Annotated in this window: 100 protein-coding genes and 2 pseudogenes (2 of these 102 only partly in view); 43 read left to right on the top strand and 59 right to left on the bottom strand. The window is 70.6% G+C overall.

What is annotated here, in order from left to right:
- The 6 genes from NUG21_RS14455 to NUG21_RS14430 all read left to right on the top strand — a co-directional run.
- Positions 1–272 carry the 3' end of a DsbA family oxidoreductase gene (locus tag NUG21_RS14455; protein WP_263391235.1) on the top strand. 403 nt of this gene lie to the left of the window's left edge, so 272 of the gene's 675 nt are visible here — the last part of the coding sequence; the start codon falls outside the window, past its left edge; the stop codon is at positions 270–272.
- Positions 273–614: 342 nt separating this feature from the next.
- A complete protein-coding gene (nagZ, locus tag NUG21_RS14450; RefSeq protein ID WP_263391234.1) occupies positions 615–1622 on the top strand; it encodes a beta-N-acetylhexosaminidase in 1008 nt (335 codons plus the stop codon).
- On the top strand, positions 1622–2176 hold the full coding sequence (locus tag NUG21_RS14445; RefSeq protein WP_160948345.1) for a hypoxanthine-guanine phosphoribosyltransferase: 555 nt from the start codon (positions 1622–1624) through the stop codon (positions 2174–2176). The genes nagZ and NUG21_RS14445 overlap by 1 nt, the downstream gene beginning before the upstream one ends.
- Before the next feature lie 86 nt (positions 2177–2262).
- Positions 2263–3015, top strand: coding sequence for an S-methyl-5'-thioinosine phosphorylase (locus NUG21_RS14440; protein WP_184502614.1), 753 nt, complete (start codon positions 2263–2265; stop codon positions 3013–3015).
- A gap of 88 nt (positions 3016–3103) precedes the next feature.
- Positions 3104–3310, top strand: coding sequence for a transcription antiterminator/RNA stability regulator CspE (locus NUG21_RS14435; RefSeq protein WP_003488188.1), 207 nt, complete (start codon positions 3104–3106; stop codon positions 3308–3310).
- Between the two features lie 98 nt (positions 3311–3408).
- Positions 3409–4659, top strand: a complete 1251-nt coding sequence (locus NUG21_RS14430) for an FAD-dependent oxidoreductase (RefSeq protein WP_263391233.1) — start codon at positions 3409–3411, stop codon at positions 4657–4659.
- 346 nt (positions 4660–5005) lie between these two features.
- On the opposite strand, the gene pdeM is transcribed toward NUG21_RS14430, so the two are convergent.
- Genes pdeM through NUG21_RS14410 form a run of 4 tightly spaced genes read right to left on the bottom strand, consistent with a single transcriptional unit; the run spans position 5006 to position 10782 of the window.
- The gene (pdeM, locus tag NUG21_RS14425) at positions 5006–5656 is read right to left on the bottom strand and encodes a ligase-associated DNA damage response endonuclease PdeM (RefSeq protein WP_242082156.1); all 651 of its coding nucleotides are present in this window, start codon (positions 5654–5656) and stop codon (positions 5006–5008) included.
- The gene (locus tag NUG21_RS14420) at positions 5646–8192 is read right to left on the bottom strand and encodes a ligase-associated DNA damage response DEXH box helicase (RefSeq protein ID WP_263391232.1); all 2547 of its coding nucleotides are present in this window, start codon (positions 8190–8192) and stop codon (positions 5646–5648) included. Before NUG21_RS14420 ends, pdeM begins: the two co-directional genes overlap by 11 nt.
- A complete protein-coding gene (locus tag NUG21_RS14415; RefSeq protein WP_263391231.1) occupies positions 8189–9781 on the bottom strand; it encodes an ATP-dependent DNA ligase in 1593 nt (530 codons plus the stop codon). The genes NUG21_RS14420 and NUG21_RS14415 overlap by 4 nt, the downstream gene beginning before the upstream one ends.
- Positions 9778–10782 (bottom strand): ligase-associated DNA damage response exonuclease, encoded by a 1005-nt coding sequence (locus tag NUG21_RS14410; RefSeq protein ID WP_263391230.1) that lies wholly within the window; start codon positions 10780–10782, stop codon positions 9778–9780. The genes NUG21_RS14415 and NUG21_RS14410 overlap by 4 nt, the downstream gene beginning before the upstream one ends.
- Before the next feature lie 111 nt (positions 10783–10893).
- Here NUG21_RS14410 and NUG21_RS14405 point away from each other — a divergent pair, with 111 nt between their 5' ends.
- Positions 10894–12534: an acyl-CoA dehydrogenase family protein gene (locus NUG21_RS14405; RefSeq protein ID WP_263391229.1), complete on the top strand. Its 1641-nt coding sequence runs from the start codon at positions 10894–10896 to the stop codon at positions 12532–12534.
- A 458-nt stretch (positions 12535–12992) separates the two neighbouring features.
- Here the strand turns inward: NUG21_RS14405 and NUG21_RS14400 are convergent, their stop codons facing one another.
- From NUG21_RS14400 to NUG21_RS14375, 6 genes are all read right to left on the bottom strand, one after another.
- Positions 12993–13355, bottom strand: a complete 363-nt coding sequence (locus NUG21_RS14400) for a hypothetical protein (protein WP_010342294.1) — start codon at positions 13353–13355, stop codon at positions 12993–12995.
- The gene (locus NUG21_RS14395) at positions 13352–13897 is read right to left on the bottom strand and encodes a bactofilin family protein (protein WP_263391228.1); all 546 of its coding nucleotides are present in this window, start codon (positions 13895–13897) and stop codon (positions 13352–13354) included. The genes NUG21_RS14400 and NUG21_RS14395 overlap by 4 nt, the downstream gene beginning before the upstream one ends.
- A gap of 104 nt (positions 13898–14001) precedes the next feature.
- Positions 14002–15711: a sensor domain-containing diguanylate cyclase gene (locus NUG21_RS14390; RefSeq protein WP_263391227.1), complete on the bottom strand. Its 1710-nt coding sequence runs from the start codon at positions 15709–15711 to the stop codon at positions 14002–14004.
- Between the two features lie 131 nt (positions 15712–15842).
- Entirely contained in the window at positions 15843–16196 is a 354-nt protein-coding gene (locus NUG21_RS14385) for an XAC1346 family secretion chaperone (protein ID WP_263391226.1), read from the bottom strand.
- Positions 16197–16772: 576 nt separating this feature from the next.
- On the bottom strand, positions 16773–17114 hold the full coding sequence (locus NUG21_RS14380; protein ID WP_160948354.1) for a hypothetical protein: 342 nt from the start codon (positions 17112–17114) through the stop codon (positions 16773–16775).
- Between the two features lie 122 nt (positions 17115–17236).
- Positions 17237–18412, bottom strand: coding sequence for a thiolase family protein (locus NUG21_RS14375; protein ID WP_160948355.1), 1176 nt, complete (start codon positions 18410–18412; stop codon positions 17237–17239).
- A 210-nt stretch (positions 18413–18622) separates the two neighbouring features.
- Between NUG21_RS14375 and NUG21_RS14370 the strand changes: the two genes are divergently transcribed.
- The gene (locus NUG21_RS14370) at positions 18623–21442 is read left to right on the top strand and encodes an autotransporter serine protease (protein ID WP_263391225.1); all 2820 of its coding nucleotides are present in this window, start codon (positions 18623–18625) and stop codon (positions 21440–21442) included.
- A gap of 114 nt (positions 21443–21556) precedes the next feature.
- On the opposite strand, the gene NUG21_RS14365 is transcribed toward NUG21_RS14370, so the two are convergent.
- The gene (locus NUG21_RS14365) at positions 21557–22657 is read right to left on the bottom strand and encodes a Glu/Leu/Phe/Val dehydrogenase dimerization domain-containing protein (protein ID WP_160948043.1); all 1101 of its coding nucleotides are present in this window, start codon (positions 22655–22657) and stop codon (positions 21557–21559) included.
- Between the two features lie 470 nt (positions 22658–23127).
- Positions 23128–23433, bottom strand: a complete 306-nt coding sequence (locus NUG21_RS14360) for a hypothetical protein (protein ID WP_263391224.1) — start codon at positions 23431–23433, stop codon at positions 23128–23130.
- A gap of 218 nt (positions 23434–23651) precedes the next feature.
- Here NUG21_RS14360 and NUG21_RS14355 point away from each other — a divergent pair, with 218 nt between their 5' ends.
- The 4 genes from NUG21_RS14355 (at position 23652) to NUG21_RS14340 (ending at position 30694) form a co-directional block, all read left to right on the top strand.
- Positions 23652–27224, top strand: a complete 3573-nt coding sequence (locus NUG21_RS14355) for a methylmalonyl-CoA mutase family protein (protein ID WP_263391223.1) — start codon at positions 23652–23654, stop codon at positions 27222–27224.
- Between the two features lie 153 nt (positions 27225–27377).
- Positions 27378–27860: a nuclear transport factor 2 family protein gene (locus tag NUG21_RS14350; protein WP_263391222.1), complete on the top strand. Its 483-nt coding sequence runs from the start codon at positions 27378–27380 to the stop codon at positions 27858–27860.
- Positions 27861–28172: 312 nt separating this feature from the next.
- A complete protein-coding gene (locus NUG21_RS14345; protein WP_263391221.1) occupies positions 28173–29231 on the top strand; it encodes an HDOD domain-containing protein in 1059 nt (352 codons plus the stop codon).
- Between the two features lie 389 nt (positions 29232–29620).
- Positions 29621–30694 (top strand): M50 family metallopeptidase, encoded by a 1074-nt coding sequence (locus NUG21_RS14340; protein WP_263391220.1) that lies wholly within the window; start codon positions 29621–29623, stop codon positions 30692–30694.
- Positions 30695–30862: 168 nt separating this feature from the next.
- Here the strand turns inward: NUG21_RS14340 and NUG21_RS14335 are convergent, their stop codons facing one another.
- On the bottom strand, positions 30863–31351 hold the full coding sequence (locus NUG21_RS14335; protein ID WP_160948038.1) for a pyridoxamine 5'-phosphate oxidase family protein: 489 nt from the start codon (positions 31349–31351) through the stop codon (positions 30863–30865).
- A gap of 314 nt (positions 31352–31665) precedes the next feature.
- On the opposite strand from NUG21_RS14335, the gene NUG21_RS14330 reads away from it, so the two are divergent.
- From NUG21_RS14330 to NUG21_RS14320, 3 genes are all read left to right on the top strand, one after another.
- Positions 31666–32637 (top strand): lipase family protein, encoded by a 972-nt coding sequence (locus tag NUG21_RS14330; RefSeq protein ID WP_263391219.1) that lies wholly within the window; start codon positions 31666–31668, stop codon positions 32635–32637.
- Between the two features lie 101 nt (positions 32638–32738).
- On the top strand, positions 32739–33323 hold the full coding sequence (locus tag NUG21_RS14325) for a glycoside hydrolase family 108 protein (protein ID WP_019796936.1): 585 nt from the start codon (positions 32739–32741) through the stop codon (positions 33321–33323).
- A 159-nt stretch (positions 33324–33482) separates the two neighbouring features.
- Complete coding sequence (locus tag NUG21_RS14320; RefSeq protein ID WP_160948036.1) at positions 33483–33656, top strand: DUF1328 family protein; 174 nt, start codon at positions 33483–33485, stop codon at positions 33654–33656.
- Positions 33657–33755: 99 nt separating this feature from the next.
- Here NUG21_RS14320 and NUG21_RS14315 read toward each other — a convergent pair whose 3' ends face one another.
- The 3 genes from NUG21_RS14315 to NUG21_RS14305 form a co-directional block, all read right to left on the bottom strand.
- The gene (locus NUG21_RS14315) at positions 33756–33923 is read right to left on the bottom strand and encodes a hypothetical protein (RefSeq protein WP_019796935.1); all 168 of its coding nucleotides are present in this window, start codon (positions 33921–33923) and stop codon (positions 33756–33758) included.
- Positions 33924–34058: 135 nt separating this feature from the next.
- On the bottom strand, positions 34059–35459 hold the full coding sequence (locus NUG21_RS14310; RefSeq protein ID WP_263391218.1) for a trypsin-like serine peptidase: 1401 nt from the start codon (positions 35457–35459) through the stop codon (positions 34059–34061).
- Positions 35460–35714: 255 nt separating this feature from the next.
- The gene (locus NUG21_RS14305; protein ID WP_263393092.1) at positions 35715–37316 is read right to left on the bottom strand and encodes a BamB-related PQQ repeat family beta-propellar protein; all 1602 of its coding nucleotides are present in this window, start codon (positions 37314–37316) and stop codon (positions 35715–35717) included.
- 508 nt (positions 37317–37824) lie between these two features.
- Between NUG21_RS14305 and NUG21_RS14300 the strand changes: the two genes are divergently transcribed.
- Positions 37825–38634, top strand: a complete 810-nt coding sequence (locus NUG21_RS14300) for an SGNH/GDSL hydrolase family protein (protein WP_263391217.1) — start codon at positions 37825–37827, stop codon at positions 38632–38634.
- A gap of 100 nt (positions 38635–38734) precedes the next feature.
- Here NUG21_RS14300 and NUG21_RS14295 read toward each other — a convergent pair whose 3' ends face one another.
- Both NUG21_RS14295 and NUG21_RS14290 read right to left on the bottom strand, forming a co-directional pair.
- On the bottom strand, positions 38735–39445 hold the full coding sequence (locus tag NUG21_RS14295; protein WP_263391216.1) for an rRNA pseudouridine synthase: 711 nt from the start codon (positions 39443–39445) through the stop codon (positions 38735–38737).
- Positions 39446–39512: 67 nt separating this feature from the next.
- Positions 39513–40010: a YgjP-like metallopeptidase domain-containing protein gene (locus tag NUG21_RS14290; RefSeq protein ID WP_019796477.1), complete on the bottom strand. Its 498-nt coding sequence runs from the start codon at positions 40008–40010 to the stop codon at positions 39513–39515.
- Positions 40011–40136: 126 nt separating this feature from the next.
- Between NUG21_RS14290 and NUG21_RS14285 the strand changes: the two genes are divergently transcribed.
- Positions 40137–40670, top strand: a complete 534-nt coding sequence (locus NUG21_RS14285; RefSeq protein WP_242156593.1) for a DUF2058 domain-containing protein — start codon at positions 40137–40139, stop codon at positions 40668–40670.
- Between the two features lie 117 nt (positions 40671–40787).
- Complete coding sequence (locus NUG21_RS14280; protein ID WP_019798271.1) at positions 40788–41054, top strand: DksA/TraR family C4-type zinc finger protein; 267 nt, start codon at positions 40788–40790, stop codon at positions 41052–41054.
- A gap of 3 nt (positions 41055–41057) precedes the next feature.
- Here the strand turns inward: NUG21_RS14280 and NUG21_RS14275 are convergent, their stop codons facing one another.
- The 8 genes and pseudogenes from NUG21_RS14275 to NUG21_RS14240 all read right to left on the bottom strand — a co-directional run.
- The gene (locus tag NUG21_RS14275) at positions 41058–41321 is read right to left on the bottom strand and encodes a DUF2789 domain-containing protein (protein ID WP_263391215.1); all 264 of its coding nucleotides are present in this window, start codon (positions 41319–41321) and stop codon (positions 41058–41060) included.
- Positions 41322–41427: 106 nt separating this feature from the next.
- Positions 41428–42006 carry a mechanosensitive ion channel domain-containing protein gene (locus NUG21_RS14270; protein WP_263391214.1) on the bottom strand — a complete coding sequence of 193 codons (579 nt, stop codon included), beginning with the start codon at positions 42004–42006 and terminating at the stop codon, positions 41428–41430.
- An 88-nt stretch (positions 42007–42094) separates the two neighbouring features.
- A complete protein-coding gene (locus tag NUG21_RS14265) occupies positions 42095–42889 on the bottom strand; it encodes an EAL domain-containing protein (protein ID WP_263391213.1) in 795 nt (264 codons plus the stop codon).
- Positions 42890–43134: 245 nt separating this feature from the next.
- Positions 43135–43335: a hypothetical protein gene (locus tag NUG21_RS14260; protein WP_019797700.1), complete on the bottom strand. Its 201-nt coding sequence runs from the start codon at positions 43333–43335 to the stop codon at positions 43135–43137.
- Between the two features lie 16 nt (positions 43336–43351).
- On the bottom strand, positions 43352–43678 hold the full coding sequence (locus tag NUG21_RS14255) for a YkgJ family cysteine cluster protein (protein WP_019797699.1): 327 nt from the start codon (positions 43676–43678) through the stop codon (positions 43352–43354).
- A gap of 319 nt (positions 43679–43997) precedes the next feature.
- A complete protein-coding gene (locus NUG21_RS14250) occupies positions 43998–45356 on the bottom strand; it encodes an Hsp70 family protein (protein ID WP_263391212.1) in 1359 nt (452 codons plus the stop codon).
- A 121-nt stretch (positions 45357–45477) separates the two neighbouring features.
- Positions 45478–45948: an FKBP-type peptidyl-prolyl cis-trans isomerase gene (locus tag NUG21_RS14245; protein ID WP_263391211.1), complete on the bottom strand. Its 471-nt coding sequence runs from the start codon at positions 45946–45948 to the stop codon at positions 45478–45480.
- Between the two features lie 129 nt (positions 45949–46077).
- A pseudogene (locus NUG21_RS14240) lies at positions 46078–47019 on the bottom strand (cation diffusion facilitator family transporter); the annotation flags it as partial.
- A 96-nt stretch (positions 47020–47115) separates the two neighbouring features.
- Between NUG21_RS14240 and NUG21_RS14235 the strand changes: the two are divergent.
- A complete protein-coding gene (locus NUG21_RS14235) occupies positions 47116–47457 on the top strand; it encodes a zinc ribbon domain-containing protein YjdM (RefSeq protein ID WP_263391209.1) in 342 nt (113 codons plus the stop codon).
- Between the two features lie 297 nt (positions 47458–47754).
- On the opposite strand, the gene NUG21_RS14230 is transcribed toward NUG21_RS14235, so the two are convergent.
- Positions 47755–48843, bottom strand: coding sequence for an alkene reductase (locus tag NUG21_RS14230; protein ID WP_242082129.1), 1089 nt, complete (start codon positions 48841–48843; stop codon positions 47755–47757).
- Between the two features lie 263 nt (positions 48844–49106).
- Here NUG21_RS14230 and NUG21_RS14225 point away from each other — a divergent pair, with 263 nt between their 5' ends.
- Complete coding sequence (locus tag NUG21_RS14225) at positions 49107–50309, top strand: MFS transporter (RefSeq protein WP_263391208.1); 1203 nt, start codon at positions 49107–49109, stop codon at positions 50307–50309.
- Positions 50310–50327: 18 nt separating this feature from the next.
- On the opposite strand, the gene NUG21_RS14220 is transcribed toward NUG21_RS14225, so the two are convergent.
- Entirely contained in the window at positions 50328–51518 is a 1191-nt protein-coding gene (locus NUG21_RS14220) for a tetratricopeptide repeat protein (RefSeq protein WP_263391207.1), read from the bottom strand.
- Positions 51519–51966: 448 nt separating this feature from the next.
- Between NUG21_RS14220 and NUG21_RS14215 the strand changes: the two genes are divergently transcribed.
- From NUG21_RS14215 to NUG21_RS14195, 5 genes are all read left to right on the top strand, one after another.
- Positions 51967–52422 (top strand): PA2169 family four-helix-bundle protein, encoded by a 456-nt coding sequence (locus NUG21_RS14215; protein ID WP_160948019.1) that lies wholly within the window; start codon positions 51967–51969, stop codon positions 52420–52422.
- 141 nt (positions 52423–52563) lie between these two features.
- Positions 52564–53184, top strand: a complete 621-nt coding sequence (thpR, locus tag NUG21_RS14210; protein WP_263391206.1) for an RNA 2',3'-cyclic phosphodiesterase — start codon at positions 52564–52566, stop codon at positions 53182–53184.
- On the top strand, positions 53181–53780 hold the full coding sequence (locus NUG21_RS14205) for an HD domain-containing protein (protein ID WP_263391205.1): 600 nt from the start codon (positions 53181–53183) through the stop codon (positions 53778–53780). Before thpR ends, NUG21_RS14205 begins: the two co-directional genes overlap by 4 nt.
- A gap of 78 nt (positions 53781–53858) precedes the next feature.
- Complete coding sequence (locus tag NUG21_RS14200; protein ID WP_160948016.1) at positions 53859–54044, top strand: oxidoreductase-like domain-containing protein; 186 nt, start codon at positions 53859–53861, stop codon at positions 54042–54044.
- A gap of 121 nt (positions 54045–54165) precedes the next feature.
- Entirely contained in the window at positions 54166–55590 is a 1425-nt protein-coding gene (locus NUG21_RS14195; RefSeq protein ID WP_263391204.1) for a virulence factor family protein, read from the top strand.
- Positions 55591–56017: 427 nt separating this feature from the next.
- Here NUG21_RS14195 and mprF read toward each other — a convergent pair whose 3' ends face one another.
- Positions 56018–58582, bottom strand: a complete 2565-nt coding sequence (mprF, locus tag NUG21_RS14190) for a bifunctional lysylphosphatidylglycerol flippase/synthetase MprF (protein ID WP_263391203.1) — start codon at positions 58580–58582, stop codon at positions 56018–56020.
- A gap of 494 nt (positions 58583–59076) precedes the next feature.
- Between mprF and NUG21_RS14185 the strand changes: the two genes are divergently transcribed.
- Positions 59077–59769 carry a DUF998 domain-containing protein gene (locus NUG21_RS14185; protein ID WP_263391202.1) on the top strand — a complete coding sequence of 231 codons (693 nt, stop codon included), beginning with the start codon at positions 59077–59079 and terminating at the stop codon, positions 59767–59769.
- On the top strand, positions 59766–60110 hold the full coding sequence (locus NUG21_RS14180) for a RidA family protein (RefSeq protein WP_017910151.1): 345 nt from the start codon (positions 59766–59768) through the stop codon (positions 60108–60110). The genes NUG21_RS14185 and NUG21_RS14180 overlap by 4 nt, the downstream gene beginning before the upstream one ends.
- A 218-nt stretch (positions 60111–60328) precedes the next feature.
- On the opposite strand, the gene NUG21_RS14175 is transcribed toward NUG21_RS14180, so the two are convergent.
- The 17 genes and pseudogenes from NUG21_RS14175 to NUG21_RS14095 form a co-directional block, all read right to left on the bottom strand.
- The gene (locus NUG21_RS14175; protein ID WP_160948013.1) at positions 60329–61405 is read right to left on the bottom strand and encodes an SAM-dependent methyltransferase; all 1077 of its coding nucleotides are present in this window, start codon (positions 61403–61405) and stop codon (positions 60329–60331) included.
- A gap of 21 nt (positions 61406–61426) precedes the next feature.
- Positions 61427–62209, bottom strand: a complete 783-nt coding sequence (locus tag NUG21_RS14170) for a DUF1295 domain-containing protein (protein ID WP_242082121.1) — start codon at positions 62207–62209, stop codon at positions 61427–61429.
- Positions 62206–62751, bottom strand: a complete 546-nt coding sequence (locus NUG21_RS14165) for a DUF2878 domain-containing protein (protein ID WP_263391201.1) — start codon at positions 62749–62751, stop codon at positions 62206–62208. Before NUG21_RS14165 ends, NUG21_RS14170 begins: the two co-directional genes overlap by 4 nt.
- Positions 62748–64061 (bottom strand): SAM-dependent methyltransferase, encoded by a 1314-nt coding sequence (locus NUG21_RS14160; RefSeq protein WP_263391200.1) that lies wholly within the window; start codon positions 64059–64061, stop codon positions 62748–62750. The genes NUG21_RS14165 and NUG21_RS14160 overlap by 4 nt, the downstream gene beginning before the upstream one ends.
- A pseudogene (locus NUG21_RS14155) lies at positions 64058–64837 on the bottom strand (DUF1365 domain-containing protein); the annotation flags it as partial. The gene NUG21_RS14160 and the pseudogene NUG21_RS14155, both read right to left, overlap by 4 nt.
- 86 nt (positions 64838–64923) lie before the next feature.
- Positions 64924–66177, bottom strand: a complete 1254-nt coding sequence (locus tag NUG21_RS14150; protein ID WP_263391198.1) for an NAD(P)/FAD-dependent oxidoreductase — start codon at positions 66175–66177, stop codon at positions 64924–64926.
- Complete coding sequence (locus tag NUG21_RS14145) at positions 66174–67151, bottom strand: acyl-CoA desaturase (RefSeq protein ID WP_242156620.1); 978 nt, start codon at positions 67149–67151, stop codon at positions 66174–66176. Before NUG21_RS14145 ends, NUG21_RS14150 begins: the two co-directional genes overlap by 4 nt.
- Before the next feature lie 338 nt (positions 67152–67489).
- Complete coding sequence (locus tag NUG21_RS14140) at positions 67490–68278, bottom strand: anti-sigma factor (RefSeq protein ID WP_263391197.1); 789 nt, start codon at positions 68276–68278, stop codon at positions 67490–67492.
- On the bottom strand, positions 68275–68832 hold the full coding sequence (locus NUG21_RS14135; protein ID WP_160948006.1) for a sigma-70 family RNA polymerase sigma factor: 558 nt from the start codon (positions 68830–68832) through the stop codon (positions 68275–68277). Before NUG21_RS14135 ends, NUG21_RS14140 begins: the two co-directional genes overlap by 4 nt.
- 58 nt (positions 68833–68890) lie before the next feature.
- Complete coding sequence (locus NUG21_RS14130; RefSeq protein WP_263391196.1) at positions 68891–69262, bottom strand: DUF4345 domain-containing protein; 372 nt, start codon at positions 69260–69262, stop codon at positions 68891–68893.
- Positions 69263–69350: 88 nt separating this feature from the next.
- Positions 69351–70139 (bottom strand): hypothetical protein, encoded by a 789-nt coding sequence (locus NUG21_RS14125; RefSeq protein ID WP_263391195.1) that lies wholly within the window; start codon positions 70137–70139, stop codon positions 69351–69353.
- Positions 70140–70229: 90 nt separating this feature from the next.
- Positions 70230–70640 (bottom strand): Rnf electron transport complex subunit RnfB, encoded by a 411-nt coding sequence (gene rnfB / locus NUG21_RS14120; protein ID WP_160948003.1) that lies wholly within the window; start codon positions 70638–70640, stop codon positions 70230–70232.
- Positions 70641–70748: 108 nt separating this feature from the next.
- Positions 70749–71339 (bottom strand): HlyD family secretion protein, encoded by a 591-nt coding sequence (locus NUG21_RS14115; RefSeq protein WP_263391194.1) that lies wholly within the window; start codon positions 71337–71339, stop codon positions 70749–70751.
- A gap of 4 nt (positions 71340–71343) precedes the next feature.
- The gene (locus NUG21_RS14110) at positions 71344–71946 is read right to left on the bottom strand and encodes an HAD family hydrolase (RefSeq protein WP_263391193.1); all 603 of its coding nucleotides are present in this window, start codon (positions 71944–71946) and stop codon (positions 71344–71346) included.
- 83 nt (positions 71947–72029) lie between these two features.
- A complete protein-coding gene (gene metG, locus NUG21_RS14105; protein ID WP_263391192.1) occupies positions 72030–74189 on the bottom strand; it encodes a methionine--tRNA ligase in 2160 nt (719 codons plus the stop codon).
- Positions 74190–74409: 220 nt separating this feature from the next.
- Positions 74410–74862 carry a DUF2147 domain-containing protein gene (locus NUG21_RS14100; RefSeq protein WP_019798306.1) on the bottom strand — a complete coding sequence of 151 codons (453 nt, stop codon included), beginning with the start codon at positions 74860–74862 and terminating at the stop codon, positions 74410–74412.
- A 126-nt stretch (positions 74863–74988) separates the two neighbouring features.
- Positions 74989–75390: an SMU1112c/YaeR family gloxylase I-like metalloprotein gene (locus NUG21_RS14095; RefSeq protein WP_263391191.1), complete on the bottom strand. Its 402-nt coding sequence runs from the start codon at positions 75388–75390 to the stop codon at positions 74989–74991.
- Positions 75391–75568: 178 nt separating this feature from the next.
- Between NUG21_RS14095 and mmuM the strand changes: the two genes are divergently transcribed.
- Positions 75569–76507: a homocysteine S-methyltransferase gene (mmuM, locus tag NUG21_RS14090; RefSeq protein ID WP_263391190.1), complete on the top strand. Its 939-nt coding sequence runs from the start codon at positions 75569–75571 to the stop codon at positions 76505–76507.
- A gap of 343 nt (positions 76508–76850) precedes the next feature.
- Here the strand turns inward: mmuM and NUG21_RS14085 are convergent, their stop codons facing one another.
- The 7 genes from NUG21_RS14085 to trxA all read right to left on the bottom strand — a co-directional run bounded on the left by NUG21_RS14085 (position 76851) and on the right by trxA (position 85406).
- Positions 76851–78725, bottom strand: coding sequence for a DUF885 domain-containing protein (locus tag NUG21_RS14085; RefSeq protein WP_263391189.1), 1875 nt, complete (start codon positions 78723–78725; stop codon positions 76851–76853).
- Between the two features lie 199 nt (positions 78726–78924).
- Complete coding sequence (locus NUG21_RS14080; RefSeq protein WP_160947997.1) at positions 78925–79698, bottom strand: queuosine precursor transporter; 774 nt, start codon at positions 79696–79698, stop codon at positions 78925–78927.
- A 5-nt stretch (positions 79699–79703) separates the two neighbouring features.
- Complete coding sequence (locus NUG21_RS14075) at positions 79704–80387, bottom strand: DUF502 domain-containing protein (protein ID WP_019797897.1); 684 nt, start codon at positions 80385–80387, stop codon at positions 79704–79706.
- Between the two features lie 212 nt (positions 80388–80599).
- A complete protein-coding gene (locus NUG21_RS14070; RefSeq protein ID WP_160947995.1) occupies positions 80600–81049 on the bottom strand; it encodes a DUF4442 domain-containing protein in 450 nt (149 codons plus the stop codon).
- Entirely contained in the window at positions 81046–82716 is a 1671-nt protein-coding gene (locus NUG21_RS14065) for a CHASE2 domain-containing protein (protein ID WP_263391188.1), read from the bottom strand. Before NUG21_RS14065 ends, NUG21_RS14070 begins: the two co-directional genes overlap by 4 nt.
- A complete protein-coding gene (locus NUG21_RS14060; RefSeq protein ID WP_263391187.1) occupies positions 82713–84335 on the bottom strand; it encodes a FecR family protein in 1623 nt (540 codons plus the stop codon). The genes NUG21_RS14065 and NUG21_RS14060 overlap by 4 nt, the downstream gene beginning before the upstream one ends.
- Positions 84336–84545: 210 nt before the next feature.
- The gene (trxA, locus tag NUG21_RS14055) at positions 84546–85406 is read right to left on the bottom strand and encodes a thioredoxin (protein WP_263391186.1); all 861 of its coding nucleotides are present in this window, start codon (positions 85404–85406) and stop codon (positions 84546–84548) included.
- Positions 85407–85560: 154 nt separating this feature from the next.
- Between trxA and NUG21_RS14050 the strand changes: the two genes are divergently transcribed.
- The 8 genes from NUG21_RS14050 to rlmH all read left to right on the top strand — a co-directional run bounded on the left by NUG21_RS14050 (position 85561) and on the right by rlmH (position 93834).
- On the top strand, positions 85561–86184 hold the full coding sequence (locus tag NUG21_RS14050; RefSeq protein WP_160947991.1) for a DUF998 domain-containing protein: 624 nt from the start codon (positions 85561–85563) through the stop codon (positions 86182–86184).
- A gap of 222 nt (positions 86185–86406) precedes the next feature.
- Positions 86407–89049: a leucine--tRNA ligase gene (leuS, locus tag NUG21_RS14045; protein ID WP_263391185.1), complete on the top strand. Its 2643-nt coding sequence runs from the start codon at positions 86407–86409 to the stop codon at positions 89047–89049.
- Between the two features lie 124 nt (positions 89050–89173).
- Positions 89174–89788, top strand: coding sequence for an LPS-assembly lipoprotein LptE (lptE, locus tag NUG21_RS14040; protein WP_160947989.1), 615 nt, complete (start codon positions 89174–89176; stop codon positions 89786–89788).
- Positions 89789–89892: 104 nt separating this feature from the next.
- Entirely contained in the window at positions 89893–90927 is a 1035-nt protein-coding gene (gene holA / locus NUG21_RS14035) for a DNA polymerase III subunit delta (RefSeq protein WP_242082105.1), read from the top strand.
- On the top strand, positions 90924–91718 hold the full coding sequence (gene nadD / locus NUG21_RS14030; RefSeq protein ID WP_263391184.1) for a nicotinate-nucleotide adenylyltransferase: 795 nt from the start codon (positions 90924–90926) through the stop codon (positions 91716–91718). The genes holA and nadD overlap by 4 nt, the downstream gene beginning before the upstream one ends.
- Positions 91719–91774: 56 nt before the next feature.
- Entirely contained in the window at positions 91775–92194 is a 420-nt protein-coding gene (gene rsfS, locus NUG21_RS14025; RefSeq protein WP_160947986.1) for a ribosome silencing factor, read from the top strand.
- A complete protein-coding gene (locus NUG21_RS14020) occupies positions 92187–93341 on the top strand; it encodes a J domain-containing protein (RefSeq protein ID WP_263391183.1) in 1155 nt (384 codons plus the stop codon). Before rsfS ends, NUG21_RS14020 begins: the two co-directional genes overlap by 8 nt.
- A 22-nt stretch (positions 93342–93363) precedes the next feature.
- Complete coding sequence (rlmH, locus tag NUG21_RS14015) at positions 93364–93834, top strand: 23S rRNA (pseudouridine(1915)-N(3))-methyltransferase RlmH (RefSeq protein ID WP_263391182.1); 471 nt, start codon at positions 93364–93366, stop codon at positions 93832–93834.
- 141 nt (positions 93835–93975) lie between these two features.
- On the opposite strand, the gene NUG21_RS14010 is transcribed toward rlmH, so the two are convergent.
- The 3 genes from NUG21_RS14010 to NUG21_RS14000 form a co-directional block, all read right to left on the bottom strand.
- Positions 93976–96738: a TonB-dependent receptor gene (locus NUG21_RS14010; protein WP_160947983.1), complete on the bottom strand. Its 2763-nt coding sequence runs from the start codon at positions 96736–96738 to the stop codon at positions 93976–93978.
- A gap of 162 nt (positions 96739–96900) precedes the next feature.
- A complete protein-coding gene (locus NUG21_RS14005; protein ID WP_263391181.1) occupies positions 96901–97578 on the bottom strand; it encodes an energy transducer TonB in 678 nt (225 codons plus the stop codon).
- A gap of 236 nt (positions 97579–97814) precedes the next feature.
- On the bottom strand, positions 97815–98552 hold the full coding sequence (locus NUG21_RS14000; RefSeq protein ID WP_242082100.1) for an SIMPL domain-containing protein: 738 nt from the start codon (positions 98550–98552) through the stop codon (positions 97815–97817).
- A 132-nt stretch (positions 98553–98684) separates the two neighbouring features.
- Here NUG21_RS14000 and NUG21_RS13995 point away from each other — a divergent pair, with 132 nt between their 5' ends.
- From NUG21_RS13995 to tldD, 4 genes are all read left to right on the top strand, one after another.
- Positions 98685–99251 carry a Maf family nucleotide pyrophosphatase gene (locus NUG21_RS13995; protein ID WP_263391180.1) on the top strand — a complete coding sequence of 189 codons (567 nt, stop codon included), beginning with the start codon at positions 98685–98687 and terminating at the stop codon, positions 99249–99251.
- Positions 99251–100741 carry a ribonuclease G gene (gene rng / locus NUG21_RS13990; RefSeq protein WP_010340444.1) on the top strand — a complete coding sequence of 497 codons (1491 nt, stop codon included), beginning with the start codon at positions 99251–99253 and terminating at the stop codon, positions 100739–100741. The genes NUG21_RS13995 and rng overlap by 1 nt, the downstream gene beginning before the upstream one ends.
- Positions 100742–100898: 157 nt before the next feature.
- Positions 100899–104813, top strand: a complete 3915-nt coding sequence (locus tag NUG21_RS13985) for a YhdP family protein (RefSeq protein ID WP_263391179.1) — start codon at positions 100899–100901, stop codon at positions 104811–104813.
- Between the two features lie 167 nt (positions 104814–104980).
- Positions 104981–106423 carry a metalloprotease TldD gene (gene tldD / locus NUG21_RS13980; RefSeq protein WP_160947978.1) on the top strand — a complete coding sequence of 481 codons (1443 nt, stop codon included), beginning with the start codon at positions 104981–104983 and terminating at the stop codon, positions 106421–106423.
- A gap of 156 nt (positions 106424–106579) precedes the next feature.
- On the opposite strand, the gene yjgA is transcribed toward tldD, so the two are convergent.
- Entirely contained in the window at positions 106580–107173 is a 594-nt protein-coding gene (gene yjgA / locus NUG21_RS13975; protein WP_242082097.1) for a ribosome biogenesis factor YjgA, read from the bottom strand.
- Between the two features lie 95 nt (positions 107174–107268).
- Here yjgA and pmbA point away from each other — a divergent pair, with 95 nt between their 5' ends.
- The 3 genes from pmbA to NUG21_RS13960 all read left to right on the top strand — a co-directional run bounded on the left by pmbA (position 107269) and on the right by NUG21_RS13960 (position 109623).
- Positions 107269–108633 carry a metalloprotease PmbA gene (gene pmbA / locus NUG21_RS13970; RefSeq protein ID WP_263391178.1) on the top strand — a complete coding sequence of 455 codons (1365 nt, stop codon included), beginning with the start codon at positions 107269–107271 and terminating at the stop codon, positions 108631–108633.
- Between the two features lie 8 nt (positions 108634–108641).
- Positions 108642–109070, top strand: a complete 429-nt coding sequence (locus NUG21_RS13965) for a DUF4870 domain-containing protein (protein WP_263391177.1) — start codon at positions 108642–108644, stop codon at positions 109068–109070.
- Between the two features lie 175 nt (positions 109071–109245).
- Positions 109246–109623, top strand: coding sequence for a DUF4870 domain-containing protein (locus NUG21_RS13960; RefSeq protein WP_019797965.1), 378 nt, complete (start codon positions 109246–109248; stop codon positions 109621–109623).
- 433 nt (positions 109624–110056) lie between these two features.
- On the opposite strand, the gene NUG21_RS13955 is transcribed toward NUG21_RS13960, so the two are convergent.
- A complete protein-coding gene (locus NUG21_RS13955; protein WP_242082094.1) occupies positions 110057–111151 on the bottom strand; it encodes a M35 family metalloendopeptidase in 1095 nt (364 codons plus the stop codon).
- A 970-nt stretch (positions 111152–112121) separates the two neighbouring features.
- On the bottom strand, positions 112122–112725 hold the 3' portion of the coding sequence (locus tag NUG21_RS13950; RefSeq protein ID WP_263391176.1) for a polyprenyl synthetase family protein. Its footprint extends 278 nt past the window's final position; the window shows 604 of its 882 coding nt (coding positions 279–882); its start codon lies beyond the right edge, outside the window; the stop codon is at positions 112122–112124.

Here is a 112725-nt window from a genome sequence, read left to right as displayed (position 1 = left end):
CGCAGACGCTGTGCGAGGCCGGCGCCGCGGGCGGGCTGTCGGCGGCGCGGGTGCAGGCGCTGCTGGAAGGCGACGAGGGCCTGGACGAGGTGCAGGCCGAACTGCAGCAGGCGCAGGCGATGGGGATCCGCGCGGTGCCCACCTACGTTATCGATGGCCGCCAGGCGCTGCAGGGCGCGCAGCCGCCGGAGGTGTTCGCCGCCACGGTGCGCGGCCTGCTGGCCGACGCCCAGGCGGGCCGCGAGTGCGGTCCGGACGGCTGCGCGGTCTAGGAGGGCGCGCACGGCACGTCGAGCTTCGCGCCATGGGGCGCACGCGGGGCAGCGCCATATGAGGCGAAAGAAGGCAGCCCGCGATGGTGCACAGGCGTCCTGCCGGTCCTGACAGCGGCTCGCCTGGGCGTCTCCCCACTGCACCGGTCCATGACTGCTGGCAGGAGGACCGCCTGCGGTGTACCGGTCATGCGGCCCGGCCGGGATTGCCCGGCGCCTCGCTGCGCACGCAGTTCATTACCGCGGCATGTCAGCCTGGGGCGCAACCTGCCGCCGACGCCGGCATCTGCGACAATGCCGGCCCACAGGCGCCTGAACCGCGCCGGCAGGAGAATCCCCCGCATGCTCGCGATCGGCGTTGCCGGTACCGAACTCACCGCGCAGGAGCGCGACTGGCTGCAGCACGATGCGGTGGCCGGCGTGGTCCTGTTCAAACGCAATTTCGCCTCGCGCGCGCAGGTGACCGAGTTGAGCGCGGCGATTCGCGCCGCCGCGCCGCGGCCGCTGCTGATCTGCGTGGACCAGGAGGGCGGCCGCGTGCAGCGCTTCCGCGAGGGCTACAGCGCGCTGCCGCCGCTGCAGGGCTTCGGCGCGCTGTACGCGCGCGATCCGGCCTCGGCGCTGCAGATGGCCGAGCAGCACGCCTGGCTGATGGCCAGCGAGATCCGCGCCAGCGGCGTCGACCTGAGCTTTGCGCCGGTGCTGGACCTGGCCCGTGGCAACCGCGCCATCGGCGACCGCGCCTTCAGCGACGATCCGCAGGTGGTCGCCGCCTTCGCCGAAGCCTATGTGCGCGGCATGCACAGCGTCGGCATGGGCGCCACCCTCAAGCATTTCCCCGGCCACGGCACCGTGCTGGAGGACACCCACGTCGACAACGCCGAAGACCCGCGTCCGCTGGAGACCCTGCGCCAGGAAGACCTGGTGCCGTTCGCCGCCGGCATCGCCGCCGGCGCCGATGCGGTGATGATGGCGCACGTGGTCTATCCGCAGGTGGCGCCGGAGCCGGCCGGCTACTCGCCGCGCTGGATCCAGCAGATCCTGCGCCAGGACCTGGGCTTCCGCGGCGTGGTGTTCTCCGACGACATCGGCATGGCCGCCTCGTTCACCGCCGGCGGCGTCGCTGCGCGGGTCACCGCGCACCTGGACGCCGGCTGCGACGTGGTCCTGGTCTGCCACCCGGAACTGGTCGAAGATTCCTTGCAGGCGGTGCGCGACCGCCCGCTCAACACCGCCGCGCTGCTCGGCCTGATCGGCCGCGGCGGCCTCGGCTGGGACGGCCTGCTGGCCGACGCCCGCTACGGCCACACCCAATCCCATCTGCTCTCCACCTTCGGAAAAACCGCCTGATGTCCACTCTCACCATCGCCCAGGCCCTGGCCCAGGCCGACCTGCTTGTCGATCGCACGCGCATCGACCAGGCCATTGCCCACATGGCCGACGCCATCGCCGCCGATTACCGCGGCGAAACCCCGGTCTACCTGACCATCATGCATGGCGCGCTGCCGTTCGCCGGCCAGCTGGCGCTGGAGCTGGGCAGCCGTGGCCAGGACCTGCAACTGGACTACCTGCACGCCACCCGCTACCGCGGCGAGACCGTCGGCGGCGAACTGGTGTGGAAGCACCGCCCGGCCACCGCGCTGTACGGCCGCCGCGTGCTGCTGCTCGACGACATCCTCGACGAAGGCCTGACCCTGAAGGCGGTGCGCGAGTGGTGCCTGGAGCAGGGGGCCACCGACGTGCGCATCGCCGCGCTGACGGTCAAGCGCCACGACCGCTGCGTGCCCGGGGTGACCGCCGACTACATCGGTGTCGAGGTGCCCGACCGCTACGTGTTCGGTTTCGGCATGGACGTCAACGAAGCCCTGCGCAACCTGCCGGCGATCTACGCGATGAAGGAGTAAGCGGCAGGCGAGCCAGCCTCGCCGCTTCGCTGCCATCCCCCCTGCCGGCGCGTGTCGCCGGCGCAGGTGTTCTTTTTCGTTCGAGGATCCGCATGGACAACATCGCACTGGCCGTCATCGGCGGCACCGGCGTCTACAAGCTCGCGCAGCTCGACGACGTGCAGACCCACGAGGTGCAGACGCGCTACGGCGCGCCCTCCGGCCCGGTGCGGGTCGGCACGCTGCTCGGTCACCGCGTGGCCTTCCTGGCTCGCCATGGCGAAGGCCATTCGCTGCCGCCGCACAAGATCAACTACCGCGCCAACCTTGCTGCGTTGCAGCAGATCGGCGCCACCCGGGTGCTGGCGCTGAACACCGTCGGCGGCATCACCGAACGCTTCGGCCCGCGCGTGCTGGCTTGCCCGGACCAGTTGATCGACTACACCTGGGGGCGCATCTCCACGCTGTGCGAGGAGCCGGGCAGCGAGGTGCTGCACGTGGATTTCGGTCATCCGTACTCGCCGCTGCTGCGCAGCAAGATTCTGGCCGCCGCGCGCGTGACCGGCACCGCCCTGGTCGATGGCGGCTGCTACGCCGCCACCCAGGGGCCGCGCCTGGAGACGATCGCCGAGATCGCCCGGCTGCGCCGCGACGGCTGCGACCTGGTCGGCATGACCGGCATGCCCGAGGCCGGGCTGGCGCGCGAGCTGGGCCTTGACTACGCCTGCCTGGCGATCGTGGCGAACTGGGCGGCCGGCTGCGGCGACGCCGAGGAGATCACCCTGGCCGAGGTGCTGGCCAACGTGGAGGCGGCTTCGGTCGGCCTGCCGGAGTTGGTCGGGGAACTGGCGCGCGGGTGATTGTCTTCGCTGCGCAAGCTTTGCATACTCCGCCGGTGCGGCTGCCGCACAACCACCACCCATTCACTGCAAAAGGTCTCGCATCACCATGCCGAACGGTACCGTCAAGTGGTTCAACGACGCCAAGGGATTTGGTTTTATTTCTCCGGAAGACGGTAGCGCCGATGTGTTCGCGCACTTCTCCGCGATCAACTCCAAGGGCTTCCGCAGCCTGCAGGAAGGACAGCGTGTCAGCTACGACGTGACCCAGGGTCCGAAGGGCGCGCAGGCCTCGAATATCACGCCGGTCGAGTAAGCGCGCGCGTTGACTCGGTTGTGCCTTGAACCCCGCTTCGGCGGGGTTTTTTGTGGGAGACACCGCCGCCGTGGCGGCGTCCGGACGTCGTGAACGCAATGAAGCAAGGACTGCACATCGGCATCGTCGGCTACGGCACGGCGGGGCAGACGCTGGCGCTGCTGCTGGCGCGCGACGGGCACCGCGTGCAGGTGTTCGAGCGCGCGGTGCAGCCCGGACCGGTCGGCGCCGGCTTCCTGCTGCAGCCGACCGGCCTGCAGGTGCTGTGGCGGATCGGCCTGCTCGAGCAGGCTTTGGCCTACGGTGCGCCGGTGCACCGCCTGTATGGCGAGACCCCGTGCGGGCGCGCGGTGATGGACATGCGCTACCGCGACCTGGACGCGCGCCTGTTCGGGCTGGGCCTGCAGCGCGGCGCCTTGTTCGCGCTGCTTGCGCAGGCCTGGGACGGCTACGCCACGTTGCAGCGCGATACGCACATCGTCGCCATCGACGACACGCTGCGCCGGGTACAGGACCAGCACGGCCGCTGGCATGGACCGTTCGACCTGGTGATCGCCTGCGACGGCTCGGCCTCGGTGCTGCGCGCGCAGGTACAGGCGACCCGGCTGGATCGGGTGTATCCCTGGGGCGCGTTGTGGTGCCTGCTGCCGCGCGGCGACTGGGCCTTCGCCGACGAGCTGCGCCAGCGCTACGTGGCCGCGCGCAAGATGATCGGCCTGCTGCCGGTGGGCACGCGCCCCGGCGATGCCGAGCCGCGGGTGAGTTTCTTCTGGAGCCTGCCGACCGCCGACTTCGATGGTTGGCAGGCGCGCGGCATGCAGCCGTGGCTGGAGGAGATCGCGCAGCTGTGGCCGCAGGCGCGCGAACGCCTGGCGCAGATCGATGCGCCGGCGCAACTGGCGCGGGCCAGCTACCGCGACGCGGTGCAGCGGCACTGGTACCGCGGCCGCCTGGTCCTGGCCGGCGATGCCGCGCACGCGATGAGTCCGCAGCTGGGGCAGGGCGTCAACATGGCGCTGATGGACGCCTGGGCGCTGAGCGAGAGCCTGCGCACCGCCGCGGACATCGACGCGGCGCTGGCGCGCTACCAGGCGCAGCGCCAGGCACATGTGGCGGTGTACCAGTTCTGGAGCCGCTGGCTGACCCCGCTGTTCCAGTCAGAGCGCGATCTGGCGGCGCGGCTGCGCGACGTGGGCATGCGCCCGGCCGGGCGCATGCCCGGCGGCCGCGGGCACATGCTGCGCGTGCTCAGCGGTACCCAGCACGGCTGGTTCGGCAAGCTGCCGCTGGCGCCGGAGTTTGTCGCGGCATTGCAGGAGGCGATGGCGCGTCGTGCGTCGCTGCCGTAGGCGGCGAGGTCGCGGGCGCGGTTGGACGCGAGTTTCGGTGCTTCGTCGCGGCGGCGCGTGCAGAGCGCAACGCAGCGAGCGCGGTCCGACGGCGATGGTGCCGTGGTGTCGTAGGAGCGGCTTCAGCCGCGACCGGGCTTTATCGGGAAAGCCCAGTCGCGGCTGAAGCCGCTCCTACGACGGGTGGCAGGGCATCCGCACTCGCGCAATGCATTGCGACTGCACTGTGGGAGGGGCTTCAGCCCCGACGCCTTGTTGGTGGACGCGTCGGGACTGAAGGCCCTCCCACAAGCTGATGCGTCTCTTGTGGTGTCTGCTAACGATCGACCTCGCAACTGCGCCCCACCTATGCCGCCGCCACCGGCAGGGCGAAGGCCGCGCCCTCGACGCAGGCCACCAGGCGCTCGCCCGGTGCCAGCACCGGGGCGACGCCGGCGGTGAAGTGCGAGAACGCCGGCAGCACGGTCATGCCGTCGCGCAGCCAGAACGCCGGCCAGCGGGGGCGCATGCCGGGCAGCTTGGCCAGCGGGTGCAGGTGTCCGCACAACACGTGGCGCTGCGCATCCGTGGCCGGATCATGGCGCAGCACGAACGGGCCGTCCTCCACCTGCGCGCCGAGCAGGGCGATGTCCAGCCCGGCGCCGGCCAGGGCGCGGTCGTGGTTGCCGGCGATCGCCGCTACCCGCAGTTGCGGATGCTGCGCGCGCCACGCATGCCACTGCCGTTGCCAGTCGGCATCGGCTGCGGCGCCGTGCAGCACGTCGCCGAGGATCCACAGTTCCACCGCGTCCTGCGCCTGCAGCAAGGCCGAAAGCCGCGCCAGGTCTAGCGCGGTGCCGCCACGCGGCAGGCCGATGCCGGCACGGCGAAAGACGTCGGCCTTGCCCAGGTGCAGGTCGGCGATCAGCAGCCGCCGCCGCGCCGGCCAGTACAGCGCGCGGTCGCCGAGCAGGCGCATCGGCTCACCGGCCAGCAGCCAGTCCAGTTCAGCGCGCATGGCGTTGCTCCAGTTGCGCCGCCGCGCGCATCACCCGCGCCTTCCAGTCCTCGGTGCTGAGCTGGCCGCGGATGCTTTCGGCCCAGAGCGGGAACGCCAGCGGAGTGAGGCTGCGCGGACTGTGCAGTGCCAGCTCGCGCGCGGCGCAATCGTCCAGGGTCGCGGCGAGCCGGGTCAGTTCCATCTGGCCCTGCAGCACCTCGCGCTCGGCCTGCGCCAGCAGCAGGTGCTCGGGATCGAAGCGGCTCAGCACGTCGTACAGCAGGCCGCTGGAGGCCTGCAACTGGCGCAGGCTGCGCGGCAGGCGCCCGGGCAGGCTGGGCGGCAGCAGGCCGGCGACGCGGGCGATCTCGCGGAACTGGCGCCGCGCCAGTTCGCCCAGGTTGAGGCTCTCGCGCAGATCCTCGAACAACTGCGCCGGACTCAACAGCTCGCGCAGCAGCGCCGCGTCGATCGGCGCGTCCTCCGCCGGCGACAGCACGAAGCCATAGTCGTTGGCGGCGAAGCTGAAGGTATTGCGCTGCCGTCGGCCCCAGCGCAGCGCCAGCAGCGCGGCCAGGCCTTCGTGCACCTGGCGTCCGGCGAACGGATACACGAACAGATGCTGGCCGTCGCGCGCGCGCACGCGCTCGGCCAGCAGCCGCTGCGGCGCCGGCAGATCCGACAGCGCGCGCTGCAAGCCGAGCAGCGGCGCCAGCGCGCGCAGTTCCGCCTCGCCGCGCGGATCGGCGAACACCGCCTCCACCTCGCGGCCCAGTTCCGAGGACAGCGGCATGCGCCCGCCCATCCACTTCGGCACGCTGCCGTCGCCGCCCTTGGCCAGGCGCACGTAGGCGGTCATGTCCTCCAGCCGCACCAGTTCCAGCATGCGCCCGGCGAACTGGAAGCGGTCGCCGCGGCGCAGGCGGCCGACGAACTGCTCCTCCACCGCGCCGAGCCGGCCGCCGCGCAGGAAGCGCACCGCAACGCTGCCGTCGCTGGTGATGGTGCCGATCGACAGGCGATGACGCAGGGCGATGCGGCGGTCGTGCACGCGGTACAGGCCGTCTTCGTCCCGCACCACCTTGCGGTAGTCGGGGTACTGCGCCAGCGCGCGTCCGCCCTGCACCACGAACTCCAGCACCGCCTGCCAGGTCGGCGCATCCAGCGTGGCGAAGGCGGCGGTGCCGCGCACTTCGGCGTACAGCGCCTCGGCCGCGAAGCCGCCGCCCAGCGCGCAGGTGATGCAGTGTTGGGCCAGCACGTCCAGCGACAGCCGTGGCGAGGGCCGCGATTCGATGCGGCCATGGGCGATGGTGCGGCGCGCCGCGGCGTATTCGACCAGTTCCAGCGCGTGCGAGGGCACGCACAGCACGTGGCCGGCCTCGCCGGGGCGATGCTTGGCGCGGCCGGCGCGCTGCAGCAGCCGCGCCACGCCCTTGGGGCTGCCGACCTGCAGCACCTGGTCGACGGCGGGGAAGTCCACGCCCAGGTCCAGGCTCGAGGTCGCCACCACGCAGCGCAGGCTGCCGTCGCGCAGGCCTTGCTCGGCGGCGCTGCGCAGCGCCGGATCCAGCGAGCCGTGGTGCAGCGCCAGCGTGTGTGGCTCTTCCGGCCATACCGAGGTCAGCGCCTGGTGCCACAGCTCCGCCTGCGCGCGGGTGTTGGTGAACAGCAGGCTGGTGCGCACCGCGAAGAGGTTCTCGAGCACCCGCGGCAATTGCGCCAGGCCCAGGTGTCCGGCCCACGGGAAGCGTTCGCCGACCGCCGGCGCCAGCGTCTCCAGGGTCAGCGTGCGCGGCTTGACCCCGGCCACGATCGGCGCCTGCGGCAGGTGCGGCAGCAGCACGTCGCGTGCCTCGTCCAGGTTGCCGAGCGTGGCCGACAGGCCCCAGGTGCGCAGCGCCGGCGCCCAGCCGCGCAGCCGCGCCAGGCACAGTTGCAGCAGCACGCCGCGCTTGTTGCCGAGCAGTTCGTGCCACTCGTCGACGATCACGCAGCGCAGCGTCGCCAGTTGCGGCGCGGTATCCGGATAGGACAGCAGCAGCGCCAGCGATTCGGGGGTGGTTACCAGCACGTCGAGCTTGCCGCTGCGCGCCAGGCGCTTGTCGCGCGCGCTGGCATCGCCGGTGCGCAGGCCGATCTGCCAGTCCAGGCCCAAGGTCTGCGCCGGTTCGCGCAACGCGCGCACGGTGTCGGCGGCGAGCGCGCGCAACGGGGTGATCCACAGCACCTTGAGGTCGCGCTGCGCCTGCCGGCGCGTGCGCGGCGGCGAGGCGGTCTTGGCAGTCGCGCTGGCGCCATTGCCACGGGCGGGCTTCTTTTTGGCGGCGGCCGCCTGCGCCGCGGCCTGCGCACGCAGGCCCTCCAGCAAGGGGCCGCCGAACGCGGCCAGGGTCTTGCCGCTGCCGGTGGGCGTGTGCAGCAGCCCAGAGCCGCCGTCCAGGTAATGTCCCCACACCGCGCGCTGGAACGGCAGCGGCTGCCAGCCCTGCTGCGCGAACCAGGCGTACAGCGGCGCATCGGCCGGGCGCCGCCGCGCCGCCGATCCGCTCATCGCGCCAGCGCCTGCAGCGTGCTCAAGCGGTCGGCCTCGGCGAACGGCTTGTCGTGGCGCCAGCGCAAGATGCGCGGGAAGCGCACGGCGATGCCGGACTTGTGCCGGCTGCTGCGATTCACCGCCTCGAAGCCGAGTTCGAACACGTGATACGGCGTCACCGCGCGCACCGGGCCGAAGCGCTCGGTGGTATGCGCACGGATCCAGCGATCCAGCGCCAGGATCTCGCTGTCGTCCAGGCCCGAGTAGGCCTTGGCCACCGGCACCAGTTGCTCGCCGTCCCACAGGCCGAAGGTGTAGTCGGTGTACAGCGTGCTGCGCCGGCCGTGGCCGGCCTGGGCGTACAGCAGCACCGCGTCGATGGTCAGCGGCGCCACCTTCCATTTCCACCAGTCGCCACGGCGGCGGCCGGACTGGTAAGGCGACCCCGCACGCTTGAGCATCAAGCCTTCCACGCCGCGCGTGCGCGACGCCTCGCGCAGCGTCGCCGCCTGCTCCCACGTTGCCGCCTGCACCTGTGGCGACAGCGTCAGGCGCGGGTCGGCGTGCGCTTCCAGCAAGGCCTGCAGTTGCGCGCGCCGTTGCTGCAGCGGCTGCTCGCGCAGGTCGTGGCCGTCCAGTTCCAGCAGGTCGTAGGCGAGCACGCGCGCCGGCGTGTCGGCCAGGGTCTTGGCGCCGGGCTTGCGGCGCTGGATGCGGGTCTGCAGGGCGGTGAACGGTAGTGGCGCGTCCTCGCCCTCACGCCACGCCAGCAGTTCGCCGTCGATCACCGCATCGCGCGGCAGCGTCGCCGCGGCCGCCTCGATTTCCGGGAAGCGTCCGTCCAGGCGTTCCTCGCCGCGCGACCACAGCGCCACCTCGCCGTCGCGGCGGATCAGTTGCAGGCGGATGCCGTCCCATTTCCATTCCAGCAGCCAGTCGTCGATGGCGCCAAGCGTGTCGGCCTCGGCTTCCAGCGGCGAGGCGAGGAAGAACGGGTAGGGCTGTTGGCGGTCGCTGGGCAGCACCTCGTCGGACAGCAATTGCTCCAGTGCCTGCGGCGTCGGCGACCAGGCGCCGAGCATGCGCTGGGCGATGCGGGCGATGTCGATCCCGGACATCGCCGCCAGCGCCTGCTGCACCAGCCGCTGCGACACGCCGACGCGCAGCGCGCCGGTGAGCAGTTTGTTGAACAGCAGGCGCTCGTCGAAGGCGAGGCTGCGCCAGCCGGCGACCACTGCGGTGCGGCGTGCGGCATCGTCCTGTGCGGCCACCGGCAGCAGGCGCTCCTCGATCCAGTCGCGCAGCGGCGCCGGGTCGGGGGTTTCCGCCGGATCGTCGAGCAGCAGGGTCAGGGTCTCGGCCAGATCGCCGACATGGTCGTAGCTGTCGTCCACCAGCCAGCCGGGCAGGCCGCTTTCCTGCGCGATCCACTCGCGCAGTTCGCGGGTGTTGGCGATGCGCCGCAGTTTGCCGCCGCTGAGCAGCCAGATCGCCCAGGCCGCGTCGGCGGGCGGCGCCTGCTCGAAATACGCCACCAGCGCGGCGCGCTTGTCCAGCGTCGCGGTGCTCTGGTCCAGTTGCCGGTACAGGGCGGCGAAGTGCTTCATTCCTCGCCACCGTAGTCGGTGCGGAATGCTTCGGCGGCGACGCCGCGTTCGTTGAGCGCGCGGATGATCGCGTCGGTGTTGCCGTGCGTCGCAATCACGCGGCGCGCGCCGGTTTCGTCGATGGTGCGCAGCAGGTCGGGCCAGTCGGCATGGTCGGAGACCACGAAGCCGCGGTCGTAGTTGCGCCGGCGGCGGTTGCCGCGCAGCCGCATCCAGCCCGAGGCGAAGCCGAGCTGGGCGTGGCGGAAGCGACGCAGCCACGGGCTGCCGGCGGCCGACGGCGGCGCCAGCACCAACTGCCCGGCGTAGTCGGCGCGCTTGTCCAGTTCGGGCACCGTCAGCGTCTCCAGCATCGCCACGCCGGCCTCGCGATACACCGCCACGCCGGCCGCCACCGCACCGTGCAGCAATGCCGGCTGGTCGTCCCACGGCTGCAGTTCGGCGAGTACGCGCTGCGCCTTGCCCAGGGCGTAGCAGAACAGCACCGCGGCCTCGCCGCGCGCACTGCACTCGCGGCGCCAGGCGACGATCTCGCGCGCCACCTCGCTGGTGTCCGGCCACCGGTACACCGGCAGGGCGAAGGTGGCCTCGGTGATGAAGGTGTCGCAGCGCACCACCTCGAACGGCGCGCAGGTCGGATCGGGCTGGCGCTTGTAGTCGCCCGAGGCGACCCAGACCTCGCCATCCACTTCGATCCGCACCTGCGCCGAGCCGAGCACGTGCCCGGCCGGATGCAGCGAGACCTGGGCCCGGCCGAGCGTGAAGCGGGTGCCGTAGTCGTAGGCGCGATAGGCCTGCTCGCCCAGCCGCCAGCGCAGAATCGGCAGGCCGGCGGCGGCACAGTGGTATTCGCCCATGCCCGAGCGTGCGTGGTCGCCGTGGCCGTGGGTGATGACCGCGCGCGGCACTGGCCGCCAGGGATCGATATGGAAGTCGCCGGCGGGGCAGTACAGCCCTTCCGGGCGCAGCACCACCAGGTCCTGGGAAGCGGCATTCGGCATGGGCGCCACTGTGTCCAAGCCGGTGTGCAGGAGATGAGAATCCGCCACACGGGTTCGCGGCCGCGCGACGGATCGGCCACAATGCGCGCAGCGCTTCTGGGAGGGAGATGCATGCACACGGACCTGCCGGCCTACGCCACGCATACGGTCGACAACCAGCCGCCGCCGTTCGAACCGCGCGATCTGTGGACCGACGACGCGGTGCTGCGCGAGGCCATCGCACGCGAGGGTGCCGACGGCTTCGCCGCGGCGCTGGCGCACTACGGTGCGCTCGCCGGCGAGACGCTGTACCGGCTCGGTTTCGATGCCAACCGCGACCGTCCGCGGTTGCGCACGCACGACCGCTACGGCCATCGCATCGACACGGTCGAGTTCCATCCGGCCTATCACCAGTTGCTGGACGCGGCCAAGCGCCATGGCGTGGCCGGACTGTCCTGGCATACCCCGCAGCCGGGCGCGCATGTGGCGCGCGCTGCGCTGAGCTACCTGCACCACCAGGCCGAGGCCGGCACCAGTTGCCCGCTGACCATGACCCACGCTGCAGTGGCGGTCCTGCGCCAGGATCCGGCCTTGCGCGAGTGGGCCGACAAGGCCGCCGCGCCGCACTACGACCCGCGCGACGTGCCGATCGCCGACAAGACCGGCGTCACCCTGGGCATGGGCATGACCGAGAAGCAGGGTGGCTCGGATGTGCGCAGTAACGCCACCGTCGCCACGCCGCTGGACGGCGCCGGCGCGTACACCCTGGTCGGGCACAAGTGGTTCTTCTCCGCACCGATGTCCGACGGCTTCCTGGTGCTGGCGCAGGCGCCGGGCGGCCTGACCTGCTTCCTGCTGCCGCGGCGCCTGCCCGATGGCCGGCTCAACGCGCTGCGGCTGATGCGGCTGAAGGACAAGCTGGGCGACTGGTCCAACGCGTCCAGCGAAGTGGAGTTCGCCGGTGCCTGGGCGCAGCGCGTCGGCGAGGAAGGGCGCGGCGTTGCGCGGATCATCGGCATGGTGATGCTGACCCGGCTCGACTGCATGCTCGCCGCCGCCGCGCAGATGCGCATGGCATTGGCGCAGGCGCTGCACCACGCCCGGCATCGCATCGCCTTCGGCAGGCGTCTGGTCGAGCAACCACTGATGCGCAACGTGCTGGCCGATCTGGCCCTGGAATCGGAAGCCGCCACCGCGTTCGCGCTGCGGGTGGCGCGCGCGGTGGACGCGGCCGATACCGATGCCGCCGAGGCTGCGTTCGCACGCATCGCCACCGCGCTGGGCAAGTACTGGCTGTGCAAGCGCGCGCCGACCTTCGTCAACGAGGCGCAGGAATGCCTGGGCGGCGCCGGCTACGTCGAGGAGTCGATCCTGCCGCGGCTGTACCGGCAGGCGCCGTTGAATTCGATCTGGGAGGGCAGCGGCAACATCCAGTGCCTGGACGTGCTGCGCGCGCTGGCGCGCGAACCGGCCACCGGCGCCGCGGTGCTGGCGGAACTGCAGACGGCGGCCGGCATCGACCCGGTCTACGACGCAGCGCTGGACGCACTGCGCGCGCCGCTGGCCGGCAACGCCGAGGTGGACGCGTTCAGCGCACGGCACCTGGCCGAACGCATCGCGCTGGTCGTGCAGGCCGCGCTCCTGCTGCGCAGCGCCAGTCCGGCCGCCACCGCGTTCGTGCACAGCCGCCTGGCCGGCGCGCATGGACTGGCGTTCGGCACGCTGCAGCCGGGTGCACCGGTGGAGGAACTGCTGGCGCGCGCCTTGCCGTAGGCGTACGGCTTGGTGGCCCAACGGGCCTCGCCAAGCGGAAAGCAGTTCCTTCTCCCTCCGGGAGAAGGTGCCCCGAAGGGGCGAATGAGGGTACGACAGCCAGCGTAGCCAGGCAGCAAGTGCAGCACCACCGGCGGCACGCAATCGTACCCTCACCCCAACCCCTCTCCCGCTGGGAGAGGGGCTAGGCCGCTGCGACGCAGGGGGGGCAGCATGGTGGCCCATCGCGCTTTCGCCGGGTGGAAAGCAGGCTGGCCGGCATTCCTTCTCCCTCCGGGAGAAGGTGCCCCGAAGGGGCGGATGAGGGTGCGACAGCCAGCGTAGCCAGGCAGCAAGTGCAGCACCACCGGCGGCACCAACCGTACCCTCACCCCAACCCCTCTCCCGGTGGGAGAGGGGCTAGGCTCTTGCGAATCCCGAATCCCGAATCCCGAATCCCGAATCCCACGCCACAGGCGCTAGTGCCGCCCGCGCTTGCCCCCACGCACCGGCGTCGCCTCGACCGACAGCGTGAAGCTGCGCTCCTCGCCGTCGAGCATGGCGCCGACGCCGACCAGTTGGCGCTTGATCTCCTCGCCGCGGCCGTTGCGGATGCTGACCAGCACGGTGTATTCCCAGGCGCTGCCGTCGTCCGGATGGCGGATGCTGCCCTCCACCCGCAGCGGTACCAGCGCCGATGGCGCCGATTGCTGCAGCACCGCCGAATCGAAGCGCAGATGGTGCTTGCACGCCGGGCAGACGCTGGCGCTTTCGAGGATGGTGGCCTTGCAGTGCGGGCAGGTCCGGGTCGCCCCCGGACTGCCGGGACGCGGGCTGCTCATGCGCCGGCGTCGGACTCCGCGGGCTTGCCGCCCTTGCGGGCGTGCTTGTCGTCGTCCCAGCCGAAGTCGGCCTGGCCGCGCATGCGCGAGCCGGCGGCCACGGTCAGCGAGCCGGCCTTGACGTCGCCGATCAGCGCGCCGGAGGCGAGCAGCTCCACCCGCGACGCCGATTCGATATTGCCCTCCAGCTCGCCGGCGATGACCACCTTGTCGGCACGCACGCCGCCGCTGAGCTTGGCGCCGGTCTCGATGGTGAGGTCGCCCTGCACGTTGACGTCGCCCTTGAACTTGCCGGCGATGCGGATGTGGCCGGTGCCCTCGATCTTGCCTTCGATGCTGATGTCGGCGGCGATCAGCGATTCCTTGGCGGCCGGGGCCGGCGCGGGGGCGCGGGCGGCGGGTGCGGCGGCCGCGACCGCGGCGAGCGGTTCGCCTGGGGCGGTATCGCCCGGCGGACGCGGCTCCGGCGGCACTGCGCCGTTGCCGGGAACGGGCGGCAGGCCATCCTTGCGCGCGGGACCCTGGTCTTTCCAGATGGACATGGGCTGTCGTCTCCAGTCGGGGGAAGCGCGACTATCGCCGCTCTACCGCGTCGATTTTGTGACGCTTTCTTCAGAACGGTGGGCCGGCGGTGGCCGCCGCCAGTTCAGCCCATGCCGTCCAGCGTGGAATCGTAGGCCTGCACCTGGTTGCGGCCGCAGCGCTTGGCCCGGTACAGCGCCGCGTCGGCCTTGCGCAGCAGGGTGGTGGCGACCACGCCATCGCGCGGGTAGCTGGCCACGCCGATCGACATGGTCACCGCCGGCAGCGCCTTGCCGTCCACGCTGGCGCTCAGTTGCTGAGCCGCGCTGCGGATCTGTTCGGCGATCGCCTGCGCCTGTTCCGGGCCGGTCTCCGGCAGGATCACCGTGAACTCCTCGCCGCCGTAGCGGCAGGCGATGTCCTCGCCGCGCAGCCGCGTCGACAGCATCTGCCCGACCGCGGCCAGCAGGCTGTCGCCGCCGCCGTGGCCATGCAGGTCGTTGAACTGCTTGAAGTGGTCCACGTCCAGCATCAGCAGCGACAGCGGCATCTGCCGGCGCCCGCAGCGGGCCAGTTCGTGGTTGAGCGATTCTTCCAGGTAGCGGCGATTGAACAGGCCGGTGAGCGGGTCGCGGATCGACTGCAGGCGCAGCGACTCGCGCAGGCGCAGGTTGCTCAAGGCCAGCGACAGCTGCTCGGCGGCCGCCTCGGCGATGGCGATGCGCGGCAGCGGGCCCGCGCTGCGTCCGGCCAGGTACACGAAGCCCAGTTGCGTGCCCTGCGCCGACAGCGGAATGCAGGCGGTGCTGGCGCCGACGGCGGACGGATCCTCGCGCAGGTGCGCGCAGGCCGAGTCATGGCCCTGCGCGTGCACGAAGTGGCTCTTGTCGCGGCGCAAGGCCCAGCAGTCCTGCGGCGCCACCGCCGGCTCGCTGCCGACCGGCGCATCGCCCCAGCTGACGATCGCCTCGGCGCGGTCGCGCGAGGCGCGCAGCAGGTAGACGCTGCCGCCGGTATCGGGCATCAGCGCAGCGAGCAGGCGCGCGGTCACCGTCAGCGCTTCGGCCGGCTCCGCGCAGCTCTGCAACAGGCCGGTGTAGCGGCTGAGCGCGTTGAGATCGGCAGTGGTGCGCTCCAGCTCGCGGATGCCGGCTTCCATTCTCTCGTTGGCGACCGAGGCGGCCTGCTCGGCGTTGCTGCGGTTGCGCAGCTCGCGGAACAGCAATGCGTAGACCACGCCGACGCTGCCCAGGCCGAACGGAATGCCTGCCAGGGCCAGGAGCAGCAGCAGGTCGGCGCTGCGCTGGTTGGACACGTCGCGACGCTGCAGCAACTGCAACTCCACGTCGGTCATCTGCTGCACCTGGTCGCGGAGCGCGCTGGAACTCTGGTACACGTTGGGCGCCATCGCCTGCTGCAACGCCTGCAAGCCGTCGCGCTGGTACACCGCTAGCATCTGCCGCATCTGTGTCAGCCGCGTGTTCATCAGTTGCTCCAGCGCCTGCACGTTGGCGACCTGCACGGGATTGTCGGAGACCAGCTTGCGCAGTTGCGCCAGCTGCCGCGGCACGCGCTCGGCACTGTCGTAATAGAGGGTCAGGTAGGCCTGGTTGTTGGTCAGTTCGTAGCCGCGCAACGAGGACTCGGTCATCAGCAAGGTGGACTGCACCTCGTCGATGTTGCGCAGGACTTCATGGGTGTGGGCGACACGCTCGGCGTCGGAGATGGCGCGTTGCGCGCCGGTGAAGACGCCGAAGCCGATCAGTACGAAAACCGCGGCGGAGAACAGCAGGGCTAGGCGGGTCCTGGCCCGCACACGAAGAAGGATCGGCATCGCAAAAGTCTACTGTGACGGCGCAAACGCCTTGGACCGGCGTCACAAAAAAAGACCTCCCGAACCGCTGCGTCACGCGGTACCCGCCGCGCCGCAGGTGCCGCCCCCGCACAGGCGGGAGCGGCGGTGACTCAATGGCGCTCTCGCTCGCCGTTGTGCGGATCTTCGTTGGCGTTCTCGCGGGCCTTGTCGGCGACTTTCTGCGCCGCATTCGCGGTGGCTTCGCTGGCGTCGGCCGCCATTTCCTTGGCTGCGGCCGAGGCGTCCTGCACGGCCTCGGAGTTGGCGGCACGGTGCGCGGCGTCGCGGGCATCGGCGGCCACCTCGCGACCGGTCTGCGCGACCTGGCCCGCGGCTTCCTTGGCGGCCTCGCCGGTCTGCTCGGCGGCGACCTTGGCGTCGCGCTGCGCCTGCTGCGATTCCGGGCCCTGGCAGCCGGCCAGTGCGAGGGCGCCCAGCAGGGCCACGATCGGGGTCTTGTTCATGCGGCTTCTCCGTCCACGGGTGGGTGACGCGGCGCAGCCTAGGCGGGCGCGCATGCAGCCTGCGTCAAGGCGGGGCGGTGGCGCGGGTCAGTGTTCAGGAAGGCCGACACACTGGAGGGAATGCCGGTGGCGGAAGCCTGGCACCGCGGCGCGCAGGTCTGCGAGCGGGCGTCCGTCATGCGCGGGAGCGGATCGTTGCGCTCGGCGTCGGCCTTTGCGTGGCACGCGTGGGACGGATGCGCATCCGGGCGCCTTGCGCGCCCCTGGTGTCGTGCAGAGCGCAATGGTTGTCCCTGCGGCGTTTTTCCTGGCGTGCGCGAAGGACTGCCTGCGGCGAGCGTGGTGGCGCGGTGATGGCCTGGCGTCATGCGGGTGGCGCGCTCGCGACGCGACGACGGGCGATTGCCGTCTCGCCGTGGAGAGGTATGCATTTTCGCTACCTACGCCACCCACCGCAAAGGCGATGCGCCGGCACGATGGCGGCGGCCGTGGCGGCGCTGTTCGGCAAACGCCAGGCAAAGAAAAAGCCGCTGGCGGACCAGCGGCTCTTTCAGGACTGCAAAAAGCAAGAAGTGATTACTTCTTGGCTTCCTGAGCAGCGTCCTTCGCCTTGTCGGCGGTGTCTTCCGCAGCCTTGGCGGTGTCGGCAGCCTTGTCGGCAGCGGCGTCGGTCGGGGCAGCGCCGGCAGCGGCCGAAGCGTCGGCAGCGGTGTTGGCGGCGGTCGCAGCGGTGTCGGCAGCGGCCTGAGCGGCGTCGGCGGTCGGGGCGCCGGCGGCAGCCGACTGGTCGGCAGCAGCCTGGGCGTCGGTGGCGGCTTCGTTAGCCGACTGCGCGGCGTCCTGGGCCTGCTCCTGCTTCGAGCACGCGGCCAGGGCCAGGCCCAGGGCCATTGCGATCAGCAGCTTGTTGATGCTCATTGTGTCTATCCTCGTCGTTTAGTTAGGCAACGCGCGAATGCGCGCCCTCAACATGATGACAAGCCAAAGTCGGCTGTCAAGCGCACGCGCATTCATTTTTGTGTTTCAGGGGTTAATTTCAATCAAATCAATTCGATGGCGACCGCTGTCGCTTCGCCGCCACCGATGCACAGGGTCGCGATTCCGCGGCGGCCGCCACGGCTGCGCAACGCATTTAGCAATGTCACCAGCAGGCGCGCACCGGAGGCGCCGATCGGATGGCCGAGCGCGCAGGCACCGCCATGGACGTTGACCTTGGCGTGGTCCAGGCCCAGTTCCTTGATCGGCACCATCGCCACCACGGCGAAGGCTTCGTTGATCTCGAACAGGTCGACCTGGTCCAGGCTCCAGCCGACCTGGTCCAGCAGCTTGCGGATCGCGCCGACCGGTGCGGTGGTGAACCATTCCGGGGCCTGCGAGAAGGTGGTGTGGCCGACGATCCGCGCCAGCGGCGCGACGCCGCGGCGTGCGGCCTCGTCGGCCTCCAGCAGCACCAGCGCGGCGGCGCCGTCGGAAATGCTCGAGGAACTGGCCGCGGTGACCGTACCGTCCTTCTTGAACGCCGGCTTCAGCGCCGGGATCTTGGTCACGTCGGACTTGCCCGGCTGCTCGTCGCTGTCGACCTGCACTTCGCCCTTGCGGGTGGCGACGGCGACCGGAACGATTTCCGCCGCGAAGGCGCCATCGCGCTGCGCGGCCTGCGCACGGTTCACTGATTCGATCGCGAACGCGTCCTGGTCCTGGCGGCTGAAGCCGAACTTCTCCGCGGTGGCCTCGCCGAACACGCCCATCGCCTGGCCGTCGTCGGGATTGGTCAGGCCGTCCCAGGCCATGTGATCGACCGCCTGGAAGTTGCCGTAGCGGTTGCCGGTGCGCGAGTTCGGCAGCATGTGCGGCGCGTTGCTCATCGACTCCATGCCGCCGGCGACCACGATGCTGGCCGAGCCGGCCTTGATCAGGTCGTGGCCCAGCATCACCGCCTTCATGCCCGAGCCGCAGACCTTGTTGATGGTGGTGGCGCCGGTGGCGTCCGGCACGCCCGCCGCGCGCGCGGCCTGGCGCGCCGGGGCCTGGCCGAGGTTGGCCGGCAGCACGCAGCCCATGATGACCTCGGAGACGTCGGCGGCGGGGATGCCGGACTGCTCCAGCGCGGCGCGGATGGCCGCGGCGCCCAGCGTCGGCGTGGGCACGCCGTTGAACTGGCCCAGGAACGCGCCGATGGCGGTGCGCTTGGCCGCGGCGATGACGATCTCGGTCATGGCAAACCCTTACGAAAGAGGTGCGCCGATTATCGGCCGCGGCGCGGGTTCTGCCAATCGCAGGTCGCGTGAGCGGCCGCCCCGCACACGGGGTTTCGGTGTAGATTGGCGTGGGTTTTATCGCCATCGCCGTCGCCGACGGCCGATGAATGGGAACGGCACCGGACGGTGCGGCAGATCAAGGTAGAGGGGAAGCACATGCGGGCATTGATGGCACGGTCGCTGCTGGCGGCCGCGGTAGCGGTTGCGCTGGCCTCGTGCGGTGGCGGCGGTGGCGGTGGCGGCAATCTGGTCCATGGCAGTCCGCCGCCGACCTCGCCGCCTCCGCCCCCACCGCCGCCGCCGCCTCCGCCGCCGCCGACCTCGCCGCCTCCAACCTCGCCACCGCAGCCGGCGTTCGACGCGCACCTGACCCTGACCAATACGCTGGCCGCGCACGATGCCGGCTACGACGGCAGCGGTTTCCGCATCGGCGTGGTCGACACCGGCGTCAACCGCAATCATCCGGCGTTGGCCGGGCGGGTGGTGTCGAACCTGATCTACGTCGACCCGAGCCAGAACAACACCAAGGTCGACGACGTCGACGGCCACGGCACCACCGTGGCGCAGCTGGCGGCGGGCAAGTCGGTCGGGCAGTGGCCGGGCGGCATCGCGCCCGGCGCGCAGATCGTGTCCGCGCGCATCATTTCCGATACCCCGCCCAAGGACGACGGCAGCGGCAGCGGCAACCAAGTCAGCGGCGGGCTGGGCCTGACCCAGGTGCACCAGGACCTGATCAATGCCGGGGTCAAGGTGATGAACAACTCCTGGGGCGGCATCTACTGGACCGACCTGAACTCGACCAACGCCATCGCCGACGAGTACCGCCCGTTCGTGCTCGGCTACGGCGGCCTGGTGGTATTCGCGGCCGGCAACGAATCCAAGTCCACGCCCTCGGACATCGCCTCGTTGCCCAGCAAGGCCGGCCCCAATGGCACGCTGCCGGCGGCGGACCTGGAGCGCGGCTGGCTGGTAGTGGCGGCGACGGATTCGAGCACCGGCACGCAACTGGCGTCGTATTCCAACGCCTGCGGCGCGGCGATGCGCTACTGCCTGGTCGCGCCCGGCACCGAGGTGTTCGTCGATCCCAAGGCGACCACCTCCACCAGCAACCCCGACTACTACTACGGCAGCGGCACCTCGTACGCGGCGCCGCTGGTGTCCGGTGCGGCGGCGCTGGTCTGGCAGGCCTTCCCGTATTTCAACAACGACCTGGTCCGGCAGACCCTGCTCGGCACCGCCACCGATCTGGGCACGCCAGGCGTGGATGCGACGTTCGGCTACGGTCTGCTTAACGTCGGCAAGGCGGTGCAGGGACCGGGGCGCTTCGACTGGGGCGATGTCACGGTGGCCTTCACCGGCAGTTCGACCTGGGCCAACGACATCGCCGGCAGCGGCGGCCTGATCAAGCAGGGCAGCGGCACGCTGACCCTGAGCGGCACCCAGAACAGCTACAGCGGCGACACCCAGGTGCAGGGCGGCACGCTCAGTGCGGCCAGCCTCGGCAGTTCCAACGTGGCGATCAGCAATGGCGCCACCTTCGTCGGCACCGGCGCGCTCGGCGGCAGCGTCGCCAATGCCGGTACCTTCCAGGTCGGCGCGGCCACGCTGAGCCTGAGCGGCAACTACGTGCAGAGCAGCAATGGCCGCCTGGCCCTGCTGGTCGGCGACAAGCTCTCGGTCGGCGGCAGCGCCACCCTGCAGGGCGGCTCGCTGTATGTGCTGGGCAAGCGCGACTACGTGGTCAACAACACCGCGTACAAGGTGCTGGAGGCCAATGGCGGGCTCACCGGCACGTTCGCTTCGGTGACCACGCCGTCGAACGTGTTCCTGACCTCGTCGCTGTCCTACGACGCCACCAGCGCCTCGATCACCGTGCAGTCGCTGAGCGTCACCGCCGCCGCGGCCAGCTTCGGCAACATCACCGCGGCCACCCTGGCGTCGGCGACGCGCGTGGACGCGGCGTTCGCGCAGCTCAATACGCAGCTGAGCCAGGCCCCGGCCACGGTCGACGGCGCCCTGCTCAAGGCGGCCGGCGCGGTGCAGCAGTCGCCGAGCGTGGCGGCGGCGTCGGCGACGCTGCGCAGCCTGTCCGGCGAGGCGCATGCCGCGGCCACCGCGATGACCTTCGACACCATGGACCTGCAGCGGCGCGCGCTGTCCAGCCGCTTCGACACGCTGGTCGACCAGCCGCGCGCGGTCGGCGCCTGGAGCCAGCGCCTGGGCGAGACCGGGCAGGGCAGCTTCGCCGGCAGCCAGTTCCAGCTCGATGGCTGGCTGATGGGCCAGGACCTGCGCCTGGGCGACCACGCCGTGGCCGGCTTCGCCTTCGGCGAGAGTCGCGCCAGCGACGCCGGCAGCCTGGACCGCAGCCGCAACCGGCAGGTGCAGGGCCAGGCCTATCTCGGTGCGGTAGCCGGCAACGCCTACGCGCTGGCGCAACTGGGCAGCGGCCAGTACCAGCGCCAGCTCGACCGCAGCCTGCTGCTCGGCGACACCGTCGCCGATGCCTCCAGCCGCTACGCCGGTCGCTTCCTGTCCTCCAGCGTCGAGGTCGGCTACCGGTTCGGGCGCGGCCCGGCATGGCTGACCCCGTATGCGGGCGCCGACTACAGCCGCATCGACAGCGATGGCTTCCGCGAACAGGGCGGCGACGGCTTCGGGCTGATGGCCGGTGCCGCCAGTTCCTCGCGCAGCCAGGCGCTGGCCGGCCTGCGTGGCGGATTCGGCGGGCGCGGCTGGTCGCTGCAGGGCTATGCCGAGTGGCAGCAGACGCTGGCCGCGCAGGGGCTGGACCGGCAGGCCAGCTTCGTTGGCGTGAACGCCTGGGCGCCGCTGGTGGATTTGCAGCCGGCGCGTTCGGGCGGCCTGTTCGGCGCCAGCCTGCAAACCCGCTGGAACGGCGCGCTGCTGGGGTTGGGCTACGACCAGCGGTTCGGTCCGCGCGGCGACGACCGTGCGGTGTCGCTGCGCTATCGCCTGGGCTTCTGAGTCCCGGTCACCGGTCCGGCGCGTGTTGCGCCGGACCAGGGGCGCTCAGGCAGGGCCAGCTGTTCCGGCCCTGTGCTCTGCGACCCCTCCGCCTGCGGCGCAGGCGACGCCGCGTCACTCGCCGCGCAGATGGCCCATCGAGCGCGGCGCGGTGCGGCCCAGCGGCAGCTTGAGCTTGCCGATCGCCTGCATGCGCGCCTCGGCGATGCGGTCGGCGGCTTGTTGCGGCGGAAGGTTCTCGCGCTCGGACAGGTCGAAGATCTTGCCGAGGTTGTGGTACATGCTGCGGATCAGCCGCATCGCGCGCTCGCGGTTGTAGCCGTCAATTTCCAGCGACACGTTCATCACGCCGCCGGCGTTGACCGCGTAGTCCGGCGCGTAGAGGATGCCGCGGCGGTGCAGTTCCTCGCCGACCGCCGGATTGGCCAACTGGTTGTTGGCGGTGCCGCAGACGATCTTGACCTTGAGCCGCGGCAGCTTGGCCTCGTCGAGCGCGCTTTCCAGGGCGCACGGCGCCAGCACGTCGGCGGCGACGTCGTAGATGTCGTCCGGGTCCACCGCCTCGGCGCCGTACTCGGCCACCGCGCGCGCGACCAGCGCCGGGTCCAGATCGGTTACGTACAGCTTGGCGCCGCGCTCCTTGAGCAGCTTCACCAGTTCCATGCCGATGTGGCCCAGGCCCTGCACGGCGATGCTGGTCTTGCCGATCTCCTCGTGGCCGAACTTGCGTTGCAACGAGGCCATCAGCGCCTGCAGCGCGCCGTAGGCGGTGAACGGGGCCGGGTCGCCGGAGCCGCCATGCACCTGGTGCACGCCGGTGACGTACTCGGTCTCCAGGTAGATCTGCTCCATGTCGTTGACGTCGGTGCCGACGTCCTCGGCGGTGATGTAGCGCCCGCCCAGCGAATCGACATAGCGGCCGAAAGCGCGGAACAGCGCTTCGGACTTGTCGCTCTTCGGGTCGCCGATGATCACCGCCTTGCCGCCGCCGATGTTGAGCCCGGCCAGCGCGTTCTTGTAGGTCATGGTGCGGCTGAGCCGCAGCGCGTCCTGTAGCGCCGACTCGGTGTTGGCGTAGGGGCGCATGCGCACGCCGCCCAGCGCAGGGCCGAGCACCGTGTTGTGGATGGCGATGATCGCCTGCAGTCCCACGTCGCGGTTGTGGCAGAAGACGACCTGTTCGTGGCCGGTGTTGGCTAGCGTTTCGAAAAGCATGGGGGCTCCGCTGGCGTTGCAGGTGTCGGACACCATGGTCCAGGAACATGCCTGGTGGGTGGCGCAAAACAAAAACGCGACGGTTCCGGAACAGGCCCTGAGCGTCGCGATGGCGGCATTTTAAAGCAATTGCCTGCCGCCCGCGCGCTGGCGCCGCGGCCCGCGGCATGGGCATCTCGCCACTGCGTGCGACGCTATGGGCAAACAGCGGCCGTTCGCCGGACCGCTTGCGTAGGCTTTGAGCGGGGCGGACTGGGGCGGGAATGGTGCCTGGCACAGGGGCCACGGCGCGGTGGCGTCCGGGTCCGCCCTGGGGAAGCGTGACCGTGCAGGGTGGGGTGAAGCCGGGGCGAGCGCTGGCGCCGTGGGCGGCAGCGCTGGACGACGCATGGCCGCGGCCCTGCATGCCGCGGCGCGGTCCGCGATCGCCGCCGGCACGACGATCGCGCGTCTTCTGTGGGACGGATGGACTAGCGGCGGACCCAATAGCCGGCGCGGAAGCGATAGGCAGGGCCGTGGTGCTCCCACCGTGGGCCGACGTAGACGTAGCCCGGCCGTTCCACCACGTAGCGGCCGGCGACCCAGACGTGGTGGTAGCCGTTCCACTGCCAGTAGCCGGGCATCCACACGTAGCCGGGTCGCACCACCACCCGTTCCACGCGCGGCGGCGGCGGCGCGGTGCGGACCGACAGTTCCACCACGTCGCGCGCCTGCGCGGGCACGGTGGCGATGCCGCCGGCGAGGAGGGTGGCCAGCAACAAGGGACGAGCGAACATGCGAGGTCTCCGAAGGCATCGGCGGGAGCGCCGACGCGGGAGGAAACGCCGCGATCGGCGCGGATGTTGACGCACTGTCTGGGGCGTATTCATGCAGCGGATAGGCAGGCGCGCCGGCGCCATGCGGGGCGCCGCCCAAGCGTGCATGCTGCAGCGCAACCTGCCCGTGTCGCGCTGCGCGCCTAGAATCGCGGCATTCTCTTTTCGATGTCCGCACGATGAGCCTTCCCGCGTCCCGCGTTCCGTTGCCGCAGACGGACGCCAGTCCCCTGCGTTTCGTCACCGCCGCCAGCCTGTTCGACGGCCACGATGCGGCGATCAACATCATGCGCCGCCTGATCCAGGCGCAGGGCGCCGAGGTGATCCACCTCGGCCACAACCGCAGCGTCGAGGACGTGGTGCGCGCGGCGCTGCAGGAGGATGCCGATGCCATCGCGCTGTCTTCCTACCAGGGCGGGCACGTGGAGTACTTCAAGTACATGGTGGACATGCTGCGCGAGCGCGGCGCCGGCCATGTGCGGGTGTTCGGCGGCGGTGGCGGCACCATCACCCCCGAGGAGATCGCCGAGCTGCAGGCCTACGGCGTCGAGCGCATCTACCACCCCAACGACGGCATGAAGATGGGCCTGGTGGAGATGATCGAGGACGTGGTGGCGCGGGCCGGGCAAGGGCGCGCGGCCGCGGCGGATGCGCGCGGCGCGAGCGCGGCCGGCTCCCCGCTGCCGGACATCGACGACGAGATCGGGATCGGTCGGACGCTGTCGGCGATCGAGGATGGGACATTCTCGGAGGCCGAGCTGGCGTTGCTGCGCAAGCAGTGGCAGTCCGGCGCGGTGACCGCGGCCGAGCCGCGCAGCCGACGCACCGCGCCGGTGCTGGGCCTCACCGGCACCGGTGGCGCCGGCAAGTCCTCGGTGACCGACGAACTGCTCAATCGGTTCCTGGCCAGCTTCCCGCAGATGCGCATCGCGGTGGTGTCGGTGGACCCCAGCCGGCGCCGCACCGGCGGCGCGCTGCTCGGCGACCGCATCCGCATGAACGCGCTGCGCAGTCCGCGCGTGTACATGCGCTCGATGGCCACGCGGCGCCAGCACGCCGCCACCAACCGGGTGCTGAAGGACTGCATCGCGCTGTTGAAGGGCATCGGCTACGACTTGGTGATCGTGGAGACCGCCGGCATCGGCCAGAGCGATTCGGAGATCGTCGATCTGGTCGATTTCCCGGTGTACGTGATGACCAGCGACTACGGCGCGCCGAGCCAGCTGGAGAAGATCGACATGCTCGACTTCGCCGAGCTGGTGGTGCTGAACAAGTACGACCGGCGCGGCGCCGAGGACGCGCTGCGCGACGTGCGCAAGCAGTGGCGGCGCAACCGCGCGGCGTTCCAGCTGGAGGACGAGGCGGTGCCGGTGTATCCGACCATCGCCAGTCAATTCAACGATCCGGGCGTGAGCTGGATGTTCGTCAATCTGTGCCGCCTGCTGCGCGAGAAGCTGGCGACGCAGGTGGAGGCCGCGGCAGGCGCGCCGGGCATGCCGGTGCACTGCGACTTCCATCCGCAACTCGACACCACGCTGAAGGAGCCGCGCGCCACCGTGCTGATTCCCGGGGCGCGCGTGCGCTACCTGGCCGAGATCGCCGAGCAGGGAAGGGCGCTCAATGCCGGCGTGCTGCGCCAGGCCGAAGCGGCCGACCGTGCGCAGGCGTTCTGGCAGGCACTGCACGCACTGCAGGATCCGCAGCTGCCGGCGCAACTGGAACTGTATGCGGCGCACGACCTGCTGCCGGCGCCGCGCACGTCCGCCGAGGCGCCCGATGCCGCCGTGGACGCCAGCCTGCTGTTGCTGCGCCAGCGCTACAACGACGCCTTGCAGTCGCTGTCCAGCGAATCGCTGAAGCTGCTGCGTGAGTGGCCGCAACGGCTGAAGTCGATCACCGATCCGGTCACCGAATACGCCGTACGAGGCAAGTCGATCCGGGTGGAGAACTACCGGCAGTCGCTGAGCCACCAGTCCATTCCGAAGATCGCCGCGCCGCGCTACAAGAGCTGGGGCGAACTGCTGACCTTCCTCGGCAAGGAGAACCTGCCCGGCAGCTATCCGTACACCGGCGGCGTGTATCCGTACCGGCGCACCGGCGAGGATCCGATCCGCATGTTCGCCGGCGAGGGCACGCCCGAGCGCACCAACCGGCGCTTCCACTACCTGAGCGTCGGCCAGCCGGCCGCGCGCCTGTCCACCGCTTTCGACAGCGTCACCCTGTACGGCGAGGACCCGGCGCCGCGCCCGGACATCTACGGCAAGATCGGCAACTCCGGGGTCAACATCCCGACGCTGGACGACATGAAGAAGCTGTATTCCGGCTTCGACCTGTGCGCGCCGACCACCAGCGTGTCGATGACCATCAACGGCCCGGCGCCGATGATTCTGGCGATGTTCATGAACACCGCCATCGACCAGCAGGTGGAGAAGTACCTCAAGGCCGACGCGCAGCGCTGGGCGCAGGCCGAGCAGACCCTGGCGCGGCTGTTCGACGGCCGCGCGCGCCCGCGCTATCACGGCGAGTTGCCGCCGGGCAACGACGGCCTCGGCCTGGCCCTGCTCGGGGTCAGCGGCGACCAGTTGGTGGACGCGGCGACCTACGCGCAGATCAAGGCGCAGACCCTGTCCAGCGTGCGCGGCACGGTGCAGGCCGACATCCTCAAGGAGGACCAGGCGCAGAACACCTGCATCTTCAGCACCGAGTTCGCGCTGCGCATGATGGGCGACATCCAGCAGTATTTCGTCGAGCAGAAGGTACGCAATTTCTACTCGGTGTCGATCTCCGGCTACCACATCGCCGAGGCCGGGGCGAACCCGATCAGCCAGCTCGCCTTCACTCTCAGCAACGGCTTCACCATCGTCGAGTATTACCTGGCGCGCGGCATGCACATCGACGATTTCGCGCCGAACCTGAGCTTCTTCTTCAGCAACGGCATGGACCCCGAGTACACGGTGATCGGCCGGGTGGCGCGGCGGATCTGGGCACGCGCGATGCGCGAGCGCTACGGCGGCAACGAGCGCAGCCAGATGATGAAGTACCACATCCAGACCTCGGGCCGTTCGCTGCATGCGCAGGAAATCCAGTTCAACGACATCCGCACCACGCTGCAGGCGCTGTACGCGTTGTTCGACAACTGCAACAGCCTGCACACCAACGCCTACGACGAGGCGATCACCACGCCGACCGAGGAGAGCGTGCGCCGTGCGGTGGCGATCCAGATGATCATCAACAAGGAGCTGGGGCTGAACTTCTGCGAGAACCCCTGGCAGGGCAGCTTCATCGTCGAACAGCTCACCGACCTGGTCGAGGAGGCGGTGTACAAGGAGTTCGAGGCGATCAGTGAGCGCGGCGGCGTGCTCGGTGCCATGGACACCATGTACCAGCGCGGCAAGATCCAGGAAGAGAGCCTGTATTACGAACACAAGAAGCACGACGGCAGCCTGCCGCTGGTCGGGGTCAATACCTTCCTGCCCAAGGAGCACGCCGGCGAGACCGCGACCGAGATCGAGCTGATCCGCTCCACCGAGCAGGAAAAGGACCAGCAGATCGGCAACGTGCAGGACTGGCAGCGGCGCCGCAATGCGCTGGCGCTGGCCGCCGACGGCGCCGGCCTTGGCGCGCTGCAGCGCACCGCACGCGAGCGCCGCAACGTGTTCGCGGCACTGATGGAAGCGGTCAAGACCCATAGCCTGGGCCAGATCAGCCACGCGCTGTACGAGGTGGGTGGCGAGTATCGGCGCAACATGTAGGCGCGGTCGGGCGTCGGCGCTGACGCCGTCGACACCGCGGCGGCGAGTGTGCCTGCGCGGGTGTCGCGGCAAGGCACCTGCGTGCGTCGCAAGCTTGCGGCCGCTGCCCAAGGGAGCGCATGTTCTTCGCATCGACGAGCGTAGAGGTGGCCGATGAAAGCCTGGGCAGCGGTGGCGTTGATGGCGTGCGCGGCGGCGACCCGGGCGGCGGAACCGGCCGGGGACGGTGCTGCCGGGCCGCTGTTCGACACCGTCGCGGCGCTGGACCAGCGCCTGTTCGACGCCTACAACCGCTGCGACCTGGCGGCGTTCGAGTCGCTGTTCGTGCCGGACGTGGAGTTCTACCACGACACCGGTGGTGTTACCTGGGACCGCGCGAGCGTCGTCGACAGCACGCGCAAATGGATCTGCGGCAAGGTCCGTCGTGCGTTGGTGCCCGGCACGCTGCGGGTCTACCCGGTCAAGGACTTCGGGGCGATCGAGGAGGGGGAGCACCGCTTCTGCGACCTGGCCAGTGGCCGTTGCGAGGGCATCGCCAAGTTCGTGATGGTGTGGCGCCAGGACCCGGACGGGTGGAAGCTCACGCGCGTGCTCAGCTACGGCCACCGCGCGGCCCCCGAGCCGGCGCCGCACTGAGCGTGCGCGCGGCGGTCGCCGCCGGGAAGCAGGCGGTCAAGCCCATGCCTGGGCCGGATCAGCCACCTGCCGTACGTAGTGGATGCTGGGTGTCGACGCACAGGCCGGCGGGGTGGTGACGGGCACCGCCGGCACGCCGCTTGCTTGCGACTGGGGAGCGCGATCGCGCGCGTCCCTGACCCCCTGACGGAGGGTCGGCCGCCGCATCACGTCGGCGTTGCGCAGAAACCCGCGCGGCGTGCTTGAATGACATGGCGCGCCGCGTGGGCGCGCACCGGTGGCCGGGCGCGGGGACCTGGCGATGTTTTGCGGATGACGACGATCGTGCCGATCATGTGGATTGCCATCAGTGCGGGTGTGCTGGTGCTGGGGGCCGGACTGTGGTGGTGGCTGCGCCGCGGCCATGGCGATGCGGCCGAAGCGCCGCAGGCGCGCACGGCGTTCGAGGACGCGGGCCAACTCGATGCGTCGGCAGCGCCTGCACGCGCGGCATCGGCTGCGCCTGGTGCCGCAGCGGACCCGGGCATCGACCCATTCGCCGATCCGGCGCTGATCGATCTGGATCCGGTGCCGGACGCGGCGATCCTGGCGCGGCTGTGCGAGCTGGCGTTCGCCGGCCGGCCGGTGAACGCGTCGGCCACGGCCACGCCGGCGGTCATGGCCGATGCCGCCGCGGTGCTGGCGCGCATCGATGCGCATCCGCGCTACACGCCGCGGCGCCCGCACCTGTTGCCGCAGCTGACCCGTGCGATCAACGATCCGGCCGCCGGCGCCCACGCCATCGCCACGATCCTGGGCCAGGACCCGGCGCTGGCCGGCAACCTGCTGCGCATCGCCAACAGCGTCGTCTACCGCCGCCATCCCGAGCCGATCGAGAACCTGGAGCGGGCGGTGGCCCTGCTCGGCACCGAGGGCCTGCGCCAGATCGTGCTGGCGGCGTTGCTGCAGCCGGTGATCGTCGACGACGGCAGCGTCTTCGGCCGCTGTGCGGCGGTGCTGTGGGAACACACCCTGCTGTCGGCGCACGCCGCCGCGCAGGTGCCGGACCGCGAGGATGCGAACGCCGCGCAATTGCTGGCGCTGCTGTGCGGGCTGGGTGCGGTCGCGGTGGTGCAGGTGCTGCGCGATGTCCACGCACGCCATGCCGAGGCGGCTCCCACGCCGGCGGCGATGACCGAGATGCTGGAGGCCTGGTCGGCGCACTGCGCCAAGGCCATCTCCGCGGACTGGGGGCTGTCGCCGCGCGTGCAGCGCGTCCTGGAGGAGCAGGCCAGCGACGCCGATGTGGCGACCATGAGTGCGCTCGGCCTGGCCCTGCGCCGGCATCGCGCCGCCGCGGCCGCACAGTTGGCGGTGCGCTATCGCCGTTAGGTGGCGCCGTTGCGTGATCCAGCCAGTGATTGGTCGACACGTGCGGCAGAGCGGCCGGGTGCCGCAGCGATGCTCGGCCACCGGGCGATGCGACGGGATGTCGGCGCAGCCGGCAGCGCGAGACAGCATGCGCTCACGCAGGCGCGTATCCCTGTCGTGTCCGCGCTGGCGCCGAGGCTGATCTGCTTGCTGGCGCCGTTGGCGACGACCGCCGTCCATGAAGGTGGCGCCCTGCTGGCGGCGCATGCGCATGCGTGCGCCGCGCGGTTCCGGCGTGGCAAGCGGCCGCTCGGTGCCGCGCGGAGCCGGCCATGAGTTCGGCCGGGACACCACGCGGCGTGTGGACGCCATCGCCTTGGCTTAATCGGCTCCTGACAGGCGTGCAGGGCGTGCTGTTGCTGATCGGCGTCTCGGCGATGGCGATCGGCGCTATCGCCCTGGTCCAGGGCGTCTGGGCACCGGGCATGGTCGAGTTGCCGGTGATCCTGCTCAGTCTTCCGCTGGCGGGCATGGCGACGGTGGCGCTGCACGAGTGTGGCCACGTGCTGGCGGCGCGTGCCGCGGGCATGACCGTCTACCTGATCCATATCGGCCCGCTGCAACTGCATGCGCGCCGCCGTGGCTGGAGGATGCGTTGGCGGCGCGTGCGCCCCGGCCATCCGATCGGCTTCGTGCTGCCCGTGCCGGATCCCTCCCTGTCGCTGTGCCGGCAGTATCGATTAACGATCGTCGGCGGGCCGGCGGCCAATCTGCTGGTGGCGTCGATCGCATGGCTTGCCGCGCGAGGCGCCGGCCTGGACAGCAACCTGGGCGCATTCTGCGTTGGCATCGGCGTCCTCAACTTCGCGGTCGCACTGATCAATCTGTTGCCGGTGCAGGGGCGGTCGGGGGCAACCGACGGCTTGCAATGGGTGAATGTGGCGCGGTGGCACGACGCGGATGCCCCGGCGTACGTGCTTGCCGAACTCAATGGGTGGACGTGCAAGGGCGTCACTGCGGACAGGCTGCCGCCGTCCCGTCTGGACGTGCTGGCACGCAGCGATCTGGCCTTGTGCCACAGCTGGTTTGCATTGAAGGCGGCGCAACAGCGTGGTCAGTGGCGGCAAGCGGCGGAACTGCAACCGCAGATGGAACAGCGTCTCGCCGAGACGGGGCACGCTGCCGCGCACTGGGAGACGCTGGTCATGCTGCTGCGGTGCGAATTCGCATTTTCGCGCGCAATGGAAGGAAGCGCCGAGATCGAGATGCTGGATGCGGGACTGACGGCGGAGGCGGACTGGATCGCGCCTGCGTTGCGCCCGCGCTGCCGGGCATTGATGGCCATGCGGCACGCCGACGCGGCGGAGGCGCAGGCCTGGTTGCGCGTGGCGGAGGCGGCGGCCGAAGACCAGGTCGATCGTGCCCTGCGGGCCAACGAAGCGGTGCTGCGCGATGCGATCCGTGGACTGCTAAAGGCCGAATGACCCGTTGCTTCGGCGCGGTCGACGCCATGCGCCGCTTGCATGACGCGCGGCGCGTTTTCTCGACATCATGCAGACGCGATGCGCCCGGCGGGCGGGAGCCGGCCTGCCGAGCGGGATGCTCCGGCTGCACCCATGCAGCCGGCGCGGCGGCGTGCGAGCGCGTCGACCTCAGCGCAGCGGCACGTCGGCGACCTTGTCCTGATAGTCGCGCTTGGGGTCGATCCCGAACAGCACCTTGATGCCGGCCATCAGGCTGGAACCATTGAGCCAGATCTGCGCGTGGTCCGGATCCAGGCGCAGCAGCGCCAGCTTCGGATCGTCCTTTCCCTGTTCGTACCAGGCGTCGATGAAGCCGTTCCACAGGCGCTCGATCACCGCCTGGTCGTTGTCCACGCTGAGCGTGCCGCTGATGCTGGCGAACAGATCGTGGTTCTTGGCGCTGAACGCCGCGATCACCCGCTGGCTTTCCGTCAGCTTCTGCACCAGCGCGTTGTCCTTGGAGGTGAAGAACCAGATCGGGCCGCCGTGGTCGCCCTCGAACTGCGCGGTCATCGGGCGGGCATGGCCGTCCTCGACGCCGTCCAGGCCCAGCATCACGGTGCGGTCGGACTTCAATGCCTTCCAGAATTTCTCTTCCAGTTCCTGCGGGCTGGCCATGCGGATCTCCGAGCGGGCGACAGTGCCCGCCTGCACTGTGCCCGGCGCGGCGCGCGCGATCCGTGACGGGAGGGTGCAGGCGATGTGGAGAGACAGTGCGCGCAGGTGTCGTAGACAAGTGCTGCGTTGCGACGCGCGATGCGATGCGTATCGAAGCACCGCCTGGATCGGCAGTGCTACTAAGCGATCACGCCCCGCTGCACTTGGCCATCGTCCCGATGGCGGCCGCAGCGTGGCGGACGGACCACGGTTCCGCAGGGAAGGTGTGCCGGTTCCCGCGGCGCGCGCCGCGCTTTCCGACAGGACGTTCGCCGATGAGTGCGATTCCCGCGACGCAACCGCCATTGCCGCCGCAACTGACCCTGGCGATGGCAGCCGCCAGCATCGCCGCGTACGCCGCCTACGAAGGCAAGCCGGTTGTTGCGCCGTCCGACTACCGCCTGGTCGCCCGCTGGTCCGGCTGGGACGGCGATCCGCTGGGTGGCAGCGAGGAACTGTTCGGCCTGCTGTTCCGCTCCACGGTCGCCGCCGGGACCTATCTGTTCGCGTTCCGCGGCACCGACTCGGACCTGGACATCTACGAGGACCTGGACTTCTCCACCACCGCCTTCGTACCCACCGCCGGCACCGCCACGCCCGTGCCGCAGGTGTCGGCCGGGTTCTACGGCATCTACGACGTCAGGGGCGGCGCCATGCGCGCCTCGATGCGCACGCAGTTGTTCGCGCTGCTGGAGCACTTCGCGCCGACCCAGGTCTACGTCACCGGGCACAGCCTGGGTGGCGCGCTGAGCCAGCTGTTCTCGCTGGACCTGGCGCTGAGCCGGCCGGCGCTGCCCAGCCGCAACATCAACTTCTGCAGCCCGATGGTCGGCGACGCGAGCTGGGAGCAGGTCTATGCCGCGCATATCGCGGCGGCCGACAGCACGCGCTGCTACAACTACTGGGACTACGTGCCGTCGCTGCCGCCGTCCACGTTCGGCTATGCGCCGGTGGGGCAGGCGTTCCGCACCGCCTACGAGGTCAACGGCGCCTGGTTCCCGCACCTGCTGCCGCGGCACTCCATCGCCAACATGCAGGTCGTGCTGCAGCATGCGCTGTGGCAGACGCCGCAGGCCTGGAGCGGCACCTTCGCCGACCAGACCGATCCGCAGCGGTTGATGCGCAGCCAACTGCCGCCTACGACGGCACATCCGCCCTGGGCGGACATGGCGCTGACCGCGCGTGCGGCCGAGCAGGCGCTGGGTTTTCCGGAAAATGCGCCAGCGCCGCCAATGGCCACGCCGTGAGCTAGGGGGGCGCCAGGCGGAACGCCGGTGCCCGAGAACCGAGTGGCGCCTCTAAGGGCGCCACGCTGTTGGCAACCTGCATCGTCCGCGAGGAGTTCGCCATGGCGTCGTTCGACCTGTATCTCCCGCAGTTGCTGCGCTTCGAAGGCGGCTTCGTCGACGATCCGGACAATCCGGGCGGCGCCACCAACTACGGCATCAGCCTGGCCACCTTCCAGCGTGATGCGCAGGCGCTGCTGGGCGAGGCGCCGACCCTGCAGGCCTTGCGCGCGCTGACCGTGCAGCAGGCCGCGGCGATCTACAAGCGGGCGTACTGGGACAGGATCGGCGCCGACCAGATCGCCTCGCAGACGCTGGCCGAACTCGTGTTCGATTTCTACGTCGACGCTGGCGATGTGGCGATCGAGCTGTTGCAGCGCATCCTGCAGCAACTGGGCGCCACGCGACTGGTGATCGATGGCGAGATGGGGCCGACCACATTGGCCGCCCTGGCCACGGCCGACCCGGCGCAGGTGTATGCGCAGTACCGGCAGCAACGGATCGCCTACTACCAGCGCCTGGTGGCGGAGCGACCGGCCGACGCCAAGTTCCTGGCCGGCTGGCTGCGCCGCGCGGAATGGTTTCCGCCGAGCCTGCCGGCGGATGCGTCGTCACCGCCGCAGACCGCGCAGCACGGCACCGCCTGAGCGGTCGCGCGCCGCGCCACGCGTGTACGGCGCGTGCATCTGCGTTTCACCGCCTGCGCATGCCGCGCTGGCTAGTCTCCCGGACAAGTGTCGGCCGTTGCCGATGCCACCGCACGCCGTTATGGCGTGCGCCTGTCCTCGTTTCGGGAAGACCGCATCATGATCAAGTGGGCCATCATCATCGCCATCATCGGACTCATCGCCGGCGCGCTCGGCTTCAGCGGCGTGGCGGGCGCAGCGATGGGCGTCGCTAAGTTCCTGTTCTGGGCAGGCATCGCCATTGCCCTGGTGCTGTTCGTGCTGGGCACGATGCTGGCCAAGAAGGTCAGTTGAGCCCAAGACCGGGCAGGTCGCGTTGAGCAGACGCGGCCGGCAGACGGGTAGACGCAGGCGCCGCGGTGGTCAGCAGCCGCCTGCTGCGTCGCCGCCGCCCTAAGCGTCGCTGGCGGTATCGGGGTCGTTCTGCGCGGCGGCATCGTCGGATGCCGGTTTGGCCGCTGCGGCGCGCGCTTCGCGCTTGCGCGCTTCTTTTTCTTCCTGCTGTTTCTTCTTGGCCAGCTCGCGCTGACGTTTCTCGAAGGAGTAGTTGGGCTTGGCCAATGCGCATCTGCCGGTGAGGGGAGTGCGCCGAGTGTAGCCGGTGTGCGCCATCGGCGTACGAAACGGACAGGCCGCCCGTGTGAGACGGCCTGTCCTAGGCGCAGGTGCGGGAGTACGGCCCTCCCGGACCTTGGCTTACGGGCTCAGATACTGCTGGATCGACGAATACACGTCGGCGAAGCGCGAGTAGTAATCGGGATCGCTCGGTGCGCTGCAGTACGAGGTGCCGCCATACAGGCCGCCGCGCAATTGGTAGGCGCCGCTGCTGTTGACGGTGAACAGGCCGGAGCCGGACGAGCCGCCCTCGGTGACGCCGGTGCTCCACTGCACGCGGTACAGCGGCGACTTGCCGTCGATGGAGCTGGACAGCGCGGTGACCTTGCCCAGCGAGTACTTCTTGACGTCGCCAGCGGGGTGGTGGATGCCTTCGATCGCGGTGCCGGTCGAGCCGATCGCCGAACTGCTCCAGCCCGCATAGAACGCGCCGCTGGGCGGAGCGCTCTTCAGCTCCAGCAGCGAGGTGTCGCGGGTGGTGTTGGCATGACGCAGGTAGGCGCCGCCACCGAGCGTGGTGTAGTTGGAATTGACCGTGGAGCCGCCGCAGGTGGTGGCGTCGTAGAACCAGTAGGTCTGCAGCGTGTTGGCCACGGTCTGGGTGCTGATGCAGTGCGCCGCCGTCCAGAACAGCGGCTTCTTCGGCGAGTTGCTGTTGTTGAGCAGGGTGCCGGTGCACAGGTAGGTGCTGCCGCCGCTGGTGAAGGTCATGCGCGCCACCGACTTGGCTGCCGAGGTGAAGCCGGAGGTCGGACTGGCGCGGCAGACGATGTCGCGCTCGCACGAATCGCTCTCGCCGATCATCGGCCGCATCATCGTGTCGCTGGCGACCGGGCTGATGTCCAGGTGCGACAGCTGCGGGATCTTCAGTGCGAAGCCCTGCGGATACTGGCCCGCCGGTAGTTCGATCTCCACCACCATGCGCGCGCCTGCGATCACCGCCGACCAGCCGGGCTGGCTGCCGGCGAAATCGGCGCCGCTCTGCTGGAACACACGGCCATCCTCGCCGGCGAAGCGCAGCGTCGCCTTGCCCGGATCGCCGGGCTGGGCGCCGCTGCCGCTGAGCTGCAGCGCCGCGCGCAGCGCCTGCGCGTTGGTCGAGACGATTTCGAAACTGGTCACCTGGGCGCCGTTGGGCAGGGTCTGCCAACGCAGGCGGCGCAGGTTGATCTCGGGCTTGGCGACGTCGCGGGAGAAGCCGATCTGCAGCGGCTGGCCGTTCTTGACCTGTTGCCCGCGCGCCTGCTTCATCGCCGCGGCCTTGCTGCTGTCGGGGGCGGCCAGGTCGATCAGGCGCGGTGCGTGCGCGCTGCCCGGGGTGAGGCTGCGCAGTTCCGCGCCACCGAGTGCGGCGGCATCCGGGCGCGCTTCGACCGGGGCGGAGTCCATCTCGGCTGCTGGGGGAGTGGCAGCCATGGCGACGGGGGACATGCCGGCAAGGCCGGCCAGCAACGCCAGATACAACGCATGCTTGCGATTCATCGATCTTCCTTCTGCGAAGAGGGACGAGACCATCCGGCAGGGGACCGGATGCCGTTGCACCCGAGTTCAGGGTGCCTGCCGAGGCTACGGACGACGCCACGATGATTGCGTGCCAGGCGTCACGCTCGGGAGGCCGGTTTCGTAGACAGCTGCTCACATTGCGTGTGATGGCGGGTTATGCGCGACGCATAAAAAAGCCTCCCCTGATTGCGCAGGAGAGGCGATGCGATCCGCGTGATGCGACGCAGTGGGCGCTCAGCGGCGCCGGTTCGACGGCACGAACTTGTACAGCTTGTTGACGCCGGTGCCGAAGTTGAAGCGACTGTAGCCGGCGCCCCAGTACACCGCGCCATCGACGATCGCCGGCGCGCTGGACACCGAACCGCCGGCATCGAAGCTCCACAGGGTGGCGCCGGTCTTGGCGTCGAGCACGGTCATCGCGCCGGACATCGAACCGGCATAGACCAAGCCCGGCGACGCGGCCAGCGGGCCGCGGCCGCCCGCGCCGAACGCGGTCTGCACCGGGTCGGTGCCCGGCACCTTGACCTGCCAGAGGATCTTGCCGCTGGCCGCATCCAGCGCGGCCCAGGAGCCGGCATTCCAGGTCTCGGTGTTGCCCGGCGCCAGGGTGTAGGGCGTGTGCTCGTTGTTGTTGATGGCCACGTACACGCGCGCGGCGAACGGATCCACCGACGAGCCCCATTCGATGCCGCCGGCGGTGCCGCCCGGGCCCACCTGGGTCGACCACACGGTCTGCCCGCTGTCTGCGTCGAACGCCCAGTAGACGCCGCTCTTCTGGCCGGCACCGACCAGCGCCTGCGGCTTGCCGTTGCGGATCACCGTGAACAGGTTGGCGCCGCCGCCGCTGAAGTCGTAGTCCGGTCCCTGCGGGTCCTGGCACAGGCCGTTGTTCGGCGCCACCAGGCACGACAGCGACCAGGCGTCGGCGCCCTGCAGGCGGCGCGTCCACACCGGCTTGCCGCTGCGCATGTCCAGCGCCAGCACCGAGTCGACGTAGTTGTCCTGCGCCATGCACGCCAGTTGCGCGGTCTTGTCGCCGTTGGCGTTCTTGACGCAACTGGCCACGTCGGTCGGCACCGAGTAGTTGTTGCCGGTGGTGGCGTAGACGCGCTGGCGCAGCGGATCGATCGCCAGCGTGCCCCACACCGACGCACCGGTGTAGCCCTCCGGCGCGGTGCGGAAGCTCCACAGCAGCTTGCCGGTCTTCAGGTCCAGTGCGGCGACGCTGCCGCGGAAGGTGTACTTGTAGCCGGCGCTCAGCCCGCCCCAGTCGCCCGAGGAGACGCCGACGTACACGCGGTCGCCGTAGATCACCGGCGAGGCGGTGATGCGCGCCTGCGGGTTGGATTCAACCAGGGTCTTCCACAGAAGCTTGCCGGTGGTCTTGTCGATCGCCAGCACGGTGCCGCTGGCCTGGTCGCCGACCAGGACGCTGTCGCGCGCGATCGCCGGGCTGTTGCGCGACAACGAACCGGCGATGCCGGTGTAGTCGGACAGCTTCACCTGCCACACCGCCTTGCCGAGGTCGGTGTCGATGCGATACAGCTGGCCGCCCCAGTCGGGCACGTACAGCGCCGTGCCCTGCACGGTCGGCGTGGCCGACACGTCGCCTTGCGTGGTGAAGGTCCACGCGGTCTTCAGGCGCGCCGCGTTGAACGGGGTGATCTGCCATTCGCCGGGCGCGAAGCGGGTGTTGAGGAAGCCGCCGCCGGCGCTGTCCCAGAGGTTGTGCGTGGCGAACGGCGTGCCGCCGGAGAAGGTGCTGCGCCATTGTGCGCTGGCGGCGGTGGCGTCGGTCGTCGCCGCTGCGGTGCCTGCGGACTGCGCCATCGCCATTGCGCTGAACATCAAGCCGGGAATCAACGCCAGCCGCAGGCGGGAGTGGTTCTGGTGTGCATCACGCGTTTTCATGGATGTCCTTCGGGCCTGGGAGTGAGGATCCCCCCGTCACGTCCGCGGCCATCCTAGAAGCGGAAATCCTTGCGTGTCATGTACTTACGAAAAAGTTAGGGCGCTCGCAAAAGGTTGCGGCGATAGCGAAAAACAATGGCGACAGCATCGCCCTGTCATCGTGTCGGCATCCACGTGACGCAGGTCGGGCCATGGTGCGAGAGCGGTCGCGGCCGTGCGTTGCATTGCATCGACGGGGCGCCGCGCGACGTGCCGACGTAGCGCGTGGCGATATGTGCTGTCGATGCTGAGCACAGGATTCGACGCGTGAGCGCGGACTGAATCGCGGTGCAGCGCGAGGCGTCTGGCGCTGCCGCTGCGGCGATGCGGCATGGCCGATGCGCGCGCTTGGTTACACTGTGCGATCACCGTTGTCCGCACAAGGAATGCCTCGATGAAATGCCCCTCGCTGTTGTCCCTCGCCATCGCGCTGTGCGCCACTGCCGCCGGTGCCGTGCAGGCGGCAACGCCGGCGTCCACCGCCGCGCTGGAGGGCAAGGTCGATGCGCTGTACACGCGTGCGCCGGACACGCTCAAGCCCGACGAAGTGAAGGCGATGCAGCAGCGCCTGCTGGACTGGGCGCAATTGCAGCGCTATCGCGCCGACAATGCCGCGCTGCCGGCGCCGGCAGCGGACGCGCCGCGCGTGGTCTTCTATGGCGATTCCATCACCGACGCGTGGGGCCGCCGCGAAGGCACCACGTTCTTCCCCGGCAAGTCCGCCTACGTCAACCGCGGCATTTCCGGGCAGACCACCGCGCAGATGCTGGTGCGCTTCCGCCAGGACGTGATCGACCTGAAGCCGGCGGTGGTGGTGATCCTGGCCGGCACCAACGATCTGGCCGGCAACACCGGGCTGTCCACGCTGGAGATGATCGAGGACAACCTGCGCTCGATGACCGAACTGGCCCAGGCCCACCACATCAAGGTGGTGCTGGCCTCGGTGCTGCCGGTCACCGACTATCCGTGGCGGCCGGGCCTGCAGCCGGCGCAGAAGGTGCGTGCGCTCAATGCCTGGATGCAGCAGTACGCGCAGCAGCAGCAGGGCGCGGTGTACCTGGATTACTACAGCAAGCTGAGCAACCGTGACGGCGGCATGGACAAGACCGTGGCCATCGATGGCGTGCACCCCAACAACGCCGGCTATGCGGTGATGGCGCCGCTGGCCGAGCAGGCGATCCAGCGCGCGCTCGCGCAGCCCTGATCCACCGCGCGCGCTCTAGCCCCCCTCCCCCGGGAGAGGGGTGGGGGTGAGGGTAGGGCGTGCTGGCAACAATGATCGTCGCCGCAGCACCCGCAACCGCTCAGAACCGCTCGCCGTCCGGCAGATAACGCCATTCGCCTGGCGCCAGCTTGCCCAGCGGGATGCGGCCGATGCGCAGGCGGCGCAGCCCGCTCACCTCCAGCCCGACCTGCGCGCACATGTCGCGCAACTGGCCCGGGTGCACGTGCTTGATCGCAAAGCGCAGGCGCTGTTCGCTCTGCCAGCTGACCTTGCACGGCGGCAGCGTGCGCTGTCCATGGCGCAGGCCATGCGCGAGTCGGTGCAGGCCGTAGGGCTGCAACGTGCCGTCGACCTCCACCACGAACTCCTGCTCCAGCGTGGCCGCGTCCTCGCTCAGCCGCCGCAGCACGCGGCGGTCCTGGCTCAGCACCAGCAGTCCGCTGGCTTCGGTTTCCAGTGGCAGCGGCATGCTCAGGCGCAGGAAATGGCGCTTGAGCACACGCACGTCGCTGGTATCCAGTGCGCTGCGGTGGGCGGGCGTCGCCAGCGCGAGCGCCTCTTCGGCGCGCATGCCGGCCGGCTTGTGCAGCAGCAGGGTCACCGCCTGTGCCGGGCCGAGTTGCGCGTCAGGCGCCAGCGTCACCTGCTGGGTGGTGATCGGCGTCTGCGGTTCCTCGACCACCACGCCGTCCACGCTGACCCAGCCGCCTTCGATGTACTGCTGCGCTTCGCCGCGCGAACACGGCAGCAGGGCGGCGAGATGCTTGTCGAGACGGACGGGGCTGGACATCGGCGGTGCGGCGATCGGTCGGGGGCGCAGTGTACGGGCGTCGCGGGGGCGCTGCCACGCAGCGGTGTCAGCGCTCGCCCAGTTCCAGCTGGGTCAGGTACAGGCGCAGGTCGAACTCCAGCCGGTGGTAGTCCGGCACCATGTGCGCGCACAGCTGGTAGAAGGCCTTGTTGTGCGCGCTCTCCTTCAGATGCGCCAGTTCGTGGGCGACGATCATCGGCAGGAACGCCGCCGGGGCATCGCGGAACACGCCGGCGATGCGGATCTCGCGGCTGGCCTTGAGCTTGCCGCCCTGTATCCGCGACACCGTGGTGTGGGTGCCCAACGCGTGCTTCACCGCCTGCAGGCGGTTGTCGTAGATCACCTTGTGCAGCGGCTCGGCGCTGCGCATGCAGCGGTCCTTCAGTGCCTGGGTGTAGTCGTACAACTGGCGATCGGTGCGCACCGCATTGGCCTCGGGGTAGCGGCTGCGCAGCCAGTCGCCCAGGCGCTGGCGCGCGATCAGCTCGCGCACCTGGTCCAGGACCTGGGGCGGGTAGCCGACGAGATAGCGCAGGGTGTCCATGCCGCCACCTTAGCGTGCCGTGCGCTGCACGCGCACCCGTCGCAGGCCTAGGCCTGGCCTTCGCGGGCGGCTGTCGGCGCTGCGGGTATCATGCGGCTCCCGAATCCGAGTCCGTGGACGCTTCCGATGCGCAATCCCCTGCAGGAGCAACTGCTCAAGGCCGGCCTGGTGAAGAAGAGCCAGGTGGCTCAGGTCGCGCGCGAGCAGGCCAAGGCGCGCCAGGGCAAGACCCCGCCGCCGCCCAGCGCCGAGCAGCGCGAGAGCGAGCGGTTGCGGCAGGAGCGGGTGGAGCGCGACCGCGCGCTGTCCGCCGAACGCAACGCGCAGGCGCGTGCGCAGGAGCAGCGTGCGCAGGCGCGGCAACTGGTCGAAAGCCACAAGCTCAAGGCCGACGGCGAGATCGACTACCACTTCACCGATGCCGGCAAGATCCAGCGGCTGCGCGTGGATGCGGCGCTGCGCACGCAACTGATCGCCGGCAGCGTGGTGATCGCGCGGCTGGAGGCCGGCTACGTGCCGATCCCGCGTGCGGTGGTGGACAGGATCGTCGCCCGCGATCCGGCGACCATCGTGTTCGATGCGCTGGCGGCAACGCCGGCCAGCGGCGAGGACGATCCCTACTACAGCCAGTTCCAGGTGCCGGACGATCTGATCTGGTGACGCCCGCCGTCCACATCGGCGCCGCATGAATGTCCCGGGAAAGTGAAGCCGACGTGCATTGCATTCGCCGGGGGCGGCCGCATCATCCAGACAGGGCAACAGTGTGCGGAGACGACCATGGCCACTGGGTGGGCAGGCGACGGCGCGGTGCAGGACCAGATCGATGCGACCGTCGAGGATGCGATCAAGCGGGCGCGCAGCCAACTGCCGCAGGGCCCGGGACTGAGCCGCTGCGAAGACTGCGACGCGCCGATTCCCGAGGCGCGGCGCAAGGCCGTGCCGGGCGTGCGCCTGTGCGTGGCCTGCCAGGACGCGCAGGACCGCGCGCAGCACGAGCACAGCGGCTACAACCGCCGCGGCAGCAAGGACAGCCAGCTGCGTTGACGCTTAGCCGGCGTGGTCGGCGCCTGGCTCGGGCCGTGCGTGCAGGGCGATGTTGAACTGATCGACCACGACCGCCCAGTCGGCGTCTTCCAGGCGTTCCTCGCGCAACAGCTGCGCCTGCGCCGGGGTCCAGAACGGTGCTTCTTCCAGGCGCATGTCATCGGGCAGTGGCGCGTGCTGGGCGATGAACTGGCGAATCTCGCCTTCGCTGTTGGGCAGGCCAAGTTGGGCGAAAAGGTCGGCGAACGGGGGAATGACGGGTTCCATGCTGTACCTGGTCGGGAAGGGGAGATCGCCGCGCAAGGCGGCTGGCAGCGACCATACCGGCTGCGCCATGTGGATGGCGTCAGCATTGCTGGTGTCGGGGGCGTTTTCAGCCGAGTCCGGGCGGAACCGGGTGGTCGCGCCAGCGGCGCGTGCTGCGCTGGAAGAACAGGCTGTTGGGGATCTGCAGCACGCTCTCGCCGTCGCCGTCGCGTTCCTCGCGCAGCGTGGTGTAGATCAGGTTGATGTCGATCACCTGGCCCTTCAGGCCAGGCTTCTCGCCGTTCTCCAGCAGTTCGATGTGGTCGTGCAGGCGGAACGGGCGCGTGGTGAAGATCAGCAGCGTGCAGAAGATGTTGGACAGCACGCTCCAGGCGGCGAAGAACGCCACCGCCGCGACCGCGGCGAACCCGGTGAAGGCGGTCCACAGCACGGTGCCGGAGACGCCGAAGCGGTCCAGGATCAGCAGCAGCGCCGCGGCGTAGATCACGAAGCCGCTGCCGCGACGCGCCATCAGCACCAGTTCCGGCGGCAGCGCGTGATGCTCGCCCAGGCGCCGGATCAGCCGCCGCAGCAGGGTGCGCAGCAACCACGCCGCAAGCACGATCAGCACGATCTGCGCGCCGGGCACGATCACATCGAGCCAGCGGTGCGTCCATGGCGGCAACAGGGTATGGAGCGGGGGCATCGCACATCGGACAACGCAGGGGGACTGCGATGGTCGCAAGCGAGGCCGTTGCGGGCAAGTCGTGCTGCGTGCGCTTGCGGCGGCCCGTTTAGTCGGCGCGCTCCAGCGCGCCCCACTGCGCCTCGGTGACCTCGGGCAGCGCCTCCAGCGCCGGCCTGGCGAACAGGTAGCCCTGGTAGAGGTCGATGCCCAGCGCACGCAGTGCGCGGTATTCCTCGGGCGTTTCCACGCCCTCGGCGAGGATGCGGCAGCCCAATTGCGAGGCCATCGCGACGATGCCGCCGACGATGTGACGGCGTGCGGCGCTGCCGTCGATGCCGCGGATCAGCGCCATGTCCAGCTTGATCAGGTGCGGCTGGAAATCGGCGAGCAGGTTCAGGCCGGAGTGGCCGGCGCCGAAGTCGTCGATCGCGGTGAGGAAGCCGCGCTGCGCATAGTCGCGCAGGATGCGCACGACCTTGGGCAGGTCGGCGATGCGTTCGGACTCGCTCAGCTCGAAGATCAGGTCGCCGGTGGGCACGCCGAAGTGCTCGGCCGCCTTCAGGGTCAGGCGGATGCAGGTCGCCGGCTCGTACACCGCATTGGGGATGAAGTTGATCGACAGGCGCGTGCGCAGGCCCAACTGCGCGGCGGTGGCGATGGCCTGCACCCGGCAAGTCTGGTCGAAGCGGTACATCTGCTCGGGGCGCACCCGCGCCAATACCGCCGCCGCACTGCTGCCGTCCTCGCCGCGCACCAGCGCCTCGTAGGCGTAAATCGAGCGGGTAGCGGCATCGACGATCGGCTGGAACGCCATGCGCACGGCGAAATCCAGCGGCTCGCCATCGCGACAGTTGCCGCAGGCGGGCTGGCCAAATTCGGCGGACAGGGAGCGCAGGAGCATGCCGAAGCGGGACCGTGGACGAGATCGCAGTATGCGCCTTGGGCGTGAAGGCGGCGCCGTGCCTTCGGGCTGCCGCCAGCTTTCCGGAAACGCCGTATCGGGCACGGCTGGCACGACGGCCGACCTCAGCCTGAGCGTCGTCGTCGTCGCGTACACGGTGCCGTGGCATGGCTCGGGCATGGATGGGCGTCCACGTCCTCGCGGATTGCGCACGCGCGATGGTCGCGCGGAATGCGCGGCTAGCGTCAGCCCGCGTCGGCGACGTCGACCTTCTTCAGCACGCGGGTAGTGCCGAGCACCTCGACGCGGCCACCGGCCTGATGGAATGCGGCCAGGTCGGCCTCGATGCGCTCGCGGCTGAGGCCCTTTTGCGCCTTGTCGCCGGCGCTGGCGCCACGCGCGTTCCTGGCGCTGGGCGAAGCGGTGTTGCCGGTGGGTCGTGCCATGCTGGAACTCCTGCAGTCAGTACATCGTCAGGGGAATGCCACGGGTCAGTTGCTCGTGGTGGGTGCGGCGGATCTCGCGGCAGTACGGGCCGGCCATCGCGAACTTGCGGCAGATCCCCGGGCGCTGCGCATAGATCGAGCAGCACATGCGCGCGCCGTCCACCGCCACGCACCAGCCGTCCTCGTCGCGCGCCATCACGTGCAGGCCCTCGCGGGTGTATTCGGTGAGATGCTCGGGGACCTGGTCGTCCGGCATCACCAGCACGGTCAGGCGGCAGCAGATCGCGTCGCAGCGGTCGCAGGCAATGTCGGCGTCGGTCGCGTCCAGCGCGGTTTCGCTCATGCGTGGCCGCCGTGCGCCGGACCTTTCGGTCGGCACGGAGGCTGGAGCGGCGAGGCCAGGCGCTCGGTCTGGCGCGTGGCAAGGGCGGGGGACATGGCGCTTCCGATGGGTCCGGCCCACAGCGGGACGGAGATTGGCGCGAGAAGGAGGCGAGTCGGGCGACAGAAACGGCCGGACGAGACGCGCGTAGCGGCGTGAGACTTGGGCGTGCCGCCATGCTACGCCAGTTGTTGCGGCGCAGTGTGAACGGTGTCGGCCGCGGGGATGCGTAGGACGCGAGTGAGATCGGACGCCGCGCGGACGGCTCGCCCGCGCGGCGTTAGTCCTGCGCGGCGGCCAGCGCCAGGCCCTGCACCACGCCGAACGAGGGATCGCCGTGGACCAGGCGCGCCTGCGGGAACGCCGCGGCGACCAGGCGCTGCAGGTAGCCGGCGCGCGACATGCCGCCGGTCAGGAACACCGCGGCCGGATCGCCGCCGATGTCCTGGCGCACCTGCGCCAGCAGCTCCTGCAGCGCCTCCAGGTAGCTGCGCGCGGCCTGCACCAGTTCCTCGGCCTGCACCTGCACCTGCAGCCCGGCTTCGATGTAGTCCAGCGTTTCCTGGTGCCGCTCGGCGTCGCTGAGGCGGATCTTGCTGCGCTCCACCGCGCGGTACAGGCGCGCGGTGTTGCCGGGTTCCTGCAAGGCCTGCAGGCGCGTGTCGTAGGGGGCCGGCACGGCATCGTAGCGGTGCTGGCGGAAGTCGCGCTGGCGGGTGGTGTCCTGCACCATCGCCGCTTCCACGTAGTGGTGCGAGGGCACGCGGGTGAGGCCGCGACCGAACTGCGGCATGAACCCAGCCAGGCTCAGCGCCAGGTCGATATCGGTGCCGCCGCGCGGGATGCCCCAGGCGCGGTGCACCTGCGGCGCGGCGTCGCCGCCGACGCTGGCGTAGGCGATGTCGGTGGTGCCGCCGCCGATGTCCACCACCACCGCGGCGTGGCGCTCGCGGCTGACCGCGTGGTAATGCATCGCCGCGGCGGCCGGTTCCTCCAGGAAAGCGACGTCGTCGAAGCCGGCGGTGATCGCCGCGCTGTGCAGGATCTCCAGCGCCTGCGCGTTGCCGGCCTCGCCGATCGAGCTGCGGAACTGCACCGGGCGGCCGAGCAGGGCGCGGCGCACCTGCACGTCCAGCTGCTGCGAGGCGGTCAGGCGGATGTGTTCGAGGATGTGCGCGGCGATGCCGGTGATGGTCTGGCGCGCGCGCGGATGCAGGTTGTAGCCCAGCATCGACTTGGGGCTCTGCACCAGGCTGCCTTCGCCCTCGACGAAATACGCGTCCAGTGCGTCGTCGCCGTACACCGCGTTCTGCAGCAGCGCCGCGGAACTGCGCGGCTCGCGCATCTGCGTTTCCATCCACTGCCGGCGCACCACCCGGATCGCGTCGCGGCGCAGCGCCTCGGGGTTGCGTTCGCGCCCGGCGGCGAGCGCATCGCGGCGGCCGGACTCGATCAACTCGTCCACCTGCCGTTCCAGCGCCGGGGTCAGGTCGAATTCGGCCGGGTCGCGCATCACCTCGGGGAAGTACACCGTGGTGCGAAACTGCTGCTGCGTGCCGAAATCGATCGGCACCACGCGGCCGTCGATCGCCGCGGCGGCGGCGGAATTGCTGGTGCCGAAGTCGATACCGAGGCGCATGACGGTGCCGGGGGCGGGAGGGCGGCGCACTGTGGGGCAAGCCGTGGCGCGACGCAAGCACGGCCCGGAACGCACGAGGCCCGCATCGGCGGGCCTCGTTGAAAACCCGAAACCGGGTCGCTTACAGCGCGGCGCCGGCGTGGCCCTGGTTCTTTTCCTGCTCGGTGGCCTCGCGCACACCGGCCACTTCCACCGCGAAATGCAGCACCTGCCCGGCCAGCGGGTGGTTGCCGTCGATGGTCACCAGCTCTTCGCCGGCTTCGGTGACCGTGACCAGCAGCGGGCCCTGGTCGGTCTGCGCCTGGAACTGCATGCCCGGCGCCAGCGATTCGGCATCCGGGAACGAGCGGCGCGGCACCTGCTGCACCAGTTGGTCGTGGCGCGGGCCGTAGCCTTCGGCCGGGATCACGTCGGCCTTGACCGATTCGCCGGTGCGCTTGCCGGTCAGGGCTTTTTCCAGGCCAGGCACGATGTTGCCGGCGCCGTGCAGGTAGCTCAGCGGATTGTCCGGCGAGGATTGGTCGATCACTTCACCGGCATCGTCGGTGAGGGTGTAGTGGATGGTGGCGACAAGCCCGTTGGCGATCTCCATGGGAAACCTCGTTCAGTGAGTAAGGGGGGATACGCCGGCACAGTCACAGCGCGATGAGAGGGGTGCTACCCGGCTACCCTAACGAAAAGCCGCGCATGGCCGCAAGTCGCCGCGGCGCGCGCTGCGCATTCAGGCCGGCGGCGGGCGCCGCAGCGCGGTGCGCCGGGCCAGCCAGGTCTCCGGGGTCTGCGGCTTGACGAACAGCGCCTGCAGTTCCGGGTGCTCGGCGCGCGCGGCCGCCTCGATGCGCTCGATGCAGGCTTCGATCTGCGCGGTGCTGCGCTGGTCCTCGAACTCGGCGCTGAGGGCGGCCACCACCTGGTCCGGTCCCATCTGCACGCTGAGCACGCCGTTGACCGCGCGCACGTCCGGATCGGCGGCGGCGATGCGCCGCAGTGCGTCGCCAAGCGGGCGCGCCGCCGGCTCGCCGATCAGCAAGCCCTTGGTCTCGCGCGCCAGCACGAACGCCGAGCAGGCCAGCACCGCGGCGATGCCGATGGACGCGACCCCATCCAGCTCCGGCATGTCCAGCCACTGCGCGGCGAGCAGCCCGGCCAGCGCGATCAGCAGGCCGACCAGCGCCGCGCTGTCCTCCACCAGCACGGTGAACAGGCTCGGATCCTTGCTCTCGCGGAACGCCTGCACATAGCTCAGGCGGCCCTTGCGTGCGCGGAACTCGCGCAGCGAGATCCACCACGAGCCGCCCTCGAACAGCAGCGACAGCCCCAGCACGATGTAGTTGAGGGTGTGGTCGCTGGCCGGCTGCGGATGGCGGATGTGGGCGATGCCCTCGTACAGCGACACCCCGGCGCCGAGCGCGAACACCAGCAGGGCGACGATGAAGCTCCAGAAGTACAGTTCGCGCCCATGGCCGAACGGATGGGAGGCATCGGCCGGGCGCGAGGCGCGGCGCAGGCCGTACAACAGCAACAGCTCGTTGACCGTGTCCACCAGCGAATGCACGCCTTCGCTGAGCATCGCCGAACTGCCGGAGATCGCCGCGGCGACGAACTTGGCGATGGCGATGGCCAGATTGCCGGCGAGCGCAGCATAGATCGCGAGACGGGACCCGGACGAAGCGGACATGGCATTCCTGCGGCCGCACGGCGGCACGGGGCGGGCGGCTACAATAGGCGGCTCGCCGTCGTCGCCGTATCAAGGATTCCCATGCCCGCCGCACCCGCTTGCCCGCAATGCACCCTGGAAAACACCTATGTCGACGGCGCCAACTGGGTGTGCGCGGACTGCGGCCACGAGTGGCCGGTCGCGGCCGAGGCCGCCAACGACGCGGCGACGGTGGTGCGCGACAGCAACGGCAACGTGCTGCAGGCCGGCGATACGGTGGTGGTGATCAAGGACCTGAAGGTCAAGGGATTGTCGATCCCGCTCAAGCAGGGTACGGTGATCCGCGGCATCCGCCTGGTCGAGGACGATGCCGAACACATCGAAGGCAACTCGGACAAGATCAAGGGCCTGGTGCTGAAGACCTGCTTCCTGCGCAAGGCCTGATGCTGCGCGGCGTGGCCGTCGCATCCTAGGGCGTGTCACCAATTCCCGAGGATGCCGCGCCTGCCAGGCCCAACCCGAAGGATCGCGATTGCGCGCGCCCGTGGCCGCGTCATCGCTCAGGCGTGGACGCACGTCCACTTCCTCGCTCTTCCTCGGCGAGCGGTTGGTGTTCTAGGCGCGCTGGAACCCAACAAGGGCCTCGTGCAGCGGCGTGGCCAATGCTGCACGCTGATCGGAGGTCATCGCCTCCGCTGATGCGGGCGGCGGCACGCGCGTGCCGCCGCCACGCAGTGGGGTTCAATCCAGCGTCGGGTAGTCGGTGTAGCCCTTGGCGCCGCCGCCGTACAGCGTGTCGGCGTCCACCTGGTTCAAGGGCGCATCGCGGCGCAACCGTTCCACCAGGTCCGGGTTGGCGATGAACGGGCGGCCGAACGCCACCGCATCGGCGCGGCCGGAGGCCACGGTCGCTTCGGCCAGCGCCTTGTCGTAGCCGTTGTTGACCAGCCACGGGCCATGGAACTTGGCGCGCAGCGCGGCATAGTCGAAGGCGATGTTGTCGCGCGGGCCGCCGGTGGCGCCTTCGATCACGTGCACGAAGGCCAGGCCCAGCGGATCCAGGCGTTCCACCGCGCGCTCGAACAGCGGCTGCGGGTCGCTGTCGTGCGCATCGTTGGCCGGGGTCACCGGCGACAGGCGCACGCCGGTGCGGTCGGCGCCGATCTCCTGCGCCACCGCCTGCACCACTTCGAACAGCAGGCGGGTGCGGTTCTCGATGCTGCCGCCGTAGGCGTCGTCGCGGTGGTTGCTGCCGTCGCGCAGGAACTGGTCGATCAGGTAGCCGTTGGCGGCATGCACTTCCACGCCGTCGAAGCCGGCGGCGATGGCGTTGCGGGCGGCGCGGCGGAAGTCCTCGATCAGCCCGGGGATTTCGTCCAGGCGCAGCGCACGCGGTGCGGAGACATCGGTGAAGCCCTCGGCGGTGAAGGTCTTGGCGTTGGCGCGCAGCGCGCTGGGCGCCACCGGTGCGGCGCCGTCCGGCAGCAGGCTGACGTGGGAGATGCGGCCGACGTGCCACAGCTGCAGCACGATCTTGCCGCCGCGGCGATGTACCTCGTCGGTGACCGTCTTCCAGGCTGCGACCTGGGCGTCGCTGTAGATCCCCGGGGTGTCCTTGTAGCCCTGGCCCATCGGGCTGATCTGGGTCGCCTCGGCAACGATCAGGCCGGCGCTGGCGCGCTGGCCGTAATACTCGGCGGCCAGCGGCGAGGGGATGCGGCCTTCGCCCTCGGCGCGGTTGCGGGTCAGCGGCGCCATCACGATGCGGTTGGCCAGTGCGATCGCGCCCAGGCGCAGCGGCGTGAACAGCGGGGAAGCGGTATCGGTCATCGGTGCGTCTCTCGGTGGTGGGGGTGGGACGGGCGACCTTACGGCGGAGTGCTGCAAGGCGGCGTGCGTGCAGGACATGGGGACAGATGGCGAGGGTTTCGCCGCGGCGCGATGGGACAGTGCGTTGCTGCCGCGGCATCTTCGCGAGCCATCGCCGCGTGAGGTATCGCCAGCGGCACGCCGCAACGCGGCGTTGCAGCCCTGGGGCTGCAAGGCTTGCTGCGATGCACAATAATGGGCAGCCCTCCTTTCTGGACGTGCGCATGACCTCATCCGCCACGGCGCCGCTGTCGCGGCGCGGCCACGTGTTGATCCTGTTCGCGCTGGCGATGGGCGGTTTCGCGATCGGTACCAGCGAGTTCTCCACCATGGGCCTGATGCCGTACATCGGCCATGGCCTGGACATCGATGCGCCGCAGGTCGGGCATCTGATCAGCGCCTATGCGCTGGGCGTGGTGGTCGGTGCGCCACTGCTGGCGATCCTCGGCGCGCGCTGGCCACGCCGGCATCTGCTGCTGGCGCTGATGGGCTTCTATGCGTTCGGCAATCTCGCCAGCGCGCTGGCGCCGGACTATCACAGCATGCTGCTGGCGCGGTTCGTCGCCGGCCTGCCGCATGGCGCCTACTTCGGCGTGGCGACGCTGGTGGCCGCCTCGATCGGTCCGCCCGACCAGCGTGGCGCGGCGGTCAGCCGGGTGCTGCTGGGCCTGAACCTGGCGGTGCTGGTCGGCAACCCGCTGGCGACCTGGCTCGGCCAGGTGGCGCAATGGCGCTATGCCTACGCGCTGGTGGCGGTGATCGCGGTGCTGACGGTGGTGCTGGTGTGGCGTCTGCTGCCGGCCGATCCGCAGGAGGCGCGGCCCTCGCCGTTGCGCGAACTGCGCGCCTTCAACCGGATGCAGGTGTGGCTGGCGCTGGGCATCGGCGCGATCGGCTTCGCCGGCATGTTCTGCGTCTTCAGCTATCTGGCGCCGACCCTGATGGAGGTCACCGGCGTGTCCGAGCACTGGATCCCGGTGGCGATGGGCGCGTTCGGGCTGGGCGGATTGCTCGGCAATCTGGCCGGCGGCTGGCTGTTCGACCGCATGCAGTTCCGCGCGGTGCCGCTGGTGCTGCTGTGGTCGCTGGTGGTGTTGCTGGCGTTCCCGCTGGCGGCGACTTCGTCGTGGGCGGTGCTGCCGGCGGTGGTGGCGGTCGGCAGCATGGGCGCGCTGGCGCCGGTACTGCAGACCCGCCTGATGGACGTGGCCAGCGACGCGCAGACGCTGGCCGCGGCGTCCAACCATGCCGCGTTCAACCTGGCCAACGCGCTGGGACCGTGGCTGGGCGGGATCGCGATCGGCGCCGGCCTGGGCTGGACCTCCACCGGCTATGTCGGCGCGGCGATGGCGCTGGGCGGGCTGCTGATCTACCTGTGGGCGCGCCAAGCGGCGCGGCGTACGGCCTGCGCACCGGCGGCCGGCTAGGACACGCCCTGGGCGGCCCTAGCGCGGCGGCCGCGCGGTCGAGGACAGCCGCCGCAACGCCTCCAGCTTGCCCTGGTAGCGCGGTTGGGTGGCCGGATCTGCGTGTGCCATGGCCGCGCGCAGCGCCACGGATGCGCGGCCGGTGTCGCCGCTGTGCAGGTAGGCGCGCGCCAGGGCGAAGTACAGCAGATGGGCACCGTCGTACAGGTGCAGCGCGCGTCGGTAGTAGGCGATGGCTGCGGCGTAGTCCTGGCGCTGCTCGGCCTCGGTGCCGAGCAGGTATTGCTGGAACGGATCGCGCTGGCGCACGTGTTCCATCTGCCGCTGCAGGGCGGCCTCGCGCGCGCCGTCGCCCAGGCGCCGGGCCAGGCCGACGGCATTGGACAGCGCCGGCAGGTGCTCCGGATCGATCTCCAGCGCCTTGGCGTAGTCGCGTGCCGCGGCGGCGCTGTCGCCATCGCGCATCGCCAGCACGCCCTGGTTGTTCCATGCGCCGGCGAAGCGCGGATCCATCTGCAAGGCCATCGCCAGATGCGCGCGGGCGCCGTCCAGGTCGCCGTCGACCATCAGTTCGGCGCCGCGGTTGTTGTAGTAGTGGGCGAGGGCGCGGCGGTCGGAGATGGGCTGCGGCCCACGCCGGTCCATCAGCACACTGCGGTCCAGGTCGATGCTGCCGCGGCCGCTGTCCACGCGCACGCCGGCGTTGACGTGGCCGACGTTGTACAGCGCATTGCCGTCCTCGTACCAGCTCAGCACCCGGCGCACTTCCTGGACCTGCGCCTGCAACCCGACGTCGCGCGCCATCGCCACGAACAGCAGGGTGAAGGACAGGCAGTTGACCTGGCGCGTGGTGTAGCTCTCGGCAACGCTGTGGGTGGCGTTGGCGTCGTACTGCAGGTTCAGGCCGTTGGCGTCGAAGGCCAGCGCCACCAGTTGCTGCAGGCGGTGCTCGGCGTCGGCGCTGCGGTCGATGCGCTGCTGCAGCAGCGCGTGCAATGCCGGCGGCAGCTGCATGATCTGCTCCGGCGTCGGCGTCGGCGTCGGCGTCGGCGTCGGCGCGGCGGTCCCCGCGACGCGCGTTGCAGGAGCTGGCGGTGTCGCCTCGTTCTGTACTGCCGCTGCCAAGTGCGGTGGCGGCATCGGCGGGGTCGGCGGCGACGGGGCGGCCGCGGCAGCGGCGAGCAGGGCGAACGCGGTCCAGGCGAACATGACGCACCCCTCGCGGTGCCCTGCAGGGCCAGGGCTCGCCTCCACTATAGGGGCTTGCCGGCGGTGCGGGGAGGCCGCTGCGGCGGCGCCGACGAACGGTGTCCGGCGGCGCGACTCGCGGCGGGCGTCATCCACAGCCGCTGTGGACGACCATGGGGCAACGGTGTGGATAAGTCGCTTCCGGCCAAGCGCCGCAACACGCGCAGACAGGATGGTGAAAACTTCGCCACATGCCTGACTGCGTGCAAACCCCAATGAACGCATGTTCACCACCGGCAATGCGGCGTGACGAACAACGGCGAACGGCTCACGTGCGCTTTATGCCGATCTGCCCAGCATCGCCACCACCACGCAACGCGGCAATTCTTTCGACCGCGCCGCGCGATATCCAAGGTCCACCCCCGCGTGCCCGTTGCGCGATATCGCCGGCTTCGCCACAGGAGTTCCCATGAGCATCCAGAGCAAGACCACGCACAGCCTCAACGACCTCATCGCCATTTCCCGCGACGGCAAGGACTTCTACGAAGAAGCCGCCAAGAAGGTGGGCGATGCCGAACTGTCGGCACTGTTCCTGCGCATCGCCGGCGTCAAGTCGGACATCGTCAGCAGCCTGAGCGCGGTGGTGCAGTCGATCGGCGGCAAGCCGGAAGAACACGGCACGATGGTCGGCAGCATGCAGCAGATGTACGGCAAGGTCCGTGCGGCGCTGGGCGACACCAAGTACGGCTATGTGGCAGAACTGGAAGAGTCCGAGGACCGCCTGCTGAAGGCCTTCAACGAGACCATCGCCGATGCCGACACCCCGGTTGCCGCGCGCGATGCCGCCACCCGGCTGCTGCCGGAAGTGCGCGCCTGCCACGACGTGATGCGCACCCGCAAGCACGCGATGAAGAACGCGGCGTAAGGCGTTCGTCGCCGACCCGGCACGCCGCCATCGCGGTGCTTGCCGGGTCGGCGTCGCGGAGTCGGCAGCGGCGGGGCGTGCTTGCTACCATGCGGCCTCGACCGCTGCCCGACCTGATTGCGGCGCCTGCCGCTGCTGCCCATGCCTCCCGATGCCGCGCCTGACGGCGCCCAGTTCTCGTTCGGCTTCGACGCGCCCGCCGCGCGCGAGAGCCTGTTCTTCGCCCTCTTGCCCGATCCGCGGACTGCGCAGGCGGTCCATCGCCTCGGTCAGCAGATGTGCCACGACCGTGGACTGCACGGACGCGCGCTGCCGCCGGAGCGGCTGCATGTGACCTTGCAGTATCTCGGCGAGTACGCCGGGATCCCGCCGCGCCTGCTGCAACAGGCGTGCGCCGCAGGGCAGGCGCTTGCTGCTGCGCCGTTCGCGCTGGCATTCGACCAGGTGGTGACCTTCGACAGCCGCGCGCGCAGTCGCCCGCTGGTCCTGCGCGGCGATGCCGAACCCGCGCCGTTGCTGGCGTTGCGCCAGGCGCTGCAGCAGCAATTGGCCCGGCACGGCGTGGCCGCACGCGCCGACGGCCATTATGTGCCGCACATGACCCTGGCGTACGTCGATCAGGCGCTGGCGCCGCAGCGCGTACCGGCGCTGCCCTGGCAGGCGGCGTCGCTGAGCCTGATCCGCAGCGTGCAGGGCCAGGGCCGTTACCTGCACGAAGCGAGCTGGCCGTTGCGCGCCGATCCAGCGCGGAGCGGCGCATGAGCGCGGCGCCGCTGACCCTGCCCGAGGCGCAGTGGGCGCAGCTGCGCGCCGCCTATGCCGAGCCGCCGCGCGCCTATCACCATTTCGGCCACGTCGAGGCGGTGCTGGCGCACTATGCCGAGGTCGCCGCCGACACCGGTTGGCGGCAGCCGCGCGAGGTGTATTTGGCCGTGCTCTACCACGATGCGGTCTACCGCGCCGGCCGCAGCGACAACGAGGCGCAGTCGGCGCGCCTGGCCGAGGCGGCGATCGCGCAGTGGCTGCCGGGCGCCGGCGTGGAGGCGGCGCGGGTGGCCGAGTTGATCGCGCTCACCGCGCGCCACGGGCAACTGACCGTCGACGCGGTGGATGCGGATGCGGCGTTGTTCCTGGATTGCGACATGGCGATCCTCGGCGCCGCGCCTGAGGCCTTCGCCGACTACGACCGTGCCATCGCCGAGGAGTACCGCGGGGTGGTGCCGGGCTGGCTGTACCGACGCAAGCGCCGCGCCTTCCTGCGTACCGTGCTGGCGCAGCCGCGCATCTTCCTCAGCGAGCGCTTCCATGCGCGCTACGACGCGGCCGCCCGCGCCAACCTGCGCCAGGCGATCGGCTGACAGGGCGGCGACCGCGGCCGGCGCCGCCTTCTTCTACACTGCCGCGCCGGTCTGTTCCGGCCGCCGCCACGGAGCCCCATGTCCGACCCTGCCGCCAACGCCGATCCCCGCCCGCAGGCGCCGCAGCCGCCGGCCCCCAGCGACTGCTGCGACAGCGGCTGCCCGCTGTGCGTCTACGACCTCTACCACGAGGAACTGGAGCGCTACCGGCAGGCGCTGGCGGCGTGGCGGCTGCGCCATCCCGGCGCCGACGCGGACGGCTGACGGCCCCGGCCGCGCCGGTGATGGCCCTCTCCGGCGTACCCGGCATGAACCGCGGCGCGCGCCGCGCTTCGCGCCGCCGCCGTTCGGGATTATCTTTAACGCGCCTTTTCAGGATGGCTGGATGATGCAGAAGCGTGGCGGTTGGGTGTGGGGATGTGCACTGGGTGGACTGCTGGTGGCCGGCATCGCCGGTGCGGCGCCGGGCGCTGCGGCCGCCGCCGCGCCAAGCGCGGGTGCGCCGGCAGCCTCGCCGGAAAAGCTCAGCCATGGCCGCTTCGAGCAGGTGCCGGTGCTGTTGCCCAAGGGCAACGCGCAGCGCGTGGTGCTGTGGTTCGCCGGCGGCAAGCACGCCGACGCCGCGCGCATGCGCCAGATCGAGGCGCTGCGCGACGACGGCGCGATGGTCGCGGTGATCGACAGCGCGCATCTGCAGGCGGTGCTGGCCAAGATCGACGGCACCTGCGGCTTCTCGGCCGGCGACGTGGAGAACTTCTCGCGTTACGTGCAGGCCTATTTCCACGTGCCGACCTACCACCTGCCGTTGCTGGTCGGCGACGGCGACGGCGCCGCGCTGGCCTATGCGGTCGCCGCGCAGGCGCCTAAGCATCTGCTGGCGGGCCTGCTGACCGAGGATTTCTGCCCTGTGCAGGTGCTCGACGACCAGATCTGCGGCGCCGGCATCACCGCGCCGGCGCGCGCGCTGCAGCCGACGGCACTGCCGGTGCCGTGGCTGGCGGCGCTCGACGCCAAGAGCCGACGCGACCGCTGCACCCAGCAGAGCGATGCGTTCGTGCAGAAGGTGGCGCAGGCGCGGCAGTTCCGCCGCAGCGCCAGCGGCGATGCGCTGCCGGGCCTGCGCGCGGCGGTGCGTTCGCTGGGCGACCGTCCCGGGGTCAGTCTGCCGCCGACCCCGGCCGACCTGGCCGGGCTGCCGGTGGTCGACGTGCCGGCAGCCGCGGGTGCGGGCGATGCCGACAACGGCAACGTGTTCGCGATCTTCGTCTCCGGCGACGGCGGCTGGGCCGGGCTCGACCAGCAGGTCGCCGGCGCCCTGGCCAAGGCCGGCATCCCGGTGGTGGGCGTGGATTCGCTGCGCTACTTCTGGAGCGAGCGCACGCCGCAGGGCTTCGCCACCGACCTGGACCGCATCTACCGGCACTACAGCCACCTGTGGCAGCGCGGGCGGGTAGTGCTGATCGGCTTCTCGCAGGGCGCCGACGTGTTGCCGGCGGCCTACAACCAGTTGCCGGAAGCGATGCGCGATCAGGTGCAGATGACCGCCCTGCTGTCGGTGGGCAAGACCGCGGACTACGAGTTCCACGTGTCCAACTGGATCAGCTCCGGCGACGACGGCCTGCCGATCGCCCCGGAAGTGGCGAAGATGCCGCCGGCGCAGACGCTGTGCATCTACGGCGAGGACGACGACGACGCGCTGTGCCCGGACCTGCCCAAGGGCGGGGCGCAACTGGTCAAGCTGCCCGGCGACCATCACTTCCAGGGCGATTACGCGACCCTGGCCAAGCAAATCCTGCAGCGGATTCAGTAGGCGCGGGGATTGGGGATTGGGGAGTCGGGATTGGGGATTGGTGGCTGGTCGCGCGTGCGGGCTTGCCTGCTCGCGCCGTCGTAGGAGCGGCTTCAGCCGCGACGCGGGCCACTGAAGCATGGTCCCGCAAGGCGGCGAGCGAGGTTGGCCGCTGCCGGGCGCTCCATGGGCGGCCGTACCCTCACCCCAACCCCCGCTCCGCGCCCCGGCCCGCGCTTGCGGCGCGGGCGCTCCGGTGTGCGCGCGTCAGTGACGCGCAAGCCCACCCTGTCGCCCCGGGGGGGGAGGGGCTTTGCTGTTCCTTCTCCCACCGGGACGACGGCCCCCTTTTCGGGGGAAGGTGCCCCGAAGGGGCGGATGCGGGTACGGCGCGAAGCCTTGCAATGCCCCGGAAAAGGGATAGCCAGGCCAATCGCCAATCCCGGCCTCACTCCGGTTTGCGCGGATCCAGCGAGATCAGCCGGGTCACGTCCAGCAGGGCGGCCGGCAGGTGCATGCCGCCGGGGGCGGCGAGATAGCGGGTGCGCCAGGTGGGGGCGAACTTGGACTTGAAGCGGCGCAGGCCGGTGAAGCCGTAGAAGCGTTCGCCGTGGCGCACGATCAGGTTGCCGAAGCGGTTCCAGCGGCCGGCCAGGCGGTGCTGGGCCAGGCCCGACAGCGGCGCCATGCCCAGCGAGAAGCGCTTGTAGCCCTGGTCGCGGCCCCACAGGAACAGCTCGATGAACAGGAAATCCATAGTGCCCTTCGGCGCATCGGCGATATGCCGCATCAGGTCCACCGACAGCTCGTGTCCGGCCGGGGCCTGCCACAGGTTGGCGAAGGCCACGACCTTGCCTTCGAACTCCACCAGCGCGATCGGGAAGCGGCGCAGGTAGGCCGGGTCGAAACTACCCAGCGAGAAGCCCTTTTCGGCGCCCGCCTTGTCTTCCAGCCATTGCTGCGAGACCTCGGCCAGCACCGGCATCAGCGCGTCCACCGCGTCGGCTTCGACGATGCGGAAGCTCAGCCCGCTGCGTTTGCCGCGGTTCCAGGCCTGGCGCAGGTCGGCGCGGTCGCGGCCTTCCAGGTGGAAGCCCTCCAGCGACACCATCGCCTCCTCGCCGAGCTTGACCAGGGTCAGGCCCAGGTCCAGGTAGGTCTGCCAGTGCTGCTCGCCGACCTGGTAGAACACCGGGCGCAGGCCCATGCGGTCGGCTTCCTCGCGGAAGCGCCAGATCAGCGCCCGCGCCACCTCCGGTGCGCCGACCGGGTCGCCCATCGCCACCAGCGAGCCGCCGTAGCGCTGCATCATCACGAAGCCGGGGCCTTCTTCTGCTTGCAGCAGGGCCTTGTCGCCGGTCAGCACCAGGCAGGCCTGGGTATCGGTGGCCTGGGCCAGCACCGGCGCCAGCGCGTCCAGCTGCGCGCCATCGGCCGGCGGCAACGGCGAGCGGGTGCTGTGCAGCAGCCGCGCCATCCCGAACACCACCACCGCCACGCTGACCAGCAGCACCGCGCGCAGCGCGCGCGGCGCGTTGGCCGAGGTGGCGAACTCCCACCACAGCTCGTTCTGGTATTCGACGTGGCTGTAGACGAAGAACAGCAGCCAGATCGTGGCGATCAGCACCAGGCCGAGGTTGCGCAGCCACGGCCACGACCAGGCCTCGTCGAGCAGCGCGCCTTCGCGGTAGAACTCGCGGCGCGCGCCCCACAGGCCGACCGCCACCACCAGCGAGGACAGCGCCACCGAGACGTGGCCGCCGCGCAGCCAGGCCGGCAGCGGCAGCAGCACGCAGATGCCGATCGCCAGCACCCAGGCCGCATGGCTGCGCCGCTGCAGGCCCTGGCCGATCAGCAGCAGCACCACGCCGCCGAGGCTGGCCAGCAGGTGCGAGGTCTCCATGATCGACAGCGGCGCCATGTCCTGGCGGCGCTTGGGCGTGGGTAGGGTGCCGTCGATGACCAGTGCCGCGCCGACCGCGAACACCGCCAGGGCGATGATCTGCGGCAACCACGGGCGCAGCGTGCGCCAGGCCACGCGCACTCCGCCGGCACTGGCGGCCAGCGGCCGGCGCAGGCCGGACAGCGACGCCATCAGCACCGACAGCAGCAGCGGCACCACGTAGTAGGTAATGCGGTAGATCAGCGCCGCCGCCAGCACCGCCGCCGGCGCCACGCCGGGCAGCAGCTTGAGCAGGCTCCACTCGAACACGCCCAGGCCGGCCGGCACGGTCGAGACCAGCCCGGCCACCACCGCGACCAGGTACAGGCCGACGAAGCCGATGTATTCGATGCCCGATTCGTTGGGCAGCAGCACGTAGAACGCGGCGCTGGCCAGGCCCAGCTCGACCACGCTCAGCGCGGTCACGCCCAGGGTGGTGCGCCGGTCCGGCAGCCACAGTTCGTGGCTGCGCCAGCGCAGCGTGCGGCCGTCGCGGCCGGCCAGCAGCAGCATCGCGGCGAAGCCCACCAGCAACGCGATGCCGATGGCGCGCACTGCGGTCGCGCCGACCGGCAGCGCCAGCGCCGCTGCGGCCGGTTCCAGGGTCAGGGCCAGCGCCAGCAACAGCCAGGCGCCGAACACGAAGCCGAGCGTGCTCATCAGCACCACCTGGCCGATCTCGGCCAGGCTCAGTCCGACCCGGCCGTAACCGCGCAGACGCACCGCGCCACCGGTCAGCGCGGCGAAGCCCAGGGTCTGCCCGACCGCATGCGCCAGGAACGCGGTGATGCTGATCCGCATCGGATGCAGCTTGCGCCCGCTGCGGCGCAGGCCGACGGCATCGAAGCCGATCAGGCAGGCGTAGCTGCTCAGGCCCAGCAGCAGGGTCAGCACGATCTGGCTGAGGCTCAGCTGGTTGAACGCGTGACGGATCGCACTGTAGCCATGGGTGCTGAACTCCGTGGCCAGCGCATGCAGCGCCAGGGCCAGGATCGCCAGGCTGGCCAGCACCGGCAGCGCACGGCGCCAGCCGGGAGTGGACGCGGGAGCGGAGGGCGCGGCGTCGGTCATTGCGGGCGAGCGGCAAGGTGCCACGACCCGCGGCACGCGATGCGCGACGAGGCCGGAGCGGAACTGCAGGCGGAACGAAGAGAGACCATCGCGATACCGGTTGGATGAGAGCGTGTTACGAACATGGAGGGAGCGGCGAACAGGGGGCGGCGGCAAGGTGTGTGGTGCGCCGGAGCAACGCAGGTTGCCCGGCACGCCGCGCACCCTTCGGGCCACGCAAGGCAGCACGTCCCGACAGAAGCGCGATCAACGGCGCGAACCCGGCCCTGTACGGGGTGGCTTGGCGCCATCCCGGGCAGCACCACGCCGTGCACGTACCGCATCCTCCACTACCCATGCCGCTCCTCTCACCGTGCATCACACGTTCTAGGCTATACCGGCCGCGCCGGCGACGCGCATGATAGTGGAATCGTACGTCGCCACGGCGTCGGGACCGCGGCAGGGGCCGCGGCCGGCGGTTGCGGCCATGGTCTGAGTTGTTCCGGAGCCTGTCGATGCCGCTGTCCGCATCTCCCTTTCCCGCGCCGCCGCACTGGCCGCGCCCGGCCGGTGCCGCCGCGCTGCTGCTGGCGCTGCTGTTCCTCGGCGTGGCGTTGGCGCTGCAGGTCGTGCGCACCGATCTGCACTGGCAGCAGGCCACGCTCAGCCAATACCTCCATGGGCCGGGCGGCCTGCTGTTGCGCACTGTCTACGTCCTGCTGGCAGCGGCTGTGATGGCCTTGGCGGCCGGCCTGTACGCGCAAGCGCCGCCACGCGCGCGCAGCGGCGCACCGGTGCTGCTGTTCTATGGTGCTGCGCTGGGATTGTGCGGCGTCGCGGTCGGCGACAGCTACCTGCCGCAGCGCGCACCGCTGCTGGCGCCGCTGGTGCACGGGCTATCCGCGCAGACCGCGTTCCTGTGCGCGACCACGGCAATGCTGCTGCAGAGCGCCTGGCTGCGCCGGCAGCAGGCGTGGCAGCGCCGCGCCGGGCCGTTGTTGCTGCTGGCAGTGCTGGCGTTCGTGGCCTTGTGGGTGCATGTGCTGTGGCGCGCGCCGCCGCGCGGGCTGACCCAGAAGCTGGCGATCGTGCTGATCCTGGCCTGGCTGTTGCCGGTGGCGTATCGGCTGTGGCGGCCGGCGCCTGCACGCGCGGCGCAATCGCGCGACAATGGCGCGGTCTTCCCACTACAGGACAGCGCATCATGATCCAGCGTTTCGATACCGGCCCGCGGATGTCGGAGATGACCGTGTACAACGGCGTGGCCTATCTGGCCGGGCAGATCGCCGACGACACCAGCGAAGACATCGCCGGCCAGACCCGCCAGGTGCTGGCGGCGATCGACCGCCTGCTGGCGCTCGCCGCCACCGACAAGAGCCGGATCCTGCGCGCGGAGATCTTCATGACCGACCTGGCCGAGTTCGCCGAGATGAACAAGGTCTGGGAAGAGTGGGTCAGCCCGGGCAACACCCCGGCCCGCGCCACCGTGCAGGCCAAGCTGGCCGACCCGGCCTGGAAGATCGAGATCGTCATTACCGCGGCCGCTTGAGCGGCCGGGATTGGGGATTCGGGAGTGGGGATTCGTCTCGCCCATCCCGGTCTCGCTGGCGCACCCCTGATCCTCGTAGGAGCGGCTTCAGCCGCGACAGGCATGACCGGTAACGCCCCTCGCGGCTGAAGCCGCTCCTACGCGCAGACGATCAGGCGGCAGCGAGCCGCCCTTGCCAATCCCCAATCCCGACTCCCCAATCCCAGCACCCGAGCGCCTCAGCGCCGCACGAACCGGTAATGCGCCACGCCCCACTGCTGGCCCTGTTCGTAGCCGAACAGTTCCGCGCAGGCCATCCAGAACATGCGCCAGCGCTGCCACCAGATCTTGGCGTCGGCGCCGTAGGTGGCCTGCAGCACCGGCATCAGCGCATCGCGGTGGCGGTCCTGGTTGTGCAGCCAGGCGTTGGCGGTCTTCTCGTAGTGCTGGCCGGACAGCAGCCAGCGGCGTTCGATCGCCAGGTCGTCCTGAAACTGCAGCAGGGTGTCGGCCGCCGGCATCAGGCCGCCGGTGAAGAAGTGCCGGCCCATCCAGTTGTCCTCGCCCTGCACCTCGAACGGGTAGGCCAGGTCGCGATGGCAGAAGATGTGCACGAACAGCCGCCCGCCCGGCACCAGCCAGTGGCCGACCCGCTTGAGCAGTTCGCGGTAGTTGCGCATGTGCTCGAACATCTCGATCGAGACCACGCGGTCGTAGCTCTCGGTCGGCAGGGTCAGGGTGTTGGCGTCGTGGGTGATCACCTTGACATTGCTGAGCCCGCGCGCGCGGCACTGCGCTTCGATGTGCTCGCGCTGCGGCCGCGAGTTGGACACCGCGGTGATGCGCGCGCCGGGGAACTGCTCGGCCATCCACAAGGTCAGCGAGCCCCAGCCGCAGCCCAACTCGAGGATGCGCTGGCCATCGCGCAACTGCGCGCGTTCGCCGTACAGCTGCAGCATGCGTTCTTCGGCCGCGTCCAGGTCGGGCGTGCTCGCGTCCCAGTAACAGCTGCTGTACTTCAGGCGCTTGCCCAGGCACAGCTCGAAGAACCGCGGCGGCACTTCGTAGTGCTGGCGGTTGGCCGCGTCGGTCTCGATGGCGATGGCGCTCTCGCGCAGCGATTCGATCAGCAGGCGCTGGCGTTCCCAGGCCGCGTCGGCGCCGCCGGCGCGCTCGTCGCGCAGGCGTTGCGCGCACAGTCGGCGCATGGCCGCGCGCAGCACGGCGTCGGGCAGCAGGCCGGATTCGGCCAGGCGCGTGGCCAGCGGCTCGGCCGGCGCGGCGGGCGGGGAAGAGGTGGCGAAGGTGCTGGACATCGGCGGATCTCCTGGCGCGGCTCAGTGCCGCGGCGGCATGGGGAAGAAGGCGCTGGTGCTGCGCTGGTAGTCGGCGTAGTCGCGCCCACGCGAGCGCAGGGCCTGCTGTTCGGTGTAGGGAATGCCGGTGACGCGGTACAGGAAGGCGAACATCAGCAGCGGTCCCAGCGCGGCCACGCCGACCCACAGCGCGCCGCTGCCCACCGCCAGGAACACGTAGGCGAACCAGTGCACGAATTCGAAGAAGTAGTTCGGATGCCGCGAATAGCGCCACAGGCCGTGGCGGCAGGTGGTGCCCTTGTTGGCCGGGTCGGCGCGGAACGCGGCCAGTTGCCGGTCGGCCAGGCTTTCCCCGCCGACCGCGATCAGCCAGGTCGCCAGCGCCAGCGTGGTCCACACGCTCCATTGCGGCTGCGGATTGTGCGCGGCCACCGACAGCGGCACCGCGAACGCCAGCACTACCAGCGCCTGGCCGAGGAAGAACGCCAGGAACTTGCGCTGGTCGCCGTGCCAGTGCTCGCGCAGGGCGCGATAGCGGCCGTCCTCGTGCGCATCGCCGAATACGCGCACGCCCAGGTGCCAGGCCAGGCGTGCGCCCCACAGCCCGCCCAGCACGGCGGTCAGCACGCGCGGCAGCAACGCGCCGTCGGCACGCCAGGCGCAGTACACCGCGGTCAGCGCCATGCACGCCGACCACAGCACGTCGACCACGCCGGCGTTGCGGGTGTGTCGCTGCCAGGCCCAGCCGGCGAGCATGACCAGCACGGTGAACACGCCCACATGCAGCAGCGGCCAGGCGTTCATCGCATCGCTCCGGTTGCCGGCATCGCTGGCGTTGGGGACGTCAGGCGACGCATCGCCAGGCTCAGCAGGGTCAGTGCCGCGGCCCAGCCCAGCGCCAGCGCCAGCAGCGCCTGCGGCAATGGCTCGGTCAGGGTCACTGCCTGCCAGCCGCGCGCGGCCAACACATAGCCCAGCGGACCGGCGGTGGCGCCGAACAGCGCCGCGCGCCAGGGATGGCGCATCACCCACGCCAGCGAATGCTGGAAGGTTAGCGCGAAGCCGGCCCACAGCGCCAGGATCCACAGCGGCGGCCACGGCGCCGGCGGCGCGGCGGCATAGCGCACCCAGTCGCCGGCGCGCATCGCGGCATCCACGCCGGCGCCCAGGGGCAGCGCCAGGGCGATCAGCGTGGCGTCGCCGCGGGCGCGACGGCGCCGCTGCAACTGGTACAGCGCGAACAGCGCCAGCGCCGCCGGGCCGGCCCAGGCCAGCCCGTGCGCGGCGCCGACCACCGCGGCCAGCCACAGCCCCTGCAGGGCCAGGTAGTTGATCAGCTTGCTCATGCGTCGCCCGCCAGCGCGGGAGCGAACTGCGCCGGCCGCGCGCGTGGCTTGCTCAGCCACAGGTGCACGTCGCCGATCGAGCGCTCCAGGAAGCCGCCCTCGCAGTAGGCCAGATAGAACTCCCACATGCGGATGAAGCGTTCGTCGTAGCCGAGCGCGCGCACCTGCGGCAGTTTGGCCATGAAGCGCTCGCGCCAGGCGCGCAGGGTCAGCGCGTAGCTGGGGCCGATGTCTTCCAGATTGAACAGGCGCAGGTCGCTGGCGCGGCCGATCGCGCCGGTCATCGCCGCCACCGAGGGAATGAAGCTGCCCGGGAAGATGTGGCGCTTGATGAAGTCCACCGACTTGAGCGCCTGCGCGTAGCGGTGATCCTCGATGGTGATGGCCTGGATCAGCGCCTGGCCGTCGTCCTTGAGCAGGCTGCCGACCTTGCCGAAGTAGGTATCCAGGTACTGATGGCCGATCGCCTCGATCATCTCGATCGAGACCAGGCGATCGTAGCGACCATCGAGATCGCGGTAATCGCGCAGCAGCACCTCGACCCGGTCCGACAGCCCGGCGGCGGCGATGCGCTGCCGGGCCAGCTCGTACTGCTCGCGCGAGATGGTGGTGGTGGTGACGCGGCAGCCGTGGTGCTTGGCCGCATGCAGCGCGAAACCGCCCCAGCCGGTGCCGATCTCGACCAGATGATGGTGCGGCTGCAGATCGAGCTTGGCGCAGATGCGCTGCAGCTTGCGCTCGGCCGCGCGCTCCAGCGCCGCCTCGCCCAAGGCGGCGTCGGCATCGCGGAAGATCGCCGAGGAATACATCAGGTTGCGATCCAGGAACAGCTCGAACAGTTGGTTGCCCAGGTCGTAGTGCGCGGCGATGTTGCGGCGGCTGCCGGCGCGGGTGTTGCGCGCGAACGCGTGCAGGCCGCGCATCGCCAGGCCGCCGAGCCGGGCCAGGCCGGTCTCCATCGCGTCCAGGCGGTCGCGGTTGCGCACCAGCAGGCGCACCAGCGCGACCAGGTCGTCGCAGTCCCACAGCCCGTCCATGTACGCCTCGCCGACGCCGACGCTGCCGTTGAGCGCGGCCTGGCGGTAGAAGCGCGGGTCGTGGATGCGCAGATGCGCCTGCAACGCGTTGGCGCCGGCGCTGGCATCGCCCAGTGTGGTCAGCGTGCCGGCCTCCTCGATCCGCAGCTGGCCATCGTGCAGGCCATCGAGCGTGGCGAGCAGGCGCTGCCGCAGCAGGCGATCGAGACCGCGCACCGGCGGTGCGGCCGGGGTCAGCGCGGCGTCGGAAGAGGGCGCGTGCGGAGCGTTCATCGGCGTTCTCGCGGAAGGGAATGATCGGGATGGTCGTGCACCGGGTTGCCGCGCAGCCACAGCCGCAGCGCCTGCCAGTGGATCTTGGCCATGACCTGCAGGGTCATCGCCGGATAGCGCAGCAGCGCCTGCGCCAGGTTGGCGCCGCCGAGGGCGCGGCGCTGCAGCACCAGGGTGGCGTCGAAGCGCCGCCGCGTCGTCGCCGGCGCGGGATCGAGCACGTCCATGTGCACGCGCAGTTGCGCGCCGGGTTCGCTGAAGCGCCAGGCGTAGGTGTGCGCCATGGCCATGAACGGCGAGACATGGAAGCGCTTGGCGAAGCGCCAGGCATGCGTGGCGCCGTGACTGCGCGCCTCGGCCATCGGCAGCACGTAGGCGTGGCGCTGCCGCCATGGCGTGTTGGTGATCTCGGCGACGATGCTGTGCAGGCGCTGCTGCGCGTCGTGGCAGTAGTAGAACGTGACCGGATTGAAGCAGTGGCCGAAGTAGCGCAGGTGGGTGAGCATGCGCACCGGCCCCAGCGGGCGCTCGCCGGTGTGTTGCTGCACGCGGTCGCGCACTGCCTCGTCCAGTGGTTGCGCGGGATCGCCCAGGTAGTCGCTGCGGCGGAATTCGGCCAGGTTGCGCCGGTTCACCGACCACAGCCAGCGCCGCGCGAACACCTGCTCCAGTTCGTCCAGGTCCAGGTACAGCAGGAACAGCGGATAGCGGAACGCCAGGGCTTTCGGCGCATAGCGGCGATGCCGCACCCAGCCGGTGTACACCGCGCTGTGCAGGCCGTGCAAGGTCGTGCCCGCCGCCGCCGACGTTGTCGAGACGGCGCCAGCCGGCGGGGCGGACACGGCAGCGCGGCGCAGCACGGTCATGACCAGGGTACCCCCAGCGCGGCGGCCACGTCGACCGCGCTGCGCAGGCCGTCCTCGTGGAAGCCGAAGCCCCAGCCGGCGCCGGCGAACCAGGTGTTGCGCTGGCCCTGGATCTCGCCCTTGCGCGCCTGCGCCGCCACCGATGCCTGGGTCTGCAGCGGATGCCGATAGCGCATGCGCCGCAGCACCTTGGCCGGGTCGATCGCATCGCTGCGGTTGAGGCTGACGATGAACGGCTGCGGCGCCTGCAGCGACTGCAGTGCGTTCATCCAGTAGCTCACCGTGCACGATGCGTCCGGATCGGCCGGCACGTGCGCGTTCCAGGCGGCCCAGGCGCGGCGGTCGCGCGGCAGCACGCGCGCATCGGTGTGCAGTACGGTCTCGTTGTCCTGGTAGCCGATCGCGCCGAGGATCGCGGTTTCGGCGTCGCTGGGATCGGTGAGCAGGCGCAGCGCATCGTCTGCGTGGCAGGCCAGCACCGCGTGGTCGTACTGCTGGGTGTCGGCGTCGCAGGCGATGGCGACGCTGCCGTGCGCGGTCCGCTGGATCGCGCGCACCGGCGTGCCCAGCCGCTCGCGCACGCGCCAGCGGCTGCGCAGCGCGCGCACGTAGCTGTTGGAGCCGCCGCGCACCACCCGCCACTGCGGGCGGCCGCTGACCTGCAGCATGTGGTGGTTGGCCATGAAGCCGATCAACTGGCGCATCGGGAAGTCGAGGATCTGCCGCGAGGGCGAGGACCACAGCGCCGAGGCCATCGGCACCAGGTGCGCGTCGCGGAACACTTCGGAGTAGCCGTGGCGCTGCAGGAATTCACCCAGCGTCAGCTGCGCCAGCGTGGCGTCGTGCAGCACCTGCGGCGCCTCCCGGTAGAACCGCCGCAGGTCGCGCAGCATCCGCCAGAAGCGCGGCGACAGCAGGTTGCGGCGCTGGCAGAACAGGCCGCCGAGGGTGCCGGCGTTGTATTCCAGCCCGGTGCGCTGCTCGTGTACCGAGAAACTCATCGTGGTCGGCTGCGACTCCACCCCGAGCCGCGCGAACAGCGCGCTCAGCAGCGGGTAGTGCTGCGGATTGAACACGATGAAGCCGCTGTCCACCGCGTACTCCACACCGTCCAGTTCGATCGCATGGGTGTGGGTGTGGCCGCCGAGATAATCGGCCGCCTCGTACAGCGTCACCTCGTGGCGCTGCGACAGCAACCACGCCGCGCCGAGGCCGGCGATCCCCGAGCCCACCACCGCGATCCGGCTCATCGGGCACGCGCCTGTGCGCGCAGCAGCCCGGCCGGCACCGGTTTGAGCTCGCGGATCACCCGGGTCCACGACAGCGCCTTCAGTCCGTACCAGGTCAGGTCCAGCTCCCACCAGCGGAAACCCTGGCGCGCGGCGCCGGGGAAGAAATGGTGGTTGTTGTGCCAGCCTTCGCCGAAGGTCAGCAGCGCCAGCCACAGGTTGTTGCGGCTGTCGTCGCGGGTGTCGAAGCGGCGGCTGCCGAAACGGTGCGCCAGCGAGTTGATGGTGAAGGTGGCATGGAACAGCGCCACGGTGGAGACGAAGAAGCCCCACACCAGCAACTGCGGTCCATCGGTGCCGAGCTGCGGCACGTGCTGCTGCAGCCACTCGCCGAGCAGGAACAGCGCCAGCGCCAGCAGCACCGGCAGCAGCAGGTCGAAGCGATCGAGGAAGCGCAGTTCGGGGAAGCGACGCAGGTCCGGGATCGCGTCCCAATCGGTGCGGAAGCCGCGCGGGGTCAGGAACCAGCCGCTATGGCTCCACCAGAAGCCGTGCTGGCGTGGCGAATGCGGATCGGCCGGGGTGTCGGTGTGGCGATGGTGGTTGCGGTGGTGCGCGGCCCACCACAGCGGCCCGCGCTGCACGCAGGTGGCGCCGATCGCGGCGAACAGGAACTGCACCGGGCGCGAGGTCTTGAACGCGCGGTGGGCGAAATAGCGGTGGTAGAAGCCGGTGAGCGCGAACATGCGCACCGCATACATCGCCACCGCCATGCCCACGGCGAACCACGACACGCCGACCCAGAACACGCCCAGGCAGGCCAGGTGCAGGCCGATGTAGGGCGCGGCGCGCAGCCAGTCGATGCGGTCGGCGCGCGCTGGGTCCAGTTCGATCTCGGCGCTGGTGTCGAACCAGCGGCGCAAGGTGCGCAGGATGCGGCCACGCGGCGCAGGCGGCGTTGTCGAATGCGGGCGTTCCGGAACGGGACTCGGCACAAGCGCGTCTCATTGGGGGACTTGGGGAGCGATACGGGCGAAACCGGAAGACGGATGCACCCGCGTCGCGCGCCGTCCCCTGCGCGTGGTGCATGCTCGTCGCGCGTGGCGCACGTGTTCCCCGCCTGCGCATCGCAGCGCCGAGGGGGGGACGATCGTGTCGCGACACAGGACGGAACCGCGCATGCATGACAGCGCGCGTATCCTGCCCAGGCTGCGGTAGCGGTTAAGTGAATACGCGCCGCGGCCGCCGTGGCGGCGGCGGTCGGCGGCCGCCGCGACGCGCGCCAAGTGGCCGCGCGCGGGCGATGCGGCGGCGCAGGGCCGCCGCAATTTGTCTACGGCGCCAGCTGCAGCGTGCTGATGCCGCCCTTGGCCACGACCGGGCCGGTGGCCACGCCGCCGGGCGCGCCGCCGGGCGGTTCCATGGTCACCGCCAGCACCGCGCCGTCGCTGAGCAAGGGCATCAGCGCATCGGGGATGCGCGCCACGCGCGCCTTGGCTTCGTCGAACACGCCCATCGAGCGCGCCTTGCCGTCGGCCGGGATCAGCCACAGTTCGGGCACGCGGGCACTGTCGCGGGTGCCGCCCAGCGGGGTGAGGGTGATGCTGCGCTTGTCGGCGTCCATCAGCGCCACGTAGCCGGGCTTGCCGTCGTCCTGCATCAGCGTGGAGGTCATCGCGATGCCGCTGGGCTTGGGCGTGGTGGTGGCGACCGGCGGCGGCTGCGCGGCCGGCGGTGGCACCGGCGCGCGCGCCAGCAGCAGCGCCAGCAGGCAGGCGGTGGCGGTGGCGAAGCCGCCGGTGCTGAGCCAGCGCCAGGTCCGCACGCTGTCCCAGAACCCGGGCGCGGCCGGACGCGCGCGCGGCGCCGGCGCATCCAGGCCCAGCGAAGCGCGGATGCGCACCCACACGCGCTCGGGCACCGCCACCGGCGCGATCTCGTCGGCCAGCGGCATCAGGTGCTGCTGCCACTGCAGTACCGCCGCGGCGAATGCATGGTCGCTGTCGATGCGCGCCTCGGCAGCACGGCGCTCCTGCGCGTCGAGCACGCCGAGCACGTATTCGCCGGCCAGCACGTCGCGCGGCGGCGGGGTTTCCTGCGGATCGGGCACGGAGGCGTTCATCGTTCCAGGCACGCTTTCAGTTTGGCCAGGCCGCGGCGGATCCAGCTCTTGACCGTGCCCAGCGGCGTGCCGCTGCGATGGGCCAGTTCTTCATAGGTGATGCCTTCGAAGAACGCGGTACGGATCAGCTCGCCGCGCGGCGGCTCCAGTTCGCCCATGCACACGTCCAGGCGCCGGCCTGCCACCCGCCACTCGGTGTCGGCGAGCGGATCGCGGCCTTCGTCCTGCAGCTCGCCGGCGTCGTCCAGCGCCACCGATTGCCGCGCCGGCGCACGCGCGCGCAGATGGTCGATGGCCTTGTTGCGCGCGATCATGGTCAGCCAGGTCAGGCCGCGCGCGCGCTGCGGGTCGAATTGCGCGGCCTTGCGCCAGACCGAGGAGAACACTTCCTGCAGCACGTCCTCGGCCTCGCCGCGCTGCGGCACGATGCGCAGGCACACGCCGAACAGGCGCGACGAGGTGCTGCGGTACAGGCGCTCGAAGGCGGCGCTGTCGCCGCTGGCGGTGGCGACCAGCAATTGTCCTGCTTCGTCGTGATCGGGCGTCTCGGTCATGCCGGGATACGGTGGCGAAGGTCGGCGCGATGCTACAGGCTTTCGCCGCGTCCGTCGCTCAGGCGCGCTGGCGCCGCCACAGCACGAGTGCGGCGAGCAGCAGGACGATCTCGAACGCGGCCAGGCCGGTCGTGGTCGGGCCCACCGGCCACAGCCGCAGCAGGCTGGCGCTGCGGTAGAGCACGATGGGCACGTAGAACGCCAGCGCCAGGAGCAGGCCGGTGCGCAGTTGCCCGGTGCGGGCGAAGTAGCCGAACAGGAAGGCCATGCCCAACTGCAGGCCGCCGTAGATGACCAGGTATTCGGACTGGCCGGACCGGTCCAGGCCGACATAGCCCACCGCCGCGGCAGTCTGCGCCGGCAGCAGCGTGCACCAGACGGCGAGCAGCGCGTACAGCGCGGCGTTGAACCACAGATAGGCCTTGGCCATGGGGTGTCCTCGTCGATGCGCGGGCGATGCGCAGGCATGGTTGTAGCGGGTGCGGCGCGGGCCGGCGTGAACGCGCTGGCGGCGCGGTTCAGCGCGCGCTGCATTGCGCGACCAACGGTTGCCGCAGCGCCTGCTCCCAGGCGCCGGCATCGGCCTGGCCGCGCAGGCGTTCGGGGAATTCGATGCGCACGCTCGGGTAGCGGCCGCGCGCGTCGCGGATGTTGCCGACGCCGCGGAACTCGAGCAGACGCCGGTCCTGGCGTGCGTAGGCGACGCTGAGGTCGGGCAGCAGCGTGCCGTACCAGGCGGCCAGGCTCAGGGTGTAGCGCTGCACCTTCGCATCGGCCGGGCCGGGCGTGATGCGGAAGTCGAGCGTGCGCAGTTCGCTGGGCAGCACGAAGGCGATACGCTGCGGCGCGCCGCTGCCCAGGCTGTCCCAGCGCTGGCGCAGGTAGGCGTCGAAGCCGGCGTCGATCACCTGCGCCTGGTCGCTCTTCGGCAACGGCGCGCGGCGCTCGGCCTGGCCTTTGGCCTGGCTGAACATCTCGCGCCCGCTGCCGCTGCGGCGCACGCCCTCGCGGTAGCCGCTGCGCGCATCGACCAGCTCGAAGTCCGGCGCAGCGCTGCCGTCGTCCACGCGCTTGCGCGCGAATGCGGCGCCATCGGCGCACTGGTACAGCACCAGGCGCGCGCCATCCTCGCGCACCCAGTGGCTTTCGCGATACAGCACCTGCTTGCCGTCGGCGGCATAGGCGACGCCCTCGTAGTGCAGCATGGCCCTGGCCGGCGCCGCAGCGACCAGGGCGGCGGTGCCGAGGGCCAGGGCCAGCGGCAGGTGCGGTCGGGAGAGTGGGAAGGCAGCGGTCGACGTCGGCATGCACGGCGCTCCGGTGGGATGACACCAGGACATACGCGGCCGGCGCCGATCCGGATGCGCCCGTGGTAGCGGCCGCGTTGCGCAGGCGTCTCAGCGCAGCACGATGCAGTCCACCGGGCAGGCTGGCAGGCACAGCGCGCAGCCGGTGCACAAGGGGGCCAGCACCGTGTGCATGTGCTTGGCGCCGCCGACGATGGCGTCCACCGGGCAGGCCTGGATGCACTTGGTGCAGCCGATGCAGTCGGCCTCGACCACCCACGCCACCTGCGGCGGCGCGTGCGTGCCGCGGCTGCGGTCGTAGGGCAGGGCAGGCACCCCGAGCACCCGCGCCAGGGCGCGCGCGCCGGCATCGCCGCCGGGCGGGCAGCGGTCCACCTGCGCCGTGCCGGCGGCCATCGCCTCGGCATAGGGGCGACAGCCGTCGAACCCGCACTGGCCGCATTGGGTCTGCGGCAGCAGGCGATCGAGACGTTCGAGCAGGGCGTCGTGGGTGGGCGTCATGGCGGAGGCGGCGCGCGGCGGCGCACGGCGTGGAGCAGAGGCGAAAGAGCGGAAACGCCGGCGTGGCGAGCCGGCACAGTGTAGCGCGGCGTCCGCTGCGGCCCGCGCCTAGCGCGCGCTGTAGGTGTCGATCACGACCTGGACCGCGGTGCCCGGCTCCGGCGTGGCGGGCGCGTCCTGGGCACGGTCCAGCACGATCCGCACCGGCTGCCGCTGCACGCGCTGGACATGGTTGCCGGCCTGCGCGGCTGTGTCGAGCGCCGCGTCCGTGTCGGCGCCGATCGCCTGGACGTGGCCGACCCAGGCGCTCTCCGCATCACCGGCCAGGCGCACCTGCGCGGCCTGGCCGACCCGGATCGTCGGCAGCACGTCCTCGCGGAACCGGGCGATCACCACGGTTGCGTCGTCCGGGGACGCATGCGTGGAGACGGCGGCCGGCGCGCCGGGCCTGGCGCCACCGGCGCGCGACGCCGGCGTCGCCACCCAGGCGTCGTCGCTGCGCGCCGCGGGGTACATGCGCCACCCCCACACGCTGACGGCGAATGCGATGCCGAGCAGGATCGCCAGCGCCACGATCGACAAGGCGACGACCGCGCCGCGGTCGCGCGGTGGCGTCGCTTCGGCGTCGCTGCGTGCCGCCGAGGCGGCCACGCGCTGCGCAGCGGACGGCAGGGGCGGCGGTGTCTGGCGCAGCGTCATCGGCTCAGGCGATCCGGCGCCCGCGGTACCAGCGCTCGTGCGCCAGTGCCAGCATCGGTCGATCCTCGCGGCTGTCGCCGTAGGCATAGATGCGCTGATAGGCGCCGAGGTCGTAGTGCATGCGGATCAGCGCCGCCTTGCGCGGCCCGCAATCGCCGTGGCGATAGCGGCCGGTCAGCCGCCCGTCCTGCACATCCAGGCGGTTGCAGATCACGTGCAGCCCATGTTGCGTGCACCAGGGCCGCAGATACAGGTCCAGCGAGCCGGACACCACCGCCACGGCGTGCCCCTGGGCCTGATGCCAGGCGATCCGCTGCATCATGTCCGGCCGCAGCAGCAACGGCAGCGCCTCCTGCGCATAGTGCTCGGCCTGGCGGGCGATGTCGTCCGCATCGCGTCCGGCGAACACCAGTCGGGTGACCCGCGTGCGCAACGCCGCCGCCGACACCAGGCCCAGCCGGTAGCCGGCCAGCCAGGGTCCGACCGTCCAGCGCGCAGTCGCCTGTTGCGCCGGCGTCGCCACACGGCGCAGGAACCCCGAATAGGTGTCGGTGGTTGTGACCGTGTGGTCGAAGTCGAATAGAGCGAGGGATTGGGGATTCGGCATTGGGGATTCGTCACCGCGTCATGGACCCATCGGCGCCGAGAGTGGCTCAACCAATCCCCAATCCCGACTCCCCAATCCCGGCCTTACCGCACCGGCATGCCCGGTTGCGCGCCGCTGTCGGCGTCGAGCAGGGCCAGGGCGCCGCCGTCGAAGCCGGCCGACAGGATCATGCCTTCGCTGAGGCCGAAGCGCATCTTGCGCGGGGCCAGGTTGGCGATGAACACCACGTTGCGGCCGACCAGCTTCTCCGGTTCGCCGTAGCTGCCGCGGATGCCGGAGAAGATCTGCCGCTTGCCCAGCTCGCCGGCGTCCAGTTCGAAGCGCAGCAGCTTGTCCGATCCTTCGACGAACTCGCAGGCCAGCACCTTGCCGATGCGCAGGTCGAGCTTGGCGAAGTCGTCGATGCCGATGACGCTGGAATTGGGGAGTGGGGATTGCGGATTCGTCACTGCCTTCGCCTCCTGCTTGGCGGCGGGGGCCGCGGCGGCCGGAGCGGGGGCGAGGGTGTCCTTGGAGGCGTCGGTCATGGCGTCGAGCAGCTTTGGGTCGATACGGGTGAACAGGGGGGCGTAGGTTTCGATCTGGATTTCTTGGAAGCGCGGATAATCGCCGATTCTTGCGAACGGTACTTCCTCTTCCCCCATGTTGAGGAAGCGGAGAGCTAGCTTCGTCGTGTTGGGCAGAATTGGCTGAAGGGCAATGGTGATGTCCCTGAACATCGTCAGGGCCGCATACAACACAATGCGCAGCTCTTCTGAACGGTTTTGGTCTTTAGCCAGGCTCCAAGGGGCGGCTCTGGCAACAAACTCGTTTGCAGCGTCTGCAGCGGCCATCAACTCCCGGCAGACACGTCCGAAGTCGTTGCGTTCGTAATGCTGCGTTGCATTTTTTGCTTGGTTCGAGACCGCAACAAATGTGGCAATCGCATCCGTTTCGATATCGGTTGGCTCCGATTTGGCATGCCAGTCAGGGCCGGATGCTGAGACAACCTGCTTGATTCGGTCCTGTTGCAGCGAGGATGTCGTGAGTCGTCCATGGAATGCCTTGCTGGCGATACCCGCGCAGCGGCTGGCCAGGTTGACGAACTTGCCGACCAGGTCCGCATTGACCCGCGCCACGAAGTCGCCCAGGTTCAGGTCCAGATCGTCGACGCCGCCGGAGGACTTGGCCGCGAAGTAGTAGCGCAGCGCTTCCGGCTCCAGGCCCACGTCCAGGTAGGTGCGGGCCATGACGAAGGTGCCGCGCGACTTGGACATCTTGGCGCCGTCCACCGTCAGGTAACCGTTGACGTGCAGCCGGGTCGGCGCGCGGTGACCGGTGCCGTGCAGCACCGCCGGCCAGAACAGGCCGTGGAAGTTGACGATGTCCTTGCCGATGAAGTGGTGCAGCTCGGTGGCGGTGCCGGCGGCCAGGTGCGGCTCGAACGCTTCGCCCAGGCTCGCGCACAGGGTCTGGAAGCTGCTCAGGTAGCCGATCGGCGCGTCCAGCCACACGTAGAAATACTTGCCGGGCTGGCCGGGGATCTGGAAGCCGAAGTACGGCGCGTCGCGGGAGATGTCCCAGGCGCGCAGGCCGCCTTCGCTGTCCAGCCATTCCATCAGCTTGGCCTTGACCCCGGGCAGGGCCACGTCGCCGGCCAGCCATTCGCGCAGGAAGCCGTCGAAGCGGCCGACCTCGAAGAAGAAGTGCTCCGAATCGCGCAGCTCCGGCGTGGCGCCGGAGATCACCGACTTGGGCTCCTTCAGTTCGGTCGGCGCATAGGTGGCGCCGCAGACCTCGCAGTTGTCGCCGTACTGGTCGGCGCTGCCGCAGTTCGGGCAGATGCCCTTGATGTAGCGGTCGGGCAGGAACATGCCCTTGGCCGGATCGTAGAACTGCGCCACCGAGCGCCGCGCGATGTGGCCGCCGGCGTCGAGCTTGGCGTAGAACGCCTCGGTCAGGACACGGTTGGCGTCCGAGTTGGTGGAGTCGTAATGGTCGAAGGCCACGCCGAACGCGGCGAAATCGCGCTCGTGGCTGGCCTGGATGGCGGCGATGAAGTCTTCCGGGGTGACCCCGGCCTTCTCCGCGGCCAGCATGATCGGCGTGCCGTGGGTGTCGTCGGCGCATACGAACCAGGTCCGGTCGCCGCGCAGCCGCCGCGCGCGCACCCAGATGTCGGCCTGGATGTAGCCGACCAGATGCCCCAGATGCAGCGGTCCGTTGGCATAGGGCAGGGCGGTGGTGACGAGGGCGGTGGTCATGGCGGCCGGCGTGTTTGGGGGCGCGAGATTATCGCATGGCATGGAAAGCCGGGACCCGGGGCCCGGGACCGGGGCCCGGAAGAGCGGTGCATGACGCGCTGACAGCCCACAAAAAAGGCGCCCTCGCGGACGCCTTTGGAGAAACATGTTGCGCGGAAAACTTCCGTTTCGCGCTACCTCGCTTTTCCGGGTCCCCGGTCCCGGGCCCCGAGTCCCGGTTTTACTCCCGAATCCAGGTCTGCGTCCGGCCCAGGGCCTCGATGCCGATGTAGCCGCGCATCTGCAGCTTCTTGCCGCCGTCGGTGAGGGTGACCTTGGCCTTGTAGGTCTTGCCCTTGGCCGGGTCCAGCACCGAGCCGCCGTCCCACACCGCCGCGCCGTCGGGCTTGAGGCCCCACAGGATGGTCATGCCCTTGATCGGCTTGCCCTTGCGCTCGCCGTCGCACTTGTCGCACATCGGGTTGGGGCCGTGGTTGGACTGCAGGATCTCCACCACCTTGCCGCTCAGCGTGCCGTTGGCGGCCTGTTCGATCTGCACGATCGACTTGGGCTTGCCGGTTTCGTCGTCGATGGTCTGCCAGCGGCCGACCGGCGTGGTGTCGGCGGCGTGCGCCATGAATGCCGCCGCGCTCAGCGGCAGGGCCAGCATCAGGGTCTTGAAGCTCGTGCGCATGTTCCCCTCCCGAGGGATGTCCGGTGCGGCCGGCGCGATGCCGGCCTGATCCGACTGTATACCCAAGCGTATGGTGCTGGGAATCCGCACTGCGGCATGCGGTTCAGCGTGACCACCGGCATGCATTCAGCCGCTCTCGTACAGTTCCAGCGGCAGGTCGTCGGGGTCGGCGAAGAAGGTGAAGCGGCGGCCGGTGTATTCGTCCACGCGGATCGGCTCGACCGCCACGCCGTGCGCCTGCAGGTGCGCGACCGCCGCGTCCAGGTCGCGCACGCGCAACGCCAGGTGGCGCAGCCCGCAGGCTTCCGGGCGGCTCGGCCGCGGCGGCGGCGCGGGGAACGAGAACAGTTCGAGCTGGCTGCCATCGGGCAGGGCCAGATCCAGCTTCCAGGAGTCGCGCGCGTCGCGGTAGACCTCGGCGATCACCGGCAGGCCCAGGATGCGGCAGTAGAAGTCCTTGGAGCGCGCGTAGTCGGAGGCGATGATCGCCACGTGGTGCAGGCCGTCGAGGGTGAGTGGCGACGTCATCGCGGCGCGCTCGGGAAGTGGGCGTGGGCACTGGCGGCCGTGCGCGCAGGCGGCGCGGTGGTGCTGTCGTGCACAGTCAGCAATAGGGAGAGCGGCATGCCGGCAGCATAGCGCAGCGGCGCGACCGCGCCGGCCCCGTCTGCGACACTACGCGTTCCGTCGCTGCGAGGCTGACGCCATGCCGCACAACCCGCTTGCCGCGCTGCTGGCCGAGGACCGGTGCCTGGTGCTCGACGGCGCCCTGGCCACCGAACTGGAGCGGCGCGGCTGCGATCTGCGCGATCCGCTGTGGTCGGCGAAGATCCTGCTGGAGCAGCCGCAGTTGATCCGCCAGGTGCACCAGGACTATTTCGCCGCCGGTGCGCAGTGCGCGATCACCGCCAGCTACCAGGCCACGCCGCAGGGCTTTGCCGCGCGCGGAATCGACCTCGCGCAAGCGCAGCACTTGATCGCGCGTAGCGTCGAACTGGCGCAGCAGGCGCGGCAGGCGCATCTCGCGCGGCATCCGCAGGCAGGGCCGCTGCTGGTCGCCGGCTCGGTCGGTCCGTATGGCGCCTATCTGGCCGACGGATCCGAATATCGCGGCGACTACGTGCTGACGCCGGCGCAGATGCGGGCGTTCCATCGCCTGCGCATCGCTGCCCTGGTCGCGGCCGGCGTGGCGTTGCTGGCCTGCGAAACGCAACCGTCGTTGTCGGAGATGGCGGCGTTGCTGCAGGTACTGGAGGAATTTCCACGGGTTGTCGCCTGGTTCGCCTGCACCTTGCGCGACGCCGCGCATCTCAGCGACGGCACGCCGCTGCACAACGTGGTGGCGTTGCTCGATGGCCATCCGCAGGTGGTCGCGCTCGGCGTCAACTGCATTGCGCCGTCGCTTGCCACCGCGGCGTTGCGCCACCTGGCGACACTGACCCGGTTGCCTTTGGTGGTGTATCCGAACGCTGGCGAGCGCTACGACGCCGACCGCAAATGCTGGCAGACCGACGGTGCCGACGCTGGCACCCTGGCCGACCACCTCGCCGACTGGCGTGCGGCCGGCGCTCGACTGATCGGCGGCTGCTGTCGCACCACACCGCAGGACATCGCGCAGCTGGCGCGGCATCTGGCATCGCCGTAGCGATGAGGCGCTCGCCTTGCGCGCAGCCGTATGCTGTCTTCGCCGGTGGTGTCGCAGCGGATGTCGGCGCTGGTCAGCCGCCTCCAGCTCTTGTGGGAGGGACTTCAGTCCCGACGCGTTGCAGTGAGCGGCGTCGGGGCTGAAGTCCCTCCCACAAGGGGGACACAGGCACGATCTGTCTCCGCGTCGCCATTGCAGCTTCTTTCGCAGGAGCGGCTTCAGCCGCGCCCGGGCTTTACCAGGCATGTCCGGTCGCGGCTGAAGCCGCTCCTACGAGAGATTTCGCGACATTCTGGATCTTGCGCCATTCGGGCCACATACCCGCGCGCGGGGCAGCGCCCGCTCACCCCTTCTTGCTCGCCACCCAGCGTTCGATCTTCTCCTGCAGCACGTTCAGCGGCACCGAGCCGTCCTTCAGCACTTCGGCATGGAACTCGCGGATGTCGAACTTGTCGCCCAGTTGCGCGCGGGCGTAGTCGCGCAGCTGCAGGATCTTCATCTCGCCGATCTTGTAGGACAGCGCCTGGCCGGGGATGGCCATGTAGCGCTCGGCTTCGGCCTCGGCATCGGTGCGGCTGGTGGCCGAGTTCTGCAGCATGTAGTCGATCACCTGCTCGCGGGTCCAGCCCTTGCTGTGCAGGCCGGTGTCCACCACCAGGCGGATCGCGCGCCACAGCTCGTTCTGCAGGTAGCCGAAGTAGTTGTACGGGTCCTGGTACAGGCCCAGTTCCTTGCCCAGCGATTCGGCGTACAGGCCCCAGCCTTCGATGAAGGCGGTCTCGCCGCCGAAGCGGCGGAACTTCGGCAGGTTGGTCAGCTCCTGCTGCAGGCCGAGCTGGAAGTGGTGGCCGGGAATGGCCTCGTGCAGGTACAGGTCTTCCGCATCCCAGGTCTTGCGGCTGGGCAGGTCGTAGGTGTTGACGTAGAAGATGCCGGGACGGCCGTCCTCGCTGGGGCGCATGTACGAGCCGCCGGCGGCCGACTGCGCGCGGTACGGCTCCACCGGGCGGATCTCGAACGCGGCCTTGGGCTTGAGCGAGAACATGCGCGGCACCGCCGCATCGACCCGGCCTTCCAGGCCGCGGTAATAGGTCAGCAGCTCGTCCTCGCTCTTGAAGGTAAAGCGCTTGTCGGTCTGCATGAACTTGAAGAACTTCTGCATCGAGCCGCGGAAGCGCACCTGCTTCATCACCGCCTGGATCTGGCCCTGGATGCGCGCCACCTCGTCCAGGCCGATCTGGTGGATCTGGACGGGGGTCAGGTCGGTGGTGGTGCTCTGGCGCACGTTCCAGGCGTACCAGGCGTCGCCGCCGGGCAGAGCGCCGACGCCGGCGGTGGTGCGCGTGGCCGGCAGGTATTCGGTGGCGATGAAGCCGCGCAGCGAGCGGTAGGCGGGCATTATGCGGTACTCGATCATGCGCTTGTATTCGGCGGTGATGCGTTGCTTCTCGGCCTCGGGGATGTCCGCCGGCAGGTTGCGCACCGGGCCCCAGAACAGGCTCTCCTCGGCGGTGGGCTTGATGATCGCATCCAGCTGCGGCAGCACCTTCTCCATCAGTGCGCGCGGCTGCACCACGCCGGCCTTCATGCCTTCGCGCATGTTGGCGATCGCCTGGTCGAACAGAGCCGGAATGCCGAGCGCGCGCCGCGACCAGTTGTCGTAGTCCTTGACCGTGCGGAACGGCTGCGCACCGGTGCCGGAGCCGAGCATCACCATGATGCTGCCGACGTTGTAGAACTGGTTCACCGGCTGCATCCAGCTCGGGTACTTCTCCGCCTCCAGCGCGTTGCGCGCATCGCCGACGAAGATCTCGTAGCTGAGCAGGTCCTGCCCGGTCAGGCCGTCCTTGCCGATCGCCTCGGCCTTGCCCAGCCACTCCACGGTGAAGTCGTGCGACTGCTGGCGGAACGCGGCCGAGAGGAAGTTCGGCAACTGGTCGTTGTAGCGGCTGTCGCCCTGGAAGGTGGCCTGCAGCGGATTGAGCCTGAGCGAGGCCTCCCAGTAATCGTCGTACAGCTTGTTCAGTTGCTGCGCCTTGGTCAGCACCACCGGGGCCGGTGCCGGCCGCGCCTTGCGCGCCTTGTTGGCCTTGGCGCGGGTCTGCGCGGTGGTCTGCTTGGTGGTCTTCTTCTTGGCCGCGTCCGCCGGGGCCGCCAGCGACAGGCTCAGGGCGGTGGCGATGGCAAGGGACAGCAGGCGGGGAAAGCGGGGCGGCATTGCGGGCTCCAACGACAAGCGAGCGGGGAGCTTGCCCGATCCGCACCGCGGAGGCCACCCGTGGCCGCTGCCCGCGAGCGCTTGCTGCCCCTGCCGCCGGCAGGCACCCGCCGTGGCGGGCCACGCGGGGCCGACGTCTGCGGCGCTGCACGATGGCCGCGCGCAAGGGCGCGCGGTGCGCTCGCGCGTGTGCCGGCGTTCAGTCGGCGGCCGCTTCCTCGCGCAGTTGTTCGGCGCGCTCGGGGGTCAGATAGTCGGTGATCAGCCGCCGCATCAGGTACAGCAACGGGATCAGCAGCACCGCCAGCAGCATCTTGCAGATGTAGTTCAGCGTGCTCACCGCCAGGAATAGCTGCATCGACCAGTGCTGCGGGCCGAGCACGAAGGCGATGTAGATCACCACGAAGCTGTCGATCAGCTGCGAGACCGCGGTGGAGCCGGTGGCGCGCAGCCACACGTGCTTCTCGCCGGTCACGCTGCGGATGCGGTGGAACACCGCCACGTCAATCAGCTGGCCGGCCATGAACGCGACCAGCGAGCCGGCGATGGTCCACATGCCCTGTCCGAACACCGCGGCGAACGCGGCCTGGTAGTCGGGCACACCCTGGCTCTGCGCCGCGGTGACCCAGAACCCGGCCGGGGCCAGCGCGATCGCGGCGAAGGCGAACAGGAAGCCGTAGCCGATCAGCGCCACCGCCAGCCAGGAGATGAAGCGCACGCCGCGGCGGCCGAAGAACTCGTTGATGGTGTCGGTGAGGATGAACACCAGCGGCCACAGCAGGGTGCCGGCGGTGAAGTTCATCGAGCCGGTCTGCCCGAACAGGTTCCAGTTCAGCGGGGCGATGCCCAGGGTGTCTTCCAGGGCGAAGATCTTGACCCCGATGAACTCGGCCAGCGCGGCGTTGACGCAGAAGAACGCCGCCAGGGCGATGAACAGACGGACCGCGCGATCGTCGAGCGTGCCGCGGCGCATCGGCGTCAGCGGTCCACGGTCCGGGTGAACGGCACGCTCTCCGGCGCCACCGCGCCGCCGGAAATGATGAAGCTCATGGCCTGGTCCACGCTCCAGTCGGTGGGCGTGAGCAGCTCCACCGGCACGATCTCCAGGTAGCCGGAGGTCGGGTTGGGCGTGGTCGGCACGTACACCGCGGCCAGTTCGCGGCCGGTGCCGTGTTCCTTGATCACCCGCGTCACCAGGCCGACGGATTTCATGTCCCGGTGCGGGAAGTCGATCAGCACCACGCGCTGGGTGCTGCCGGGCTGGGTCTGCAGGATGTCCACCAGCTTGCGCACGCTGTCGTAGACCACGCTGGCCAGCGGGATGCGGCGCATCACCGCCTCGAACCAGCGCAGCAGGCGCTGGCCGATCATGCGCCGGCTGAGGATGCCGACCAGCAGGATCACCGCCAGGGTGGCGATCAGGGCGATGGTGTTCTGCACCCATTGCGCGGTGGCCCAGCCCAGCTCGCGCGGGAACGAAGCGGCGATGCGCACCGACAGCGGCACCACCCAGGGGCTGCTGATCCCCGAGAGCAGCACGAACACGAACTTGACCACGACCCAGGTCAGCCAGATCGGCAACAGGGTCAGCAGGCCGGTGAAGAACAGCCGTTGCAGGGACGGGCGGGGAGTGGGAGCGGGAGCGGAGAGATCGGGCGACATCCGCGTAGTGTAGCGGCGCGTGATGACCGTTGGTGCGGCGCCGCATGGTCGCGCGGCGCGGCCGTGCAGCTGCGATTGGGCTGGGGCGTGCACAGGCGGCCCGCGTCGCAACGCCGCGCACGCCGATGGCGCGGCCGCGTTCGCATGCGGGGGTGTGTCCGCCTGCGCAGATGCAGCGCCGGCCTCGGCGAAGCCGCGGGCCGCAGGTCGCGCTAGCGCGGCGGCTTGCGCTTCACGTACACCTGCTTGCGCACCCGCGCCACCACCTCGCCCTGCGCGTCGACGACGTCGGTCTCGAACCAGCGCAGGTGCTTGTCGCCGCCGGCGGTGGCCGCGCGCAGGTCGTCCAACAGGGCCTGGTCCAGGTCGAATTGCGCGCTGACCGTGCCGCGGCCCGGGCGCACGAACTCGATGCTGCCGGCCTTGTCCCAGACGTAGTAGTCGCGTCCCAGGTTCTGCATGGTCAGCAGCATCCAGAACGGGTCGGTCATGGCGAACAGGCTGCCGCCGAAATGCGTCCCGACGTAGTTGCGGTTCCACGGGCGCATGCGCAGTTCGACCCGCGCGTGGCGGTAGTCGGCGCTCAGCGCGGTCACATGGATGCCGGCGAACAGGAACGGCGGCCACAGGTTCAGGCCCAGACGGAACAGCGATGGCTTCATTGCGCGGCCGTGGGTGGATCGGAGCGCGGCAGGGTACCAGACGCATGCGTATGGTGCTCTGGCGGCGCGTCGCTGAGCGCGTAGCCGTCGCGTCCGCCGCGCTTGACCCGGTACAGCGCGGCGTCGGCAGATTCGAAAAAGGCGCGCTCGGACGTGAACGCTGTCGCCGTGGCGCTGTGCACGCCCAGGCTGGCGGTGATGGCGACGCTGCCGTTCGGCGCGCGCAGCGACAGCCCGCGGATCTCCTCGACCAGCGCCGCGGCGATGCGGCCGGCATCGGTGGCGTCGGTGGCGGGCAGGATCATGGCGAACTCGTCGCCGCCGAAGCGCGCGGCGACCTCGCGCGGATGTCGCGCATGCCGCGCCACCGCGGCGGCCACCAGCTTCAGTGCGCGGTCGCCGGTGCGATGGCCCAGGGTGTCGTTGTAGCGCTTGAAATGATCCACATCGACGATGATCAGCGTCAGCGGCCGGCCGCTGCGCCGCGCCTCGTCCAGCGCCTGGACGAAGGCCTGTTCGAAGCCGTGACGGTTGACCAGCCCGGTCAGGGCGTCGCGACGCGCCTGGCGGCGCCAGCGTGCCGCGTGCAGGCACAACTGGCCGGCGGCGACGACGGCCAGGGCGAGCAGGGCCGCCCCCGGCGCGAACCAGCGGTTGCTGACCAGCAGCCACAGCAGGCTGCCGCCGGCGATCACCGCCATGCTCGCCAGCGGTGCCAGCCAGCGCCGTCTCCGCCAGCCGGCGCAGTGCGTCCCCAGGCAGGCCAGCAGCACCAGCAGCGCGGACCCGGCCACCTGGGCCGTGCGCGACGACGGCAGGATCGGATCGCCGCGCAACAGCATCGCCGCGATGTTGGCCTGGTATTCGGGCGCGCTCATCCAGCGCGCATCGGACATCGGCGTCATCACCCGCTGCCCCAGGCCGGTGGCGGTGACGCCGACGATCGCCAGGCGTGCGCGCAGGGACTGCAGCGGGATCCGGCCCTGCACGACGTCGACGTAGGACACCTGCGCGAACGGTGTCGACGGCGCGGCGAAATGCAGGCCGACGTAGTCGGCGCGATGCCAGGCATAGGGCGCGTCGGTGGCCGCCGGCGCCGGCGGCAGCGCGCGGCCGGTGAGGGCTGCGGCCAGCGCCGGCCAGTGCGCACTGCCGAGCCCGGCGCGCAGGTACACGCCGCGCGCGACGCCGTCGGCATCGACGGCGAGGTCGGTGTGCGCCAGCGCCGCCGCGGCGCTGGCGATGGCGGGGATCGGCAGCAGTTCCTGCGGCATGTCCGCACCGCTGGCGCTGCCGATCACTGGCAGCACGGTGCGGCCATTGCGCCGCAGCGCCGCGGCCAGGCGCGCATCGTCGTCGGCGTGTTGCAGGCCCGGCTCGCTGAACAGCAGGTCCAGCGCCACCCGCTCGGTGCCCGCAGCGGTGAGCCGGTCGAGCAGGCGCGCGTGCAGGTCGCGTCGCCATGGCCACTGGCCCAGTGCCTGCAGGCTGCGGTCGTCGATGGCGATCAGCAGCAGGCGCGGATCGGCCGGACGCGGCGCCTGCGCGATCGCCGCGTCGTATAGCGCGTTGTCCAGCCGCTCGGTGACATCGCCCAGGCTCAGGGCCGCAGCCAGTGCGGCTGCGGCGAACGCCACCAGCACGTGTCGCAGCAGCGCGGCGTTCACAACGCCAGCCATAGCAGCAGCACGCCGCCGGCCGTGCCGAGCTTGCAGTAGCGGCAGGGCAGGTCCAGCGTCTGCGGCGTCGAGAACGGCGCGGCCTCGCCCTCCGCGTCCAGGGTCTGGATGCGCACGTACCAGGTGCCGCGGCGCGGCCGCGGCAGCGCGACCTGCGGCTGCGTCACGGTGCGTTCGAGCAGGCCGCGGCGGAACGCGGGATCGCGCGCCAGTTGCACCCGGTAATGGCGCGCGTCCGGGTCGGGCTGCCAGCGCAGGGTCAGCGTGCCGCGCTCGGCCTGCGCCGGCGCCAGGCCGGGATCGACCGGCGTATCGCTGAGATGCAGCGTCAGCGCCTGCCCGAACGGGCCTTGCCGGCCTTGCGCATCGCGCGAGGCGAGGCGCCAGAAGTAGGTGCCGGGCGGCAGGGGCTGCGGCGCGCGCAGATGGGTCGCGTCGGTCTCCTGCTCCAGCAACAGGTCCCGAAACTGCGCATCGCGCGCCAGTTGCAGCACGCTGCTGATCGCCTCCGGGTTGCGGGTCCAGGCGAAACGCGGCCGCGCGATGCGCAGTCGCTGCTGCTGCAGCGGTTGCACCGTCAGCGGCGGCAGCGGCGTGGCCGAGACCAGCAGCGGCTGCTCGGCGTCCTGGCCTTCCACCCCGGTGGCGGTGACGCCGCGCAGCAGCAGCCGCAGGTCGCCGGCCGGCAGCGCGTCCAGCGCCAGTGCGGTGCCCTCGGTTTCCTGGGCGAAGCGCAGCACCTCGCGTTGCTGCGCGTCCACCGCCTCGAGGCGGTAGCGGCTGGCGCCGGCCAGCGGCGCCCAGGCGAGCAGGTAGGGCGGGCGCTGCAGGCGACTGTGCGCCAGGTCCAGCATCGGCGCCGGCAGCAGCGGTTCCGGCAGCGGCGCCGCCCCCGCGCCCACCCGCGCCGCATCGCCCGGCTGCAGCAGGCGCTGGCCGCCGCCGCCGGCCACCCGCACCGCGCCCTGCAGCACCTCTGTGGCGGCGAGTTGGTGGCCGTCGCCGGCGCCGACGCGGAAGCGGGTGCCGCGCACGCTGCTGGTGCTGCTCGGGGTCTGGATGATGTAGCGCGAGGCGGGGCCGTTGGCGGGGATGACATCGTTGCTGGTGCGGCCCTTCTCCAGCCGTACCCGCGTGTCGACCATGCCGGTGGCGCCGTAGCGGATCAATTGGTCGAAGCGGATCAGGCTGTTCTCGCGTACCTGCATGCGCGAGCCGTCGGCGAACTGCACGGTGGCGCTGGCGTCGGCGCCGGTCTGCAGCGCGCTGCCGATCGGCAGCGGCATGCCTTCCTGCGCCGACAGCGTCGCGCGGTCGGCGGTCTGCACGCTGATCTGGCCACGCAGCGCGACCAACCGCGCCGGTGCCGGCTGCACCCGCAGCCAGGCGATCGGGAAGCGCAGCCGCGCCCCGGGGGCCAACCGGTACGGATCGGCCACCTGGTTGTGCTGGCCTAGCAGCATCCAGTCCACGTCCGGGCGCAGATAGTGCCGGCCCAGGTCCCACAGCGTGTCGCCGGGGCGCACCCGGTAGTGCCAGTCCTGCGCCATCGCCGCAGGAGCGAGTAGCAGGCCGATCCAGCACAGCAGGCCGGCAAGCCGGCGCATGCTTGCCCGGGCACGATGGGGGGGCAGGGGCATGCGGCGGTCGTACTGATTCACGTCATCTGTCCGGCAAAAGACCGGGCCGGCGCTGCCCGCGGATCGCCAGGCAGCGTTCGTCCCTGATCACGGCATCCACGAGGCAGGCCGGGGCGTGTCCGACTGTCGCGGCGGCTGGAGACGCCGTTGCCAGCCGCCGGAAATGCGATTGTAGTCTCAGAACAACAGAGCGGACATCTTGCGGCGGTACTGCCCCACCAGGTCCTCGTCCTCGATCACCCGGAACGCGTCGATCAGCGCCTTCTTGGGCAGGCCGTCCTCGAACGTGCGGTCCTGGCGAAGCATCTCCAGGAACTGCTCCAGCGCGGCCGCGTCGTCGCCGCCGACCAGGTGGCGCACGCCCAGCAGGTAGCGCGCCTTGAGATCGCTCGGATCCTGCGCCAGCGTGGCCTGCAGCGTCTCCAGCGGCGGCGCTGCCTGCAGCGCGCCGACGAAGCCCAGCCGCGCCCGTGCCCGCACCGCGCGCTCGTCGGTGGCCAGGTTGGCCGGCAGCGCGTCGATCAGGGTCTCGGCCTCGGCGGCGGCGCCGACCTTGACCAGGGCCAGCGCCAGGTCCAGCTTCAGTTCGTCCTTGTCCGGCTCGGCCGCCACCGCCTCGCGCAGGCGCTGCACCTCGGCGTGCGGATCCAGCGGCGCGGCCGGCACGGCCTCGGCCGGTTCCTGCGCGGCCAGCGACGCGATCCCGTGCTGGGTCAGGAACTCGCGCAACTGGCCCTCGGGCAGGGCGCCGGGGAAGCCGTCGACCAGTTGCCCGCCCTTGACCAGGAACACCGTCGGCACCGAGCGGATCTGGAACGCCGCGGCGATCTGCTGCTCCTGGTCCACGTCGACCTTGGCCAGCACGAAGCCGCCGTTGTACTCGGCGGCCAGCTTTTCCAGGATCGGGCTCAGGGTCTTGCACGGGCCGCACCAGGGCGCCCAGAAGTCCACCAGCACCGGCGTCTGCAGCGAGCGCTGCAGCACGTCGGCTTCGAAGGTCTCGGTCTTGGCGTCGAAAACGTGGGGCGTGTCGGACATGGGCAGTGTCATCGCAGGCGAGAGGACGCTCTGTATGGAGGCGCGGCGGCGCCGATGCAAGGGTGGCGTCGCCGCGCCATGGGTGCCGGCCGCGGCCGCAGCGGCGACAATGTGCGGCTGCAGGCGCCATGGCGGCGCGAAAGGACGGTGGCGGATGGGCGAGGTGAGCGAACGGGTGATGCGCTGGGTCGGGCCGCTGCTGGCGGTGGCCGCGGTGGCGGCAATGCTGGGCTTCGGCGCGGTGCTGCCCGGATATCTGCCGTGGTCGCATCCGCTGGCCCTGCTCGGTGCGCGCGGCATCCCGCATGCCTGGGCGTTCAATCTGCTGGCGTTCGTGCTGCCCGGGTGCCTAGCGCTGGCACTGGCGCTGCGGCTGCTGCGCCGCGCCGGCCGCCACGCGCCCTGGTCGCTGCGGGTCGGCGGGCAACTGCTGCTGTTGGCGGGGCTGGCCTTTGCCGGCATGGGCCTGCTGCCGCTGGACCCGACCGACCTGGAGGCGCGCGCGACCCAACTGCATGCCAGCGCCTGGCTGCTGTGGGTGGTGGCGCTGGTGGCGGCCGCGGCCCTGCTGGGGCTGGGCGCGCGCCGCGATCCCGCCGCGCGCGGCTGGGCTGCGCTGGCGTTGGGGATGGCGCTGCTGGTGGCGCTGGGGGCGTTCGCGCTGGACCGGTTGCTGTCGCCGGCACTGGCGCAGCGGCTGGTGTTCCTGCTGTGGTGGGGCTGGCTGGCGTTGCTGGCCTGCTGGCCGGGTCCGCAGGCGGTCGCGCACCGCGGCTGACCCTGCCGGCCTTGCGCACTGGGCGGCGTGGTGTGCCGTGCCATGGCCGAGGCCCGCCGTGCTCGCCCACGGCGCCGAAGCCACTGCAGCCGCGGTTCCCCGCGCCTGCCGGGCGCGCAGGGGGTGTTGCGCGCCGTTGCCGTCCGTCGCCGGGATTGGAGCGGCTTGCCGCGCTACGGTACCCTTGGCTGCTTTGTTGCCGCCTGGCCCTTGCCCGTTTCCATGTCCGCCGTCGAGCCCACCGCCTACGACCCGCAGCAGGTCGAATCGTCCGCCCAGCAGTTCTGGGACGCCACCCGCGCCTTCGAGGTCGACGAGACCTCCGACAAGCCCAAGTTCTACTGCCTGTCGATGCTGCCGTACCCGTCCGGGGCGCTGCACATGGGCCACGTGCGCAACTACACCATCGGCGACGTGATCAGCCGCTACCAGCGCATGATCGGCAAGAACGTGCTGCAGCCGATGGGCTGGGACGCGTTCGGCCTGCCGGCCGAGAACGCGGCGATCAAGAACAAGACCGCGCCGGCGAAGTGGACCTACGCCAACATCGACCACATGCGCAGCCAGCTCAAGTCGCTGGGCTACGCCATCGACTGGTCGCGCGAGTTCGCCACCTGCCGGCCCGAGTACTACGTGCACGAGCAGCGCATGTTCACCCGGCTGATGCGCAAGGGCCTGGCCTACCGCCGCAACGCGGTGGTGAACTGGGACCCGATCGACCAGACCGTGCTGGCCAACGAGCAGGTCATCGACGGCCGCGGCTGGCGCTCCGGCGCGCTGGTGGAAAAGCGCGAGATCCCGCAGTGGTTCCTGCGCATCACCGACTACGCGCAGGAATTGCTGGACGGCCTGGACCAGCTGCCGGGCTGGCCGGAGTCGGTCAAGACCATGCAGCGCAACTGGATCGGCCGTTCCGAGGGCCTGGAGATCCAGTTCGACGTGCGCGACGCCGACGGCAGCGCGCTGGACCCGCTGCGTGTGTTCACCACGCGCCCGGACACGCTGATGGGCGTGACCTTCGTGTCCATCGCCAGCGAGCATCCGCTGGCGCTGCACGCGGCCAAGTCCAATCCGCAGCTGGCCGCGCTGCTGGCCGAGCTGAAGCAGGGCGGCGTCTCCGAGGCGGAACTGGAGACGCAGGAAAAGCGCGGCATGGACACCGGCCTGACCGCGGTGCATCCGATCAGCGGCGAGCAGGTGCCGGTGTGGGTCGCCAACTTCGTGCTGATGGGCTACGGCACCGGCGCGGTGATGGCGGTCCCCGGCCACGACCAGCGCGATTTCGAATTCGCCAGCAAGTACGCCCTGCCGATCCGCCAGGTGATCGCGCTGAAGGCGCCCAAGCACGACGACGAGCGGCACTACGATCCGAGCCGTTGGCAGGACTGGTACGGCGACAAGACCCGCGAGCTGGAACTGGTCAATTCCGCCGAGTTCGACGGGCTGGACTTCCAGGGCGCGTTCGAGGCGCTGGCCGAGCGCTTCGAGCGCAAGGGCCAGGGCCAGCGCCGGGTCAACTACCGCCTGCGCGACTGGGGCGTCAGCCGCCAGCGCTACTGGGGCTGCCCGATCCCGGTGATCTATTGCCAAAGTTGTGGCGCGGTGCCGGTGCCGGAAGACCAGCTGCCGGTGCTGCTGCCGGAGAACGTGGCGCTGAGCGGCACCGGCTCGCCGCTGAAGACCGACCCGGAATGGCGCAAGACCACCTGCCCGCAGTGCGGCGCGGCGGCCGAGCGCGAGACCGACACCTTCGACACCTTCATGGAGTCGAGCTGGTACTACGCGCGCTACACCTCGCCCGGCGCCAAGGACATGGTCGACAAGCGCGGCAACTACTGGCTGCCGGTGGACCAGTACATCGGCGGCATCGAGCACGCGATCCTGCACCTGATGTACTTCCGCTTCTTCCACAAGCTGCTGCGCGACGCGCGCCTGGTGGACAGCGACGAGCCGGCGACCAACCTGCTGACCCAGGGCATGGTGATCGCCGAGACCTTCTACCGGCAGAACCCGGACGGCTCCAAGGACTGGATCAATCCGGCCGACGTGGACGTGCAGCGCGACGACAAGGCGCGGGTGATCGGCGCGGTGCACCGCGGCGACGGCCAGCCGGTGCTGATCGGCGGCACCGAGAAGATGTCCAAGTCCAAGAACAACGGCGTCGATCCGCAGGCCATGGTCGGCAAGTACGGCGCCGACACGGTGCGCCTGTTCTCGATGTTCGCCGCGCCGCCGGAGCAGTCGCTGGAGTGGAACGAGGCCGGCGTGGACGGCATGGCGCGGTTCCTGCGCCGGTTGTGGGCGCAGGTGCACAAGCACGCCGCCGACGGCGCCGCCCCGGCGTTGGACCCGGCCGCGCTGGACGCCGAGCACAAGGCGCTGCGGCGCAAGACCCACGAGACCATCGGCAAGGTCGCCGACGACTACGGCCGCCGCCACAGCTTCAACACCGCCATCGCCGCGGTGATGGAACTGACCAACGCGCTGGCCAAGTTCGACGACGCCAGCGCGCAGGGCCGCGCGGTGCGACAGGAAGCCCTGGAAGCGGCGGTGCTGCTGCTCAACCCGATCACCCCGCATGCCAGCCACGCGCTGTGGCAGGCGCTGGGCCATGCACCGACGCTGCTGGAAGACGTACCGTTCCCGCAGCCGGACCCGGCCGCGCTGGTGCGCGACGCGGTGACCCTGGCGGTGCAGGTCAACGGCAAGCTGCGCGGCACCATCGAGGTCGGTGCCGACACCCCGCGCGAGCAGATCGAGGCGCTGGCCCAGGCCGAGCCGAATGCGGCCAAGTTCCTGGAAGGGCTGAGCATCCGCAAGATCATCATCGTGCCCGGCAAGATCGTGAACCTGGTGGCGGCGTGAGCCGGCGCGCCGCATCGGCCGCGCCGCGGCCGCGCGGCGCGGCAGGTCTCAACCCGCGTTCACGCGGCGTACGGCAGGCTAGCCGCCTGTTGCCGCACCCAGCCGGCTCCTCCAGACTGTGTCCATGACCCGACTCCTGCTCGCTCTCGTCTTCGCGGCGTCCCTGACCGCCTGCGGTTTCCACCTGCGCAACAAGCTGACGCTGCCGGCCGACACGCCGTCGGTGAAGGTGGTGTCCTCGGCGCCGTACAGCGAACTGGCCAAGCTGCTCGAGCGCGGCCTGCGCGCCGCCGGCGCGCAGATCGCGCCCAAGGACGTCAACACCGGCGTGGCCCGCCTGGAAGTGCTGTCCGAGCGCTGGGGCGACCTGCCGATCGCGCTCGACGCCGAAGGCCGCGCCCAGGAATACAGCCTGCGCTACGCGGCGATCTTCGTGTTCCGCCGCGCCGACGGCAGCGTGCTGGTGCCGCAGCAGGTGATCGAACTGTCGCGCGACTACGTGTCGCCACCGACCGACGCCACCGGTACCTCCACCGAGCGCGAGATCCTGGCCGACGAACTGCGCCGCGAGATGTCGGCGTCGATGCTGCGCCGGATCGACAGCGTGGTGCGCGCCCAGGTGCGCGACGGCAAGGACGTCAACGCCGCGCCGCCGTCGACCGACGGCACGCCTGTGCAGGGCAAGCCGGCCGACGCCACGCCGGCCGACGGCAAGCCGGCGACCACGCCGCAGCCTTGAGCGCGCTTCCGCTGCCGCCGTCGCCGCGCGCGGTGTCCGCGTCGCCCGGCGCGGAGGCGACGCGTCCGCCGCAGTCCGCCGCGGCGATGGCGTAGGCTGTCGCCATGGAACTGCGCCCCGAACAACTCGCCACCCAGCCGGCCTCGCAGCCGCTGCAGCCGGTCTACCTGATCGCCGGTCCGGAAACCCTGCGCGTGCTCGAGGCCGCCGACGCGGTGCGCGCCCGCGCGCGCGCCGCCGGCATCAGCGAGCGCGAAGTGTTCGACGCCGATGGCCGCGACTTCGACTGGGGCCAGCTGTATTCCAGTTTCAACGCGCCCAGCCTGTTCAGCGCGCAACGGCTGATCGAGCTGCGCCTGCCCAGCGGCAAGCCCGGCAAGGAGGGCGGTGAGGTCATCAGCGCGTTCTGCGCCGACCCGCCGCCGGACGTGGTGCTGCTGATCACCTGCAACGAGTGGAGCAAGGCGCACCAGGGCAAATGGGCCGACGCCGTCGGCCGCATCGGCACCATCGCCGTGGCCTGGGCGATCAAGCCGCACGAACTGGGCGACTGGATCGAGCGGCGCCTGCGCAGCAAGGGCCTGCGCGCCGACGCCGGCGCGGTGCAGCGCCTGGCCGAACGGGTGGAAGGCAACCTGCTGGCGGCGGCGCAGGAGATCGACAAGCTGGCCCTGCTGGCCGACGGCCAGGGCCTGGACGTGGCGGCGATGGAGTCGCTGGTCGCCGATGCTGCGCGCTACGACGTGTTCCGCCTGGCCGAGGCCACGCTCGGCGGACAGGCGCCGGCGGTGCGGCGCATGCTCGCCGGCCTGCGCGCCGAGGGCGAGGCGGTGGCCGCGCTGCTGCCGATCCTGATCAAGGAACTGCTGCGCACCGCCGCGCTGGCCAAGGTGCAGGCCGCCGGCGGCAACCTGGCCGCAGAGATGAAGGGGCAGGGCATCTGGGAGTCGCGGCAGGCGCCGTTCAAGCGCGCCCTGCAGCGGCATGCCGAACCGCGCCGCTGGGAGCGTTTCGCCGCCGAGGCCGGCCGCATCGACCGCATCGCCAAGGGCCGCGCCGATGGCGACGCCTGGATCGCGCTGGAGCGCCTGCTGCTGGCGATCGCCGAGGCGCGGGCGGTGCGGTTGTTGGTGGTATGAGCGTCGGGATTGGGGAATCGGGATTGGGGATTGGCAACAGCGGCGATCCGGCGATGCCGGATGCTCGCGAAGAACGCCCCGCCCTTGGCGAATCCCCACTCCCCACTCCCGAATCCCGGCCTCTCACCGTCGTCTACGGCGGCACCTTCGATCCCATCCACAACGGCCACCTGGCGATCGCGCGGGCGGCGCGGGATGCGTTCGGGGTGCCGGTGCGGCTGATGCCGGCGGCCGATCCGCCGCATCGGCCGGCGCCCGGGGCCGATGCGCAGCAGCGCTGCGCGATGCTGGCGCTGGCGATCGCCGACACGCCGGGGCTGGTGCTGGACCTGCACGAGCTGCACCGCGCGCAGGCCCGGCCGGGCGTGGCGTCCTACAGCATCGACACGGTGCGCGAGTTGCGCGGCGAACTCGGTGCCGAGGCGCCGCTGGCGCTGCTGATCGGCAGCGACAGCTTCGTCGGCTTCAACGGCTGGCGCGAGTGGCGGGCGCTGCTCGAGGCCGCGCACCTGATCGTCGCCGACCGCGCCGGCAGCGGCTGGGAGCGGGCGGTGCCGGCGGAACTGGCGCAGGCGGTGGCCGGACGCTGGGCCGACACGCCGCAGGCGCTGACCCGGGCGCCGGGCGGCCGGCTGTGGTGCCTGCGGCAGCCGCTGCGCAGCGAATCGGCCAGCCTGGTGCGCGCGCGCATCGCCGCCGGCGAGGACTGGCCGGCCTTGCTGCCGGCACCGGTCGCCGCCTACATCCGCGACCATGGCCTGTATGCCTCCGGCGCCGCCCGCGCCGGCTGAATACGCGCCGTGCCGGGGTCGCCTATAATTCGCCCCATTCCATCGAGTTCGCCGCTTTGTCCAGTCAAGCCCACGTCATCAAGACCCAAGTCCCCAATCCGCCGCCGCCGCTGCCGGTCCTGCTCGCCCATGTCCGCGAGGCAGTCGAGGAACTCAAGGCCAAGGACGTGGCGGAAATCGACGTGCGCGGCAAGTCCAGCGTCACCGACTACCTGGTCATCGTCTCCGGTACCTCCACCCGTCACGTCAAGTCGATCGCCGACGAAGTCATCAAGTACGCCAAGCGCCTGGACGTGATGCCGCTGGGCGTGGAAGGCGAGCGCGAGGCCGAGTGGGTGCTGGTCGATCTCGGCGACGTGGTGGTGCACGTGATGCTGCCGCGGGTGCGCGAGTTCTATGCGCTGGAGCGGCTGTGGACGGTCGGTGACCAGCCGCCGGGCGACGACGACGGCGACGACCCGGCACGCGATGCCTAAGCGCCAGGCCGGCGCGCCGGCGGCCGCGTCCGACCTTGCGCCGTCCGCACGGCTCCGCGCCGCGGCCGACACCGCCGCACCGCCGCTGGCCACCCCGGCGCGCAAGCGCTTCGATGCACTGATCGAGCGTCTGGAGCGGACCCGGTTGGAATTGCGTGATTGGCGCGAGGCGCTGCCGCGCTGGGAACAGCGGTTCCATGCGCAGGTCGAGCCGCTGCTGCAGGCGCGCGACGCCGCGCAGGCGCAACTGGTGCAGGACCTGGACGCCGCGCATGCCGCACACAAGCTGGGCAAGCGCGAGCGTGCGGACTTGTCCGAGACGCTCTGCGCGCTGGCCGCGCCGCTGCTGGAGCAACCCGGGTTCGACGCGCTGAAGCCGATCCATGCGCGCCACCGCGGCGCGCAAGGTGAGGGCGGCGATGTCATGCAAGACGCCGCGATGCAGGCGGCGCTCGCCGTGGAGTTCGGCCTGACCGTCGAAGAACTGCAGCACCTGCCGTCCCCGGAAGCGCTGTACGCGCAACTGCAGCAGCGCCAGCACCAGCAGCGGGCGCATGCGGACGGGCGCGCGCAACGGCATGCCAAGCGCCGCCGCGCCGGCGCGGGCGCGGCGGCCGCGAGCGAGTTCGATCCGCAGCAGGCGCGGCGCGCGCTGTACCGCAGCCTGGTCGCGGCGCTGCATCCGGACCGCGAGCCCGATGCGCGGCAACGCGAACGCAAGACCGCGCTGATGCAGGAACTCAACCGCGTCTACCGCCAGGACGATCTGCTGGGCCTGCTGGAACTGCAACTTGAGATCGGTCAGTTGGACCACGCCGGAATCGCGTCCATGGCCGAGGAGCGGATCGGCGACTACGCCGCGATGTTCGCCACGCAACTGCAGCAGGTCGAGCGGGAGCTGGCGCAGGTGGTCGATGCGTTCGTGGCCGACTACGGGCTGGCCCTGGAGCGCCGCCCGCAGCCGCGGCGCCTGGATGCGCTGATGGCGCAGATCAAGCGCCAGTTGCAGGACGAGATCGCGTATTGCGTGGAGGACCGGCGTGCGCTGCAGCAGCCCTCCACGCTCAAGCAGTGGTTGCGCGAGCAGCGTGCGGCGCGCGAGGCGCAGGACGCCGCCGCTGCTGCTTGCGTGGCGGAGCGCGGATGATGCGCGCGTGGCGGTCGACGCCATGAAGGCGCGCCTCATCGCCACCGGCGAGCGCGCCCCGGCCTGGGTGGCGCAGGGGTTCGCCGAGTACCGCAAGCGGCTCTCGCACTGGCTGCCGCTGGAGCTGGTCGAGATCGAACCTGGCCTGCGCGGCAAGGGCCGCGATGCGCAGCGCGCGATCGAGGACGAAGGGCGCCGGGTGTTGGCGGCGCTGCCGAAGAACGCGCTGGTGGTGGCGCTGGACGTGCCCGGCAAGCAACACAGCTCCGAGCAACTGGCGCAGCGCATGGAGCACTGGCGCGGGCAGGGGCGCGACCTGGCGTTCCTGATCGGCGGGCCCGAAGGCCATTCGCAGGAGGTGCTGGCGGTCGCCAGCGAATCCTGGTCGCTGGGGCCGCTGACCCTGCCGCACATGCTGGTGCGGCTGGTGGTGGCCGAGCAGCTCTACCGCGCCGCGGCGATGCTGGCCAATCACCCCTATCATCGCGCCTGATCGCTGATCGCTGATCGCGGCCTGGTAAAGCGCGCGCGGTGGCATGCGTGCGTGCACGGCAACGTCGTGCGCGGAGGTCCCATAAAAAAGCCCGGGCTCTCGCCCGGGCTTTTCGTTGCGACTGCAGTGCGACGTTCGCGATCAGTTGAACGTGTACTTCGCGCCCACCGTGAAGTAGCGGCCGACCGCACCGCTGAAGTGCAGCGGGTTGTAGTTGACCGCACCGTAGGTGGTCGGATCCAGCGGGGCGATCCGGTCGAACACGTTCTGCACCGAGGCGTTCAGTTCGAAGGCTTCGGTGATGTTCCAGCGGCCCGACAGATCGAAGGTGGTGAACGAGGCGATCTTCTTGACCGGCGTACCGTCGGCGTAGAACGCCTGGTAGTCGCCGCCGCGGCGATCCTTGTTCTCGATGCTGTCGATGTAGTTGACCACGCCGCTCACGCTCCAGGTGCCCTGCTTCCAGGTGGTGCCGAAGTTGATGCGGTCCTGCGGGGTGCCGATGCAGTTGGTCACGTCGCAGTTGCCGTGCGTGCCCACGTAGTCGACGGTGGTGTCGCCTTCGGTGCGCTCGAACTTGAGCAGGTGGCTCCACTGCGCGTCCAGCTCCAACTGGCCGGGGCCGATCGCGAAGGTCTGGCGGATGTCGGTATCGATGCCGCGCACGCGCGAGGAGTTCGCGTTCACGTAGCCGGTGTTGACCGCCAGGATGGTGCCGCTGTTCGGCACGCCGCCGATGTTGTTGCTGTCGCGCAGGACGTTGCCGGCGGCGATCGCGTCGGCGGTGCTGCCCTGGGCGATCTCGTTGGTGCGCTTGATCTCCCAGCCGTCCACGGTCAGCGAGGTGGTCGAGGTCGGCTGCAGCACGAAGCCCACGGAGTAGCTCTTGGATTCCTCGGGCTTCAGCGCCGGGTTCGGGCGGGTGATGATCGCCACCGAGCGCGCGGTGCACTCGTTGGCCGGATCGATCGCGCAGCGCACCGGATCGCGGGCGTTGGAGAACGCGGCCAGGCCGCCGTCGCCGTTCTCGGCCGGGTTCGGTGCGCGGAAGCCCTCGGCGTAGCTGGCGCGCAGCGCGATCCAGTCGGCCGGCGTCCACTTCACGCCGAACTTCGGCGTGGCCTTGCCGTCGCCGCCGTCGTACTTGTCGTAGCGCAGCGCCGCGGACAGTTCCAGCTGCTCCAGCACCGGCGCCGACAGCTCGACGTGGGCGGCGTAGACGTTCTGGGTGCCGTCGTAGGCCGAGTAGCCCAGGCCGATGATGTCGCCGACGTCGGTGTAGGTCTGCGGGGTCAGGCTATTGCTGGTCTTGCGCCATTCGGCGCCGAACGCCAGGCCCAGCGGGCCGCCCTTGAGATCGGCCAGGCTGCGCGAGACGTTGAAGTCGAACATGTCCAGTTCGGACTTGGCGCGCGCACTGATCGTCGGCGAGATGTAGTCGTACAGCGCCTGCGAGTTCAGATTGGCATTGTCGCCGATGCGCCAGGTGCCGGCCGGGCAGGCCGGGTTGCCCAGCACGCAGCGCACTGCGCTGTAGCGCAGGAAGCCGGTGCGCTTGTTGACCAGGTCGGTACCCGAGTGCAGGTAGCCGGTGTCGTAGCTCCAGTCGCCCCAGTTGCCCTTCACGCCGACCAGGAAGCGGTTGAACTCGTTGGTGTTGTCGGTCACCCGCGGGCCCACGTCCCAGGCGCTGTAGCGCAGGCGCGCGGCGTAGGGCAGCGGATTGTCCGGATGACCGGCGTAGAGCACGGTGGCGCCGGCGCCGCTGTTGGCGTTGACCGGGCCGCCTGGGTAGCCCCAGCCGCCGGACACGGCCGACGGGGTGTTGGAGAACACCGTGTTCTTCTTCGAGTAGCCGATCTCGGTGTAGATCTCGCCGCCTTCGCCGAAGGCGAAGCTGGCGCGGCCGAACACGTTGACGTACTTCTCTTCCGGCGCCAAGTCGCGGAACTGCTGGGCCGGATCCCACAGGCAGCCCTGCGCCTGCGCGGTGGCGTCGCTCTGGCCGGGGATGGTGGTCAGGCCGGCGCAGCCGGGGAGCGCCACCAGTTGTCCGGCGGTGTTGAACACCGAGCCGTTGGGGCCGGTGCCGCCGGCGGTGCCGCCGCTGAGGTAGGCGCCGCCGAGGAATTGCGCGTCCTGCGCCGCGTAGCCCCAGCGCCGGATGTCGCCGGTGCCGATCCACTTGCGGTCCTTGCGGTCGCTGATCTTGATCGCGTCGGTCTTGCCCACGTCCAGGCTGAAGAAGGCGTTCCAGCCGTCGCTGGAGAGGTCGCCGGTGCCGGCGGTCAGGGTGGCCTTGCGCGCATCGCCATCGCCGTCGCCGGAGATGCCGTAGGAGCCGCGCAGGATCGCGCCCTGGAAGTCGCTGCGCAGGATGATGTTGACCACGCCGGCAATGGCGTCGGAGCCGTAGATCGCCGAGGCGCCGTCCTTCAGCACTTCGACCCGCTCGACCGCGTCCAGCGGGATGGTGCTCAGGTCGGTGAAGACCTTCTGGCCGTCGTCGGCCAGGCCGTAGGTGGCCATGCGCCGGCCGTTCAACAGTACCAGGGTGGAACCGGCGCCCAGGCCGCGCAGCGAGATGCCGGCGCCGCCGCCGGCGAAGCCGTTGCCGAAGCTCTTGGGGATCGAGCCGGCGCCGTCGGCGGTCAGGGTCTGCAGGTACTCGGCCAGCGACGTCTTGCCGGTGCGGTCGATTTCCTGGCGGGTCACCACCTGTACCGGCGACGGGGTCTCGGTATCGGTGCGCGGGATGTTGGAGCCGGTGACGGTGATGCGGTCGAGACTGGTGGCCGCTTCTTGGGCGAAGGCGGCAGGGCCTGCGAGGGCGGCGAGCACGCCGGCAACGGAGGCACACAGCAGGGAACGGCGGGTTGCACGCCGTTGGATCAGGGTGTTCACAGTTTCTCTCCTAACTGGAAACGCAGGTTGTGGCTTTCTGGCGAAAGTGCCGACGTTTTGACGATCGGCTGGTTTCCATCTAGGTGTATCTATCGTGAACAAAAGGTGAATTTTTGCCTAACGCGAGCGGCCGAGGCTGCCCCGGCCGCCGCATCGGTTGCCTCAGCGATCCAGCGAAAAATCGATCGGCACCAGCCCGTACGCCTGCACCGGCGTGCCGTTCTGCAGCGCTGGCTGGAACGCCCAGCGCTTGAGCACCTGATCGCGGGCGGCCAGGTCCAGCGCCCGGTGGCCGCTGCTCTTCTCGACGGTGACCTGCAGCGGCTGCCCGTCGGTGCCGACCAGCACCCGCAGCAGCACGCTGCCCTGCAGGTGCTCGCGCAGCGCGTCGCGCGGATAGGCCGGGGCCGGCGCCCGCAGGTACTGCAACTGCATGCCTTCCACCGGTGTGCCCACGCTCGCCGGCGGCAGGCTGGGCGCGGCGATGCTGGGCGTGGGGTCGACGCTGGGCGCGGTGTCCAGCGCCACCGGGCTGCTGTCGACCAGCGCCGCCGGTGTCGGAGTTGGCACCGGCACCGGCACCGCGGTGGGCGCGCGCGGTTGGGTCGGCAGCTGTTTCTCGACGGTGGGAAGGGTTGGCGGCGTCGGGGTAACCGGGATCACCATGGGTTGCTGCCAGCGCGGCTGCACCTGCGCCGGTTCCGGCGGCGCGGCCACGTGCGAGAGCGGAAGCAGCAGCAACAGGGCGGCCAGCAGGTGCAGGGCGATCGCGGTGCTGTAGGCCAGGACCCGGGACAGGTCGATGCGGAAGGACGGGGCGGGGAGTTGCGTGCGAACCATGGATCCACCTCTGCGATAGGAGTGTCGTGGACTGCGGTACGGGGAAACGCACGGGGGCGGCGGATGGGGTCGTGGCGCCGGTCCGCGCTTCGACAGTGCGCCGGTCGCGGGCGCTTTGGCAAGCGGTGGCGGAGATCGGCGCCAAGTGCCACAGTGGCGAAGGGCGGTGCTGCCGGATCCGGACACGACGACGGCGCCCGCAGGCGCCGTCGCGAGGTGTGGCCGGGGCCGCCGGCTTACTTGCCCAGTTCGAACACCACGTCCAGGTTGACCGAGACGCTGCTTTCGCCCGCGGCCACCGGGGTGTCGGCCTCGGCCTTCATCGCCATCGCGCGCATCATCGGCATCGGCGGACGCACGCCGCCACCGCTGCCCTCGGAGATGCTGACGATGCGCCGCACGCGCAGGCCCAGCGCCTTGGCGTAGCTCTGCGCGCGCGCCTGCGCCTTCTTCAGCGCATCGACCCGGGCCTGGTCGTACAGCGGTTCCGGATCGTCGATCTCGAAGGTGGGGCCGTTGATCTGGTTGGCGCCCTGCGCGGCCAGCGCGTCGAGCACCTTGCCGAGCTTGGCGATGTCCCGCACCTTGAGGTTGACCGAGTTGCTGGCCTGGTAGCCGATGATCTGCGGGGCCTGGTTCTCGGCGTACTTGTACTGCGGGTTGAGGCTGACGCCGCTGGTCTGCACATCCTTGTCGGCGATGCCGGCGGTGCGGATCGCGGCCAGCACCTTGGTCATCTGCTCGGCGTTCTGGCGCATCGCCGCGGCGCTGTCGGTGGCCTGGGTGACCACGCCGGCCGAGATCGCCGCCACGTCGGGCGTGCGCTTGGCCTCGGCCTGCGCGGCGATGTTGAGCAGGGTGCCGTCGGCGGGCACGGCGTAGCCGGGCGCGGCGGTTTGGGCATGGGCGGTCATCGTGCCTCCTAGGGCGAGGGACAGGGCCAGCAGCAGCGGGCGGACGGACAATGCGCGCATCGGTGTTCTCCTTGAAGAATGGGGCGAGGGTGTTGCCGCGACGATGAACGCGTCGTGATCTTCGCCGGGGTTGAAGCGATCGTCGCGCCATCGGCGTTCGTTCAGCCAGTCCGCTCGGGTTATCCTTCGGCCATGCTGTATCTCGCGTCCCGTTCCCCCCGCAGAAACGAACTGCTGACCCGCCTCGGCGTGCCGTTCCGGATCCTCGATCTCGAGGTGCCGGAAGTGCGCGCGGCCGACGAGTCGGCGCAGGCCTACGTGCGCCGGGTGGCGCTGGACAAGGCCCGCGCCGGGCTGGCGCAGCTGGCCGACAGCGCCGACGCGGTCGTGCTCGGCGCCGACACCGAAGTGGTGCTGGACGACCGCGTCTTCGGCAAGCCGGCCGACGCCGAGGACGCCGCAAAGATGCTGGCGGCCCTGTCCGGACGCACCCACCAGGCGATGACCGCGGTGGCGCTGGTCGCCGCCGGCCGCGAGGAGCTGGTGCTGGTGCCCACGGCGGTGACCTTCGCCGACCTGTCCGCGCGCGACATCGCCGACTACGTGGCCAGCGGCGAGCCGATGGGGCGGGCCGGCGCGTATGCGATCCAGGGCGGCGCCGAGCGCTTCGTCAGCCGTCTCGACGGCAGCTATTCCGGGGTGATGGGCCTGCCCATGCACCAGACCCACCACCTGCTGCGCACCTTCGGAGTGCTGTGATGTCGCAAGAGATCCTGGTCAACGTCACACCACGCGAGACCCGGGTGGCCGTCATCGAGAACGGAATGCTGCAGGAGCTGCACATCGAGCGCGGCTGGCGCCGCGGCGTGGTCGGCAACATCTACAAGGGCCGGGTGCAACGGGTGATGCCGGGCATGCAGGCGGCCTTCGTCGAGGTCGGGCTGGAGCGCGCCGCGTTCCTGCACGCCAACGACGTGGTGCGGCCGGCGCCGGTCGGCAACGGCGACACCGAGGAGGCGACGCCGCTGCCGGTGTCGGCGGCGGTGCCGATCGTGGAACTGCTGCGCGACGGCCAGGACATCGTGGTGCAGGTGGTCAAGGACCCGATCGGCAGCAAGGGCGCGCGGCTGACCACCCAGATCAGCATTCCCTCGCGCTACCTGGTGCTGCTGCCGCAGTCGCGGGTGATCGGCGTGTCGGCGCGGATCGAGGACGAAGCCGAGCGGCAGCGCCTGAAGACCCTGGTCGCCGACCTGGCCGCCAGCCACGGCGGCTTCGGCTACATCATCCGCACCAATGCCGAGGGCCAGCCGGCCGAGGCGCTGGCCGAGGACATCGCCTACCTGTCGCGGGTCTGGAACGTGGTCGAGCGGCGCGGCCGCGACGGCGCCCCGGCCAGCATCATCTACGAGGACCTGAGCCTGCCGCTGCGCGCGGTGCGCGACCTGATCCGCAAGGACGTGGAGAAGGTGAAGGTCGATTCGCACGAGACCTTCGAACGGCTGCAGGCCTTCGTCGCCAAGTACATGCCGGTGCTGGCCGAGCGCCTGGAGCTGTACACCGGCGACCGCCCGATCTTCGACCTGTACGGGGTCGAGGACGAGATCGCCCGCGCGCTGGACAAGCAGGTGCCGCTGAAGTCCGGCGGCTACCTGGTCATCGACCAGACCGAGGCGATGACCACCATCGACGTCAACACCGGCTCGTTCCTGGGCCAGCGCAACCTCGAGGAGACGGTGTTCCGCACCAACCTGGAGGCGGCGCAGGCGGTGGCGCGGCAACTGCGCCTGCGCAACCTCGGCGGCATCATCATCATCGACTTCATCGACATGGACGACGCCGAGCACCGCCGCCAGGTGCTGCGCACGTTGGAGAAGGCGCTCTCGCGCGACCACGCCAAGACCACGGTGTACGAGTTCTCGCCGCTGGGCCTGGTGGAGATGACCCGCAAGCGCACCGTGGAGAGCCTGGAGCGGCAGCTGTCCGAACCGTGCCCGGAGTGCAGCGGGCGCGGCTCGATCAAGACCGCCGAGACCGTGACCTACGAGATCTTCCGCGAGATCACCCGCGCGGTGCGCCAGTTCGACGCGGCGCGTCTGCTGGTGATCGCCTCGACCAAGGTGGTGGCGCGCATCACCGACGAGGAATCGGCGGCCGTGGCCGAGCTGGAGGAATTCCTCGGCAAGACCATCCGCTTCCAGGCCGACGAACAATACCTGCAGGAGCAGTTCGACGTGGTGTTGTTGTGAGGCAGGGAGTGGGGATTCGGGAATGGGGAATGGGGGAAGAGCGCGCTGTCGGTGCGGATGCATCCCCTGATTCCTTTGCCGAATTTCACGTGGCAATGAGCGGTTCGCGTGCTGCTGTTGCGACTCCCCATTCCCGATTCCCCATTCCCCGCCCCTGATGCATACCCCCCTGCGCCGCCGCCTGCGCCTGGCTCGCCGTTTCGCGTTCTACGCGGTGGCGATCGCGCTGGTGTGCGTGGCGTTGGCGGTGGGGGCGCTGAGCCAGGCGCTGCCGTTCGTGGAGCGGCATCCGCAGCAGGTGGCGGCGTGGTTGAGCGAGCGCGCCGGGCGGCCGATCCGCTTTGACCGGCTGGAGACGGCCTGGACCCGGCGCGGCCCGCTGCTGCGCCTGGACGGGCTGCGCATCGGCGCCGGCGACGGCGTGCGCATCGGCCAGGCCGAGGTGCTGGTGTCGATGTATGCGGGACTGCTGCCGGGGCGCTCGTTCACCGAACTGCGCCTGCGCGGCCTGGCGCTGACCCTGCTGCGCGGCGACGACGGCAACTGGAGCGTGCAGGGCCTGCCGAGCTCGGGGCAGGGCGGCGATCCGCTGGATGCGCTGGAAGGGCTGGGCGAGCTGCAGGTCATCGACGGCCGCCTGCGCGTGCACGCCCCCTCGCTGGGCCTGGAAGCGCAGGTGCCGAAGATCGACCTGCGGATGCGCGTGAACGGCGAGCGCCTGCAGGTCGGCGTGCAGGGCTGGAGCGATCTGCAACAGGCGCCGCTGACCGCGGTGCTGGACCTGGACCGCCACCGCGGCGACGGCCAGGCCTACCTGGCGGTGCGGCCGGCGGAGCTGGCGGGCTGGGCCGGCCTGCTGCATGCGGCGGGCATCGAACTGCAGGGCGGCGTCGGCGAAGTCCAGGCCTGGCTGGACCTGCAGCAGCGCCGGGTCGCCGGGGTGACCGTCGACGCCACGCTGCGCGAGCTGCGCCTGCGCGGCGCGCCGCTGGCCGACGGCCGCACCCGGCCGCAACTGGCCTTCACCACCTTCCGCGCGAAGGCGCGCTGGCGCCAGATCGACGGTGGCTGGCGGCTGGATGCGCCGCAGCTGCAGTTCGGCCAGGCCGGGCAGCCGCTGCAACGCCTGGACGGGCTGACCGTGGCCGGCGGGCGCCGTTACGCCCTGTTCGGCGACCATCTCGACGTGGCGCCGCTGATCGCCGTGGCCGGACTCAGCGACCGCCTCTCGCCCGGCCTGCGCAGTTGGCTGTCGGTGGCGAAGCCGCGCCTGCAGCTGACCCAGGTGGCGGTGAGCGGGGTGCCCGGCGGCCCGCTGTACGGCCAGGGCCGCCTGGCCGAGCTGGCGTTCGCACCGGCCGGCGGCGCGCCCGGCGTGAGCGGGCTGCGCGGCCGCTTCGACGGCGATGCGCAGGCCGGCGAACTGGCGCTGGAGGCCGGCAGCCCGGTCCGGGTCGACTGGCCCAGCGGCTTCGGCGTGGTCCACCAGGTCCAACTGGCCGGGCGCATCGTCGCCTTTCGCGACGGCGACGGCCTGCGCGTGGCGACCCCGGGGCTGCGCGTGCAGGGCAGCGACTACGGCGCCGACGTGCGCGGCGGGCTGCGCTTCCAGGACGACGGCTCGCGGCCGTGGATCGACCTGGCCGCCGACCTGCAGGACGCGCCGGTGGTGGCGGCGAAGAAGTTCTGGGTGCACTCCAAGATGAGCAAGGCCGCCACCGACTGGCTCGACGCCGCGCTGCAGGGCGGGCGCCTGCGCGACGGCCATGCGCTGGTCTCCGGCGACCTGGACGACTGGCCGTTCGCCGACCACAACGGCCGCTTCGAGGCGACCGCGCGGCTGGAGGACGCCAAGGTGCGCTTCCAGCACGACTGGCCGGCGGTGGAGAACGTGGACGCCAGCGTCGCCTTCATCGGCAACGGTTTCGAGGTGCATGGCCGCGGCAGCATGGGCGGGGTGCCGGTGGAGCAATTGTCCGCGGCGCTGCCCGATTACAAGGAAGGCCAGCTCAGCGTGCTGGCCAGCACCCGCGCCGAGACCGGCAAGCTGCTGGCGATGCTGCGGCAGAGCCCGCTGCGCACCCGTTACGGCGACACCCTGGATGCGCTCAGCGCCTCGGGGCCGGCCGACGTCACCTTCGATCTGCTGCAGCCGCTGCGGGCCGACGTCGGCACCCACCACCTGCGCGGCACGGTCGACCTGCTCGGCGCGCATATCGCCGACAAGCGCTGGGACCTGGCCTTCGACGACATGCGCGGCAGCGCCAACTACAGCGATACCGGGTTCGCCGCGCAGAAGCTGAGCGTGTCCTACCAGGGCCACCAGGGCGAACTGGCGCTGCGGGCCGGCGATGGCGTGCAGGATCCGCAGCAGGCCTTCGAGGCCGCGCTGAGCGCGTCGCTGGACGCCAACGAACTGCTCGACCGGGTGCCGGAAATGGCCTGGCTCAAACCCTACGTGCAGGGCCGCTCGCGCTGGAACATCGGCGTGGGCCTGCCCAAGACGCCCGACGGCGGCGCGCAGCCGCCGACCCGGCTGCAACTGCGCTCGGACCTGGTCGGCACCGAGTTGTTGATGCCGGCGCCGATGGACAAGGCACCGGCGACGCCGCTGGCGACCTCGGTCAACGTGCCGCTGCCGGTCGGCAGCGGCCGCATCGAGGTGGTCTTCGGCAAGTTGATGGCGCTGGCGGCGCGCAGCCAGGGCGGCAAGACCGGCGTGCGCGTGGTGATGGGCAGCGACCATGTCGCCGACGAACCGCCGGCCAGCGGCCTGGTCGTGACCGGGCGCACCGCAGCGCTGAACGCCATCGACTGGATCAGCGTGGTCAGCCGCCCCGATCCGAACGCCGCCGCGGCCAACGGCGGCGAAGACCCGATGCCGCTGCGCCGCATCGAGATCCTCGCCGACCACCTGCTGTTGCTGGGCGGGGTGTTCGACAACACCCGCCTGCGCCTGCTGCCGCAGACCGACAGCATCGACGTGCACCTGGACGGCCCGGCCCTGGCCGGCGACCTCAGCGTGCCGACCAAGGACGGCGGCGTGCTTGGCGGACGCCTGGCGCGGGTGCATTGGCGCTCGGCCACGGCCACGCTGCCGGCGGCGAACGGCGCGCCGACGGCGGTGGTCGCCACGCCCGCCGACAATGGCGTCGCCGGCAGCGCCGGCCCGGTCCCGGCCGGCCCGTTCGCCGACAGCCTGGATCCGGCCACGATCCCGGCGCTGGCGCTGGACGTGGACGACCTGCGCTTCGGCGCGATCACCCTCGGCGCGGCCTCGCTGCGCACGCGCAAGCTCGCCGACGGCATGCAGGTGGACCAACTGCACCTGCGCTCGGACAAGCAGAAGATCGACATCAGCGGCGACTGGCGCGGCAAGGGTGCCACCGCCCATACCCAGCTCGACGCCAACGTCGACAGCCGCGACCTGGGCGAGCTGATGCAGAACCTGGACTTCGGTGGCCAGGTGCGCGGCGGCGAAGGCCAGTTGAAGCTCAGCGCGGCCTGGCCGGGCACGCCGGCCGGCCTGCAGCTGGCCACGGTGCAGGGCCAGCTCGACGTGGCCGCGCGCAACGGCCAGTTGCTGGAGCTGAACCCGGGCGCCGGGCGCGTGCTCGGCCTGCTCAGCGTGGCGCAGCTGCCGCGGCGGCTGATGTTCGATTTCCGCGACTTCTTCTCCAAGGGCTTCGCCTTCAACCGCATCGACGGCCAGATCCGCTTCGGCGACGGGATGGCGCGCAGCGACAACCTAGTCATCGATGGCCCGGCCGCCGAGATCAAGGTGCGCGGCGAGGCGGATCTGCGCGCGCAGCAGTTCGACCAGACCATCGACGTCAATCCCAAGTCCGGCAATCTGCTGACCGTGGTCGGTGCGGTCGCCGGCGGGCCGGTCGGCGCGGCGGTCGGCGCCGCCGCCAACGCGGTGCTGGGCAAGCCGCTGGGCAATATCGGCGCGCGCACCTACCGGGTCACCGGACCGTGGAAGGATCCCAAGGTGGACGTGATCGAGCGCGAATCGGCGCGGCCGCCGGCACCGTCGTCAGGTACGCCCTCGATCGCGCCCCGTCCGTAGGAGCGGCTTCAGCCGCGATGGGGCGTTACCGGTAAGGCCCGTCGCGGCTGAAGCCGCTCCTGCGAGGCGATAGGGGTGACGGCACAGAGACCCGCGGCGCACTGGTCATTCGCGTTCGCTGCCGCGCGCCGCTTGCGCTGCGCGCCTTCCTCCCCCATGTTGAGCCCATGAACGATCACGCCCTGAGCCTCGCCGAAACCCGCCTGTTGCTTCCCGCCGGCCTGGATGCCGCCAGCCTGGAGCGCGCCTTTGGCACGCTGCTTGGCCCCGGCATCGATTTCGGCGACCTGTATTTCCAGCATTCGCGGCGCGAGAGCTGGAGCGTGGAGGACGGCATCGTCAAGGACGGCGCCCACTCCATCGAGCAGGGCGTGGGGGTGCGCGCGATCTCCGGCGAGAAGACCGGCTTCGCCTATTCCGACGACATCCACCGCGACGCGCTGCTGGCCGCGGCGCAGTCGGCGCGAGCCATTTCCCGCGACGGCGGCGCGCAGCCGGCGCACGCGCTGCAGCGCGGCGGCGGCCGCGCGCTGTATCCGGCGCTGGATCCGGTGGACGCGATGGACAACGCGCACAAGGTGGAGCTGCTGCGGCGGCTGGACCAGTACCTGCGCGCCGCCGACCCGCGCGTGCAGCAGGTGATGGTGAGCCTGTCCGGCGGCGTGGACACGGTGCTGGTGGCGCGCAGCGACGGCGTGCTCGCCGCCGACGTGCGCCCGCTGGTGCGGCTCAACGTGCAGGTGATCGTCGAACAGCAGGGCCGCCGCGAGTCCGGCTATGCCGGCGGCGGCGGCCGTTACGACTACACCACGCTGTTCGCCGACGGCCGCCCGGAAGCCTTCGCCCGCGAGGCCTTGCGCCAGGCGCTGGTGAACCTGGAAGCGGTGCCGGCGCCGGCCGGGGTGATGCAGGTGGTGCTGGGGCCGGGCTGGCCCGGCGTGCTGCTGCACGAGGCGGTCGGCCATGGCCTGGAGGGCGATTTCAACCGCAAGGGCACCAGCGTCTACGCCGGTCGCATCGGCCAGCGCGTGGCCTCGCCCGGCGTCACCATCGTCGACGACGGCACCCTGGACGGTCGCCGCGGCTCGCTAAACGTCGACGACGAGGGCACCGCGACCAACTGCACCACCCTGATCGAGGACGGCGTGCTGGTCGGCTACATGCAGGACACGCTCAACGCGCGGCTGATGGGCGTGGCGCCGACCGGCAACGGCCGCCGCGAATCGTTCGCGCACCTGCCGATGCCGCGCATGACCAACACCTACATGCGCGCCGGCCAGCACGACCCGCAGGAGATGATCCGCTCGGTGAAGAAGGGCCTGTACGCGGTCAACTTCGGCGGCGGCCAGGTCGACATCACCAGCGGCAAGTACGTGTTCTCGGCCACGGAGGCCTACCTGATCGAGGACGGCAAGGTCACCGCGCCGGTGAAGGGCGCCACCCTGATCGGCAACGGCCCGGAGACCATGCAGAAGGTGCGCATGATCGGCCACGACCTGGCGCTGGACGAAGGCGTCGGCGTCTGCGGCAAGGACGGGCAGAGCGTGCCGGTGGGCGTGGGCCAGCCGTCGCTGCTGATCGACGGGCTGACCGTGGGCGGGACGGCCTAGGAGCCGGGAGTGGGGATTCGGGAATCGGGAATCGGCAAAGCGGGCGCCGCGGTGCGCTGCGGCAGTGCCGGCCTGACGGGTAGGTTCATCACGCGCCGCGCTCGCCGGGCTGGGCGAGTGTCGGCGGCCGTGCGCCGCAGCCGATGCTGCCGTACCTCAGTCGCGCGTGTCGTCGAACGCCGCGTCGTCGTCGGCTTCTTCGGGTCCCGGGTCCCGGGTCCCGGGTCCCGCCGCCTCCAGGATCAGCTCGCGCAGTTCCCGGAACAACTCGCGGTAGGCGTGCGGCGGCTTGTTCTTCAGCCGTTCGTCCTTGGCGTTGCGGACCAGCTGGCGCAGCCGCTGGCGGTCGGCATCGGGATGCTCGGCCAGCAGTTCGGCCAGCGCGGTGTCGCCTTCGGCGAGCAGCCGCTCGCGCCAGTCCTCGACCCGGTGCATGGCCGCCACTTCGCGGCGCGCGCTGTCGCTGTTGACGTCCATCGCCTCGCGGATCGCCTCCAGCACCGCCTCGTCCTCGCGCCGCATCTGCTTGGCCAGGAACGCCAGCTGCCGCTTGTGCGCGATGTGCGAGGTGATGCGCTTGGTTTCGGCGATGTGCGGCAGCAGCGACTCGGGCACCGGCAGCTTCGCCAGCTGCGCCGGGGTCAGCGCCACCAGCTTCTCGCCCAGGCTCAGCACTTCCAGCGCCTCGCGGCGTTGCTGGCTGCGGCTTTCGCCGCGGAATTCACCGGTGTCTTCGTCGCGTCCGCGCATGCTCGTACTACTCGATCGGGCTGGAAATCAAATCAACACATCCGGCCAGGACGGCCGGACAGGGGCGAAGGGATTCGCACAACAAGGATAAAGCATTGAACGCGATCACCCCCGATTTGCACCGCGACGACAGCCAGCAGCGCCTGCAGCGCTTGTCCGACATCGCCGAACGGCTGCTGGCGCGCGCCCGCGCGCTCGGCGCCAGCCAGGCCGAGGTCAGCTGCAGCGAAGACCGCGGACTGGACGTCAATGTGCGCCTGGGCGCGGTGGAGACGGTGGAGTCCACCCGCGACCGCGGCATCGGCGTCACCGTCTATTTCGGCCAGCGCAAGGGCAGCGCCAGCACCGCCGACCTGCACGAATCCAGCCTGGAGGCCACCGTGGCCCAGGCCTGCGCCATCGCCCGCTACACCGAGGACGATGTGGCCGCCGGCCTGGCCGACGCGGCGCTGATGGCACGCGAGCAGGCGGATTTCGACCGCTGGCATCCATGGCAATTGCAGGCCGAGGAGGCGATCGACCTGGCGCTGGCCTGCGAGGCCGCCGGCCGCGACGCCGATGCGCGGATCAGCAACTCCGACGGCGCCTCGGCCGGTACCAGCGAGAGCCTGTCGGTCTACGCCAATTCGCACGGTTTCATCGGCTGCGAGCGCAGTACCCACCATTCGATCGCCTGCACGCTGATCGCCGGGCAGGGCGACGGCATGCAGCGCGACGGCTGGTACAGCAGCGCCCTGGCGCGCGAGGACCTGGAGCGCGCGTCGGCGATCGGCCGCCGCGCCGCCGAGCGCACCGTGGCGCGGCTGCAGCCGCGCTCGCTGCCGACCGGCGAGGTGCCGGTGCTGTTCGCGCCGGAGACGGCACGCTCCTTGATCGGGCATCTGCTCGGCGCAGTCTCCGGCGGTGCGCTGTACCGCCGCGCCAGCTTCCTGCTCGACAGCGCCGGCACCCGCCTGTTCCCGGAATGGTTCGCGATCGACGAGCGGCCGCACCTGCGCCGCGGCCTGCGCTCGGCCGCCTTCGACGGCGAGGGCGTGGCCACCCGCGAGGCGCCGCTGGTGCGCGACGGCGTGCTGCAGCGCTACGTGCTGGGCAGCTATTCGGCGCGCAAGCTGGGCCTGCAGACCACCGCCAACGCCGGCGGCGTGCACAACCTGCAGGTGGCGGCCAATGCCGAAGATCTGCAGGCCATCGTCAAGGGCCTGCCGCGCGGCCTGCTGGTCACCGACCTGATGGGCAACGGCGTCAACCCGGTCACCGGCGACTACTCGCGCGGTGCCGGCGGGTTCTGGATCGAGAACGGCGAAATCGCCTATCCGGTGGACGAGATCACCATTGCCGGAAACCTGCGGCAGATGTTCCAGGACATCGAGGCGGTCGGCGCCGACATCGACGTGCGCTCGCACGTGCACATCGGTGCGGTGCTGGTCGGCAGGATGACGGTGGCCGGCAACGACTAAGCGGCCCGATGCAGGCAGCGCGCAAGGACGCTTTAGGCATGCAGGCGACCGACACCGAGAACACGATCACCGACGGCCCCGCCTCCGCGTGGGAGCGCGTGCTGGCGGCGTTTGCGCATCTGTCGATGTGGATCGGCTTGTTCGCCGCCTGCAATGTGCACCTGGGCTACGCGCTGTGGTGGCTGCTGTTGCTGTGGCTGTTGCCGGGCGTGCAATGGTGGGCGCTGCGGGGCAGGCAGCCGTTCGCCGCCGAACACGCGCGCCAGGCCATGCGGATGGGCCTCGGCCTGTCCCTGCTGAGTGCGGTCTTGCTGGCGCCGAGCGTGCTGATCTTCGGTGCCGTGCTCGTGTTCGGGTGGCTGCTGGCCCTGATGCTGCTGGTGGCGATGGGCGTCAGCCTGTACGCGGCGGCCAGGGCCATGCTCGGTCGCCGCTAGCGCGATCCGCTGCCGTATGGGGCGTTGGATTGGCGCCGCGGTTGCCGGGGGGCGATCCTCGAGCCCGTCGAGGCGTTTTCCCGCGTTGCCGGCTTGGCTTGACAGCGCTGCGCCAGCCGCCGAGAGTGACGCGCCAAACGTCTTGTCCCCTCACCACCAAAGGAACGGAATACCGATGAGCGAATTCGACAACGTCACCGCCCCGCCGCCGCCGCCGGCCTCGGCAGGGCCGCAGGAAGACCGCACGGTCGCGCTGATCACCCATCTGTCCGGGATCATCGCCGGTTTCATCGTGCCGCTGATCATCTGGCTGATCAACAAGGACAACCCGGCCAAGTCCTTCCTCAACGACCAGGCCAAGGAAGCGCTGAATTTCCAGATCACCGTCGCCATCGCGTACGTGATCTGCGTGGTGCTCAGCGTGATCGTCATCGGCGGCCTGCTGATGCCGGTGGTGTGGGTGGTGAACCTGGTGTTCTGCATCCTGGCCGGCATCAAGGCCAACGAAGGCGTCGCCTACCGCTACCCGTTCGCGCTGCGCTTGATCAAGTAAGCGCCGCTGCGACGCTTCTCCAAAGGCCCGGCCGCTGCGCCGGGCCTTTTTTGTGCCTGGGAGGCCCGCCGGCAGAGTGGAGCGCAGGCCGTCCACCGCGGCCCCACCGGCGCGTTTGCGAGGCGCTCGCCATTACGCAGCAAGGTCGACTACCAGAGCGAACGCCGTCATCTGTCGCCGTGGGCCCTGAATGAGGCCCGCGATCTGCGTGCCACCAGCGACCTGCGCAGCCTGTTCCGGCACGTGCTCGCTGCGCATCTGGGCGTGTCCGAGCGCGCGCTGGACAACCAGGTCTTTCCCGGCAGTGCGCGATTGCCTAGGTTGGAAGGATGGGTGGCCTGGGAACCCAGCCACCAAGGCGTACGGCACGGGCCGCACGCGAACCGGGCGCCGACGGCAGGTCGGCGCCCGGGCGATCACCGGCGTACCGGACTCAGTTCTGCGACGGATTGTTCTCGGCGAAGTACTCGTGGCTGTCGGCGTTCTTCACCGCGCGCGCCGGATCGCTCTGGGCCAGGCTCTTGGCCGCGCTCTGCCCGTACGCGGTGTCCTGCGTGCCGGCGACCACGCTGAAGTGGCTCATTTCGTGGATCAGGGTGCCGGCCTTGGAGTCGGTGCCGGTCAGTGGCGCGCTCCAGAACGCGTTGCAGACGTAGATCTGGTACGGCTGGTTCGGATAGACGTAGGCGTAGGAGCTGTCGCTGCAGCCGCAGTTGATGGTGATCTGCCCGTTGTTCTGGTCGATCGCCGAATCGATGTTGACGAAGTTGGAGGTGGCGGTGCTGTAGCGGCTGGCGTTGTAGGCGCCGAACCAGGTGGTGTAGCGCGCGCCGGTGCTGCCGCCGTTGAGATAGGTCTTGGCGTTCTGCGAGTAGTTGCGCGCGGCACTCACCGCGCTGCCGATGGTGCTGATCTGGCTGGTGCTGCACGAGGCGTAGTTGACGCCGTTGACCACCGCCTGCGGGCCGACCATCAGGTCATTGCGCACCGCGCGGCCGCGGCCGCCGTCCAGCCACACCGTCAGCGGGGCGCTGGACAGCGTCTGCGGCGCGCCATCGGCGCGCAGCATGCGCGCGCCATCGGCGAACGCGGCGCCCTGCAGCGGCGCGTCGAGGCGGATGCTGTAGGTGCCGCTGCGGCTCAGGTCATAGGCCTGGCCGAGATCGATCCGTGCCTGCCGCGCTTCGCCCGGCTGCAGCACCACCATGTCGTCGGCGCGCGGCGCGGCGCGCTTGACCAGGCGGCCAACGTAATCCACCGGCTTGCCGTCGCGCTGGACCTGGAACAGCGCGTTGTCGAGATCGCCCAGCGGCAGTTCCCACTTGGGCACGCGCGCGACCTGCTCGCCGGTGTTGCGGACGGTCACCGCCAGTTGGCCGCGCTGCTGGCCGTCGGCGTCGGCGACCGGCGTCAGTTCGACCTGCAGCGGCGCGGGCGCGCGCGTGAGTTGCGATTGCGCGGTAGCCGCCGAGATGATGCCGACCAGGCTGAAGCCGATCGCTGCCGAGATCCGGGATGCGTGTTTCATGCAGTCTCTCTCCGTCGAAAGTGGGTGCCCCATGACAGGGGCCGAAGCAAACTAGCCCGGTGCTGCACGCGTGCGCGCCGCAGGCGCGTTTGTCTTCGATTTCGTCCAGCGAAGCGCGCGCCAGGTCTCAGTATCGGCGCCGAGAGAACGCATCGCCGTGCGTGGCTGTCGCGCTGCAGCGGCAACGCTCAGTCGCACGCGCGGATCGAGGGCGGCGCTGCGCTAGGCCATGTTGTGATGACGCTCGCCCGCGCGCTGCACGTGCAGTGGGTGAAGATCGCGCTGGCGGCACGTTCGCCGAAGGCGATGAGGAATGCAGAGATCTCCCTTCGCTGCCGTTGGCGTCAGCGCGATCTGCAGCGGTGCAAGCGGCGTCGGGACGTTTGCGACAACGCGGGATTGCGGTGGTGCGAGATGCGCCTGGTTGCCTGGTTGCCTGGTGTAGGAGTCAACCGTCATGCATCCGCGACGACCGGCGTAGCGGACGATCGGACGGTAAAAGCAATCGGGACTGAAGTCCCTCCCACATTGCCCCCAGCCACTTTGTAGGAGCGGCTTCAGCCGCGACAGGCGTTACCGATGACGTCTGTCGCGGCTGAAGCCGTTCCTACGACAGCGCCTCTGGTCATCAACGGCTGCGTGCGGCCAGCGCCAGCATCGACCGTCATGCATCCGCGACGACCGGCGTAGCAGACGATCGGACGGTAAACGTAGTCGGGACTGAAGTCCCTCCCACATTGCCCCCAGACACCTCACCCTCGACTCCCTGTAGGAGCGGCTTTAGCCGCGACAGGCGTTACCGATGACGTGTGTCGCGGCTGAAGCCGCTTCTACGACAGCGCCTCTGGTCATCAACGGCTGCGTGCGGCCAGCGCCAGCATCACTCCTTGCTTTCGCGGAGGCGGCGCATGTTCTGTGGCAACGACGCATGCGGCCCAGCTGCGGCACTCGCACGCGTCGAGCGCCGCGCTCAGTGCGCGCGGTCGACCGCCAGCCGCGCCAGTGCCGCCAGCGCCTCGGCGGAGCCGCCATAGCCGTGCAGGCTGTCCTGCATCGCCTGCGCCAGTTCGGCCAGCTTAGCCTTAGCGCCGTCCATGCCCAGCAGGGCGGGGTAGGTGGACTTGGCCTGCGCTGCGTCCTTGCCGGCGGTCTTGCCGAGCTGTTCGGAGCTGGCTTCCACGTCGAGGATGTCGTCGCGCACCTGGAAGGCCAGGCCCAGCGCGGCGGCGAAGCTGTCCAGTTGCGCGAGCGCCGCGGCGTCGGCGCCGCCGCCGAGCGCGCCCAGGCGCACACTGGCGCGGATCAGCGCGCCGGTCTTCAGCGCATGCATCCGTTGCAGGTCGGTCAGCGCCTGCACGCGGCCGGTGGCGTCGATGTCCAACGCCTGGCCGCCGCACATGCCCGCCGCACCGGCGGCCTCGGCCAGGGTCTGCAGCCACTGCACGCGCAGCGTCGGCGCCGCGTCCTCGGCATTGGCCAGCAGCGCGAACGCCAGGCTCTGCAGCGCATCGCCGGCGAGGATCGCGGTGGCTTCATCGAAGGCGATGTGCACGGTGGGCTGGCCACGACGCAGG

This window comes from Xanthomonas sp. CFBP 8445 (genome assembly GCF_025666235.1).
GTDB lineage: Bacteria > Pseudomonadota > Gammaproteobacteria > Xanthomonadales > Xanthomonadaceae > Xanthomonas_A > Xanthomonas_A indica.
The sequence above is the reverse complement of the archived record's forward strand: the minus strand, read 5'-3'. Positions and strand labels throughout refer to the sequence as shown.

Coding starts and splice junctions, on each gene's coding strand:
- NUG21_RS14185 (WP_263391202.1), top strand. CDS start 59,077: ATGCCGCTGTCCGCATCTCCCTTTCCCGCGCCGCCGCACTGGCCGCGC.
- NUG21_RS14050 (WP_160947991.1), top strand. CDS start 85,561: ATGGGCGAGGTGAGCGAACGGGTGATGCGCTGGGTCGGGCCGCTGCTG.
- mprF (WP_263391203.1), bottom strand. CDS start 58,582: ATGACCGACGCCGCGCCCTCCGCTCCCGCGTCCACTCCCGGCTGGCGC.
- NUG21_RS14445 (WP_160948345.1), top strand. CDS start 1,622: ATGTCCACTCTCACCATCGCCCAGGCCCTGGCCCAGGCCGACCTGCTT.
- NUG21_RS14205 (WP_263391205.1), top strand. CDS start 53,181: ATGAGCGCGGCGCCGCTGACCCTGCCCGAGGCGCAGTGGGCGCAGCTG.
- tldD (WP_160947978.1), top strand. CDS start 104,981: ATGAACGATCACGCCCTGAGCCTCGCCGAAACCCGCCTGTTGCTTCCC.
- NUG21_RS14345 (WP_263391221.1), top strand. CDS start 28,173: ATGACGACGATCGTGCCGATCATGTGGATTGCCATCAGTGCGGGTGTG.
- NUG21_RS14255 (WP_019797699.1), bottom strand. CDS start 43,678: ATGAGCGAAACCGCGCTGGACGCGACCGACGCCGACATTGCCTGCGAC.
- NUG21_RS14080 (WP_160947997.1), bottom strand. CDS start 79,698: ATGCGCCGCGGCACGCTCGACGATCGCGCGGTCCGTCTGTTCATCGCC.
- NUG21_RS14270 (WP_263391214.1), bottom strand. CDS start 42,006: ATGCCCCCGCTCCATACCCTGTTGCCGCCATGGACGCACCGCTGGCTC.
- NUG21_RS14400 (WP_010342294.1), bottom strand. CDS start 13,355: ATGAGCAGCCCGCGTCCCGGCAGTCCGGGGGCGACCCGGACCTGCCCG.
- NUG21_RS14070 (WP_160947995.1), bottom strand. CDS start 81,049: ATGAAGCCATCGCTGTTCCGTCTGGGCCTGAACCTGTGGCCGCCGTTC.
- trxA (WP_263391186.1), bottom strand. CDS start 85,406: ATGTCCGACACGCCCCACGTTTTCGACGCCAAGACCGAGACCTTCGAA.
- NUG21_RS14135 (WP_160948006.1), bottom strand. CDS start 68,832: ATGACCGAGACGCCCGATCACGACGAAGCAGGACAATTGCTGGTCGCC.
- NUG21_RS14230 (WP_242082129.1), bottom strand. CDS start 48,843: ATGACCGATACCGCTTCCCCGCTGTTCACGCCGCTGCGCCTGGGCGCG.
- NUG21_RS14310 (WP_263391218.1), bottom strand. CDS start 35,459: ATGAATCGCAAGCATGCGTTGTATCTGGCGTTGCTGGCCGGCCTTGCC.
- rnfB (WP_160948003.1), bottom strand. CDS start 70,640: ATGACGCCCACCCACGACGCCCTGCTCGAACGTCTCGATCGCCTGCTG.
- NUG21_RS13955 (WP_242082094.1), bottom strand. CDS start 111,151: ATGAAACACGCATCCCGGATCTCGGCAGCGATCGGCTTCAGCCTGGTC.
- NUG21_RS14390 (WP_263391227.1), bottom strand. CDS start 15,711: ATGCCGATCCTTCTTCGTGTGCGGGCCAGGACCCGCCTAGCCCTGCTG.
- thpR (WP_263391206.1), top strand. CDS start 52,564: ATGCCTCCCGATGCCGCGCCTGACGGCGCCCAGTTCTCGTTCGGCTTC.
- NUG21_RS14385 (WP_263391226.1), bottom strand. CDS start 16,196: ATGAACAAGACCCCGATCGTGGCCCTGCTGGGCGCCCTCGCACTGGCC.
- NUG21_RS14165 (WP_263391201.1), bottom strand. CDS start 62,751: ATGAGCAAGCTGATCAACTACCTGGCCCTGCAGGGGCTGTGGCTGGCC.
- NUG21_RS13985 (WP_263391179.1), top strand. CDS start 100,899: ATGCATACCCCCCTGCGCCGCCGCCTGCGCCTGGCTCGCCGTTTCGCG.
- NUG21_RS14020 (WP_263391183.1), top strand. CDS start 92,187: ATGCCTAAGCGCCAGGCCGGCGCGCCGGCGGCCGCGTCCGACCTTGCG.
- NUG21_RS14405 (WP_263391229.1), top strand. CDS start 10,894: ATGCACACGGACCTGCCGGCCTACGCCACGCATACGGTCGACAACCAG.
- NUG21_RS14350 (WP_263391222.1), top strand. CDS start 27,378: ATGAAAGCCTGGGCAGCGGTGGCGTTGATGGCGTGCGCGGCGGCGACC.
- NUG21_RS14330 (WP_263391219.1), top strand. CDS start 31,666: ATGAGTGCGATTCCCGCGACGCAACCGCCATTGCCGCCGCAACTGACC.
- NUG21_RS14200 (WP_160948016.1), top strand. CDS start 53,859: ATGTCCGACCCTGCCGCCAACGCCGATCCCCGCCCGCAGGCGCCGCAG.
- leuS (WP_263391185.1), top strand. CDS start 86,407: ATGTCCGCCGTCGAGCCCACCGCCTACGACCCGCAGCAGGTCGAATCG.
- rlmH (WP_263391182.1), top strand. CDS start 93,364: ATGAAGGCGCGCCTCATCGCCACCGGCGAGCGCGCCCCGGCCTGGGTG.
- NUG21_RS13965 (WP_263391177.1), top strand. CDS start 108,642: ATGCAGGCAGCGCGCAAGGACGCTTTAGGCATGCAGGCGACCGACACC.
- NUG21_RS14140 (WP_263391197.1), bottom strand. CDS start 68,278: ATGAACGCCTCCGTGCCCGATCCGCAGGAAACCCCGCCGCCGCGCGAC.
- NUG21_RS14410 (WP_263391230.1), bottom strand. CDS start 10,782: ATGCCGAATGCCGCTTCCCAGGACCTGGTGGTGCTGCGCCCGGAAGGG.
- NUG21_RS14265 (WP_263391213.1), bottom strand. CDS start 42,889: ATGCTCCTGCGCTCCCTGTCCGCCGAATTTGGCCAGCCCGCCTGCGGC.
- NUG21_RS14115 (WP_263391194.1), bottom strand. CDS start 71,339: ATGACGCTGCGCCAGACACCGCCGCCCCTGCCGTCCGCTGCGCAGCGC.
- NUG21_RS14235 (WP_263391209.1), top strand. CDS start 47,116: ATGCCCGCCGCACCCGCTTGCCCGCAATGCACCCTGGAAAACACCTAT.
- NUG21_RS14430 (WP_263391233.1), top strand. CDS start 3,409: ATGAAGCAAGGACTGCACATCGGCATCGTCGGCTACGGCACGGCGGGG.
- NUG21_RS14000 (WP_242082100.1), bottom strand. CDS start 98,552: ATGCGCGCATTGTCCGTCCGCCCGCTGCTGCTGGCCCTGTCCCTCGCC.
- NUG21_RS14110 (WP_263391193.1), bottom strand. CDS start 71,946: ATGCCGAATCCCCAATCCCTCGCTCTATTCGACTTCGACCACACGGTC.
- metG (WP_263391192.1), bottom strand. CDS start 74,189: ATGACCACCGCCCTCGTCACCACCGCCCTGCCCTATGCCAACGGACCG.
- NUG21_RS14260 (WP_019797700.1), bottom strand. CDS start 43,335: ATGGCACGACCCACCGGCAACACCGCTTCGCCCAGCGCCAGGAACGCG.
- NUG21_RS14275 (WP_263391215.1), bottom strand. CDS start 41,321: ATGGAACCCGTCATTCCCCCGTTCGCCGACCTTTTCGCCCAACTTGGC.
- nagZ (WP_263391234.1), top strand. CDS start 615: ATGCTCGCGATCGGCGTTGCCGGTACCGAACTCACCGCGCAGGAGCGC.
- NUG21_RS14415 (WP_263391231.1), bottom strand. CDS start 9,781: ATGAAGCACTTCGCCGCCCTGTACCGGCAACTGGACCAGAGCACCGCG.
- NUG21_RS14215 (WP_160948019.1), top strand. CDS start 51,967: ATGAGCATCCAGAGCAAGACCACGCACAGCCTCAACGACCTCATCGCC.
- NUG21_RS14325 (WP_019796936.1), top strand. CDS start 32,739: ATGGCGTCGTTCGACCTGTATCTCCCGCAGTTGCTGCGCTTCGAAGGC.
- mmuM (WP_263391190.1), top strand. CDS start 75,569: ATGCCGCACAACCCGCTTGCCGCGCTGCTGGCCGAGGACCGGTGCCTG.
- NUG21_RS14170 (WP_242082121.1), bottom strand. CDS start 62,209: ATGAACGCCTGGCCGCTGCTGCATGTGGGCGTGTTCACCGTGCTGGTC.
- NUG21_RS14280 (WP_019798271.1), top strand. CDS start 40,788: ATGGCCACTGGGTGGGCAGGCGACGGCGCGGTGCAGGACCAGATCGAT.
- NUG21_RS14335 (WP_160948038.1), bottom strand. CDS start 31,351: ATGGCCAGCCCGCAGGAACTGGAAGAGAAATTCTGGAAGGCATTGAAG.
- NUG21_RS14095 (WP_263391191.1), bottom strand. CDS start 75,390: ATGACGTCGCCACTCACCCTCGACGGCCTGCACCACGTGGCGATCATC.
- NUG21_RS14365 (WP_160948043.1), bottom strand. CDS start 22,657: ATGCTTTTCGAAACGCTAGCCAACACCGGCCACGAACAGGTCGTCTTC.
- NUG21_RS14220 (WP_263391207.1), bottom strand. CDS start 51,518: ATGTTCGCCTGGACCGCGTTCGCCCTGCTCGCCGCTGCCGCGGCCGCC.
- NUG21_RS14130 (WP_263391196.1), bottom strand. CDS start 69,262: ATGGCCAAGGCCTATCTGTGGTTCAACGCCGCGCTGTACGCGCTGCTC.
- NUG21_RS14160 (WP_263391200.1), bottom strand. CDS start 64,061: ATGAACGCTCCGCACGCGCCCTCTTCCGACGCCGCGCTGACCCCGGCC.
- NUG21_RS14370 (WP_263391225.1), top strand. CDS start 18,623: ATGGCACGGTCGCTGCTGGCGGCCGCGGTAGCGGTTGCGCTGGCCTCG.
- nadD (WP_263391184.1), top strand. CDS start 90,924: ATGAGCGTCGGGATTGGGGAATCGGGATTGGGGATTGGCAACAGCGGC.
- holA (WP_242082105.1), top strand. CDS start 89,893: ATGGAACTGCGCCCCGAACAACTCGCCACCCAGCCGGCCTCGCAGCCG.
- NUG21_RS13960 (WP_019797965.1), top strand. CDS start 109,246: ATGAGCGAATTCGACAACGTCACCGCCCCGCCGCCGCCGCCGGCCTCG.
- NUG21_RS14395 (WP_263391228.1), bottom strand. CDS start 13,897: ATGTCCATCTGGAAAGACCAGGGTCCCGCGCGCAAGGATGGCCTGCCG.
- rng (WP_010340444.1), top strand. CDS start 99,251: ATGTCGCAAGAGATCCTGGTCAACGTCACACCACGCGAGACCCGGGTG.
- NUG21_RS14225 (WP_263391208.1), top strand. CDS start 49,107: ATGACCTCATCCGCCACGGCGCCGCTGTCGCGGCGCGGCCACGTGTTG.
- NUG21_RS14305 (WP_263393092.1), bottom strand. CDS start 37,316: ATGGCGATGGCGCAGTCCGCAGGCACCGCAGCGGCGACGACCGACGCC.
- NUG21_RS14075 (WP_019797897.1), bottom strand. CDS start 80,387: ATGTCGCCCGATCTCTCCGCTCCCGCTCCCACTCCCCGCCCGTCCCTG.
- NUG21_RS14355 (WP_263391223.1), top strand. CDS start 23,652: ATGAGCCTTCCCGCGTCCCGCGTTCCGTTGCCGCAGACGGACGCCAGT.
- NUG21_RS14435 (WP_003488188.1), top strand. CDS start 3,104: ATGCCGAACGGTACCGTCAAGTGGTTCAACGACGCCAAGGGATTTGGT.
- NUG21_RS14300 (WP_263391217.1), top strand. CDS start 37,825: ATGAAATGCCCCTCGCTGTTGTCCCTCGCCATCGCGCTGTGCGCCACT.
- pdeM (WP_242082156.1), bottom strand. CDS start 5,656: ATGCGCGCTGAACTGGACTGGCTGCTGGCCGGTGAGCCGATGCGCCTG.
- NUG21_RS14085 (WP_263391189.1), bottom strand. CDS start 78,725: ATGCCGCCCCGCTTTCCCCGCCTGCTGTCCCTTGCCATCGCCACCGCC.
- NUG21_RS14295 (WP_263391216.1), bottom strand. CDS start 39,445: ATGTCCAGCCCCGTCCGTCTCGACAAGCATCTCGCCGCCCTGCTGCCG.
- NUG21_RS14360 (WP_263391224.1), bottom strand. CDS start 23,433: ATGTTCGCTCGTCCCTTGTTGCTGGCCACCCTCCTCGCCGGCGGCATC.
- NUG21_RS14150 (WP_263391198.1), bottom strand. CDS start 66,177: ATGAGCCGGATCGCGGTGGTGGGCTCGGGGATCGCCGGCCTCGGCGCG.
- NUG21_RS14125 (WP_263391195.1), bottom strand. CDS start 70,139: ATGCCGACGTCGACCGCTGCCTTCCCACTCTCCCGACCGCACCTGCCG.
- NUG21_RS14175 (WP_160948013.1), bottom strand. CDS start 61,405: ATGTCCAGCACCTTCGCCACCTCTTCCCCGCCCGCCGCGCCGGCCGAG.
- NUG21_RS14195 (WP_263391204.1), top strand. CDS start 54,166: ATGATGCAGAAGCGTGGCGGTTGGGTGTGGGGATGTGCACTGGGTGGA.
- NUG21_RS14420 (WP_263391232.1), bottom strand. CDS start 8,192: ATGAGCGGATCGGCGGCGCGGCGGCGCCCGGCCGATGCGCCGCTGTAC.
- lptE (WP_160947989.1), top strand. CDS start 89,174: ATGACCCGACTCCTGCTCGCTCTCGTCTTCGCGGCGTCCCTGACCGCC.
- NUG21_RS14375 (WP_160948355.1), bottom strand. CDS start 18,412: ATGACCGAGATCGTCATCGCCGCGGCCAAGCGCACCGCCATCGGCGCG.
- NUG21_RS14060 (WP_263391187.1), bottom strand. CDS start 84,335: ATGCGCCGGCTTGCCGGCCTGCTGTGCTGGATCGGCCTGCTACTCGCT.
- NUG21_RS14245 (WP_263391211.1), bottom strand. CDS start 45,948: ATGGAGATCGCCAACGGGCTTGTCGCCACCATCCACTACACCCTCACC.
- NUG21_RS14290 (WP_019796477.1), bottom strand. CDS start 40,010: ATGGACACCCTGCGCTATCTCGTCGGCTACCCGCCCCAGGTCCTGGAC.
- NUG21_RS14180 (WP_017910151.1), top strand. CDS start 59,766: ATGATCCAGCGTTTCGATACCGGCCCGCGGATGTCGGAGATGACCGTG.
- NUG21_RS14100 (WP_019798306.1), bottom strand. CDS start 74,862: ATGCGCACGAGCTTCAAGACCCTGATGCTGGCCCTGCCGCTGAGCGCG.
- NUG21_RS14005 (WP_263391181.1), bottom strand. CDS start 97,578: ATGGTTCGCACGCAACTCCCCGCCCCGTCCTTCCGCATCGACCTGTCC.
- NUG21_RS13995 (WP_263391180.1), top strand. CDS start 98,685: ATGCTGTATCTCGCGTCCCGTTCCCCCCGCAGAAACGAACTGCTGACC.
- NUG21_RS14285 (WP_242156593.1), top strand. CDS start 40,137: ATGCGCAATCCCCTGCAGGAGCAACTGCTCAAGGCCGGCCTGGTGAAG.
- NUG21_RS14380 (WP_160948354.1), bottom strand. CDS start 17,114: ATGAGCATCAACAAGCTGCTGATCGCAATGGCCCTGGGCCTGGCCCTG.
- NUG21_RS14250 (WP_263391212.1), bottom strand. CDS start 45,356: ATGCGCCTCGGTATCGACTTCGGCACCAGCAATTCCGCCGCCGCCGCG.
- NUG21_RS14320 (WP_160948036.1), top strand. CDS start 33,483: ATGATCAAGTGGGCCATCATCATCGCCATCATCGGACTCATCGCCGGC.
- yjgA (WP_242082097.1), bottom strand. CDS start 107,173: ATGCGCGGACGCGACGAAGACACCGGTGAATTCCGCGGCGAAAGCCGC.